We start from the raw sequence: 114,066 nt of genomic DNA on the forward strand, positions 1-114,066 counted from the left end.
CTCCGCCTTGCAGAGGCACGCACCAGACCCCGCTCGCCGGCACCGAGCAGAACAGTCGCTTCCCTGCGACCTGATCCAAACGACAGACCCTAGGGACGTACCGTGCGCGGCCCCGCCACTTCCGCTCCCAGCTCCCCGACCCGCCTCCGTAGCTCCCGGTCCGCCGTGACGACCAGTACGGGACGCGCACCCGCCCCCGCGACCACCTCGACGATGTGGTCGTCCCCGCTGCCTATCGCCGACTCCACTCGCACCCCGGCCACGGACTCCACCCCCCGCGCCGCTCCCTCCACCACGAGCACGATCTCCACCGGCCCGGCCATCCCCGGCACCCCGTCCGACGCCAACCGGTCCCGCAACCGCTCTGCCGCACCCCGACGATCCCGCCACCATCCGTCGGGTACGGAACCGACGACGTTCGCGGCGTCGACGACGACGAGGAGAGGCGCGGTGTCGTGCATGTGGTCAGGGTCGCACGGGAGATGGCCGCCAGGCAGTGCCGGGCCGCGCGCCGACCCCCTCGGCCCGCATAAAGTGAACTGGTGAACGGCGACTGGCTCATCCGCGGCCGCGACGGCCGCCTCACCGTCTACCTGCCCTCCGGCGACGCCGTGCTGTGCCGGGCGGAACGCGGCCCGGCCGGCCCCTGGGACGACGCCCCCCGAACCGTCGGCGGCCACCAGAAGCTGCACCCGGGCCCGGCGGTCGGCCAGGGCGCCGACGGTTATGCCCACCTGGCCGCCTGGCGGCCCACCGTGCCGGGGGAGTCGGGGCTCGTGCACTCCACGCACTTCCGGCCCCGGCTCGCGCCCCTGGACTGGATCCCGATCGGCCACCCTGACAAGAAGGGCGACCGGACGGGCCCGCCGGCCGTCGCCGTGGACTCCGCGGGGCGCGCCTACGTCTTCGTCCGCAACAACGGCGGCGGGGTGAGCCTGCGCAACCAGAAGATGAAGGGCGGTTGGGGACCCTGGCAGGACCTCGAGGGGCACGACGTCGAGGGCGAGTTGGCCGCCGTGACGGGGGAGTCGGGGATGGTCGCGGTGTTCGCGTCCGTGCCGGGCGGGATCCTGCACTGGCGGCAGGAGGAACACGGAAAGACGCCGGTGCGGACCGAGGGCGTGGATGTGGCGGTCCGGGAGGGGACACTCCGGGCCCTTTCCACGTCCGCCGAGCACACCACCCTCTTCTTCACGGACGCCTCCGGCGACCTGTGCGCCTGGCGCCCGGGGGAGAAGCCGGTGACGCTCATCGCCTCCGCCGGGCCGGGGCCCGTGTCCGCCGTGCGCTGTGAGATCGAGGGGCACGACTGCACCGTGCTCGCCCAGCGGTCGTCGAGTGGCCGGGTCGCCTTCGCCGCCTATCCGACCGAACAGGAGTCCGCGGGGGCCTGGTGGACCGAGTCCGGTCCCCAACTGCCCGCCGACGCCATGGTGTCGCTGGCGCTCGACGAGCATGACGAGGTCGTCGCGGCCTCCCTCTCCCCGTCGACCGGGAAGCTGCTGCTCACCCGCCGCAAGGACGAACCGGGGCTCGCTCTGGAGGCCTGGCGGGAGATCTGAAACCCCGTTCTTCCTGAGGCTCCCATCGCTCCAGACACACGAAGTGTGCCAAGGGTTGTAGGGATGTGTGCGTGACGAGATGCACCTCGGGTGAACATGGTCAAGAAGTGAAGGTCTTGTTAACCTCCTTGCATTGTTCGATTTTTGCTGGGGGGCCGGTTGCCGCTGCGTCCGACCGGGGCCGCGGCAACGGGGGTTGGGGAATGATGTCGTGAGCAGATCCTCCACGGTGGATCTCGTCGTTGTCGGACTCGGTTACGTGGGGCTGCCGTTGGCCAGGTCCGCGGCCGTAGCGGGCCTGAAGGTGGTCGGTCTCGACCGCAGCCGACGGGTGGTCGACGGACTGAACGCCGGCCGTTCGCATGTGGACGACATCACCGACTCCGATGTGCGCGGCATGCTGGAGCGGGGCTTCGAGGCCACCGACCGGGCCGGGGTCATCGCGGACGCCGCCGCGGTCGTGGTGTGTGTGCCGACGCCGCTCACCGACCACGGTGCTCCGGACCTCGGCGCGGTGCACGCGGCCGTGGACGACATCGCCGCCCATCTCCGCGCCGGCACGCTCGTGGTGCTGGAGTCGACGACGTACCCGGGGACCACCGACGAGGTCGTCAGGCCCCGGCTGGAGGCCGGTGGGCTGCGCGTCGGCGCCGACTTCCACCTCGCCTTCTCCCCGGAGCGCATCGACCCGGGCAACGCCGCCTACGGGCTGGAGAACACGCCCAAGGTCGTCGGCGGCAGCACGGCCGACTGCACCAAGGCCGCCCGCGCCCTCTACGAGCGTTTCGTGAACCGGGTCGTCGAGGCCAAGGGCACCCGCGAGGCCGAGATGGCCAAGCTGCTGGAGAACACCTATCGGCACGTCAACATCGCGCTCGTCAACGAGATGTCGATGTTCTGCCGTGAGATCGGCGTCGACCTGTGGGATGCCATCCGGTGCGCGTCGACGAAGCCGTTCGGGTTCGCGCCCTTCTACCCCGGCCCCGGCGTCGGCGGGCACTGCATCCCGATCGACCCCAACTACCTGTCGTACAAGGTCCGTTCGCTGGGCATCCCGTTCCGGTTCGTGGAGCTGGCGCAGGAGATCAACCAGCGGATGCCCGTGCATGTCGTCAACCGGGCGGCCGATCTGCTCAACGACCAGGGCAAGGCCGTGCGCGGGTCCCGGGTGCTGCTGCTCGGCGTGACCTACAAGCCGGACATCTCCGACCAGCGCGAGAGCCCCGCGCTGGCCGTCGCGGAGAACCTCCTCGCGCGCGGTGCCGAACTCGTCTACTTCGACCCGCGCGTCGAGGACTGGCGCGTCGGCGGTGTGTCCGTCGAGCGTGCCGGTGACTATCTCGCCGCCGCCGAGGCCGCCGACCTCACCATCCTGCTCCAGCCGCACCGTGAGATCGACCTGGAGGAGCTCGCCGGCCGGGCCCGGGCGCTCTTCGACACCCGGGGCAGGTCCGCCGATCACCCGCGGGTGGTCAAGCTGTGACATCCGAAGACACGTACATACCCGGGGCCGTCGACTCCGGGGGCCGTCGCGCGCACCGCAAGCGGCGGCACCTGAAGGTCTCGTACTTCGTCTTCCTGGGCCTGGCCGTGCTCATCGCCACCCGGCTCGACGCCGGTTCGCTGCACCTGTACTCGATGGGTGCCATGGGCCTGCTGTCCCTGAAGATGTTCGGCGCCCTCTTCTACCGTCCGGCCAAGGCCGGGCGGGAGGAGCTGGAGTACCTGGAGAACGCCTGGGTCACCGCGGTCATCCCGATCTACAACGAGGACCCGGTGATGTTCGAGCAGGGCATGCGCAGCCTCCTCGCGCAGAGCCGGCTGCCGAACGAGATCCACATCATCGACGACGCCAGCGCCGACGACTCCGGCATCCGCGCGGCGAAGAGGATGCGCCGCGAGTTCGAGGCCAAGGGCGTCAAGTACACCGTCAGCGTCCAGCCCGAGAACAAGGGCAAACGCGAGGCGCTGGCGCTGGGCTTCGAGGCCGCCCCGTACTCGGACATCTTCCTCTGCGTCGACTCGGACACCGTGCTGTCCCGGGACACCGTGCGTGAGCTGCTGCTGCCGCTGGCCGACGAGAAGATCATGGCCTCCACCGGCATGGTGCTGGCGCTCAACCACGACAGCAACATCTTCACCCGCCTCCAGGACCTGCGCTACGGCAACTCGTTCCTCTTCGAGCGGGCCGCCTACTCCCGGCTGAAGTCGGTCCTGTGCTGCTGCGGCGCGCTCTCCGCGTACCGCGGCACGCTGGTGCGCAAGTACCTGCCGGACTTCCTGGGCCAGCAGTTCCTGGGCAAGCCGGCCGTCTTCGGCGACGACCGCCGCATGACCAACTACTGCCTGATGGAAGGCCAGGTCGTCTTCCAGGAGACGGCCGTCGGTTACACCGCCGTCCCCGAGAAGCTGCCGCACTTCCTGCGCCAGCAGGTCCGCTGGAACAAGTCCTTCTTCCGCGAGTCGCTGTGGGCCTTCCGGCACCAGAAGAAGTACCGTCCCGCCTTCTGGCTGACCTGCATGGAACTCGCGCTGTGGCTGGTCTTCGGGTCGGCGATGTTCTACTCGATGGTCATCCTGCCCATCATCAAGCCCGAGCAGTTCGTCCGCCACATCGGCGACTACCTGATCTTCATGGTGCTGATGGGCTACCTGCGCAATGTGCGCTACCTCGACTTCCCGCGCCGGGGCATGGGCTTGGTCAAGCGGTTCGGCATGTTCTTGCTCGCGCCCATCTACGGCGTGATCCAGCTGACCCTGCTGACCCCGCTGCGGTTCTACGCCCTGTTCACCCTGCACAAGGGCAGTTGGGGCACCCGCCAGGGCGGTGTCGAGGTGTCCGTGGCCGGTGACCACGAGTCCGAGGTGACGGAGATCTTCGAGGAAGAGGACCCGTACTCCGACAAGAAGGTCACCGAGACGCTCCAGCTGATGCGTCTGGAGGGCGTGGCCCTGCGCACCCGGCCCCGCCCGGCGGGCGGCATCCCGGCCCAGCCGCAGCCGATCCCGGGATACGACGAGGAGCAGCACGCGGGTGTCCCGCAGCAGCGCGTGAGCTGGGGGACACCGGAACCGGCCGGCCGGCAGCAGTGGCAGGGCGGGTACGACGGCCACCCCGACCAGTACCAGCAGTCCTACCCGGGCCAGGGCCACGACCCCCAGCAGGGTGGATATCCGTACCCGGACCCGTCCTGGCAGCAGGGTCAGGGCCAGGGGCAGGGATACGGGCAGGGCGGCGGCTGGTAGGCCGGGTCCGTCGGACGGCATGGGAGAGGGGCGGCCGGGGGCGCCCCTCTCCCATGTGTCGGGGCCTCAGGTGTACGAGGCCATCGCCTCCTCGACCGTCAGCACCGGGATGTCCCGGTCGTCGATCGCCTTCATCAGCGTCTCCAGGCCCGCCTTGCCGATCTCGGTGCTCTTCGTCGGGGCGCCCTCGGTGACCTTGTGCAGACAGAGGATCAGCCAGTCGCCGCTGTTCACACAGCGGTCGAGCCGGCCGCCCGCGCCCGTGAGCTTCGACAACGCCGTACCGCCGATGCCGGTGCCGTCGTTGATGCCGGTCAGCGCCTTGAGGCGGTACGGCATCGCCGGGGCGAACGACTCGATCGTCTCGGAGATGATCGACCGGGCCGTGGTGAAGTGCCGGCTCGCGATCTGGTCGACCGGGACACCGTCGGTCGTCTTCTGGAACGCGCCGTGCGGATAGGCGAAGTGCTCGCTGGTGAAGCCGTTGGACACCAGCCACTCGCGCAGCTTGCGGAAGTCGGCGTCGGCCTCCTCCGCGGTGAGCTTGGGATAGCTCGCCGTGTGGACGGCGTTCGCGTACGAGTGGCCCGCCATCTCCCAGCCGGAGAAGTCCTGCATCGAGCGCATCTGGCCCAGCGTCAGGAAGCTGCCCGTGCCGATGGCGTCGGCGATGTTGTAGACCGTGCCGGGGAAGCCGTAGCGGTCCATGACCGGGCGGGCCAGGTCGTGGATCGACTTGTGGGAGTCGTCGAAGGTGAGGGAGACGACGCCCTTGGGGAAGACCGAGACGGTGTCCGGTATCAGCTCGACGGCCTGGAGCCGGTACGTCACCGGGCCGCCCGCGTCGTCGTACACGGCGAACGACATGTCGGTGAAGCCGGTCTTCGTGGACGGCTTGCCGCCGGCGCCGATGGAGTACGTGCCGGCCGCGGCGTTGACGTCGGCCCACTGGACGTGGACCGTCACCCACTCCCCGGACTGGACGTAGTTGGCCCCCGTCTTGGAGTGGGCGTGCAACGTCCAGGCGAAGTGGTTCGCGAGGGAGCCGCTGCCCAGGTAGAAGACCATCTTGGACAGGTTCGTGACGTCGTCGACGCGGAAGACGAGCCGGATCATCTTGCCGCTCATGCTCATCGCGGGCATGCCGGTCTTGCGGACGTACGACTGCTTGCCGGTGCCGTTCGTGGTCACCCGGACCGACTGGGTGCCGCGCACGAAGACGGACTTGTCGTTCGCCTCGGCCGACGCGGTGCCCGCGCCGCCCGGCGTCCAGCCGTGGGAGGCCTGGAACTGCTGGGACCAACTGGCCCGGCGGTACTTGGGGCGACGGCCCGAGGGGGCGTAGAGAGGAGGCGTGGTGAGGCCTCCGATGGCTCCCTCGGCGGCCGGCGCGGCGGCGGGCTGTGCCACCACCTGGCCCAGCCACGCGCCGCCGCCGGCCATCGCGACGCCTCCTGTGCCACCCATCAGCAGCGCGGAACGCCGGCTCACCACCGGCTTGTTCTCCGCAGCCTCTGCAGCGTGCCTGTGGGCGTTGGACCGCCTTTTCCTCACCGGGACTCCCGAACCGTGTCGAAGTAGTTCATTCCCTCGCCGGTGAAGTCCTCGACCGCGGACCGGACTTCCTTCACCGACAGGGATTCGTTCGCGTTGTAGTAGAGCCAGTCCACCTTCATGTCCCACGCGCGGTCGCCTTTGAACGGCAGATCCACGAACCAGTGGTTGAAGTTCACGGACATCCCGGAGCGCGGGGCGTACTTGCCGTCGCTGGAGAAGAGCTTCTCGCCGTCCATGCGGTAGGTGACGACGTCGTCCTCGACGGTGATCATCATGGTGTGCCAGCCGTCGAGGCTCTTGTTGGTCGTCCTGTAGACGCGGTCGTTGCTCTCGTGGTCGTACCAGGACACGGTGTCGAGCTTGGGACCGAGACGGCCCCAGCCGCCGTTCGGCATGTACTCGTTGTCGAGTTCGCTGTACTTCGCGCCGCTGCCGCCGATCGTGTAGAAGGTCTGGTTGACGTGGTCGCCGCCCTCGCCCTTCGCCGGATCGTCGCTGAAGTGGATGCGGGCCGCGTACGTGCCGTCGCGGAACTCGCTGCTCCGGGTGCCCAGACTCGCTTGTCTGGTGCCCGCCTTGGTGCCGTCGGTGCTCGCCCGCAGGTTGAGCACCTGGCCGTCGGCCAGGGCGCCCTCGGCGGTGGGGAAGGTGACGTTCCCCGCCGACCAGGTGTTCTCGATGCCGGGGCCGCCCTTGCTGGTGCGGACCAGCCAGCCGTGCTTGAACAGGGCCGGGTCCTTGGGGCCCTGGTAGGTGAAGTCGTCGAACAGCACTCCGGCCGGGGGAGCCGGCACCGGGTCGGGCGCGGCGGCCTTCGCCGAGGCCTTCTTCTCGTCGCTCGCCTTGGTGCCGTCCGGCTCCTCACCCCAGGCGAGGACGCCCCGCTTGTACGCGGTGACCTTCTCCGCCTCCTTGTAGGACGTCATCCGGGCGTCGAAGGAGCGGTCGTCGGACTGCTTCAGCCGCTTGTGGTCGGTGCGGAAGAGCTGGAGGTCGATGCCCTTGCTGTTGGCGCCCGGCCTCAGGCTGCCCGCGCCGGCCGTGAACCTGACTTCCAGATAGTGGTCGGCGGTGTCGGTGGCCTTGTCCATCGTGACGACCCGGCCTGCGACGTTCGAGCAGCCGAAGGCGGCGTTGACGCAGTTGAAGGCGTACGACGAGGGACCCGGGGCGCCGTCGGCCGTGAAGTAGTACCGGAGCGTCACATCGCTCAACGGCAGTGCCTTCTCGGTGTCGTTGAAGACCTCGAACGACGGCTTGGCCGCCGAGGCCGTGGCCGGAGTGTCGGTCCGGTAGCGGACCTTGAGCTCGGGCGGGTCCGGGTTCGCCGCCTTCCACACGGGATACAACGCCGTGCCGCCGGCGGCGACCACCGCCACCAGGAGCAGGAGCCTGATCTTGGGCCACACCCGGCGTCGGGGTGGGCGGCGGCGGGAGGACGCCACGAAAGACTCCTTCGAGGACACCTGGCGGTCTCTCGTGGAGACCGTCAGGGTCAGGTATACAATGGTCGGATTGTGTGAGGATCCTATCCGTGGCGACATACGGAAGGGGGGTGGGGCGTCCGGATCGTTACCGTACGCCCCACCCCCCTCAGGGGTTACGCGTTACGCGGGGACGCTCGCCACGCCCTGCGCCAGGAACCTCTTGCCGTTGACCCGCTCGGAGACGCCCTCGCGGTCCAGGTACGGCGTGATGCCGCCCAGGTGGAACGGCCAGCCGGCGCCCGTGATCAGGCACAGGTCGATGTCCTGCGCCTCGGCGACGACGCCCTCGTCGAGCATGATGCCGATCTCCTGCGCCACCGCGTCCAGGACCCGGTCGCGCACCTGCTCCTCCGTCAGGACGCTGTCACCCTGCTTCAGCAGCGCGGCGACCTCCGGGTCGAGCTCGGGCTTGCCGCTGTCGTAGACGTAGAAGCCGCGCTTGCCCGCCTCGACGACCGCCTTGAGGTTCGGGGAGACCGTGAAGCGGTCCGGGAACGCCTTGTTGAGCGTCTCGGAGACGTGCAGGCCGATCGCCGGGCCGACCAGCTCCAGCAGGACCAGCGGCGACATCGGCAGGCCCAGCGGCTCGACGGCCTTCTCGGCGACGTCGACGGGGGTGCCCTCGTCGATGACGTTCTGGATCTCGCCCATGAAGCGGGTCAGGATGCGGTTCACGACGAACGCCGGGGCGTCCTTGGTGAGGACCGCGGTCTTCTTCAGCTTCTTGGCGACGCCGAACGCCGTGGCCAGGGAGGCGTCGTCGGTCTGCTCGCCGCGGACGATCTCCAGCAGCGGCAGCACGGCGACCGGGTTGAAGAAGTGGAAGCCGACGACCCGCTCGGGGTTCTTCAGCTTCGACGCCATCTCCGACACCGACAGCGAGGAGGTGTTGGTGGCGAGGATCGCGTGCGCCGGGGCGACCGCCTCGACCTCCGCGAACACCTTCTGCTTGACGCCCATCTCCTCGAACACGGCCTCGATGATGAAGTCCGCGTCCGCGAAGCCCTCGGCCTTGTCCAGGACACCGGTCACCAGCGCCTTGAGGCGGTTGGCCTTGTCCTGGTTGATACGGCCCTTGCCGAGCAGCTTGTCGATCTCGGCGTGGACGTAGCCCACACCCTTGTCGACGCGCTCCTGGTCGATGTCGGTCAGCACGACCGGCACCTCCAGGCGGCGCAGGAACAGCAGCGCGAGCTGGCTGGCCATCAGACCGGCGCCGACGACACCGACCTTGGTGACCGGGCGGGCCAGGTTCTTGTCCGGGGCACCGGCCGGGCGCTTGCCGCGCTTCTGCACCAGGTTGAAGGCGTAGATGCCGGCACGCAGTTCGCCGCCCATGATCAGGTCGGCGAGCGCCTTGTCCTCGGCGTCGTAACCCTGCTGGAGGTCGCCGTTCTTGGCGGCGGCGATGATGTCCAGGGCGCGGTAGGCGGCCGGGGCAGCGCCGTGCACCTTGGAGTCCGCGATGAAACGGCCCTTGGCGACGGCCTGGTCCCAGGCCTCGCCGCGGTCGATCACCGGGCGCTCGATCTCCAGCTCGCCCTTGAGGACGGCGGCGGTCCAGATCAGCGACTGCTCCAGGAAGTCCGCGCCCTCGAAGATCGCGTCGGCGATCCCGAGCTCGTGGACCTGCTTGCCCTTGAGCTGCTTGTTCTGGTTGAGGCTGTTCTCGATGATCACCGAGACGGCCTTGTCGGCGCCGATCAGGTTCGGCAGCAGGGTGCAGCCGCCCCAGCCCGGGACCAGGCCGAGGAACACCTCGGGGAGCGAGAACGCCGGGAGGGCCGCGGAGACGGTCCGGTAGGTGCAGTGCAGACCGACCTCGACACCGCCGCCCATCGCGGCGCCGTTGTAGTACGCGAAGGTCGGCACGGCCAGCTTGGACAGCCGCTTGAAGACCTCGTGGCCGCCCTTGCCGATGGCGAGCGCGTGCTCGTACTCCTTGAGGATCTCCACGCCCTTGAGGTCGGCGCCGACCGCGAAGATGAACGGCTTGCCGGTGATGCCGACGCCGACGATCTCGTTGTCCGCCGCCTCCTTCTCGACCTGGTCGATCGCGGCGTTGAGGTTCGCCAGCGAGGCCGGGCCGAAGGTGGTCGGCTTGGTGTGGTCCAGGCCGTTGTCGAGGGTGATCAGGGCGAAACGCCCGGCACCCGCGGGGAGGTCGAAGTGGCGTACGTGCGCCTGCGTGACGACCTCGTCCGGGAACAGGTCGGAAGCCTGCTTCAGAAGCTCGGTGGTGGTGCTCACTTGTCCCCCTCGAAGTGCGGGTTCTCCCAGATGACCGTCGCGCCCATGCCGAAGCCGACGCACATGGTGGTCAGGCCGTAGCGGACGTGCGGCTGCTCCTCGAACTGGCGGGCCAGCTGCGTCATCAGGCGGACGCCGGAGGAGGCCAGCGGGTGGCCGAAGGCGATGGCGCCGCCGTACTGGTTGACGCGCTCGTCGTCGTCGGCGATGCCGTAGTGGTCGAGGAAGGCCAGGACCTGGACGGCGAAGGCCTCGTTGATCTCGAACAGGCCGATGTCGGAGATGGACAGGCCCGCCTGGGCCAGCGCCTTCTCCGTCGCCGGGATCGGGCCGTAGCCCATGACCTCCGGCTCGACGCCCGCGAAGGAATAGGAGACCAGGCGCATCTTCACGGGGAGGTCGTTCTCCCGCGCGAACTCCTCGGAGGCGATGAGCGAGGCGGTGGCGCCGTCGTTCAGACCGGCCGCGTTACCGGCGGTGACCCGGCCGTGCACACGGAACGGGGTCTTCAGGCCGGACAGGTTCTCCAGAGTCGTGCCCGGGCGCATCGGCTCGTCGGCGGTGACCAGGCCCCAGCCCGTCTCACCGGCCTCGGGGCTGGTGCGGCGTACGGAGATCGGCACCAGGTCGGCCTGGATCTTGCCGTTGGCGTACGCCTTGGCGGCCTTCTCCTGGGAGCGCACGGCGTACTCGTCGGCGCGCAGCTTGGTGATCTGCGGGTAGCGGTCGTGCAGGTTCTCCGCGGTCATGCCCATGAACAGGGCCGACTCGTCGACCAGCTTCTCGCTCACGAACCGCGGGTTCGGGTCGACGCCCTCGCCCATGGGGTGACGGCCCATGTGCTCGACACCGCCGGCGATGGCGATGTCGTACGCGCCGAAGGCGACGGAACCGGCGACCGTGGTCACGGCCGTCAGCGCGCCCGCGCACATGCGGTCGATGGAATAACCGGGTACGGACTGCGGCAGGCCGGCGAGGATCCCCGCGGTACGGCCGATGGTGAGGCCCTGGTCGCCGATCTGCGTGGTCGCGGCGATGGCGACCTCGTCGATCTTCTTCGGGTCGAAACCGGGGTTGCGGCGCAGCAGCTCCCGGATCGCCTTCACGACGAGGTCGTCGGCACGGGTCTCGTGGTAGATGCCCTTCGGGCCCGCCTTGCCGAACGGGGTGCGGACGCCGTCTACGAAGACGACGTCCCTGACGGTACGAGGCACGATGGCTCTCCTCCAGGGTCCAGGACGCTGAGCGCTTGCTCATCCCATGCTACTTATGAGTAACGTGGCTGCCCAGTCCTGACATGGCGAGCGGTGAAGGTCACACCTTCGGCGGCGCGGTCGACCCCCGAGGCGTCAGCACAGGAGTGGGCACAGGATGCGACCCGCCCTCACTCCCCGTGATCACCGAGAACAGCGTCCGAGCCACCTCCGCCCCGAACCCGTGCACGTCATGACTCATCGCCGACAAGGTCGGATGCGTCAGCCGGCACAGCTGCGAGTCGTCCCACGCCAGCAGCGACACGTCCTCCGGCACCCGCAACCCCATCTCCGCCGCCACCGACAACCCCGCCACCGCCATGATGTCGTTGTCGTACACGATCGCCGTCGGCCGGTCCGGCGGCGCGGCAGTCAGCAGCGACCGTGTCGCCCGCGCCCCCGCGTCGCCCGAGAAGTCGGTCGCGACCTGCCAGGCCCCGGCCAGCGCCAGCGCCCCCGCCGCCTCGTCGAACGCCGCCGTCCGGATCGCCGTGTGCCCGAGGGCCGCCGCCCCGCCCACCCGGGCGATCCGCCGGTGCCCGAGGGCGGCCAGATACCGCATCGCCTCCGTCACGGCCGTGGCGTCGTCGGTCCACACGGAGGTGAGCCCCCCGGTCAGCGAGGGATGCCCCACGGCGACCACCGGCAGCCCGAGCCGCTCCACCAGGCCCACCCGGGGATCGTCGGCCCGGAAGTCGACGAGGATCGACCCGCCGATCTGCCGCCCCCGCCACCACGACTCCTGGACGCCCACCTCATCGTCCAGATTCCGTACGAGTCTCAGCAGCAGGGAGCAGGAGTGCTCGGCCAGGACGCTCTCCACGCCCGAGACGAACTCCATGTACCAGGGTTCGAGCCCGAGCATCCGCGCCGGCCGGCACACCGCGAGCCCCACCACGTCCACGCGCGAACCGGCCAGCGTCCGCGCCGTGAGGTTCGGCGCCCAGCCCAGCTCCCGCGCCGCCCGGAAGATCCGGTCCCGGGTCGCCTCCGACAGGCCGGGCTTGTGGTTGAACGCGAGTGAGACGGCACCCTTGGACACACCGGCGCGCGCGGCGACGTCCTTGATGGTGACGCGGGGGGTCGGCGTTGCCGTCATCGGGCGGGCTCCAGGCAGTACAGGGCCGAACGAGCACGCTCCGAGTCCGGAGTCTTCCAGCCGCGCACCCCGATGGTCACCTCTTCACCCGGCAGCAGCGTGACCAGCCCCCGGTCGGCCCGCGCCCCCGGATCCAGCCGGTCGGCCTGGAGCAGCAGGTCCCGGACCAGGGTGCGGGCGGTGACGGTGATGCCGCCCGGCGTGAGGGCGACATCGAACTGCGGTGCAGGGTAGGGGATTTCGCGGTCCGGCACCGGGAAGTGCACCGCCCGCAGTCCGCTCGCGTCCGCGACGAGGAACTCCTTGGGCCCGGCCGGCGTCAGCTCGTGCTGTACGTCCATACGTGCCACGCTCCGCCCCCCGGCCGTCAGCTCCACGGTCACCTGCCCCAGCACCTCGCCCTCGACGGACATCCGCCGCAGGGTCAGCGTCGCCGTCCACTCCCCGGCCGCCTGGTTGACGGCGGCCAGCACCAGCCCGCCGTCCCGTGCCTGGAGCGTCAGCAACCGGTCCGCGTACAGCCGCTTCAGCTCGTGGTACAGCGGCTTCTCCCGGCTGTCCCCGTCGATCGCCGCCCAGGACGTCACCGGCCAGCAGTCGTTGAGCTGCCAGACGACCGTGCCCGCGCACACCGGCCAGTGCGAGCGCCAGTGCTCGATCCCGGCGGCGACCGCCCGCGCCTGGTTGACCTGCATCAGGTAGTGCCAGCGGTCGAAGTCCCCGTCCGGTACGGCGAAATGCCGTGCCAGCCCCCGCTCCAGCTTCCCGTTGCCGTCGTCGGCCTTCTGGTGGTGCAGCATGCCGGGGGAGTCGGGCGCGAGCTCCTCCCCGGGCAGCGCCCGGCGCAGCGTGGCGTACGCGGGCGGCGCCTGCCAGCCGAACTCGGCGACGAACCGGGGCGCGCTCAGCCGGTAGTCGGCGTAGTCCTCACGGTTCCACACGTCCCAGGAGTGGTGCGTGCCGTGCGCCGGATCGTTGGGATGCCGGTCCCATGACCCGGACCAGGGACTTCCCGCCGTGTACGGCCGTGTCGGATCCAACTCGGCCACCACACGCGGCAGTACGCCCAAGTAGTACCCCTCGCCCCAGGAGTCCCCCGCCAGCCGCGGCTCCCAGCCCCAGTCTCTGAAGCCCCACAGGTTCTCGTTGTTGCCGTTCCACAGCACCAGCGACGGATGCGGCATCAGCCGTACCACGTTCTCCCGCGCCTCGGCCTCCACCTCACCGCGCAGCGGCTGTTCCTCCGGGTAGGCCGCGCAGGCGAACGGGAAGTCCTGCCAGACCAGCAGCCCGAGTTCGTCGCAGGCGTCGTAGAAGTCCTCGCTCTCGTAGATCCCGCCGCCCCAGATCCGTACGAGGTCCACGCCCGCTCTTGCGGCCTGCTCCAGCCGCTCCCGGTACCGCTCGCGGGTGATCCGGGACGGGAAGACGTCGTCGGGGATCCAGTTGACGCCCCGCGCGAAGAGCCGCTCGCCGTTGACGACGAGGGTGAAGCCGGTGCCGTGCGCGTCGGGCCGTTGATCCAGTTCCACGGTCCTGAAGCCGATCCGCCGTCGCCACACGTCCAGCGCGTCGTCGCCGTGCAGCAGCCGCAACTCGACGTCGTACAGCGGCTGTTCGCCGTAGCCACGCGGCCACCACAGCCGCACGTCCGGCACGCGGAGCCGTACCACCCCGCCCGCCCCCTCGACCTCCGCGCGGGCCCGCACCCCGCCCACCTCCGCCTCCAGGGTGAGCGGCGCCTCGACCCGGGTCCGCTCCACGTCCACGGCCAACTCGACGACACCCACCCCCTCGTCGACGGTGACCAGCGGACGCACCCGGGCGATCCGGGCCGTCGACCAGTGCTCCAGGCGCACCGGCCGCCAGATCCCGACCGTCACCAGGGTCGGCCCCCAGTCCCAGCCGAAGGAGCAGGCCATCTTGCGCAGGTACTGGTAGGGCTCGGCGTAGGCGGCGGGCCGCTCGCCCAGCCGTCCCCGCACGGCCTCGGCCTCGGCGTAGGCGGAGACGAACCGCACGGCCAGCCGCCCGGACAGTCCCGTCACGTCGAACCGGTACGAGCGGTGCATGTTCCGCACCTTGCCCAGCAGCCGCCCGTCCAGGGAGATCTCGGCGACGGTGTCGAGCCCGTCGAAGACCAGGTCGGTCTGCTCCTGCGCGGAGGCGCTCGTGAGCTCGCGCTCGTACGTCCAGTCCCGGCGCCCCACCCACGCCACCTCACACTCGCCCAGGCCCAGGAACGGGTCCGGGATCACCCCGGCCGCCATCAGGTCGGTGTGCACGCAGCCCGGCACGGAGGCCGGAAGCGGGCCCGACTCGTGCCGCAGGATCCATCCGTCGCCGAGCGGTGTGGCCTCCAGCATGCGCACTCCCTTAACCGGTCCAGTGAAGAGTCGTGTACAGGTCTTCCCAGCGTTGGCGGGAATGGGACTTTACCGGTTGAGAAAGCGCTGTCAGAGTGCCGAACCAGCCATACCGCACGTGCTCTTCCGTCCCGAGTTCCTCTCCGCGAACGGAGCTGATGCACATGAACCGCCGTACCGTCCTCGCCCTCGCCGTGGGCGCCGCCCTGCTGGCCTCGGGCTGTACCGGCACCGGAGGCACCTCGAAGGGCGCGGATGCCGAGGCGCCCGACGATCCCGCCAAGGTCGACGGGACCATCACCGTCCTCACCCACCGGACCGACCTCGTGCAGGACGGGACGATGAAGAAGTACGCCGCCGAGTTCAACAAGACCTACCCCAAGGTGAAGGTCGAGTTCGAGGGCCTCACCGACTACGAGGGCGAGGTCAAGATCCGTATGAACACGGAGAACTACGGCGACGTCCTCATGATCCCGGCCGTGATCGAGAAGAAGGACTACCCGAAGTTCTTCGCCTCCCTCGGCACCCAGGCCGAGCGCAGCAAGAAGTACCGCTTCACCGACTACTCGACCGTGCAGGGCAAGGTCTACGGGCAGAGCCCGATCGGCGTGGTCCCGGGCTTCGTCTACAACAAGAAGGTGTGGAACGCGGCCGGCGTCACCGACTGGCCCACCACCCCGGCCGAGTTCCTCGACGACCTCAAGGCCATCAAGTCCAAGACGGACGCGGTCCCGTACTACACCAACTTCAAGGACAAGTGGCCGCTGACCCAGTGGACGGACGTCAGGGGCTCGGTCGGCTGCGACACCCAGGCCACCACCAGGCTCGCCGAGGGCAACCCCTGGGCGGAAGGCGCCGACCTGCGAGTCGGTGACACGCTGCTCCACGACATCGTGCACGAGCGACTCATCGAGAAGGACCCGACGACCACCAACTGGGAGGCGTCCAAACCCCGTCTGGCGAAGGGCGAGATCGCCACGATGTGGCTCGGCTCCTGGGCGATCGTGCAGATGCAGGACGCGGCGAAGCAGGCGGGCACCGACCCGGCCGACATCGGCTTCATGCCGTTCCCCGCCCAGAAGAACGGCACGTTCTGCGCGGTGACGTCGCCCGACTACAGCCAGGCCGTCAACATCAACTCCGACCGCAAGGCCGCCGCCCGCGCCTGGATCGACTGGTTCACCGACAAGTCCGGCTACGCGGACGCCAACCTGGCCCTCTCGCCCCTCAAGGACGCCCCGCTGCCCGACGTCCTGGGGCCCTACGAGGAGGCGGGTGTGAAGCTCCTCGACATCGACGACACCAAGGGCGCCGAGGTCAAGTCCATCGACAACCAGTCCGAGGTCGGCATCTACAAGCCCGACTACCGCCAGGACCTCGTCGACCTCGCCCGCGGTGCCCGCAAGGGCAGCCTGGACGACTTCCTGACCGGGCTGGGCGAGAAGTGGACCGAGGCGCAGCAGAACCTGGGGTCCTGATGACCGACACCATCCGGAAGGCGGCGCGGCCGGGGCCGCCGGCCGCGCCCGCCGGGCCGCCACCGCCCACCGCCGCGCGCCGGCCGCGGCGGTGGCGGGGCGTGACCCCCTGGCTGTTCCTGATCGCCCCGCTCGTCCTGCTGATCGCCTTCACCTACGCGCCGATCGTCAACATGGTCGCGTACAGCTTCACCGACTGGGACGGCGTCAGCCCCGAGCTGCGCTACACGGGTGCCGAGAACTACGCCGAACTCTTCACCCGCCCCGAGCTGTTCGAGGTGTTCTTCGTCAGCGGCTACTACCTCGCCGCGTCCGTGGTGCAGATCGCCGCAGCCCTCTACTTCGCCACGGTCCTGAGCTTCAACGTCCGCTTCCGCGACTTCTTCAAGGGCGTGCTCTTCTTCCCGTACCTGATCAACGGCGTCGCGATCGGCTTCGTCTTCCTGTACTTCTTCCAGGACGGCGGCACCCTCGACGCGATCCTGGGCCTGATCGGCTACGACGGCGACCGCGCCTGGCTCGGCACACCGACCTCGGCCAACGTCTCCCTCGCGGGCGTCTCCGTCTGGCGCTACCTGGGCCTGAACTTCGTCCTCTTCCTCGGCGCGATCCAGTCCATCCCGGGGGAGCTGTACGAGGCGGCCGAACTGGACGGGGCGAACCGCTGGCAGCAGTTCCGCCACATCATCGCGCCCGGCATCCGGCCCGTGCTGAGCCTGTCGGTGATCCTGTCCGTCTCCGGGTCGCTGTCCGTCTTCGAGATCCCGTACATCATGACCGGCGGCGCGACCGGCACCGAGACCTTCGTGATCCAGACGGTGAAGCTGGCCTTCCAGTTCAACAAGACGGGCCTCGCCTCGGCGGCGGCCGTCGTACTGCTGCTGATCATCCTGGCGGTGACCTGGGTGCAGCGGCGCCTCGTCCCGGACGACAAGGTGGACCTCGTATGAAGCGCCGTGCCGTGGCCCGTGCCCTCGTGTACCTGTCCCTGGTCCTCGCGACGCTGGTCGTGCTCCTGCCGCTCACCGTGGTCTTCCTGACCTCGCTGAAGACCTCCGGGGAGATGGCGGACGACAGCGGCGCCCTCACGCTGCCCGACGACCCGCTCAACTTCGACAACTACGTGACGGCGTTCCAGGACGGCCGGATGCTCTCGGCGTTCGGCAACACGGCGGTCATCCTGGTCGTCGCCATCGGGGGCACGGTCCTCATCGGCTCGATGACGGCGTACGTCATCGACCGCTTCCGGTTCCGCTTCCGCAAGCTGGTCCTGGCCCTGTTCCTGGTCGCCGCGCTGGTCCCCGGGGTGACCACCCAGGTGGCCACCTTCCAGATCGTCAACAGCCTCGGGATGTTCGACAGCCTCTGGGCGCCGATCGCGCTCTACACGGGCACGGACATCGTGTCGATCTACATCTTCCTGCAGTTCGTACGGTCCATCCCCGTCTCACTGGACGAGTCGGCCCGCATCGACGGCGCCAACGCCTTCACGGTGTACCGGAAGGTCATCTTCCCTCTGCTCAAGCCGGCGATCGCGACCGTCGTGATCGTGAAGGGGATCAACGTCTACAACGACTTCTACATCCCCTTCCTCTACATGCCCTCCGAAGATCTTGGCGTGATCTCGACGTCCCTGTTCCGCTTCAAGGGCCCCTTCGGAGCCCACTGGGAGACCATCTCGGCAGGCGCGATCCTCGTCATCGTCCCGACGCTGGTCGTCTTCCTGTTCCTGCAGCGGTTCATCTACAACGGTTTCACGCGGGGTGCCACGAAGTAGGAGACCTGCCTCGCAGGGGCGCGCAGCCGCCGTACGACCGAGCTCTACGGCGGCTAGGCCTCCTTGACGGCCAGGGCCTCCACCAGTGCCGGCGTCACCAGCTCCACCTGCCACGGCCGCGCGCCGTAGCCCGCGAGCGCGGCCGCCACGGACTCGGCATCGACCACCGCCGGCGGCTCCCAGCAGACCCGCCGAACGGTGTCCGGCGTGATCAGATTCTCCTGCGGCATGGTGAGCTGCTCGGCCAGCGCCGAGACCCCCGCCCGGGCCGCGGACAGCCGAGCCGCGGCGACAGGATCCTTGTCCGCCCAGGCCCGCGGCGGCGGAGGCCCGGTCACCGGCTGCCCCAGTTGCGGCAACTGCGCCTCGCTCAACGCCTTCGCCCGGTCCACGGCCGCCTGCCACTGCTCCAGCTGCCGCTTGCTCATCCGGTGTCCGAAACCGTTCAGCGCGGCCAGCGCGTGCACGTTGGCCGGCACCGCCAGCGCGGCCTCCACGATCGCCGCGTCCCCGAGCACCTTGCCGGGTGAGACGTCCCGCCGCTGCGCGATCCGGTCCCGGGTCTGCCACAGCTCCCGTACGACGGCCAGCTGTCGCCGCCGGCGCACCTTGTGCATGCCGGACGTACGCCGCCACGGATCCTTGCGGGGCTCCGGCGGGGGAGCGGAGGCGATCGCGTCGAACTCCTGGCAGGCCCACTCCAGCTTGCCCTGCCGGTCGAGTTCTTTCTCCAGCGCGTCGCGCAGGTCGACGAGCAGCTCGACGTCCAGCGCCGCGTACCGCAGCCAGGGCTCGGGCAGCGGCCGGGTGGACCAGTCGACGGCGGAGTGTCCCTTCTCCAGGACGTAACCGAGGACGCCCTCGACCATCGCGCCGAGGCCGACCCGGGGGAACCCGGCGAGCCGCCCGGCCAGCTCGGTGTCGAACAGCCGCGTCGGCACCATGCCTATCTCGCGCAGGCAGGGCAGGTCCTGGGTGGCGGCGTGCAGCACCCACTCGACGCCGGAGAGGGCCTCGCCCAGGGCGGACAGGTCGGGGCAGGCCACGGGGTCGATCAGGGCGGTACCGGCGCCCTGGCGGCGCAGCTGGACCAGGTAGGCGCGCTGGCCGTAGCGGTAGCCGGACGCCCGCTCGGCGTCGACGGCGACCGGGCCGGAGCCGGCCTCGAAGGCGGCGATCACTCGGGCCAGGGCAGCCTCGTCCGCGATCACGGGCGGAATGCCCTCACGTGGTTCCAGCAAAGGGATCGGCGCCTCCGTAGCAGAAGATCCGCCGTCGTCCGGAGGGGCGCCTCCGGTGGTTCGCAGTGAGCTGTCTGCTGCGGTCTCGTGGGCGTCGGTCACATGTCAAGGGTATCCGTGTATGGACAGCGCCCGTCGACGGAACGTTCCGTCGACGGGCGCCAGAGGGTCGCAAACCAGTCAGGTCGGGGAAGTGTCGGATTCGCGAACCGTGAGTGACGTGATCGGGATCCACGGCCGGTTCCGTTCACGGGAGTGAATGATCACAGGGGGGGCATCGTGGAGTGGATCAGTGGATGATTCCCGTCCGCAGGGCCACCGCGACCATCCCGGCGCGGTCGCCCGTGCCGAGCTTGCGGGCGATGCGGGCAAGGTGGCTCTTGACGGTCAGTGCGGACAGGCCCATCGAGACGCCGATGGCCTTGTTCGACTGGCCTTCCGCGACCAGCCGCAGGACCTCGACCTCGCGGCCGGACAGCTCGCGGTAGCCGCCCGGGTGGCTCGGGGCACCCGGGGGGCGGCGGTGCAGGCGTGCGGCGGCGGCGCCGATGGGGGCGGCGCCCGGGCGGGTGGGGAGCCCGACGTTGGTGCGCGTGCCGGTGACGACGTAGCCCTTGACACCGCCGGCGAGCGCGTTGCGCACGGCGCCGATGTCGTCGGCTGCGGAGAGGGCGAGCCCGTTGGGCCAGCCCGCGGCGCGGGTCTCCGACAGCAGGGTGAGGCCGGAGCCATCCGGCAGGTGGACGTCGGCGACGCAGATGTCGCGGGGGTTGCCGATGCGGGGACGAGCCTCCGCGATGGACGAGGCCTCGATGACATCGCGCACACCGAGCGCCCACAGGTGGCGGGTGACGGTGGAGCGGACGCGCGGGTCGGCCACGACCACCATGGCGGTCGGCTTGTTCGGGCGGTAGGCGACCAGGCTTGCGGGCTGCTCGAGGAGAACGGACACCAGGCCTCCTGGGGTGCGGGACGGGGCCGGCTCGTGGGGGTGAAGCCGGGACGAACCGTGCTTTCAAGGTCACAGTCGTCTTCGGCACTCACCCCGTCCGCCTTTAGAGAATGATCACGAATCGGTGATAACAATCCGTACAATTCGGACACGCGGTCGATCATTCGAAGGTCGAACGGTTTCGGTCTGCGTCGGTACACGGTCGAAAGTGGCCGTATCGACAAAGTGATTCGGCCAAGAGGGGGATGCAGGTGTGATCGTCGACAGGGCAGCGTTGACCGCCCCGTACAGGTTCGATCAGTACGGGGTCGCAGCAGGTTCGATCAGCGGGACTGCGGTCCTCGCCGCTGAGGCAGCGTCACCACCGACGCGTCCCCCGGCCCGGCCGGCGGCAGCCCCGCGACCTGGGCGAGCAGATCGCACCAGGACGCCAGGTGCGCGGCCGTGTCCGGGACCCCGCCCAGGCCCTCACGCGGCGTCCACGAGGCACGGATCTCGATCTGTGAGGCGGCCGGGCGCGCGGACAGACCGCCGAAGTAGTGCGAGCTCGCCCGCGTGACCGTGCCGCTCGGCTCCCCGCACGTCAGCCCGCGCGTCTGGAGCGCACCGGTCAGCCAGGACCAGCACACCTCCGGCAGCAGCGGGTCCGCGGCCATCTCCGGCTCCAGTTCCGCGCGCACCAGCGTCACCAGCCGGAACGTGCCCTGCCAGGCCTCGTGCCCCGCCGGGTCGTGCAGCAGCACCAGCCGACCGTCGGCCAAGTCCTCGTCGCCGTCGACGACCGCGGCCTCCAACGCGTAGGCGTAGGGGGCGAGCCGCTTCGGCGGGGGCGTCGGCTCCACCTCGATCTGGGGCCGCAGCCGCGCCGCCTTGAGCGCGTCGACGGCGGCCCGGAAGGGCAGCGGGAGGGTGTCCGCCTCCCGCCGGTCTTTCTCGGTGTCCTTCGCTTCGTCCATTCCGCCAGCGCCGTCCGACAGTCGTCCCTGAGCCGCAGCCATGCCGGAAGGTTACGGGGACCGGAGCCCGGGTGCCGGGCTAGACACCCCGCGCCCCTCCAGGGGCTGAATCCCGCCCATCGGGGGCGTGCGAAACTTGGCCCGTGAGTGCCAACGACGCCCCCCGGGCCCAGCAGCCGTCCGCCCCGTACGACTCCGCCTTCCTCAAGGCCTGCCGGCGCGAGCCCGTGCCGCACACGCCGGTGTGGTTCATGCGGCAGGCCGGGCGCTCACTGCCGGAGTACCGCAAGGTGCGCGAGGGCATCGGGATGCTCGAGTCCTGCATGCGGCCCGAGCTGGTCACCGAGATCACGCTCCAGCCGGTGCGCCGGCACGGTGTCGACGCGGCGATCTACTTCAGCGACATCGTCGTCCCGCTCAAGGCCATCGGCGTCGACCTCGACATCAAGCCCGGCGTCGGCCCGGTCGTCGAGCGCCCGATCCGCACCCGCGCGGACCTCGCCCAACTGCGCGACCTGACCCCCGAGGACGTCTCCTACGTCACCGAGGCCATCGGCCTGCTCACCGGCGAGCTCGGCGCCACGCCCCTGATCGGCTTCGCCGGTGCCCCCTTCACCCTGGCCAGCTACCTCGTCGAGGGCGGCCCGTCCCGCACGTACGAGAACGCCAAGGCGATGATGTACGGCGACCCCGAGCTGTGGGCCGACCTGCTCGACCGCCTCGCCGACATCACGGCCGCCTTCCTGAAGGTGCAGATCGAGGCGGGCGCCTCGGCGGTCCAGCTGTTCGACTCCTGGGCCGGTGCCCTCGCCCCCAGCGACTACCGGCGCTCGGTGCTGCCGGCGTCGGCGAAGGTCTTCGAGGCCGTGGCCGGATACGGCGTCCCGCGCATCCACTTCGGCGTCGGCACCGGAGAGCTGCTGCGGCTCATGGGCGAGGCCGGCGCGGACGTCGTCGGCGTCGACTGGCGCGTCCCGCTGGACGAGGCCGCCCGCCGCGTCGGCCCCGGCAAGGCACTCCAGGGCAACCTCGACCCGACGGTGCTCTTCGCCACGACGGAGGCCGTCGAGGCCAAGACCCGCGAGGTCCTGGACTCGGCGGCGAACCTGGAGGGCCACGTCTTCAACCTCGGCCACGGCGTCATGCCGTCCACGGGCCCGGACGCGCTGACGCGGCTGGTGGAGTACGTCCACACGCACACGGCGCGCTGACGCGGCCCGGGGCGCAGGGCCGCACGCACACGCCGGCCCGGTTCGTCGCGTACGTTCACACGTACACCGCCCGCTGACGGCCCGGGCCCGCCCGGCACCGGAGGTCTCAGGCCGTCCCGGCCGCCCACTCGAGTGCCGCCATGGCGCTGGTGAGCTTCATCCGGGCCTGGATCCAGGCCACGGACCGCTCTCCGTCCAGCACCCCGGCCGCGACCTCCTCGCCGCGGTGCGCCGGCAGATCGTGCAGGAACCAGGCGTCCGGCCAGCGGTTCATGAGGGCCTCGTCGACGTGGAAGGGGCGGAACGTCTGCCGCCAGTGCGCGTCGCCCTTGCTGGTGCCGGTCGTCTGCCAGCGCGTGGTGTAGACGAAGTCGACCCGGTCGGGCAGCTCGTCCATGGAGTGCGACTCGACCACCTCCGTGCCGTGCTCGGCGCCGCGCTTGGCGGCCTCCTCCAGCACCTCCGCGGGGAGCCCGTACCCGGGCGGGGTGGCGAAGGTGACCCGGCAGCCGGAGACGTGCGACAGCCCCCGGGCGAGGGCGGTCGCCGTGTTGTTGCCCTCTCCGACGTACAGCACGCTCACGCCTTCGAGGCCGCCCCTGACCAGGGAGATGGTGGCCAGGTCGCAGATGCCCTGGGTGGGGTGCTCCTCGGTCGCCATGGCGTTGATCACCGGGATGCCTCCGGAGCCGGAGAGCGTGCGCAGCTCGTGGAGCGGGCCCGCGGTCCGGGCCACCAGCAGGTCCAGCATGGAACCGAGCACGCGACCGGTGTCCGTCAGCGACTCGCCCGTGTTCGTCTGGAGATCGTCCGGACCGAACGACACGGGCGTACCGCCGAGCTTGATGGCGCCCGCCGTGAACGCGGTGCGGGTCCGGGTGGAGGTCCGGGTGAACAGGACCCCGACCGTCCGGCCGTCCAGCGGCCGTCCGCCGGCCTTCGGGTCCTCGTGGAAGTCGCAGGCGCGGCGCGCCAGTCGGTGCACGGTCTCGGACGTCAGTTCGCCGAGGGAGAAGATCCCGCGCTCCGGACGGGGAGCGGGCGGGCCGGGCAGGAAGCGGGCGGGCTGCATGGCTTGTCCTCTTTCGGAAGGGGCGGTGACAGGCGCGAGCGGATGACGGGTGGCTGTGAGCCGGCGGCTCACCAGCGCCGGGTCTCCCCGAAGAAGTCCTCGATGACCGTGTGGGCGTTGGTCTCCACGGCCTTCTGGTAGACGAAGGCGCCGACCGCGAGGTCCAGGACGCCGAGCCCGAACGGCGAGAAGACCGCGGGCCTGTCGTCTCCCACCACGGCGTCCCCCCGCATGACGTCGGCCAGCGTCCCGGTGATGAAGTCGCGGTGGCCGTACTTCTGCTCGGCCAGGTGCACGGAGGTGTCGGCCTTGAGGCAGTGCTCGACGTCGTCGACCACGTTGTACGACTCCGCGATGATCTCCGGCGCGATGTCCCGCAGCGAGATGTTCAGCACTACCTGGCCCGGGGCGAAGGAGTCCGGGTCGACGATGTGCGGCACGGCGGCCGTGGTGGCGAGGACGACGAGGTCGGCCTTCTCCAGCTCGGCCGGCAGGTCGGACCCCACCTCCGAGGCGTACCCGAGCCGGGTGGAGGTGTGGTCGGCCAGCGCCGCGGCGTACTCCGGGCTGCGGTCGTGGACCGCGAGGCTGTCGAAGGTCCAGCCCCGGGCGGCGAAGAACTCCGTGATGTTGCGGGCGATGATGCCGCCGCCCACCAGGAGGACCCGCCGGGCGGCGGTGCCGCCCGTGAGCACCTCGGCGGCGAGCACCGCGGAGGCCGCGGTGCGGGCGGCGCTGATCTGGGACGCCTCCAGCACCGCGAAGGGGTAGCCGGTCGTGTAGTCGTTGAGCAGCAGGGCCGCCGAGGCGCGGGGAACGCCCCGCTCGATGTTGCGCGGGAAGCTGGAGATCCACTTGATCCCCGCCAGCCCGTGCTTGCCGCCGAGATAGGCGGGGAGGGCGATGATCCGGCTGTCCGGCTTCTCCGGGAAGCGGAGGAAGTAGCTGTCCGGGTTCACCGTGTCCCCGGCCCGGTGGGTGAGGTAGGTCTCCCTGACCTCGCTCACGATGTCGGGACGGTGGTCGGCGATGATCTGCCGGGCCGTTCGGCCCCCTATGACGCTGAATTCGAACATGCTCTGTTCCTGTTCTCCCAAGACGGTGTTCGCGGGTTCAGCCGGCCGTTTCCAGGGCGGCGGGGGAGTAGTGGTCGAGGACCCATTCGTCGCTGTAGACGGTCTGGAGGTAGCGGTCGCCGTTGTCCGGGGAGATCGCCACCACCCGGGACCCGGAGGAAATGTCCGCGTGCAGCCGCTGCACACCCGACAGCACCGCTCCGGTCGATCCGCCGAGGAGCAGCCCCCGTTCGGCCGCGAGCCGGCGGCACATGCGGATCGCGTCCGCCTCGGGCACCAGGACGGTCTCGTCGGCCTGACCGGGACGGAAGATCTCGGGCCGGCGGCTGGTACCGAGTCCGGGGATGCGCCGGGGGCCCGGAGGGAAGCCGAAGGTGATCGACCCCTCCGTGTCCACGGCGACGATCCGGGTGTGCGGGGAGTACTGCCGGAAGTACCGGGCCACGCCCATCAGCGTCCCGGTGGTGCCCGCCCCGACGAACAGGTGGTCGACCGTGGGGAACTGCTTGATGATCGAGGGTGCGGTCGTGTCGTGGTGCGCCTGGGGGTTGGCCTGGTTCGCGTACTGGTTCGGCCACACCAGCGAGGGGTGCTCGCGCAGTCGCGCCGCGATGTAGTCGATGCGGGACTGCAGATAGCCGCCGCACGCGTCGCGTTCGCCGACCTGGACCACCTCGGCTCCGAGGGCTCGCATCAGCGCCTTGCTCTGCTGCGAGGTGTTGGGGTCCACCACGCAGGTGAAGGCGTATCCCCGGGCGGCGCAGACCGAGCTGAGCGCGATGCCCAGGTTGCCCGACGAGGACTCGATGACATGGCCGCCGGGGAGGAGGGCGCCGCTGTTCTCGGCGGCCTCCACGAGCCCCACCGCCGTTTTCAGTTTGATCGACCCGGCCGGGTTCAGCCCCTCCAGTTTCAGGGCGAGTTCCACTCCGGGGATGAAGCCGGTGAGGCCGAGGAAAATATCGTCGAGTATGACGTCGCTGGCGTTCTCGTACAGCATGACAGCCTCTCACGTGAGCGAGTTCGCGGTTCAGGACGGCGAGCGGTCCCGGGTGGCCCGGATCAGCCACCAGGTGGCCGCGAGACAACCGGCCGCGGGCAGGGCCAGCAGCACCGGTACGGCGCCGACACCGGCCAGTTCGATGCCCTTGCCCAGCACCGGCCCGGCGGCCACCCCGCCGATCATCGAGGCGGCGATCACATAGGCTCCCGCCCGCCGCGCCCGCGGCACCGCCCGGGACAGCCACGGCAGCCCCGTGGGGAAGATCGGCGCGTGGAAGAGGCCGACACCGGCGTACGCGTACGGCGCCGCCGCCGGGATGAGGGCGAGCAGGAGGCAGGCCACCATGCCGACGGAGCTGACGACCATGATCGTCTGCACGGACCAGCGCAGCGTCAGCGGTGCGACCAGCAGCCGTCCCACGGTCACCATCAGCCAGAAGGCCGAGGTCGCCGTGGCCGCGGTCGCCGCGTCGTGCCCGACGGACTCCAGATGCGTCGGCTCCCAGCCGCCGACTCCGGTCTCCACCGCCACCATCAGGACGTACAGCACGATGAAGACCGAGACGACCACGGCCACCGAGGCCCGCAGCCCGGGAGTTCCCGCCTCGCTCTCCTCGCCCTCCTCGCCTTTCTCGTCGGACGGCGGCGGGTCGGGCGCCTCCCCGCCCTCGCGCACGCCGTGCTGCGCCAGCACCAGTGCGGCGGACAGCGCGGCGAACCCGGCGAAGACGGCCGGGTACTCGCCCGGGCCCAGCAGCCCCAGGAGCGCGGGACCGCCCACGGCACCGAGGCCGTAGGCCGCGCCGATGATGTTGAGCATGGCCGGGCTGCGGCGGCCGAACCCCACCGAGAACAGCTGGTTGAGGCCGTAGTCGATGCCGCCGAAGCCCACCCCGGTCACCAGCGCGCAGGCCAGCGCCCACGGCCAGGCCGGGGCCAGCGCGAAGCCGGCCCCGCCGAGAGCCATCAGCGCGTACGAGGCGGACAGCAGCGTTCTGTTGCCCAGTCGCCCGTGCACCCGGTTGAGCAGCAGCACACCGGCCACGCCGCCGACGAAGTGAGCGCTCAGGCTCAGCCCGGCGGCGGCCGGCGAGAGGCCGAACTCGGTGCGGAACGCGGGGATCGCCGGACCGTACAGCGCCTGCAGGGCCCCGATCAGGGCGAAGCCCACGCACGACGCGACGACGGCGAACGGACTGAACAGGGGCCGCGCCACGGTGGTGCCGGGTGGCGCGGCCTGCGCCGAGGTCCCGGTCAAGAGACATTCCTCTTCCCTGCGGCGCCCTTGCCGTGTGCCTCGCGCGGTGTCACGAGGTCACCGACGAGGCGAGCTCGTACTGCTGGTCGCCCGCCAGCAGGCGCTCCAGCACCCGCTGGCTGCGCAGGCCGGCGCCGAAGCCGGCCAGGGCGCTGTCGGCGCTCCGCGCGGTGCCGGTGTCCCGCGCGGTGACCGCGTCGCGCCACTCCCGCAGCTGGTGCCGGAAGGTGTCGCTCCAGCCGGGCACCTCACCGGGCGGCGAGGCGAGCGTCTCCTCGCGGGCGAACGTGCCCTGCTCCCAGGTGACACGGGACTTCAGGAAGTACGTCGTGTCGTCCTTGGAGTGGTAGTACAGCTCCTTGCGGTCGCCGATGATCTTCAACGAGAAGCCGAGCTCCTCCGGCAGCGAGGACTTGGAGGTGACCAGGTTGAAGAAGGTGCCGTTCTCCAGACGGCCGCTGACGAAGGCGTAGTCGTCGACCTGGACGTCCTGGCCCTCCTTCTGCGGCACGTTGACCTGGAGCTTGGTGCGGCAGCTCGTGCTGTCGACCGGGCTGTCGAAGAGGCGGTCGAGCATGTCGACCAGATGCACGCCCAGGTCGCCGAGGGAGCCGCTGGTGGAACGGCCCAGGGCGCTGTCCCGCCAGGTGAAACGGGAGCGGGTCAGGGCGCTGCCGCGCCGGAAACCGGCCTCCGCGAAGAGGATGGAGCCCAGCTCCCCGCTCCGTACCAGGTTCCTGATCTCGCCGATGGCCTCCAGATAGCGGTAGTTGAAGCCCATGGCGCACACCAGGCCGCTCTCCTCGGCCAGCGCGGTGATGCGCTCGGCCTCCGCCACCGTGGTCGTCATCGGCTTCTCGCACAGCACGTGCCTGCCGTGCCGGACGGCCTCCTCGGCGTAGTCGGCGTGCGTGTGGTTGGGCGAGGCGATGACGACGGCGTCGACGTGCCGGTACAGCTCGGACGTTGAGGAGAAGACGGGGCAGCCGAAGCGCTCGGCCAGCTCCGCTGCCTTGTCCGGCAGCACGTCGTACACACCGGCCGGTTCGACGCCGGGGACGGTCTCGGCGGCGCGCAGGTGGGCGAGGGCGATGCCGCCGGCGCCGATGATTCCTATCTGCATGGTCTGCCTCTCTCAGGGACGCCCCTCCGGCCCGGACTCGCCGGACCGGGGGAAGCGGTTCAGCGGCGGAGGTGGTGACGGAAGGCGGTGAGGAGGGCCTGGGCGTGCGGGTGCGGCGACACCTGCGGGAAGCGGCTCCTGGCCTCGGCCGTGCAGTTGGCGACGAGGTAGCCGTGGCCCACGGCGCCCAGCATCTCCAGGTCGTTGCCGCTGTCGCCGAACGCGAGGGTCCGCTCCGGCGCGACGCCGAAGCGGGCGCACAGGTGCCGGACGACGTTGCGCTTGCCGCACACCGGCGGGAGGAAGTCGACGTCGTAGCAGTCGGCGGGGTCCCCGGTGGCGGGGTTGCAGCGGCTGATGTTGAGCCCGAGGCCGTGCTCGCGGGCGAGTTCGCGCACGCGGTCCAGGCTCTGCTCGTCGCGCCGCGGGTCGCCGAGGGAGCGGAAGTAGTAGTTGACCAGGAACGCGGTCGGGTTCCCGGTGTGCGGGGCGTTCTGCGGGAACAGCTCGACACCGTGCCGGGCGAGACGGTCCACGGCCTTCGTGACCCGGACCCGGTCGAATCCGCTGTCCCGCAGCAGTTGCCGCCACTCGGGGTCCGGGCGGGCGACGCCGTCGGGGAAGAACGTCAGCTCGGTGCCCAGCGCGCCGGCCACGAAGTGCGGCAGGACACGGGCACCGCAGCGGGCCATCTTCTCCCGCACGGAGGCCAGCGAGCTGCCGGTGACCCAGCCGAACAGCAGACCGTGCTCCACGGCCTCCGTCAGCAGGAACTCCTCCAGCGCGGCGAGGTGGGCCCGTTGCCCAGCGGTCGCGGCATGGGCCAGGTAGGTCTCGTCGAAGTCGGAGAACGCGGCCCAGCCCGCCGGCTCCGGCAGGCGCAGGTGGGGCGGCCGGCTTGGAGCCGGGCCGCCGGTGGCGTCGAACGGCAGGGTGTCGGTCATGCCGTCACCGGGCCCGGCGCGTCGCCGCGTACAGGGCTTCGACCACGCGGTCCTGCTCGCCGAGGGACAGACCCGCGTGCAGCGGCAGGTGCAGCACCCGGTTGTGCAGCCACTCGGTCCGCGGCAGGTGCGCCCGTCCGAAGAGCCGCTCGCGCACCGGTGTCTCCTGCCGGTGCGTCAGGACGGGGTAGTAGACGTCCGACTCCACCCGGCTCGTCCGCGCCAGGTCCTCCAGCAGCGCGTCGCGGGCCGCCGCACCGCCGGCCGGCAGCACGGGGAACAGGTGCCAGGAGTGGTCGGGAGCGAAAGCGGGCGCTTCGAGCACGCCCTCCTCGGCGAGGGGGCGGAGCGCGTCCACATAGCGCCGGGCGAGATAGGTGCGCCGCAGCCCGCGCAGACTGGTCCAGGGCAGCAGGGCCAGACCGATTGCGGCCATGGTGTTGTCGATGCGCGCGTTGAGCCCGAACGCCTCGCACTTGACGTTCTTCCGGCCCGGCTCGAAGCCGTGGTAGCCGATCACCCGGCAGCGCTCGGCGATCTCGGCCGAGCCGGTGACGACGGCACCGGCCTTCCCGCACAGCCCGACGTTCTTGTACGGGTTGAAACTGAGGGCGGCCGCGTCGGAGTACTGCCCCACACCGGTCACCCCGAGCGCCTGGCAGGCGTCCTCGACGATCCGCAGACCCTGCCGGTCGGCGACGGCACGCAGCCCCGCCATGTCGGCGAGCTTGCCGTACAGATGGACGGGAAGGACGGCCACGGTGCGCGGAGTGATCCGCTCCGCCACCGACTCCGGGTCCAGGTTGCCGTCCGGCCGGGTCACGTCGGCGAGCACGGGCACGGCACCGCAGGCGAAGACCGCGTTCTCGGTGGCGGCGAAGCTGTTGGCCGGCATGATCACCTCGTCACCCGGCCCGACCCCCACCGCACGCAGAGCGATGACGAGCGCGTCGGTCCCACTGCCGGTCGCGACGGCGCAGGGCAGGGCCACGTAGTCGGCGACGGCGTCCTCGAAGGCGGTGACGGCGGGACCGCTCGTGAACTCGCAGCTCTCCAGCACCCGCGTGAAGGCGTCGGCGGCGGCGCTCTTCTCCTCCCGCGACAGGAGCCGCTCCTTCGGCAGGAAGGGGACCCCCGCCGCACGCGACGGCTCGGGGAAGAGGGGAGCGACGAGCGCGTCCGGGTGCACGGGAGCGGGTGAGGAGTCCCAGGACGAGAGAACCTTCGCCAGCTCCTGATTGGCGAGGGTGTCCCGCACGGGGTGGGCGGTCCGCACGCCCCGGGCAAGGTCCTGGACCACCCGGTGCAGACTGCTGCTGTCCCCGGGGAGGGGGGATCCTGTGAACGTGCCGGGCTCGGCGGTGGAGACGGTCATGCGTACTCCTGGGGTTCGAAGCGTTCGACGTGTTCGAAGGGTCTGGGCAGCGGATAATTGCTGCGTGGACGCATTCCTATGGATATGCGGAATGCGGCGGGGAAACGGTCGCCGGATGCCTGGGTGGCGAGCTGGAATGGCGAACGGACGCGAACTGAACGGCGCATTGAATGTCGCGCGGAATGCGGTCTGGAATCCGGCTCTCAGGCCCGGACGGATCGTATGCAACTGTTCCGCGATGGATAGGTGAGCGGCACACGTCGGTGATGCTGTCAGCGGCCGACAACGTCCGTCAACCGGCAGCTTTTTGCCGTTGCTTTGCAGTCCGGGAATTCCCGGAAGAGCACCTCGGAACAGGGCGGGCGACCGGTCGAGGACCGGCAATTTTCTGCCGGTTCCCCGGCCTTACCGCGCCGAGCAGGGCATACGTACCCGAGCGGACTCCGTGCACCGGCGTGACGGCCTTCACTTCTTGCCGAACCGCTTTCGCGAGTCACCCCCGGCCTTGTTACGGTGTGTTCTCCCGGCGATACGCAGAGGGAGTGTTTCCGAGTAGTGTCACGTCGCACCCAGTCTGTTTCTTCCATGTCGGACAACAAATGCGGCACTGGTGTGCTGCCCGATCTGCTACGCGCTTGGCGAGTGGAAGCGGGAAGCAAAATGAACAGGGGGAGACCATTACCTCAAAAAGAAGTAGCCGACCGCATGTGTGTGAGTGAACGCTGGTATCGGAATCTCGAGACCGGCATGCGCGTACCGCTCTCCACCGAGGTGCTCGAACGCCTTTCCCAGGCTCTGCTGCTCGGCCCCGACGAACGCATGGCGCTGTACGGGCACGCGCTCGCCGGGGCCGGCGGACAGTCGGACGAGGACGAAGGCCCGCCGGACTTCATGGACGAGCTGGCCGAACTCGCCTCGGCGCAGACCGAGTTCCCCAGTTACCTCACCGACCGGGCGTGGAACGTCCTCGACCACAACGCGGCCATGGCCCACTGGTTCCCCTGGGTTCGTGAACCGGGAGCCAACCTCATGCGCTGGGCACTGACCACCGCCACGGCCCGCGAGCAGATCGTGGACTGGCCGCGGCACGCCGCGCAGTACCTCGCCCTGCTGCGTTTCGCGCTGGTGACCCGCCCCGACGACGAGAACCTCGCCGCGCTGCGCGACGCCGTCCTGGACGACCCCGTGTGCCGCGGACTGTGGGACCACAGCCCGAAGGTCCTCGCCTACCGGCACGGGCACCGCTACGAACTGCGCCTGCCCCACGTCTCCCCTGAGACGATCACCGTCACCTCACAGGTCCTGCTCCCCGCCTACCGGCAGGAGCTCCGTTACGTCCTGCTGCTGCCCACGGAAGGCCCCCCGCACGGCCATGACCCCTGACTCCGCACTGTGGTCCTTCGTCCTGGTCGTCGGGCTGCTCACCCTCACGCCGGGCATCGACACCGCGCTCATCCTGCGGACCGCCGCGCTCGGCCGCCACCGCAGGGCCTGGGGCGTGGTTCTGGGAGTTCAGACCGGCGTCCTGGTGTGGGGCGTCCTCACCTCCCTCGGGCTCACGGCCCTGATCACCGCCTCTCAGGCGGCGTACGAGATCCTGCGCTGGGCGGGCGTCGTGTACCTCCTGTGGCTCGGCGGACGCATGCTGGTGGACACGCTGCGCCGCCGGGGCTCGACGGCCGGGGACTCGCCCGGCGAGGTGACCGTGCGCAACAGCCTGGGGGAGGGATGGCGTCAGGGCGCGTTCACCAACCTGCTCAACCCCAAGGTGGGCGTCTTCTACGTCGCCGTGCTGCCGCAGTTCATCCCCGCCGGCGCACCCCACTTCACCACCGGCGTGCTGCTCGCCTCGGTGCACATCGCCCTGGGCCTGGTCTGGTCGACGGCCCTCATCGGCTGCGCCCGCGCCCTGCGCGTCCGGCTCCAGAGTCCCGCGGCACGCCGCGTGCTGGACCGGATCACGGGCACGGTCATCGTCGGACTGGGGCTGCGGCTGGCCATGACCGGCTGACGGGCGGAGACACCGCACGAGTCGCCGGTGAATCGGGTGCGGCGGTGAACGCGGCCGTCCGGGCGTGCGTATGTGTCGGCAACCGCCCGCGGCGCGGGGAAGGCGGGTCGCGGGGCCGACGTGAGGAACAGGCGATGAACGACCGAGTTACTCCTGCGATGCACGCACTGCCGGACGGTGAGGCGGAGTTGACGCTGGTGGTGCGGCTCCCCTGGGAGGACGTGGCCCGGCTCGGCCAGGAGGCCGGGCGGCTGGCGGCCCAGATGCGGCGGCCCGTGACGCTGGAGGAGGCGGTGAGTCACCGGCTGCGGTCGTCCAGGGTTGCCGCGCACGCGAAGCCGGCGGGGGAGCAGCCGCCGGCTGTTTCGGCTTCCGCGTCGGTGTCGTCCTTGCCGTCTCGGCCGCCGGCGGAGCAGGCGCGGCAGGCCATTGACCGGATCAACGGTACGGCTGGGACTGCGTAGGGTTTCGCCGAAGGGGTGCGGTTTCGCTGCCGGGTGCGGGGCCGATTGTGGCCGTTCGCGCAGTTCCCCGCGCCCCTGAAAGAAGGGCGGTGCCCCGCCGCCCCTACAAAGTCTCGCGGACCTTTGCCGCCGCCTTGCGGGCTGCCACCAGGACCGGGTCCCAGACGGGGGAGAACGGTGGGGCGTAGCCGAGGTCCAGGGTCGTCATCCGTTCCGCAGTCATGCCGGCCGTGAGGGCGACCGCTGCGATGTCGACTCGCTTGCCCGCGCCCTCCCGGCCGACGATCTGGACGCCGAGGAGGCGGCCCGTGCGGTGTTCGGCGAGCATCTTGACCGTCATGGGAGAGGCGTCCGGGTAGTAGCCCGCGCGACTGGTCGACTCGATGGTGACCGCCTCGAAGCGCAGGCCCACGCGGTGGGCGTCCTTCTCGCGCAGTCCCGTGCGCGCGATCTCCAGGTCGCAGACCTTGCTGACCGCCGTGCCGACCACGCCCGGGAACGTGGCGTAGCCGCCGCCGGCGTTGGTGCCGATGACCTGGCCGTGCTTGTTGGCGTGGGTGCCGAGCGCGATGTGCCGTTCCTGGCCGGAGACCAGGTCGAGGACCTCGACGCAGTCGCCGCCCGCCCAGATGTTCTCGTGGCCGCGCACCCGCATCGAGCGGTCCGTGAGAAGGCCGTCGTGCGTACCGAGGGGGAGGCCGGCCGTCTTCGCGAGTGTCGTCTCGGGACGGACGCCGATGCCGAGCACGACGACGTCCGCCGGGAAGTCGCGGTCGCGGGTCGTCACCGCCCGTACCCGGCCGTCGTCACCCGTGAGGATCTTGGTGACCTCGGCGTCGTTCACCATCGTGATGCCCAGGCCCTCCATGGCCTCGTGCACCAGGCGGCCCATGTCGGGGTCGAGGGTCGACATGGGTTCGCTGCCGCGGTTGACTACCGTCACCTCGTAGCCGCGGTTGATGAGCGCCTCGGCCATCTCCACGCCGATGTAGCCGGCCCCGACGACCACCGCGCGGCGGCCACGCGTGCGTGCCAGTGTGTCGAGGAGCGCCTGGCCGTCGTCCAGTGTCTGCACGCCGTGCACCCCGGGGGCGTCCATGCCTGGAATGTCCGGCCGGATCGGCCGGGCGCCGGTGGCGATCACGAGTTTGTCGTACGACGTCCAGGACTCGGTGCCGGATTCGAGGTCACGCGCGCGTACCCGCTGCCCGTCGGGGTCGAGGTCCGTGACCTCGGTGCGCAGCCGCAGGTCGATGTCCCGCGCGCGGTGCTCCTCGGGCGTGCGGGCGATGAGCCGGTCCCGGTCCGGGACGTCGCCGCCCACCCAGTACGGGATGCCGCACGCCGAGTACGACGTGAAGTGGCCGCGTTCGAACGCCACGATCTCCAGCTCGTCGGGGCCCTTCAGACGGCGCGCCTGCGACGCCGCGGACATCCCCGCGGCGTCGCCGCCGATCACGACCATTCGCTCCCTGCGCGTACGGCTCATGTTCATGCGAACACGCTACGGGGAGCGGAGCACGGCGTTTCAGTCCCGCTCGTCAGGAGTTCGCGCGGGCGGGGACTGCGGGGCCGGGCGGGCCGTCGGCAGCGGGCCCAGGGCGCTCATGGCGGGCGCGGGGCGCGGGCGGCGCGGGAGACGGGGGCGTACGACGCGCAGCCACAGCAGCGTGAGCAGGGCGGCCACCGCCGCGAACGGCAGGACCGCGCCGAGGGCCACCGCGAGCCAGCGCAGCATCGTCACGAAGGCGTTCCAGCCGCCCGCGAGCGCGTCCACGAACCCCGGGTCGTCGTCCTTCGCCTCCTTCTTCACCGGGGTCTCGGACAGCGACAGGGTGATGGTGGCCAGGCTCGTGCGGTCCTTCAGGGAGTCCTGGCGCGCGAGCAGCGCCTCCAGGTCGGCCTGGCGGGTGCTCAGCTCGCCTTCCAGGGTCACCACGTCGCTGAGCTCGGTGGCCTGGTCCATCAGCTCGCGGATCCGGGCCACGCTCGCGCGCTGCGACTTGATCCGGCTCTCCACGTCCACGACCTGATCGGTGACGTCCTCCGCCTTCGCGCTGCGGTCGAGGAGCTTGCCCGCGCCCTCCAGCTCGGTGAGGACCTCGTCGTACTTCTCGACGGGCACGCGCAGCACGACGCGGGTGCGCTCGTGGCCCTCCTCGTCCCGGGTGGTGGTCTCGTTGCCGACGTAGCCGCCCGCGTTCTCGGTGCCGGTGCGGGCCTGATCCAGGGCCTTCGGGACGTCCTTGACCTGCACGGTCAGTGAGGCCGTGCGGATGATGTGGGCCGTGGGGAGCTTCGGCGGCGCGGTCGCCCTGGCTCCGCTTCCGGCGCCGCCGGGGGCGGCCTCGTTCGCGCCGGCCTTGTCGTTCGCGCGCGGGGCGGCGACTCCGCGATCGGCGGCGGCGCTGCCGGCGGAGTCCTCGCCCGCGCCGCTGCATCCGGTGAGCGCGAGGGCCGCGGCCAGCAGGAGCGCGGCGAGGGCCGGGACGGGGTGGCGGGTGGGTCGTCGTGTGCGCATGTGGGCATCCCCCGAGGGATTGGTTCGGCTGATGCTTCTTCGACGCCCGGGCGGCGCCGGACGTTTGGTCCGGGACGGTTCCGATGCGGTCACGGTCGGGACTCGTGAAGGACACCGGGGCGCGGCAGCGCTGTCAGTGAGGTCTGAGAGGCTGGGGGCATGCGCGAAGTTCAAGCCCGTGCGGGCACGGGGCAGGTCGTCGTCATCGGGGCGGGAATCGCGGGACTGGCCGCCGCGCACCGGCTGCTGGAGCGCGGGGCGCGGGTGACCGTGCTGGAGGCCTCCGACCGGGTCGGCGGCAAGCTGCTGCCCGGGGAGATCGCGGGCGCCCGCGTGGACCTCGGCGCCGAGTCGATGCTGGCCCGCCGCCCCGAGGCGGTGGCGCTCGCCCGGGAGGTCGGCCTCGCCGACCGGCTCCAGCCGCCCGCGACCGCGACGGCCTCGATCTGGACCCGGGGCGCGCTGCGCCCGATGCCCAAGGGACACGTGATGGGCGTGCCCGGCACCGCAGCGGCCCTGTCCGGCGTGCTGTCCGACGAGGGCCTGACCCGCATCGACCGCGACGCCGAGCTGCCCCGCACGGAGGTCGGCGACGACGTGGCCGTCGGGGAGTACGTGGCGGCGCGCCTCGGCCGCGAGGTCGTCGACCGCCTGGTGGAACCCCTGCTGGGCGGCGTCTACGCGGGCGACGCGTACCGCATCTCGATGCGCTCGGCCGTCCCGCAGCTCTTCCAGGCCGCCCGCAGCCACACCTCTTTGACCGAGGGGGTCCGCGAGATCCAGGCGAAGGCGGCCGCCGCCCAGCAGACCGGCCCCGTGTTCATGGGCCTCCAGGGCGGCGTCGGCACCCTGCCCCTCGCGGTGGCGGAGTCGGTGCGGGCACGCGGGGGCGAGATCCTGACGGAGACGCCGGTGACGGAGCTGAGCCACAGCGCCGCGGACGGCGGCGGATGGCGCGTGGTCACGGGTGAGCGGGTGCTGCACGCGGACGCGGTCGTGCTCGCCGTCCCCGCCCCGGCCGCCGCCCGGCTCCTGCGCACCGAGTCCCCCGGGGCCGCCGCAGAGCTCGGCGGCGTCGAGTACGCATCCATGGCCCTGGTCACCCTCGCCTACCGCCGCGCCGAGACGGCCCTCCCCGAGGGCAGCGGCTTTCTCGTGCCGCCGGTGGACGGGCACACCATCAAGGCCTCCACGTTCGCCTCGCAGAAGTGGGGCTGGATCGCCGACGAGAACCCGGACCTGGTGGTTCTGCGCACCTCCGTCGGACGGCACGGCGAGACGGAGATCCTCCAGCGCGACGACGACGGGCTCGTGGCGGTCTCCCGGCACGACCTGAAGGCGGCGACCGGCCTGGACGCCACACCCCTCGCCACCCGCGTCACCCGCTGGGACGACGGCCTGCCCCAGTACCCCGTCGGCCACCACGCGCGCGTGGCCCGCATCCGCGAGCACGTCGCGAAGCTCCCGGGGCTCGCCGTGTGCGGCGCGCAGTACGACGGCGTCGGCATCCCGGCGTGCATCGCGAGCGCGTACGCCGCCGTCGACCAGATCCAGGGTGACCTGCGGGGTGTGCAGGAGCTCACCGCCCACCCGGTGCAGAGCCTGCACGGCGGAGCGGGAGAATGAGGAGCATGAGTGACGACGCCTCCACCACGGCCTCCAGCGCCACGCCCGACCGCATCCCGAACAAGGGCAAGCTGGCCAAGGACCTCAACGAGGTCATCCGCTACACGCTCTGGTCCGTCTTCCGGCTGAAGGACGTCCTCCCCGAGGACCGCGCCGGGTACGCCGACGAGGTCCAGGAGCTGTTCGACCAGCTCGCCGCCAAGGACGTGACCATCCGCGGCACGTACGACGTCTCGGGCCTGCGTGCCGACGCCGACCTCATGATCTGGTGGCACGCGGAGACCAGCGACGCGCTGCAGGAGGCGTACAACCTCTTCCGCCGCACGAAGCTGGGCCGGGCGCTCACGCCGGTGTGGTCGAACATGGCGCTGCACCGCCCCGCCGAGTTCAACCGCTCGCACATCCCGGCGTTCCTCGCCGACGAGACGCCCCGCAACTACGTGAGCGTCTACCCCTTCGTGCGCTCCTACGACTGGTACCTGCTGCCCGACGAGGACCGCCGCCGCATGCTCGCCGACCACGGCAAGATGGCCCGCGGCTTCCCGGACGTGCGCGCCAACACGGTCGCCTCGTTCTCCCTCGGCGACTACGAGTGGCTCCTCGCCTTCGAGGCCGACGAGCTGTACCGCATCGTCGACCTCATGCGCCACCTGCGCGCCTCGGAGGCGCGTCGGCACGTGCGCGAGGAGGTCCCGTTCTTCACGGGCCGCCGCAAGGACATCGCGGAGCTGGTCGCGGGTCTGGCCTGATCAGCGGAGCGGTCCGGCGGCTCCGGGCTTCTCCGGGGCCGCCGACAGCGGCTTCGGCTGCGGTTCCGGACGCGCGGCGCAGTCCGTGCGCCGTCCCGGCAGCCGACCCTCCAGCAGGTACGCCTCCACGTGGCCGTTGACGCAGGCGTTCGGCCCGCCGGCCAGGCCGTGCGCGCCGGCGTCCCGCTCCGTCACCAGGACCGAGCCCGCGAGGCGGCGGTGGAGTTCGAGGGCGCCGTCGTACGGCGTGGCGGCGTCCCGCTCGGCGGCCAGGATCAGCGTCGGCGGCAGTTCGCCCGGCCCGGTGCCGACGTCGAGCGGGCGCTGCCGCGGCCCCGCCCAATAGGCGCAGGGCAGGTTCGTCCACACGTTGTCCCAGGTCTCGAAGGGCGCCACCCGCGCGAGCCGGGTGTTGTCCCGGTCCCACACCTCCCAGTCCGTCGGCCAGGGGGCGTCGTTGCACTCGACGGCCACATAGACCGCGCGTGACACCAGGGCGCCCTGGCGGCGGACCTTGCGTTTGCTGTTGTGCGGGTCCTTGTGCGTGGCCCGGGCACGGCCGACGGCGAGCTCGATCTGCCTGCCGTCGGGCTGTGCGTAGTCCAGCGGGACGGTGAGCGTGCCGCACTGCATGCTGCCGGGCAGGTCCCGCGCGTCGGGACACGGGCCGAAGTCGATGCCGGCCGCCTTCGCCCGGGCGGCGGCCACCGCGGTGCCGCGCAGCTCGGCCGCGGTCCTCGCGCCATCGGTGTCCGGGGCGGCGGTGAGGGCGCTCAGCAGCGAGGATCCTGCTGCCGAGTAGAGGAGGGCGGCTCTCATCGCGTATCCCTTCGGTGCACGGTGGCGGCAAAAGGGATGTTTCGTGGGGTGGTTGGGGAAGGCAAGCACCGTCCGCCGGTGTCGGCGCCAATGCCCCTGTGCGCCCCCGGTCTGTCAGTCGTGTGCCCAGGGGGTGTCCGTGAAGGCGGCGCGCAGGTCCGGTTCGCCGATCGCGCGGACGCCGCGTACGGCCACGGAGGTGAGGTACGTGCGGTCGTCGGCGGTGCCGTCCGCGTTCCGGGTCAGTGCGCCGAGCAGCCGCTGGCCGGCCGGGGAGGCCCAGCGCGAGTACGGGTGGACCTCGATGCGGGCGACGGCGAGGCAGCTCAGGGTCAGGGCGAGCGGCAGCGCGAACCACAGGGCCACCAGATGACGCGGCATGTCCGGCGGAGCGGGCGTCAGCAGCGCGGCGACGCCGAGAGCGAGTACGGCGACGGCAGCCACGCGCACCTGCCCGACGGCCGCCGCGACCGTCGTACGGGCGCTGTCGGGCACCGCGAGCCCCGCGCGCACCAGCCGGTCGGCGATACCGCGCACCGCGTCCGCCGTGGCGGCGGTGGCCCGCACCGGCGCGATCCGGGACTGTCCCTCGGGGCCGATGGCCCCGATGACCGACCGCTCCATCTCGTCCCGCCCGCGCGGATCCACGACCGTCGCCCAGCCGGTGTGGGCCAGGAGCAGCCGGCGCTGGCGTGCCATGGCGACGAGGGTGACGTCGGCGACCCGCCGGGGCCCGCCGGAGAGGAACGCGGCCTCGTAGAGCGTGAGTTCATGAGTGTGGCCGGTGTCCGCGTCAGCGGCCGCGGCGCGTACGGCGGCCAGGCACAGGCGTGTGCACGCCGTGCCGGCCACGGCCCAGGCCGCCAGCAGGAAAAGAACCCAGAGCATATGTTGTTTGTATGTGACACGGTCCCGGAAACACCATGCCTCGTTCACGATCCGGACGCAGTGTTGTCGGTATGTGACGTTCCGTTTCACTGCTCCGGCGGCGGGCGGAAGGTGGGCGGCGGAAGTGTGAAGGACGGGCCCGGGGCTGGAGCCGTGGGTGAGGCCGGATCAGGGAACGCCGTCGGGGGAGTGCTGCCGCCGGCCATGTCGCGGGCCACGGCGTCGAAGTCGACGTAGCCCGTGGCCTCCAGGACCTCGATGTGGTCGAGGACGGTCGTGTTGGCGTCGTCGGCGAGGTCGCGCACCAGCGAGTTGCGGGTGCTCGCCCGGACCTGGGCGACGACCGAGAAGACCCTCCCGTGCGCCAGCCGCAGGATGTTGGCGAACTGGCGGTCGTACTCGGCACCCTGTGCCGCGTCCAGGGTTTCCAGCCACTGCTTCTGCTGGTCGCTGGGCTCGTCCGGCAGGGCGAGATTCAGCCGCGAGGCGACACCGCGCACCCGTTCGTCGAGGAACCTGTGCCCCTCGACGAGATGCCGGCCCGCCGTCCGGACGGCCGGCGTCGTCCCCTTCGCCTGCGCCTGCCGCCCCGCGGGCAGCTCCCACAGCCCGGCCAGCCGGACCTTGACGAGAAAGTCCTGGTCGAGCGCGGACAACGGGCCGTAGCTCGTGTGCAGGGTCTGGGCGCTCAGCACGTCCGGTCCCGTCCCCGGCCGGTCGGTGTACGGCCAGAGGGAGAAGACCAGCGCGGCGAGCGTCGCCGTCAGACACGTGACGATGAGCCCCGTGCCGCTGACGATGCCTCGGCCCTTGACGGGGGGTCGCGGTCGCATGGTGGTGCCTCCTGGTACGGCACCGCACGCTAGTGCGCTTCGGGTGCGGAGTTGACATGTTACTGCGGGGTCTACGTCAACTGCCGTACAGGGGCGAATGGTTGTAACGGGGGCAGGACGGGACGATTGGGGGAGGCGTGACGGGGGACTCGCCAGGCCAAAGAGGCGCAAAACATTCCATGGCTCCAGGCGGGCGGGACCGGCGTGTTAGCCCCGGCACACTCGCGCGCGGACTGGCCGGGCGGGCGACTAGCCCACCCGGGTCCTCCGTGCCACCGGGACGCCGTCACGGCGGTGTGGCCCGTGGCCGCCATCCGCCCGATGGGCCATGTTGACGAGCGCACCATCGTGGACGGGCTGAAGGTCGCCCGTGAGGTCGCCGCCACCGACCCGCTGCGTGACTGGCTCGTCCGCGAGGTCGCGCCCGGTCCGGACGTCGTCTCCGACGCCGGCCTGTCGGAGTACGGCCGCCGTGCGGCGCACACCGTCTACCACCCGGCGGGCACCTGCCGCATGGGCGCCCCGGACGACCCGATGGCCGTCTGCGACCCGGAGTTGAGACTGCTCGGCGTCGAGGGCGTGCGGATCGTCGACGCGTCGGTGTTCCCGACGATGCCCACCATCAACCCGATGGTGACCGTCCTGCTCGCCGCCGAACGCGCCGCCGACCTGATCCTCGACCGTCCCGGCCCCGCGGAACAGGAGGCCCCGCAGTGACCAGTCCCCAGCCTCCCGCCCCGGCGGCCGGTATCCCCAAGGGAGAGCCCGGCTCGGAGTTCCGCAAGGACATGGGCCCCTGGGCCAACTTCGCGCTCGGCTTCACCTACCTCTCCGTCGAAGGACTGACAGCGGACGGGCGGGCCCTCGGATCAGCGCCGGAGCAGCACCTTCCGGGTGGCGCGGGCCAGTCGGCGCACCGGGCGCCGCGATCGCGGCGCCGGTCCCGACCGCTCCAGCCACCACTCCCGCAGCTCCCGCCGCGCCGCGGCGTCCCCGGGCCGCCCGGAGGACAGCAGGTGCTCGGCGAAGGTGAGCGCGTCGCGCCGGTAGCCGCCGGTCATCGGCTGGGTCTGGGCGTACGCGAGGAAGGCCGTACGGTAGTCCGCCCCGAGGATCTCCGGCAGCTCGGGCGCGACCTTCGCCACGACATCCGCCCGCTTGGCGGCCAGCGCCCGGGCCTGTACGCCGACCCGCACCCGGTCGAACCCCTCGGGCACGGGCGTTCCCGCGACCAGCGCCGACAGCAGCGCGGCCTGCGCGAGCCCGAGCCGCTGCCGGGCCCCGTCCCCGCCGGGCCCACCGGGGTGGGGCAGGCCGAAGGCGCCCCGTGCCGCCCCGGCCTCATCGCCCCGCCCGGCCCCACCGACCAACCCACCCGCGACGCCCCGGGCTTCATCGCGCGACCCAACGCCGGGCTGTGGCTGGTCCGCTGCCTTCCGCCGCGCGACCGGCCCTGCTTCTTCGCGCCGCCCGGCCGTGGGCTCGGTGCCGGCCCGGTCGCGCAGAAGGCCCGGGGCCTTCTCCGCGAGTGCGTCGCTGTTCACGGGCGCGCCGGGCCCGGTTTCCGCGCGTCGTACGGCGAGTGCGTTGCCCGCCCAGCGGACCTCCGCCTTCACGCGCTCCACGGCGCCCGCCTCCAACGCCCTGCGGATCGCCCCCAGCTCGCTCTCCAGCTCCGCCGGTTCCGGGAAGTTCTCGTCGCGTTCCAGGAGGACTCCCGGCGGGGACACGCGGGATGCGAGGTCGGTCAGGATGTCGAGGACCGGCCGGGGGACGGGGTGGGCGTGGCTGTCGTGCCAGACGCCGTCGCGTTCGAAGCCGCCGGCGACATGGACGTAGGCGATGGCCTCCAGGGGCAGCTCGGCGAGGGCCTTGGCCGGGTCCTCGGCGCGGTTGACGTGGTTGGTGTGCAGGTTGGCCACGTCGATGAGGAGCCGGACGCCCGTGCGGTCGGCCAGCTCGTACAGGAACTGGCCCTCCGTCATCTCCTCGCCGGGCCAGGAGATCAGCGCGGCGATGTTCTCGACGGCCAGCGGCACCGGCAGCGCCTCCTGCGCGATGCGTACGTTCTCGCACAGGACGTCGAGGGCGTCCCGGGTCCGGGGGACGGGCAGCAGATGGCCCGCCTCCAGGTGCGGCGTCGCCGTCAGCGCCCCGCCGGCCCGTACGAACGCGATGTGCTCGGTGACCAGCGGCGAGCCGAGTGCCTCCACCCGCTCGGCCAGCGCGGCCAGCCGGCCGTCGTCCGGCCGGTCCGCACCGCCGAGGCCGAGCGAGACGCCGTGCGGCACCACGGTGACGCCGCGCTCGCGCAGCCGCCGCAGCGACTCGGGCAGATGCCCGGGGCAGACGTTCTCGGCCACGGCCTCGACCCAGTCGATGCCCGGCATGCGCTCCACGGCGTCCGCGATCTCCGGTCGCCACCCGATGCCCGTCCCCAGTCGCTCCATCGTCCCCTCCTCCGCACAGCCGGTTCCTCGAACGTGAGGGGGGTATGGCCCAGCCGCCCGTCCCCGAACCCCGCCGCGGTCGTCTTCAGAGGAACATTTGAGGTTCGGCCCACCGACGGAGGCACCGGGGTCGCGCCATCCCCCGAAGCGTCGTAGACCGGACGTATGCGCGATGGCAGCGAGCAGGCGGCCGCGGCCGCGGCCCGGCGGGTGTGGGCCGGTGCCGGGGCACTGGTGGTCGCCGTGGGCACGGCCTATTTCCTGCTGCCGCTTGAGGGGCTCGGCGACGACCGCCCCTGGCTGGGCTGGCCGCTGTTCGCCCTGTGCCTGGGGCTGCTGGCCGCGCTGCTGCTGCGCCAGGTGCGCGACGTCGTGCTGGAGAAGCCGCACACCCGGCCGGGCGTCATGATCCCGCTGCTGATGTGCCTGGCCGTGCTGGTCTTCTCGTCGGGGTACTACGCCCTCGCCCAGCGGCCGGGCCAGTTCACCGGCCTGAGCACCCGCGTCGACGCGCTGTACTTCACCGTCGTCACGCTCGCGACCGTCGGCTATGGGGACATCACCCCGAGCGGGCAGGAGGCCCGTCTGGTGACCGTCGCTCAGATCCTGTACACGTTCGTCTTCCTCACGGCGGCGGCCACCGCGCTCTCGCGCCGGCTGCACGCGGTGGTCGCCGCACGCGACCGGCGCCCGCCGCCCTCCTGACCCGCGGCGGCTGCTACGCCGCGCGGGACGAGCGGTAGTTGAACACCGACCACAGCACGAACAGGCCGGTCACGATCATGATGATCGACCAGAACGGCTGGTACGGCAGCCACATGAAGTTCGCGATCAGCGCCAGTCCCACCACGACCGCGCCCACGAGCCGGGCCCAGGCGGCCCCGGTGAACAGGCCCAACCCGGCCGCCACCACGAGCACACCGACGACCAGGTGGATCCAGCCCCACGCGGTCAGGTCGAACTCGAAGACGTACTCGCCGAAGCTCGTGTACACCTCGTCGTCGGCGATCGCCGTGATGCCCTGGAGCACCGCGAACAGGCCGTAGACGACCATCAGGGTGCCGCCGAGAGCGAGGCCCCCGGCCGCCCACTGGTCACCGGAACCGCCCGGGCCGGGGCCGCCGGGCGACCGGTCGTCGGGAGCGGGCGGAGCGGGGGGAGGGGGCGCGGCGCTGGTCATGGCTGCCTCCTGGGTCGGGGTTGCTGGTAACCCCACTGGAGCACCCGCCCGCGACCGGCGCGCCTGCGGCTACTCCGAACGGGTGGACGCCGGGCCGCCCGGCGCGTACGGCTCCCGGCGCAGCGCGGGGTGGTCCGCGACCACCGTGCACGAGCCGGGCGCGATCTCCGTGAACCCCGCGTCGCGGACCAACGGCAGTCCGCTGCCGGTCAGTTCGGGCCAGCGGGCCGGGTCGGCCGTCCGTACGCAGAGCGCGAAGCCCGCGTCGTGCCAGGCGGCCCGCTCCTCGTCGGGCAGTTCCCACCAGGCCAGTTGCGCGGCGTGTCCGGCCTGCGCCATCGCCTTGCCGGCCGACATGCCGAGGTCCGGGTTCAGCCACAGCACGGGCGCGGCCGGGTCCGCGTCCACCGGCGGCTCCGGATCGTCCAGGTCGGTGCCGGAGACCTGGAGCCGGGCCAGGTCCTTGGGCCAGCCGTCCAGTGGGACCGGCGGGAAGACCCGCACCTCGGCCGACTTTCCGGTGACCGTGATGCCGGGCAGCGCCTCCGCCCGCCGCCACTCGGCGCCGCGTGCCCGCCGCACCACCTTGCGGATCCGCGCGTCCTGCCAGTCCCGCACCGCCTGCGCCCACTCACCGTCGCCGGCCGACCGCTCGTCGCCGAGGATCGTCAGCACGGCCCGCGCGGCCGTCTCCAGCGCGTCCGTACGCGCCGGCGGGTCCGCCCGCTCGATCCGCACGACCAGCGGCAGCACGAACTGCGGCGCCGTGTCGCGGGCCGAGGGCTCGGACCGGAAGGGGCTGTCGCTCACGGGCGTCGGGTCTTCGCTCACGAATCCCAGTGTGCCAGCCGGAAGATCGTGCAGGATGGCCGCATGCGACCCGACCTGTGCCTGGAGAACGCGGGCCGCCGCTACGGCCTGCGCGGCCCCTGGGTGTTGCGTGGTGTCGACCTGACGGTGGCACCCGGCCGGCTCGTCCGCGTCGAGGGCGGCAACGGCACCGGCAAGTCGACGCTCCTGCGGCTGCTCGCCGGCATCGACGCCCCCAGCGAGGGCCGGATCACCGGCCGCCCGCGCACCGCGTACGTCCCCGAGCGGTTCCCGCCGGCCCTGCCGTTCACCGCCGCCGGCTACCTCACCCACCTCGGCACCGTGCACGGCCTGACCCGCGGGGCGGCCGCCCGCGTAGCCGCCGAGTGGCTGGAGCGTCTCGGCGCCGCCGCCTACGCCGAAACGCCCATGGCACGGCTGTCGAAGGGCAGCAGCCAGAAGGTCGCGATCGCCCAGGCACTGCTGGGGGAGCCGGAGCTGCTGGTGCTGGACGAGGCGTGGACCGGCCTGGACAGCGACGCCCGCGCCGAGTTGGAGCGGGCGGTCGCCGAGCGCACGGCGGCCGGCGGATCCGTGGTGTTCGTCGACCACGACCCGAGCCGCCTGGCGGGCCTGCCCGACGCGACGTACACCGTGCGCGACGGGAGCCTCGTCGAGAGTGCCGGGCCGGGACCGCTGCCGTCCGGACCGCAGGTCACGGTCGAGGTCCAGGGCCCGCCGGACGGACGGCTTCCCGACGACGTGCGGCGGACCGTCACCTCTGCCGAGGAGACCGCGCCGGGCAGCCACCGCCTCACCGTCCCCGCCCCGCACTCCGACGTCCTGCTCCGCGCCCTGCTCACGGCCCGCCCGCCCTGGCACGTGGTGAGTGTGGCGCGGCGGCCGGACGCCCCCGAGAGCCGCCGATGACCGCCCTCCTGCGCTACCACGCCGCCCTGCTGCTGCGCTCCCAGCGCTGGCTGCCGCCGTTCCTGCTCTACGCCGCCTTCCTCGCGATCAGCGTCCAGGCCGGGCAGCCGGTGCTCGACTCGCTCGGCTACTCCGCCGCCGCCCTGCTGCCCGTCGCCGCCTGGCTGGCGCGGATCTGTGCCACGGCCGAGCCGCAGGCGGCGCGCGGCTGCGTGGCGGCGGCCGTCGGGCCCGCACGCGCCCATGTGGCCTGTCTGCTGGTGGCGTTGTCCGGCGCGGCGGCGCTCGGCACGGTCGCGACCCTCGTCGTGACGCTGCTGAGCGCTCCGGTCGCCTCGGACCACCGCACCCCGGTGCCGCCCGCCCCCGCCTGCGGGGCCGGGCTGCTCGCCGCCCTGGCCTGCGCCCTGCTCGGCACGGCCGTCGGCGCGCTCACCAGCCGGCCGCTGCTGCGGTCGCGGGGCCGTGCCGTCCTGGCCCTGCTGCTCGCGGCGCTGCTGTCCCTGGTGGCCACCGGCTCCCCGGCGCAGGCGGCGGTGCAGGGCCTGGTGACCGGCTCACGGTCGGGCACCGTCCCGCTGCCGCTGCTGCCCCTGGCCGCGGCAGCCCTGGTCGCGGCCGCCGCGCTGGCCCTGGCCGGTGCGCTCGCCGCCCGCAGATCACCCTGAGCAGGTGGTGCGCTGCGCCTCCTGCCACTCACAGACCGGGCAGAGGGTGATCCCCTTGTACGACTCCGGGTACTCCGTCGGCTCCCGGCACAGCACGCTCCCCCACTCTCGGCTGCGCTCGAGCGGGGGGACCCCCATGGCGTACGGCGGCCCGTCCGCCCGGGGCGGCCTGGTCGCGTCGATCAGGCAGTAGTCCTGTCAGATGTCCCGCTGCTCCAGCGGCTGGGTCGCCGGGCCCTGGATCACCTTGCCGTCCGTGTCGAAGCGGGAGCCGTGGCAGGGGCACTCCCAGGCGCGTTCGGCGGAGTTGAAGGCGACCAGGCAGCCCAGGTGGGTGCAGCGGGCGGAGACGGAGTGCAGGTTGCCGTCGTCGTCCCGGTAGACCGCGAGGCGGTGGTGCCCGTCGGCGCGGACCACGGCGCCCTCGCCGGGTGGTAGGGACTCCACCGGCGGAGCGGGCCGCAGCCGGTCCCCGACGAAGTGGCCGGCGACCTTGGCCTGGGTCTTGAGGAACGCCGGCGCCTCCCGCACGGCGGGCTTCAGCCGGCGCGGGTCGTACAGCCCGCTCCACTCGCTCTCCTCGCCGGTGATCTGCGCGGTGAGCAGGCTGCCCGCCATGATGCCGCCGGTCATGCCCCAGCCGCCGAAGCCGGTGGCCACATAGGCGTGCCGGGCGCCCGGGTGCAGCGGGCCGACCATCGGCACGGTGTCCGTGGGGTCGATGTCCTGAGTGGCCCACCGGTGCGTGACGTCCAGGTCCGGGAAGTGCTCGGTGGCCCAGGCGGTGAGGCGTTCGAAACGGGCCCGCGTGTCGCCCGTACCCGGGGTGAAGTGCTCGCCGGTGACCACGAGCAGGCGCCGGTCGCCCTCGTAGGGCGCGGTGCGCACCGAGCGGATGCCCTCGTCGGGCGTGATGAACATGCCGTCCGGGTCCTGGTCCGCGGGGATCGTCCCGGCGACGACCAGCTCGCGGCGCGGCGCCAGCCGGGCGAACAGCAGGGCCCGGTCGAAGATCGGATAGTGCGTCGCGACGACGACGTCCCGGGCCCGCACCGTCGCTCCGGTCGTGGTCGACAGCCGGCACGGCTCGCCCTCGTCCAGACCGAGGACCGTGGTGTCCTCGAAGATCCGACCGCCGCGTTCGACCAGGTCGGCGGCGACGGCCAGCAGGTACTTGCGGGGGTGGAACTGGGCCTGGCCGGTGACCCGGACCGCGCCCGCCACCGGGAAGGGCAGCCCGGTCTCCGTCACGAACGAGGCGGGCAGCCCCGCCTCGGCGGCCGCCCGCGCCTCGGCACGCAGCTCCTCCAGCCGGCCCGCGTCGCAGGCGTAGGTGTAGGCGCTCCGGGTCTCCCACTCGCAGTCGATGCCCAGTTCCTCGACGATCCCGGCCGCGCGTTCGATCGCCTCGGACTGGGACCGGGCGTACAGCCGCGCGCCCTCGGGGCCGCGGGTGCGGCGCAGCTTGTCGTAGACGAGCGTGTGCAGGGCGGTGACCTTGGCGGTGGTGTGCCCGGTGACCCCGGCCGCGACCCGCCCGGCCTCCAGCACCGCCACGCTCCGCCCGGCCCGCGTCAGCTCCCACGCCGTGCTCAGTCCGGCGATCCCGGCGCCGATCACCGCCACGTCGACGTCCAGGTCCTCCGTCAGGGCCGGATGACGGCCGTCCGGTGCGGTTTCCAGCCAGTACGAGCTGCTGACCTGTGGCTTGTCGCTCATGAGCCACCGGGTACCCCCGACCGCCCGCTTCAGTGTCCGGCGGGTCGCTTTACAGAAGGGACCGGCAGGACTAACGTACAACCAAATGGTTGTAGATGAGCTGGACGACGAGACGGTGGACCGCCTGTTCCACGCCCTGGCCGACACCACACGCCGGGACATACTGCGCCGCTGCGTGCGCGGGGAGCTGTCGGTCTCGCGGCTGGCCGAGGCCTATCCGATGAGCTTCGCGGCCGTGCAGAAGCACGTCGCGGTGCTGGAACGGGCCGGTCTCGTCAGCAAGCAGCGCAGCGGACGGGAGCAGCTCGTGCGCACCGACCCCGACGCGGTGGGCCGCGCCCGCCAGGCCCTCGACGAGCTCGAGTCGGCATGGCGCGGGCGCGTGGACCGGATGGCCCGGCTGCTCGCGCAGGACCCCGGCACCGAAGGGCCGCAAGACCCCCGTACCGAAGAGAACGACACCCCGGAAGGACCCGAGAGATGAGCGTCACCAGTGTCGACAAGGATCTCGACAACCTCACCCTCACCCTGATCGCCGACTTCGCCGCCCCGGTGGAGCGGGTGTGGCAACTGTGGGCCGACCCCCGGCAGCTGGAGCGCTGGTGGGGCCCGCCGACCTACCCGGCGACCGTGGAGGAGCACGACCTGACCCCCGGCGGAGAGGTCACATACTTCATGACCGGCCCGGAGGGCGACCGGCACCGCGGCTGGTGGCGCGTCTCCTCGGTCTCCGAGCCGACGGCCCTGGAGTTCACCGACGGCTTCGCCGACGACGACGGAAAGCCCAAGGGCGACATGCCGACCACGTCCGTACGGGTGCGGCTCACCGAGCACGAGGGCGGCACCCGCATGGAGATGCGCTCCCTCTTCGACTCCCGTGAGCAGATGGAACAGCTGATCACCATGGGCATGGAGGAGGGCCTGAAGGAGGCCGTCGGCCAGATCGACGCCCTGCTCGCCTCCTGACCCGGCCCGGGATCAGGACTGCTCCAGCAGCCGCTTCCGGCACTCCGCCACATCGAAGTCCGCCTCCGGATACCGCGGATCCAGCTCCCGCAGATGCTCCAGGAGCAGCGTGCTGACCGCCCAGTTGCGGTACCACTTGCGGTCGGCCGGGACCAGGTGCCAGGGCGCGTACGAGGTGCCGCAGCGCTCCAGGGCCATCTCGTAGGCCTCCTGGTACGCGGGCCACAGGGCGCGGTCGTCGATGTCGGACGGGGCGAACTTCCAGCGCTTGTCCGGCTTGTCGAGGCGTCTGAGCAGGCGGCGGCGCTGCTCGTCGTAGGAGATGTGCAGGAAGCACTTGATCAGGGTCACGCCGTCGTCGGCGAGGGACCGCTCGAAACGGTTGATCCGCTCGTAGCGGCTTTCGATCACGGCGCGGGGCGCGAGCTCCCGGACCCGGGCGACCAGTACGTCCTCGTAGTGCGAGCGGTCGAAGATGCCCAGTTCGCCGGGGAGCGGGAGCGCCTTCCCCACGCGCCACAGGAAGGAGTGCGCGCGTTCCTCGGCGGTCGGTGCCCTGAACGCCGTGATCCGGCAGCCGGCCGGGTTGAGCAGGCCGATGACGTGCTTGACCGTGCCGCCCTTGCCGCTGGTGTCCATGCCCTGGAGCACCAGCAGGACGCGGCGCCGGTCGCCCGCGGTGCTCGCCGCCCACAGCCGTTCCTGAAGGTCGGCGAGCCGCTCGCCGATCCGGGCCGTGGCGGCTTCGCCCGCCGCCTTGCCGTCCGGGCCGCCGGGAGTGGCGGCGGCGTCGTGACGGGCCAGGTCGACCGGCCCACCTGCGGGGACGCGCAGCCGCTCCCGCAGCGAGGTCCCGCGCTCGGCCTTCTCCGCCGCGTCCTTCTCCGGTTTGTCCTTCTCCGTCACCGGGCCCCCTTCCGTTCCCCGGGCCTCGATCGTCCGCCGGGGCGCCGGGTTGCGCACCCGGCGCCCTGACGGGAAACGGAGCCTCGCTTACCGGCGCCAGGGGCCTGTCACCGCGAACGTGGTGCCGGGTTTGTAGCAGTTGACGTACATCGTGTCGCCGTCGGGTGAGAAGGCCACCCCGGCGAACTCACCCCACTCGGGCTCCTCCGGGGTGCCGATGGTCTGCCGGTTGCGGGCCATCGCGTACACCTCGCCGCGCCGGGTCACGCCGTAGACGTGCTGGGCGCCGTCGCCGTCCTCGCAGACCATCAGGCCGCCGCTGGGCGCCAGGCAGATGTTGTCCGGCGACTCTCCCGGCTTCTGGATGTCGGTGTCCGGACCGAAGACGATCACCAGGGTCAGCCGCCGCCGGTCCGGGTCGTAGCGCCAGACCTGCCCGAAGTGGTCGGCCGCCGACCCCTCGGCGCTGCGGGCGAACGACGACACGAAGTACACCGACCGGCCGCCCCAGTAGCAGCCCTCAAGCTTCTGCGCGTGCGTGATGCCCCTGGGGCCGAAGTCCTGGAGCCGGATCGGCGTCCGCGCGGCCTGCGGGTCCGGTACGTCCACCCACTCGACGCGGTCGAACTCCGCGCCGATGTCCTGGATCGAGGACAGGTCCGGCACGCCGGGCACGCGCATGGCCTGGAGCCGGCCGCCCGCGCGCAGCGAACCCCGCCCGCCCAGCGGCCGGTCCGGCAGGAAGCGGTAGAAGAGGCCGAAGGGCTTCTGGAAGGCGTCCTCGGTCTCGTACACCACGCCCCGCCGGGGGTCGACGGCGATCGCCTCGTGCTGGAAGCGGCCCATCGCGGTCAGCGGTACGGCTCCCGTGCGGCGCGGGTCGGCCGGGTCGACCTCGAAGATGAAGCCGTGGTCCTTGGCGTAGCCGGCGGCGCTCGCCCTTTCCTCGGTCTCCTCGCAGGTCAGCCAGGTGCCCCACGGGGTGGGGCCGCCCGCGCAGTTCACGGCCGTGCCGGCGATCGCGACGCGTTCCGACAGGACGTTGTTGCGGGAGTCCACGGTGAGGGCCGTGCAGCCGCCCTTGGCGGCCGGGTCGTAGGTGAGGCCCTCGATCGTCGGGACCGGGACCCTGCCGTCGGCGCGGTTCTCGTGGTTGCGGACCAGGTGGACCCGGCCGCCTCTGCCCGCGAAGGCCGACATGCCGTCGTGGTTGGAGGGGACCTTGCCCTCGCCGGAGCGGAGCGGGTCCGACTCGCGGGAGAGGACCCGGTAGCTGAAACCTTCCGGCAGGTCGAGCAGCTCCTTCGGGTCGGGGACGAGCGGGCCGTAGCCGTCGTGGCCGAGGTTCTGGGCGGCGGCGGTGCCGGCGAAGAGTTCGGACAGGGCGCCGGAGAACGCGATCCCGACGCCCAGGGCGCCCGTACCGGCTAGTACTTGACGTCGGGTGGCGATACGACCGGTTTTGGTCATGGCGAAACCTTCCTGCTGGCGGACAGGAACTGTGATCCCGCTGTGTCTACCACCTGGTGCGGGCGGCGGAAACCACGCGCGTAGCGTGGGTCACTGCTCGACCGCGTGCCGCAGTTCGTCGATGGCCTGTTCTGTCGTGTCGACGGGGTGTTCCGCCGACTCCGGTGCCTGCCGGCCCGTCTCCTGCCGGCCCGCCTCCTGGTGGCCCCTTTCCAGGAACCGCAGGAGCTCCACCGGGATGGGCAGCACCAGCGTGGAGTTCTTCTCCGCCGCCACGGCCATCACGGTCTGGAGCAGGCGCAGCTGGAGCGCCGAGGGCGTGTCGGCCATCTGGTGAGCGGCCTGTGCCAGCTTCTTCGAGGCCTGGTACTCGGCGTCGGCGTTGATCAGCCGGGCCCGCCGCTCGCGGTCGGCCTCGGCCTGGCGGGCCATGGAGCGCTTCATCGTGTCCGGCAGGGACACGTCCTTGATCTCCACGCGGTCGATCGTCACGCCCCACTCCACGGCCGGGCTGTCGATCATCAGCTCCAGGCCCTGGTTGAGCTTCTCCCGGTTGGACAGGAGGTCGTCCAGTTCGCTCTTGCCGATGATCGAGCGCAGGGAGGTCTGGGCCATCTGGGAGACGGCGAAGCGGTAGTCCTCGACGTTGACGATCGCGGCCGCCGGGTCCACGACCTTGAAGTACACGACCGCGTCGACCCGCACGGTCACGTTGTCGCGGGTGATGCCCTCCTGGGCGGGCACCGGCATGGTCACGATCTGCATGTTGACCTTACGCAGCCGGTCCACCGCGGGGACGATGATGTTGAACCCGGGCCGCCGCACCTCCCCGTGCAGCCGCCCGAGCCGGAACACCACCCCGCGCTCGTACTGCTTGACGATCCGCGCCGCCGAGGCCAGATACACCAGCCCCCCGGCTCCGGCCGCCGCCACCACCCCGATCAGCTCTTCGACCATGCCGACCTCCCCGTCCAGAGGTCCCGTTTCGTCTGTTCCTGTAACGATATGCCCGGACTCGGGGTCGGGGCCATGCCTTGCGGGCCGGGGCCGTACACGCGAAGGTCCGGGGCGCGCTTCTCGGGCGCGCCCCGGACCAGGGATTGTCGGCGTTCCGGCTACGTCGCTACGCGGCCGTGACCTTCTCGGCCTCCGCAGACGGCTCCGGCTCCGGCTCCGTGAGCCTCACCGGCTCCGTGCCCGTCGCGCTGTGGCGTTCGGCCCAGCTCTCCAGGGCCGTGCGGCAGGCGTGGTCGAGGTGGTGCAGACCCGAGAGGTCCAGCTCGACCGGGCGGTCCTGGGGCAGGGCCTCCAGGCTGTCGAGGATCTTCGGCAGCCGCAGGAACGTCGCGTTGCCCGACAGGTAGGCCTGGATCGGGCCGGCACCCTTGTCTATGACCTCGAGCTTGACGTGCGAGGCCTCCCAGGCGGTCTTGACGACCGACAGGGCCAGACCGATCAGGACGCCCTCGAACATGTTCACCGCGACGATCGACACGGCCGTGACCACGAGGATCAGCGCCTCGCCCTTGTGAGCCCGCCACAGCGCCACGACCTGGCGGAACGGGATCAGCTTCCAGCCCGCGTGCACCAGGATGCCGGCGAGGGCGGGGAGCGGGATCAGGGCCAGGGCCCACGGCATCGCGGCGGCGAACAGCAGCAGCCACACGCCGTGCAGCACACGGGACGCCTTGGTCTTCGCACCCGCGTTGACGTTGGCCGAGCTGCGGACGATCACCGCGGTCATGGGCAGCGCGCCGAGCAGACCGCACACGGTGTTGCCCGCGCCCTGGGCGATCATCTCCTTGTCGTACTGCGTGCGCGGACCGTCGTGCAGCCGGTCCACGGCCGCCGCGCTGAACAGGCTCTCCGCGGAGGCGATCAGCGCGAACGCGATGATCGTGCCCCAGATGGCCGGGCCGGCCAGCTCACCGAGGGCGTCGGTCCCGGGCGGCTGGATGACGCCGAGCAGGCCCTCCACCTCGACCGTGGCGACCGGCAGGCTCAGGGCGAGCGTGGCGACCGTGGCCAGGACCACCGCCGCGAGGGCGCCCGGCACGGACTGCACGGCCTTCGGCAGCTTCTTCCACAGCACGATGACGGCGATGGTGCCCGCGCCGATCGCGAGCGAGATCAGAGCCTCGGTGCTGCCCAGGGCGTCGGTGAACGCCCCCGGCAGCCCCACGATCTTGCCGATGCCGGTCTCCGGGGCCTTCAGGCCCGCCGCCGCGTAGATCTGCCCGGCGATGATCACCAGACCGATGCCGCAGAGCATGCCCTCGACGACGGAGACGGAGATCGCCCGGAACCAGCGGCCGATCCCGAGGAAGCCCATGGCGAGCTGGAGCAGACCGGCCATCAGCACGATCACACCGAGTGCGGCCACCCCGAACTCGCTGACAGCCTCGAAGACCAGCACGGTCATGCCGGCGGCGGGCCCGGACACCTGGAGGCTGCTGCCGCGCATGAGACCGGTGACGAGGCCGCCCACGATGCCGGTGATCAGGCCGAGTTCGGCCGGGACGCCGGAGGCGACGGCCACACCGATGCAGAGCGGCACGGCGACCAGGAAGACGACGATGGAGGCGAGGAAGTCCTGCCTCAGGTAAGGGAACTTGGTCATGGTGTCCCTCACAGGGTCTCGAAGGTGTCGGTGTCCGCGCGGTGGTTCCGCACGGTTCCGGTGTGCACTTCGTAGAACCAGGCGTGCAGCCGCAGCCGGCCGTCCGTCAGACGGCTCTCGACGCACGGGTAGGAGCGCAGTCGCTCCACCTGCGCCAGGACGTGGTTCTGCACGGCTTCGGCGACCGTCTTGTCGGCCGGGTCCGCGCACTTGGGCTCGTCGCAGGCGTGCGCGAGCCAGTCACGCACGGCGGGAACGGCGGTGAGGTCGTCGCCCCGCACCACCGCGCCGACGGCGCCGCAGTGCGAGTGGCCGCAGACCACGATCTCCTTGACGCCGAGCACTTCCACGGCGTACTCGATGGTGGCCGCCTCCGAGGTGGGGTGTCCGAAGGCGTACGGGGGGACGACGTTGCCCGCGGTGCGCAGCTCGAAGAGCTCGCCGGGCCGGGCGCCCGTGATCAGGGCCGGTACGACCCTGGAGTCGGAGCAGGTGATGAACAGGACGTCGGGGGACTGGCCCTCGGCGAGGCGAGCGAACTCCTCAGGGCGCTGTCCGAACATGCGGGCGTTGTCGATGAGGGGTTGCATGAGTGTGGTGACTCCTCCTGGCGCGCAGTGGGGGCGCGTCGGACGGGCATGACAGAGGTGGGGGTGGAACTGCTCTGTTCCTCAGCAGCGGAAGACCTGAAGCGCTGCCGGAGTACGCGACGCCGAGGATCTCGACGTGCGTTCGTATGCGACGCCGGGTGTGACCCGTTCCGGTGCTGTCGGCGGGATGTGCCTCAGCAACGGCCGATCGGGCGCCGATGGCGCCGAGTCGGCGTGGTGGAACCGGTCGCGGGTCCGCAGGGGCCCGGTCGGGCCCTGATGGTGTCCGGCGCGGCAGGTCGCGATCTCGTCGCGCAGAGCCTTCCCGGAAAGCTTGCTTCCGGGGCGCGAAGACGCGCCGGTTGGTTCAGTTCCGGACTGAGCCTTGGCCTCGACTTCACGGTGGGTGTGCACGGATGCGAAGGACGCCGTCGGTGCGAAGAACTGGAGGGCGAGCAGGACGGCGGCGAGGAGCGAAACCACGGTCCGTGCCGTCGTACCTCGGCGCATGCGCCCCCCTTCGACTGATTCGCACATCTAGCGCTGACCAACACTTAGTCAATGGCTGGTCAAGAAACACGTTAACCCTGCAAGGTCGTTTGCAGGGTTAACTTAACGTTTCAAGCTGAAGAGAGCCTGAAAACCGTAGGTGCGTTGGCTTGAATCAACGCTTGCGATACGGCGGTTGGCGCGATACTGGGGTTGTGGTTACCGCGTGTTCGCCAGCTTGGCCGCGTCGCGGGCCAGGGCGGTGAGCCGGGAGATGGCCCGGAAGTACTTCTTGCGGTAGCCGCCGTTCAGCATCTCCTCGCTGAAGAGCTGGTCGAATGGCAGACCCGAGGCCAGCACGGGCACTTCACGGTCGTAGAGACGGTCCGCGAGGACGACGAGCCGGAGCGCCGTCGACTGGTCGGGAACCGGCCGCACGCCGGTGAGGCAGACGGCCTTGATTCCGTCGGTCAGGGCGCCGTACCGGCTGGGGTGCACGCGGGCCAGGTGCTCCAGGAGGGGCGAGAATGCGTCGAGGGAGGCGCCCTCGGTGGCGTGCGCCGCCTCGGTCACCTGTTCGTCGGAGTACGGCGGCGGCGCCGCGGGCAGCCCGCGGTGGCGATAGTCCTCGCCGTCGATGCGCAGGGCGCGGAAGTGGGCCGACAGGCCCTGGATCTCGCGCAGGAAGTCGGCCGCGGCGAACCGGCCCTCACCGAGCTTGCCGGGCAGCGTGTTGGAGGTGGCGGCGAGCGCGACGCCCGCGTCGACGAGCTTGCCGAGCAGGGTGGAGACCAGGACGGTGTCGCCGGGGTCGTCGAGCTCGAACTCGTCGATGCACAGCAGGCGGTGGCCGGAAAGGGTCTGGACGGTCTGCTGGAACCCGAGGGCGCCGACCAGGTTGGTCAGCTCCACGAACGTGCCGAACGCCTTGAGCGCGGGCTCGGCCGGGGTGGCGTGCCACAGGGACGCCAGCAGGTGGGTCTTGCCGACGCCGTAACCGCCGTCGAGGTAGACGCCGCGCGGGCCGGCCGGGGCCGCCTTCTTGGGTGCCCTGCCGAATCCGAACAGCCGCCGCTTGCCGGAGCCGCCCGCTCCCTGGCCGAGACCCGCCGCGAAGCCCTCCAGGACCCGGACGGCCTCCGTCTGGCTGGGCTGGTTCGGGTCCGGGATGTACGTGCTGAAGCGCACCGAGTCGAACCGCGGCGGCGGCACCATCTCGGCGACCAGCCGGTCCGCGGGCACGTGCGGCTCGCGGGCGCACAGGGACAGCGGGGCCGGGTCGGTCATGGGGCCGGTTCCGGAGGGGGCAGGGGAGGAGGACACGGTTCACCATGCTACGGGGCGTGGAACACTGCACGGCATGCGACGTCTGTTCCCTGTGACCGATGAAACAGCAGCTCCGGACTCGGGTGGGATGCCCGGGGAGGGTGTTCGTGACGGGGCCGGACGGGAGTGGAGTCTGGCCGAGCTGGCCGCCGCGTACGCCTATCCCGAGGCGGGGCCCGGCGGGCCGCTGCCGTGGCTGCGGGCCAACATGGTGTCCACGCTGGACGGGGCCGCCCAGCACGACGGCCGTTCGCAGCCCATCTCCAGCGCGACCGACATGCGGATCTTCGGCACGCTGCGGGCGCTGGCGGACGTCGTGGTCGTCGGCGCGCAGACGGTGCGCCAGGAGGGGTACCGGCCGGCACGCGCGCGTGCCGAGTTCGCGGAGATGAGGGAGGCGGCCGGGCAGGGCCCCGCCCCCGCGATCGCGGTGGTCTCCGCCAGCCTGGACCTGGACTTCTCGCTGCCGCTGTTCACCTCGCCCCTGGTGCCCACCCTGATCCTCACGGGAGCCTCGGCCGCCCCGGACCGTGTCGCCGCCGCCGAGAAGGCGGGCGCCCGGGTGGTCACCGCCGGGGACGGCATCGGCGTGGACCCGGCCCGCGCCGTCCAGGCCCTCGTCGGCCTCGGCCACACCCGGCTGCTGACCGAGGGCGGACCGCGGCTGCTCGGGCAGCTGGTGGCGGCCGGCGTGCTCGACGAGCTGTGCCTGACCGTCTCCCCGATGCTCACCGCGGGCGACGCGCAGCGCATCGCCGGGGGGCCCGCCGTCACGGTGCCGCAGCGCTTCAGGCTGGTGTCGATGCTGGAGGAGGACGGCTTCCTGTTCACGCGGTACGGGCGGCCCTGACGTACTGAACCGCGCCGCACGGGGTACAGGTGTCGGCACCCGGGGAGCCGAACCGGTCGGCAGGCCCGAAATCGGGGCGGTGGTCGTCGCCGGTCCGGTAATCGGCGGAATGTGCCGTTCCGTTTCCTCTCCGGAGGGCACACTGGATCCGGCAGCACCCGTGCGAACGGGCAGGATGGTTTCCGCGGGGCCCCGCACGGCCCACGGAGGAGTGGGGCCACAGGCCCCCGGGAGCAGAAGGGGCGCCTGGTGTTCACAAGCGTATTGATGATCGAGAAGGCCCTGACGTCCGCCGACGTGGAGTTCGTCACGACCTTGCACGGGGAGGAGCCGGTCTCCTTCCAGGTGCTGCTCCAGCCGCGCGGCGAGCAGGCGGACCGGCTGCTGCGGGCCATCGACGACATCGCGCTCGGCGAGCTCGACGAGGCCGTACGCGAGGGGGAGACGCCCCAGGGCGAGGAGGCGCTGAGCGTCGGGCAGCGGGCACTGGAGGTTTCACTCGCGGCGTTGCGGGCGTCCGGGAGCGGGGCCGAAGGGCGGCTGATCGAGGAACATCCGCTGGACGCGCTGAAGTCCCTGGTGGAGGAGGTCGGTGCGGATGAGGTCATCGTGCTGACCGACCCTCACTACGTGGAGGAGTTCTTCCACCGCGACTGGGCGTCGCGGGCGCGGCACAAGGTCGGTGTGCCGGTGCTGAAGCTGTTCTCGCACAGCAAGGCATAGCCACCGGTGATGTCAACGTCTCCAGACGCTTCGGCATAGGCTGTGCCGCTGAACGTTCCGCACACGTACAGGGAGACACGCATGGCACCCGGCCTTCCCACCGCCATGGACCGACCGCACTTCATCGGCATCGGTGGGGCCGGGATGTCGGGGATCGCGAAGATCCTCGCGCAGCGCGGGGCCGTCGTGGCGGGCAGTGACGCCAAGGAGTCGGCGACGGCCGAGGCGCTGCGGGCGCTGGGTGTCACGGTGCACATCGGGCACGCGGCGGAGCACCTGGCCGACGACGCCAGCTGTGTGGTCGTGTCCTCGGCGATCCGGCAGGACAACCCCGAGCTGGCCCGCGCGGCCGAGCTCGGCATCCCCGTCGTGCACCGCTCCGACGCGCTCGCCGCCCTGATGGAGGGCCTGCGCCCGATCGCGGTCGCCGGTACGCACGGCAAGACGACCACGACCTCCATGCTCGCGGTGTCCCTCAGCGAGCTGGGCCTGAAGCCGTCGTACGCGATCGGCGGGGACCTGGACGCCCCCGGCTCCAACGCGCTGCACGGCGAGGGTGAGATCTTCGTCGCCGAGGCGGACGAGTCGGACCGCAGCTTCCACAAGTACGCGCCCGAGGTCGCGATCGTCCTCAACGTCGAGCTGGACCACCACGCCAACTACGCGTCGATGGACGAGATCTACGAGTCGTTCGAGACGTTCGTGGGCCGTGTCACCGAGGGCGGCACGCTGGTCGTCGCGGCCGATCACGAGGGCGCGCGGGAGCTGACGCGCCGGGTCGCGGGACGCGGCGTGCGGGTGGTGACGTACGGCGAGCCCGAGGACGCCGGCGTGCGCATCCTGTCGGTCGTGCCGCAGGGCCTGAAGAGCGAGGTCACCGTGGTGCTGGAGGGCGAGGAGCTGACCTTCACGGTCTCCGTCCCCGGCCGCCACTACGCGCACAACGCGGTGGCCGCGCTCGCGGCGGGCGTGGCGCTCGGCGTCCCCGCCGAGGAGCTGGCCACGGCGCTGGCGGCGTACAAGGGCGTGAAGCGGCGGCTCCAGCTGATGGGCGAGGCAGCGGGCGTGCAGGTCATCGACTCCTACGCGCACCACCCCACCGAGATGACCGCCGACCTTCAGGCCATGCGCGCGGCGGCGGGCGACGCCCGGATCCTGGTCGTCTTCCAGCCGCACCTGTTCTCGCGGACGCAGGAGCTGGGCAAGGAGATGGGCCAGTCCCTGGCCCTGGCGGACGCCTCGGTGGTGCTGGACATCTACCCGGCCCGTGAGGACCCGATCCCCGGCGTGACCAGCGAGCTGATCATCGAGGCGGCCCGGGCGGCGGGCGCCGACGTGACGCCGGTGCACGACAAGGCGGACGTCCCCTCGGTGGTCGCGGGAATGGCGAAGCCGGGGGATCTCGTTCTCACCATGGGAGCGGGCGACGTCACCGAACTCGGCCCGCGCATCCTGGACCGTCTGTCGAACTGAGGGGCTGGAGGCTCATGCCGTACGACGTCGAGAAGCCGGACGAGCAGTGGCGCGCGGAGCTGACCCCGGGCGAGTACGCGGTTCTGCGCCAGGCGGCCACGGAGCCCGCCTTCACCGGTGAGTACACCGACACCAAGACGCGGGGCGTCTACTCCTGCCGCGCCTGCGGCGCGGAGCTGTTCACCTCGGACACGAAGTTCGAGTCCCACTGCGGCTGGCCGTCCTTCTTCGACCCGAAGGACACCGACGCGGTGGAACTGATCGAGGACCGTTCCCACGGCATGGTCCGCACGGAGGTGCGCTGCGCCCGCTGCGGCTCCCACCTCGGGCACGTGTTCTTGGGTGAGGGGTACCCGACGCCCACGGACCAGCGGTACTGCATCAACAGCATCGCGCTGCGGCTGGCGCCCGAGGAGGCCTGAGCCGCTCGCGGATGAATCGGTGAACCCTATGAATCGGTGAACCGCAGGGCCGTTGACTTACGGCTGAGTGAGCCAGAGGATGTCCGGGGTGACCTCCTCCGCGCACCTCCCCACAGGCCCCGCCGGCCTCCCCGTCGATCTCGACGAGGCCGCCCACCACTGTCTCGTCGCGGGGTTCGACGGGACGACGGGTGTCCCGGACGAGCTCAAGCGGCTCGTCGACCGGGGGCTCGGCGGGGTCATCCTGTTCACCCGCAATGTGCGGGACGCGGAGCAGGTGCGGCGGCTCACCGGGGAGCTGCGGTCCCTCCGGCCGGACCTGCTCGTGGGGATCGACAACGAGGGCGGCGGGATCGGGCACCTGGTGGGTGCCGGCGCTCCCGAGGTGCCCGGCTCGTTCGCGCTCGGTGTCGCCGACGATCCCGGACTGACCGCCCGCTGTGCCGACGCCCTGGCCGGGCATCTGGCCTCCCTCGGCATCACGGTCTCCTACGCCCCGGTCGCCGACCTCCAGCACCACCCGCGCAACCCGATCGTGCGCACCCGCTCCTTCGGTGCCGAACCCGCGCTCGCCGCCCGGCACCTGCGGGCCTGGATCGCCGCCACCGAGCGGCGGGGCGTCGCTTCCTGCGCCAAGCACTTCCCCGGGCACGGCGGCACCGAGACCGACAGCCACCACGGCATCGCCGTCGATCCGCGGCCGTACGACGAACTGCGGGCCGACCTCGAACCGTTCCGCGCGGCCGTCGACGCGGGTGTGCCGATGATCATGAGCGCGCATGTCGTGTACCCGGCGCTGGACCCCGGGCGGCCCGCCACCCTGAGCCGCCGCATCCTGGGCGATCTGCTCCGCCACGAGCTGGACTTCGACGGGGTCCTGGTCAGTGACGCGCTGGAGATGAGGGCGATCGCCGACCGCTATGGCGAGGCCGCCGGGGCGCGGATCGCCCTCGCGGCCGGTGCCGACCAGGTCATCGTGGCCGTGCCGGACCTTCAGGTCACCCTGGCCTGCCGGGACGCGGTGCTCGGCGCGCTGAGCTCGGCCGTGCTGTCCGAGGAGCGGCTGTGGGAGGCCGCCGGGCGGGTGCGGCGGCTCGCCGGGCGGTACGCGGTTCCGGCCGGGGCGGTCGACGGCTGGGACGCGGGGGCCGGGCTGGAGGCGGCCCGCCGGGCTGTCCGCAGCCGTCCGGTGCCGCCGGTCGTGCGCGGTGCCCACGTCGTCGACCTGTTCCCGCCGCCGCACCCCGCGCTCAACTGGGGCGGCGAGGACCTGCTGACGGAGGTGCGCGCCGTCGATCCCACGGCCACGGGGACGGCGGTCACCGGGGAGCCGGCGGATCCGGCCGCCGTCGTGGACGGGATCCTGCGCGCGTCCGGTGCCGCGCCGCTGGTCGTCGCCACCTGCGACGCCGGGCTGCACCCCTGGCAGGAACGGCTGCGCGCCGCCCTGCTGGCCCGGCGGCCCGATGCCGTACGGGTCGACACCGGGCTGCCGGAGGGCGGCACGCTGTGCTCCTACGGACGGGGCCGGGCGAACCTGCGGGCCGTCGCCGAGGTGCTGGCGGGCGGCTGAGCCCCTACGGCACTCGTACGACCTCCTTGATGCCGCGCGCCGCCAGGTGCGCGGCGTCGTCCGCCCGCGCCGCCAGGACCACCGCCGGGCGGACGCCCTCCGCGCGCAGGGCCATCCACGCCTCGAAGTACGCGCCTTGCGGGCCGGACACGGAACGCGTGGACGGCGTGCAGTCCAGGACCAGGGCCGTGTCGCGGGGGCGGGCCGGGTGGTGCCCCGCGCGGACCTCGGCGACCGTCTCGGCGAGGGCGGTCGCGATCGGCTTGGCGTTGCCCCGCGCGTCGAACAGGCCCAGGGTGTACTCCAGCTCCGGGTAGTCGGCCAGCGAGCGGTCCACGTCGTGGGAGCACCACCAGGTCACGCCCCACAGGCCCTCGCAGCCGGCCGCGTTCCGTACGGTCGCCCGGGCGAATTCGGGCGCGTCGGCCTTCGGGACGTGCGGTTCCGGGGCGCCCGTCTCCTGGACCCAGACCGGGCGGGCCGGGTCCTCGGCGTAGGCCTTGGCGAGTTCCGTGCCGTACTCGGCGAGGTGCAGCACCTGCGGGGAGCGGGGGCCGTAGCGGCGGGCGCAGTCGCCGGAGAACACCCAGGGGTGGACGGTGGTGACATCGCCCTTGCGGGCGGAGGCCTCGGGGGTGAAGGGGTGGTCGTCGCCGTACCAGGCCGCGTCGTAGGCGGAGTGGGTCGCGATCCGGCCCCGGGGCAGGTGCTCGCGGGCTGCGGCCAGCAGGGTGTCGAGGTAGTGGTCCACCTCGTCCGGGGTCACGGGGTTGTGCTCGACCAGGTTGTTGAGCTCGTTGCCGAGCTGGAGACCGATGAGGTTGGGGCGGCCGGCGAGGGCGCGGCCGAGGGTCCGCATGAGCTCGGCCTGGGCGGCGACGGCCTCCGGGTCGGTGAAGACGTTGCGGTGGTGCCAGCTGCGGGTCCACTCCGGGTAGAAGTCGAAGCTGGACAGATGGCCCTGCACGCCGTCCACCAGGACGTCGAGACCGGCCTCCGCCGCCAGGTCGACCAGGTGTGCCAGCTGGTCCACGGCGGAGGTGCGGATGAGGGTCCGGTTGGGCTGGAGGAGCGGCCAGAGGTGGAAGACCCGGACGTGGTCGAGGCCGAGCGCGGCGATCTGGTCCAGGTCCTCGCGGGCGTGCTTCGGGTCGAAGTCGTGCCAGGAGTGGAACCAGCCGCGGCGGGGCGTGTAGTTGACGCCGAAGCGGAGCGTAGGGATGGGATCCTCCTCGGGTCGAGTCTTGCCCTGGGTGAATGCATCAATCACCATAGTCGGCGATGGGTAATGAATTGAACCAGGAGCGTCAAGGCGCCTCGGCCCTGGTGATCGGTCTCGACGCGGGCGGCACGCGGACCCGGGCGGTCCTGGCGGCCGCCGAGGACGGGCGTCCGGTGGGCGAGGGCGCCGCCGGGCCGGGCAATGCCCTGACCGTTCCGGTGCCGCAGCTCACCGAGCACCTCGCCGAGGCCGTCGGGCGGGCCGTGCCGGAGTCGGTCCGTGACCGGGTCGTGGCCGTGGCCGGCGGTTTCGCGGGTGCGACGGACGCCGCCGACGAGCCGGGGCGGCGCAACGCCCTGGCCGCCCTCACCGCCGCCCTGCGCAGGCTGGGCATCGACGCGGGTCCGCCCGTCATCGGCAGCGACATCGAGGCGGCCTTCGCCTCCGCCCCGGGCACCCCGGCCGACGGTCTCGCGCTGGTCGCCGGCACGGGCGCGGTCGCCATGCGCATCACCGGCCGCCGCGGCACCGCCACCGTGGACGGCGACGGCTGGCTCCTCGGCGACGACGGCAGCGGCTTCTGGATCGGCCGCGCGGCGGTACGTGCCGCGTTGCGCATGGCCGACGGCAGGGGCGCGCCGACCGTGCTGGCGGAGGCGGTGGGGCGGGAACTCGGGGTGCCGGGCGACGCGCTGCCCGGCGGGGCGTCCGGTGGCGTGGCCGGCGGCGCGGTGCGAAGGCTGTCCCCCGACGTGGTCCCGGGCGGCGCGGACGGCGCGTCGCGTGACGGGCGGCACGAGGCGGCGTCGCCGGTGACCGGGCCGACCGCCGCGGGTGGGTGGCCGGCTGGTTCGGGGCGGACCGGAGGGGCCGGGGCCGGGGGCGGACGGGGGCCGACTGGTTCGGGGCGGAACGGGGGCGGCGGGGCCGCGGGTGGACGTACGGCCGGTTCGGGGCGGAGCGGAGGGGCCGGGGCCGGGGGCGGACGGGGGCCGGCTGGTCCGGGGCAGTCCGGAGGCGTTGGAGCCGCGGGTGGTCGGTCGGCCGGCGCGGGCGGGCCGTCGGCCGGTCCGGGGCAGTCCGGAGAAGCCGGAGCCGCGGGCGGGCGGCCGTCCGGCCCGGCGCAGACAGGAGGGGCCGGGGCCGGGGGCGCGACCGGTGGCCTGGCCGGTTCTCCGGCCCTCGGTCGGCGCCCCCTCCCGCCCCACGACGACACCCCCTGGTCCCGCCCCCACCGCGAGGCCTACCGCAGGCACCTGCTCCCCGCCGTCATGGCCGAGCCCCCCATCCGCCTGGCCCGGCTCGCGCCGCTGGTCGTCGCGGCGGCCCGGGACGCCGAGGATCCGGTCGCCCTGGCGATCCTTGACGAGGCGGCGGACCAACTCACGGAAACCGTACGGGCGTTGGGTCCCGTTTCCGGGGAGCGGGTGGTCGCCACCGGCGGACTGCTCGGCCCCGACGGCCCGCTCACCGACCGCCTCGAAGCCCGTCTCCGCGCCCTCGGCCTGCCCCTCGACTGGGTCCCCGACGGCTGCCGCGGCGCCGTCGCCCTGGCCCGCCTCGCCCACGGCGGCCGTACGTGACCGCCACCCGGCAGGGCACACCCCTGTACCGCGACCCCACCGCCCCGGTCGACGTCCGCGTCCGTGACCTGCTCTCCCGTATGACCCTGCGCGAGAAGGCCGGCCAGCTCAACCAGCGGATGTACGGCTGGGACGCCTACCGCCGCACCCCCGACGGCGGCTTCGAGCTCACCGACGCCCTGTACGCCGAGACCGAGCGTTTCGCCGGACTCGGCGCGCTGTACGGACTGCTGCGCGCCGACGCCTGGTCCGGCGTCGACCACGCCACCGGATCCGGCGTCTCGGACGGCGCCGAACTGGCCCACCTCGTCCAGCGCCATGTCGTCGAGCGCAGCCGGCTCGGCATCCCGGCCCTGTTCGTCGAGGAGGTGCCGCACGGCCACATGGCACTCGACGGCACCGTCCTGCCCGTCAACCTGGCCGTCGGCGCCGGCTGGGACCCCGGGCTGTACGAGCGGGCCGCCGCCCATGCCGCAGCCGAACTGCGCGCCCGGGGCGGGCATGTCGCCCTGGTCTCGGCCCTGGACATCGCCCGGGACCCGCGCTGGGGGCGGACCGAGGAGTGCTTCGGCGAGGACCCGTACCTGGCCGCACGGCTGACGGAGGCGTTGGTGCGCGGCATGCAGGGCGCACCGGCCGAGTGCTTCCCCGCCGACAAGGCCCCCGTCGTCCTCAAGCACTTCGCCGGGCAGGGCGCGACCGTCGGCGGCCGCAACTCCGCCGAGTCCGAGCTCGGACTGCGGGAACTCCATGAGATCCACCTGCCCGCCGCCCGTGCCGGGATCCGCGCCGGGGCCGCCGCCGTCATGGCCGCGTACAACGAGGTGGACGGCGTGCCCTGCTCGGGGAACCGGGCCCTACTCCACGACCTGCTCCGCGAACGCTGGGGTTTCCAGGGACTGGTCATGGCGGACGGACTGGCCGTGGACCGACTGGCCCGGATCACCGGGGACAAGGTCTCCGCAGGCGCCCTCGCGCTCGACTCCGGTGTGGATCTGAGCCTGTGGGACGAGGGCTTCACGCATCTGGAGGCGGCTCTCGAGCGGGGGCTGGTGAGTGAGGCGGCTGTCGACGAGGCCACAGCGCGCGTCCTGCGCTTGAAATTCCGCCTGGGACTGTTCGAACAGCCCTACCGCACCTGCCCGTTGCCGCCCCCGGCCGTCGGACGCGACCTGAGCACCGCCCTCGCCCGCGCCGCCGTCACCCTCCTCCGCAACGACCACGGCGTGCTGCCCCTGTCCCCGGCGACCGTCTCCCGTATCGCCGTCCTGGGCCCGCACTCCGACACCGTCGCCCACCAACTGGGCGACTACACCGCCCCGCAACGGCCCGGCACCGGCACCAGCGTCCTCGACGGGCTGCGGAAGCTCGCCCCGGCCGGCATCGACATACGCCACGCCCGGGGATGCGCCCTCACCGGCGGCGACCTGTCGGGCATCCCCGAGGCGATCGCCCAGGCCGCCGCATCCGATGTCGCCGTGCTGGTGCTGGGCGGCAGCAGCGCGCGCTCCACCGGGACCGAGTTCGACGCCAACGGGGCCGCACGCACCGCCGTGTCCGAGATGACCTGCGGCGAGGGCGTCGATCTGGCCGGACTGCGGCTGGGCGACGCGCAGTACGCGCTCCTGGACGCCGTGGTCGCGACGGGGACGCCCACAGCGGTCGTGTTGATCCAGGGCCGCCCGCACGTCGTGCCCGACACGGCGGCCGCGCTGCTCACCGCCTGGTACCCCGGCCCGTGGGGCGGTGAGGCGATCGCCGAAGTGCTGCTCGGCCTCGCCGAGCCCGCAGGCCGCCTGCCGGTCTCCGTGCCCCGCTCCGCGGCCCAGCTCCCCGTCTACTACAACCACAAGGACACCGAGTACGGCGGCTACGTGGACGACAGCGCGGAGCCGCTCCACTCCTTCGGGCACGGACTGTCGTACACGACCTTCGCGTACGGCCCGCCGCGGTTGTCAGAGCACACCGTCGAGGCCGACATCACCAACACGGGCCGGCGCCACGGCCGTTCCGTCGCCCAGCTCTACCTTCGCCGGCTGCGGACCCCGGTCTGGCCGCGCACGCTGGAACTGCGCGGTTTCCAGGCTGTCGACCTGGCGCCGGGCGAGACCCGCACGGTCGCGTTCCCGCTCGGCGCCGGCCTCGGTACCGCCGTTCCGCCCGGCACGGTGGTCGAGTTCCGCGTCGCCGCATCCGCGCGGGCCGCCCTGACCGCCGTGCCGACTCAGAGCTTCACAGCCCCCGAGGAAACCCCCCTGTAGAACCACCGCTGGGTGATGACGAACAGCACCAGCACCGGAATCACGGAGATCACCGAGCCCGCCATCACCATCCGCTGGTCGTAGCCGAAGGACGAGGTCTGCAGTCTCGCCAGGCCCAGCGTCAGGGTGAAGTGGTCCTCGGTGCGCAGCACGATCAGCGGCCACAGGAAGTCGTCCCAGGCGCTGATGAAGGTGTTGATGGTGACGACGAGGAGCGCGCCGTAGGCGGACGGAAGATACAGGTACCGGAAGCGTTTCCACTCGCCCGCCCCGTCCAGCATCGCCGCGTCCTCGATCTCGCGGGGCACGGCGAGGAACGCGGCCCGCATGATGAGCACGTTGATCGCGGCGACGAAGCCGGGCAGCCAGACGCCGACCAGGTTGTCGACCAGGCCCATGTCCCGGACGCTGAGGAACAGCGACACCATGATCGACTCGAAGGGGAACATCATGGACGCCAGCAGCACCACCCAGACCAGCTTGCGGCCCTTCCAGCCGGGCTTGGACAGCATGTAGCCGGCCATGGTGGAGAAGACGAGCTGGCTGGTGATGGACAGCAGGGCGACGAACACGCTGTTCCTGATGTACGTCCACACCGGCACCTGGTCGAAGACCTCGCGGTACGCCCGCAGCGACGGGTGACGGGGGATCAGGGAGGCGCCCGCGCCGAAGACGTCCTCGCCCGCCCCCTTGAGGGACGACAGCAGCTGCCACAGCAGCGGGCCGACGGTGATGAAGAGGACGAACACCAGCAGCAGGTAGCGGACGACCAGTTCGCGCGGACGGCCGTAGTCGCGCCAGCGGGGCATCAGACGTCGGCGCTTGTCGACGGCGGTCGTCATGCCTCGTCCTCCTTCGTCAGGCGCTGGGCGAGCAGCGTGAGGCCAAGGGTGAGTGCGAACAGGGCGACGCTGACGGCCGCGCCGTAGCCGGCGTTGCCGGTGAGCGGGTCGAGGCCGACGTCGCGGATGTAGAAGGGCAGCGTGCGGTCGGCGCCGCCGGGGCCGCCGGTGGAACCGCCGAGCATGTAGATCTCGGTGAAGACCCGCAGCGAGCCGATGCCGGTCAGGGTGCCGACCAGCATCATCGACTGGCGGACGCCGGGCACGGTGACGTGCCAGAAGCGGCGCACGACGCCCGCCCCGTCCACGGCCGCCGCCTCGTGCAGTTCCCTGGGGACGTTCCCGAGGGCGGCCAGGTAGAAGATCATGTACCAGCCGAGGCCCTTCCACAGCGTCAGGCCCATCGCCGACAGCAGGATCAGCCACGAGTCGGACAGGAACGGGATGGCCTCGCGGATGAGGTGCGCCTTCTGCAGCCAGGTGTTGACCAGTCCCTGGTCGCTCAGCAGCCACTGCCAGCTCAGGCCGACGACCACGCTGGAAGCCAGGACCGGCGTGTAGAACGCCGAGCGGAAGAAGCCGATGCCCGGCAGGTTCTTCTCCACGAGGATCGCGAGCAGCAGCGGCAGCAGCACCATCAGCGGGACCACGAACAGCGCGTACAGCAGGCTGTTGCGGGTCGCCAGCCAGAAGTCCGGATCGCTCAGCATCCGGCGGTAGTTCTCCAGCCCGACGACGTCGTACGCCCCGCCGAGCGGCTTGGCGTCGGTGAAGGAGACGACGACCGTGTTGAGGAACGGGAAGACCCCGAACACGGTCGCGCCGACGACCGCCGGGGTCATCCACAGCCAGGGCAGCCACCAGCGGCGGTAGAGCGCCGCGCCCCCCGCGTCGGCGCTCGGGCCGGGCGTGACGAAGCGGAGGGCGCGGCGCAGGGGCCCCGGCGGGTGGGGCGTGGGGGAAGCGCCGGGGCGCCGGGCGCCCGCACCCGGGGGAGCGGGGACGGGCGCCTTGTGGACGGTCGGTTGGGTCATCCTCAACTGCCCTGCTCGATCAGCTGGTTCGCCTTGGACTGCGCCTCCTTCAGAGCGTCCTCGGCGCTCTTCTTGCCCTGCATGGCCAGCTGGATCTGGGCCGAGATGGCGTTCAGCTCGCCGGGCGTCAGCGCGATCTCGTCGGCCGTGGCGGTCTTGCGGTCACTGGCGACGATCTTGCGGGCCTCGGCGAAGGGGTCGTCGCCCTTGACCGACTGGAAGAACGGGTCGTTCAGGGAGGCCGTGGTAGACGGGAAGATGACGACGTTCGGGTCCTTGGCCCACTCCAGCTGGTTCTCGGCGTTCGTCAGGAACTGCGCGAAGGCCAGCGCCGTCGAGGCGTTCTTGCCGGTGGACGCGACACCGATGTACTGCGGGGCGCCGACGGTGTGGCCGAGGGCGTCCAGCATGTAGCGGGCGACACCGGTCTTCTTGTAGACGCTCGGGTTGTTCTGCTGGATGAACCGCAGGAAGTTGGGGTTGGTGGGGCCGTAGACCAGCTTGCCCTGGCCGTAGACGTTGGCCGGGTCCTGCGTGGAGGACAGCGAGTCCCTCGGCATGCCGCCGGCCTTGTAGAGCTTCGTCATGGCCTCGACCCACCGGGCCGTCTTCGGGTCGTCGGCGAAGGTGAACTTCTTGCCGTCCTCGGACAGGATCTTGACGCCCATCTGCTGCCAGTCGGCGGGGATGCGCAGCTGCGGGTTGGCGAGGAACGCGTAGTACTTGCCGCCGGAGGCCTTGGCTATCTTCTCCGCGTCGTCGAACAGGCCGAGCACGGTCGTCGGAGGTTTCGCCGGGTCCAGGCCCGCCTTCTCCATCAGGTCGGTGTTGAAGGTCTGCACGATGCCGCCGGAGTACCAGGGCAGCACGCTGTGCACCTTCTTGCCGTCCGCGTCGGCGTACACGCTCGACTTCCACAACGCGGGCACGAACGGCTTGCCCGCGTCCGGTGCCTTGTCGTCCAGGTTCAGCAGGTAGCCGTTCTTCGTCAGCGCCACCGCCGTGTTGACGTTGATGTTCACCACGTCCGGCAGCGTGCAGCCCTGCGCGTCGGCGACCAGGCGCTGGGTGAAGGTGGCGTCGCCCGGGTCGTCGATCCAGTTGACCTTGGTGCCGGGGTGGGCCTGCTCGAAGGCGTCGATGACGCCGTTGAAGTACTTCCCGAAGTCCTTCTTCAGGTTGGTGGTCTGGAAAGTGATCTTTCCCTTGACTTCGCCGGAGAGCTTGCCGGAACCGACGTTGCCCTTGTCGACCTTGCAGCCGCCGGCCGTGGCGTCGCCGCCGTCGGAGCCGCCGCCGGACAGGCCGCAGCCGGCGGCCGTCAGCGTCAGGACGACCAGACAGGTCAGGGATCCGGTGAGTCTTCTTGCGCGCATTGCTGCCCTCCTGGGACCAGTCATGCTGGATCAAATCACCAAGTTGGACTTCGATTGATGAAAAGGTGGACCAGAATTCATCGGAGGTCAATGGTTTGCCGTGTTGCTGTTCGGTTGCGTACGGCGATCAGTGGCGGTGTTCGTGGTCCGGGTGGGAGGGGTCGCCGGGGTGTTCGTGGCCCTCGGCGTACACGACGTCCGCGCGGGCGCGGTCGAGCCAGGCGAAGAACGCGCGGTGCGCTGCGGCGTGCCGCAGCTCTTGTTCGATGCCCTCGCGGACGTGGTCGTAGGGGAGGACGTCCGACGGTTCCACGGTGTTGAACGGGTCGACACCGCGCCTGAGCGCCTCGGGGGTGAGGAAGCGGTCTCGGTTGCGGTCGTAGTAGTCCCGTACGGCCGTTTCGGGGATGTGCTGCTCGCGTTCCAGGTCGGCGAGCAGGGCTCGGGCGGCGGGGGAGTGGGCCAGGGCCGCCGCGACGATGCTGCCCAGGTCGGCGACGTCGGTTTCGGGGACGGTGAGCAGCCGCATCGGCAGGACGTCGTCCGGTGGGGCGAGGTCCCGTTCCGCGCAGGCGCGGCGGGCGAGTTCGTCGGTGACGATCACCTGGGTTGCCCAGCGTCGTCGTTGGCGGGCTGCGCGGGCCGAGAGCGCCGCGAGATGTTGTCGTGCGTGTGCGGCGCCGGTGTGGTTGGTCGCGCAGTTCCCCGCGCCCCTGGGGGAATCGGGGCTCAGGAAGGTGTCCACGTGCTGTTTCGGGATCGGATCGCCGTGGACGCTTGCCGCGTACTCCTCCGTCATGGCGTCACCTCCAGCTCGATGGCCCTCGTGTAGGCCACGCAGCCGTGCCAGGCGACCTTCGCCATCAGCCAGTACGAACCCGGTGGGATCGAGTCGCCGTCCACCTCGATCGCGGACTCCAGTTGCTCCCCGCCGGGGACCGTGAAGCCCTGGCAGCCCGGGGTGACGCCGGGCCAGGTGCCCCAGGAGGACACGGCCCACAGGGTGCCGTTGACGGGGCCGCGGGTGGTGTTGCGCAGGGTCACGGGGACCCGGGCCCGCTCGCCCCGGCGCACGGACACCCGCTCGACTCCCAGGTTCGTCACCAGGGTCGGGCCCCTGTGCCCGCCCGGCACGTCCAGGGCCACCACGTCCTCGTACGTCTGGCCGCCGTAGGAGAGCCGGGCGGCGAGCCAGTGCCGGCCGGGGGCGGGGTCCGGCGGGGGTGTCACCGTGATGTCCGTGAGGGTGAAGCCGCCGGGGCCGAGGGTGTACGGCAGTTCGGCGGGCTCGGTGCTCCAGCCGGGCGGTACCTCGAAGGCCACCGTGCCCGACACGGGCGCGTCGGTGAGTTCCGAGGAGACCCGGACGGTCGCGGTGACGGGGCCGTCGGCGGTGAGGGCGGTGGGGGAGAGGTACACGGCGACCGGCATGTTGCCGCGTGGGGCGGGGCCGGAGTTGTGCAGCCAGTAGCGGGTGGCGACGGGCTGGGCGGGCTCGTGGGCGGCGATGCCGGGCCCGGCCGCCTGGTGGGGCGGCCGGGCGGGTGTGGCGAGGAGGGTGGCGACCTCGAAGCCGGTCAGGTCGGCTTCGAGGCCGCCGGTCTCTTGCGGGGCGAGGGGCGCCCCGGGCCTCTCCAGGACGTCGGCGCGGGCGCCCGCCGCCCATGCCAACGGCCCGGCCACCCGTGCCCGTACCGGCCGGCCGTCGACCTCGTGCACGCGGACGACGAGGCCCCGCCCCGGATCCACGGGTGCCCCGCTGCCCCGGGCCAGCGGGGAGCCGAGCGGCTTGAGCGCGTCGAGCAGCACCTCGCCGGCGGGTTCCAGGGCGAGCAGGGCCGTCTGCCTCGGCAGGGCACCGGAGGCCTGCCGCAGCCGTGCCGTCAGCGGACGGTTGTACGCGTGCCCGGCCTGCGGCAGCCGCAGGTCGCGCCAGTCGCCCGTGCCCGCGACGACGGCGTACTCGAAGGTGTGCGACCAGCGCTGGAGCTGGAACCCCGAGCCGTCGGGGGCGGTGCGGCGCGGTGGGTCCACCCAGATCCCGGAGGGCCAGCCGGTGCAGGAGCGCATCAGGGACATGTAGAGGTCGCCGGAGGCGGTGACCACGCAGCCGGGCGTGCCGCGGTTGAGGACGGCGAAGCTGCGGCCGTCCCAGGCGTCACCCGGTGGCAGGGCCTCGCCGCCGCCGGCGGCCGTGGCGCTCACCGTGAAGTCGTCCAGGTCGGCGACGATCGCGTCGACCGCCGTGGCGTCGTCCTCGGGGCGGGCGCCCGCCACCACCAGCAGCGGCAGGCGTTCCAGGTCGCGCAGATCGGCCCCGGGGATCCACTCCTCGCGCAGACAGGCGCGCGGCGCGACCCACACGGCGGCCACGCCCCGTTCGGACAGCTGGCGCTTCAGCTCCCGGCCGGCCGCCGGGTCCCAGCCGAGGGCCTCGGCGACCACGGCGTTGCGGTCGGGGCCGCCGACGGCGATCCGCAGGTCCGGGAGGTTGGAGTCGACCTCCAGGTCGCCGTAGCGCGGGCCGCCCGCGATCGTCGAGGTCGCCGTGACCCCGGCGCGGACGAGGGCCGCCGCGAGCGGGGTGCCGAGGTCGCCCGCGATGTCCCAGTCGGGGTAGACGAGTTCGGCGACGCCGATCGAGCGGTGTCCGAGGAGCACGCCGGAGTCGTCGTGGACGGCGACGCGGGCGGTGGAGCCGAGACCGAACCAGGTGTTGGCGGGGTTGTCCAGCGTCCAGGGGAACCGTTCGCTGTCCACCTCGACGAAGCCGAACCCGCGCCCGATCACCGCGTCCGCCACCTCGTGCACCGGCAGCCCGCCCCGTACGTCCGAGGGCCAGCGCACCCGGATCAGCCGGTCGGCGCCGTCGTACCCGTCGACGGTCGTGGTGACGTCGAGCCGGTCGACGCCCTGCCAGAGCGTGAGCCGCTGGGTGCAGCGGAAGAGGCCGAGGTCGGCGGTGACGGTGATGCGGGAACCGGCGGGGGAGTGCTCGACGCGTACCTCGGCGGTCACGTCCCGGCCGCGGGCCGCGGTCGTGCCGGTCGGGGTGAGGTGCCAGGGGCCCTCGCCGAAGCGCGGATGCCTCGGGTACTCCTCCTGGACGACGATCTCGTTGCCGATGTCACCGGGGCGCAGCAGCTCCCGGCCGCCCTCGGTCAGCGCGCGCAGGCTGCTGACGCCGCCGCCGCGTGCCGGGTCGACCGTCACCTCGTAGAACTCGTTGCGGATGGTGAGGCCCTCGCCGGGCGCCCAGCCGGCCACGGACCCCTCGGCGAGCGGGAGCGCCGTGAGGCCCATGCCGGGCACCTCCGGGACGACGACATGGAGCCGGCCGTCCTCGCGGACCGCGGGGAGCCCCCGGGGTACGAGACCCGGGTCGTCGACCGTGAGCACGTCACGGCGCTCCCAGGTCGCGGAGTTGAACACGACCAGGTCGGGGCCGTCGCCCGGAGCGACCTGGTCGGCCAGGGCCTGGGTCGCGTCGGCGTGCACGCTCACGGCCAGATCGTGCAGCTCCCGCCAGCCGGTCATCAGGTCGATGTAGACCTGGTCCGACTCCGAGCCGGTGATGGCGTCGTGGTGGGCGCCGTAGACGAGTTGCCGCCAGGCCTTGTCCAGGGCCGCGTCCGGATAGGGACGGCCGGTGACGAGGGAGGCGAGCGTCGCCCAGGCCTCGGCGTCGGCGAGGAGGGTCTCGCCGTACCGCTGGGCCTGCTTGGTGTCGATGTAGGAGACGTCCTTGCCCGTGTAGACCGGGTTCATGTCGCGGGTCTGGGGCGATGCCTTGCGGCCCTGAGTCTCCAGTTCCGCGCGCACGGCGGCGAAGAAGTCCCGCGGGATCGCGCTGATGAAGCGCGGCCAGACGTACCGGGCGTTCCAGTCGCGGTGGATGTCCATGACCCAGCGGCACGGCGGCGCGTAGTCCCCGCCCACCGGGAGCAGCACGTTGCGGGTGAGGGCGACCTGCTTGAGCCGCTGGAAGAGCTGGTAGGCGGCGGCCTCCGCCTCGGGCAGGGTGGGCGCGTTGTCGATGGCCCAGCCGGCGCCGTAGTGGTTGACCATGTACGCGGTGAGCAGGCCGCGTCCCGACGGGGCGATCCAGTCGAACTCGGCAGGGAACTGCATCCGGCCCGGGTCCCTCGGCTCCTCGCCGAACACCGACAGCGTCGGCCCCCACTGGTGGAACGGCCCGCGCGCCCACGAACTGGAGCCGACCCCCGCGTCCGCCATCAGCCCCGGGAACTGCGGGTCGTGCCCGAAGGCGTCCAGCTGCCAGGCGGTCTCCGGCGAGGCGCCGATGATGCCGCGCTGGAAGCCGTCGCCGTACAGGGCGTTGCGGATCGTCGCCTCGGCGCCGGTGAGGTTGGTGTTGGGCTCGTTGTAGGTGCCGCCCATGATCTCGACGCGGCCGGTGCGGATCAGCTGCCGCAGGAAGGCGCGTTCCTCCGGGAAGGCGTCCCAGTAGGGCTTGAGGTAGTCGACCTCCGCGAGCACGAAGGTGTACGCCGGGTCGCGGCGGGCCAGGTCGCAGTGGGCGCGGACCAGGCTCATGCCGGACTGGCCGCGCGAGTCGAAGGTGCGGGCGGGCAGTCCGCTGGTCGCCGGGTCGTCGGCGACGTCCCAGGTCTCCGTGTAGGCGCCCTGGGTGTTCCACCAGACGGGGTCGTAGTGGAAGTGGCTGACCATGAACATGGTCCAGCCGGGTTCGGCCGCCGTGAACTCGCCCGTGCGGGAGGTGACTTCGTCGCCGTCCGCGGCGATGACCGTGATCTCGTGGCGGTCGCCGGGGACCAGGTCCTCGCCGGTGACGGGGACCTCGGCGCGTACGGTGCCGTTCTCGCCGACGGTGGTCTGCGTGGTGCCGGTGAGGCCCGGGCCCTCGACGGTGAGCCGCACGGTCCGGCCCGGAGTGTGGCTCAGCTCGACGGCCACCACCTGGCGCGGCTGCTCGGTGGTCCCGGTGAAGAGCTCGGTCGACTCGACAGAGGTGACGCGCATGGGGCTCCTACGAGTGCTCTGGGGGAGCCCCATCCTGCACGGCAGGAGTGATTCAAACAACCACCTTCACGTCAACTTGGTGGTTCATCCATGCACGCTCGGTCGCCTCACCTGGCCCGCCGGGACTTCACCGCGTGCTGCGGCGTGATGTGGTCGGTCAGCGCCAGCGAGGCGCTCGCGCGCTGGTAGGTGAGCTGGGCGACCCGGACGTACAGGCAGTCGACGAGCATCAGGACGGAGTGCCGGCTGCTGATGCTCTCGGCCCGGAAGCTGGTCTCCGAGGAGGACGAGATGAGCCGGATGTCGGCGGACCTGGACAGGGGCGAGCGCGGGTCGGTCGTCAGGGCGATCGTGGTGGCGCCGCGTTCCTTGGCCATCTCGAACGGTTCGAGGGTCTCGCGGGTCGCCCCGGAGTGGGAGATGCCGATGGCCACGTCCGCCGGGGTGAGCAGGGCCGCCGAGGTGGCGGCCGCGTGCACCTCGGTCCAGCCGCGGACCGAGCAGCCGATGCGGAACAGCCGCGTCTCCGTCTCCTGGGTCACCGCGCCGCTGCCGCCGACGCCGTAGACGTCGATGCGCCGGGCGCGGGCCAGGGCCTGGGCCGCGCGTTCGAGCGCGTCGAGGTCGATCCGGTCGATGGTCTGCTGGATGGCCCGCAGGTCCGCCGTGCCGACGACCTGGACGACCCGTTCGAGGCTGTCGTCCGGGGAGATGTCGGGACCGATCTCGGCGGTCCCCCAGTCGGACACCTCGCCCCTGCCGCGCTCCTGGGCCAGTTCGATCAGCAGGTGCTGGTAGGAGTCCAGCCCGATGGCCCGGCAGAAACGGGTCACCGTCGCCTGGGAGGTGCCGGTGCGGCGGCCCAGCTCGGCGGCCGAGCAGTGGGTGACGGCGGCCGGATCCTCCAGGATCAGCTCGCCGACCTTCCGCAGGGAGCCCGCCAGCCGGGGCAGCTCGGTACGGATCAGTGTGGTGACGTCCGTGGGAGGCATGGGGAGAAGGTATCAGCCACCCTTCGGGGTGCGGATTGAATACCAGGACCCGATTGAACCCCGAGAGCCTGCGTGATTTATTGATTCATCGAGGGGGAAGTGTAGGGTGATTCAATCCATCAGTGGGGAGTGTGTCGCGTGTCCGTCGAGTCTGTGAGCGCCCAGGGGTTCGCGCGCGAGAGCCTCGCCGTCCTCCAGCAGGTCATCGAATCCGCCCGGGGCGACGTGGCCGCCGCCGCGGACCTGGTCGCCGAGTGCGTACGCGCGGACGGTGTCGTCCAGGCCTTCGGCACGGGCCATTCGCAGGCGCTCGTCCTCGAACTCGCCGGTCGCGCAGGCGGATTCGTCCCCACCAACCGGCTGAGCATCGCCGACCTCGTCCTCTACGGCGGTGAGGACCCGGCCGTGCTCGACGACCCGCTCCTCGAACGCCGGGCCGGGGTGGCCGCCCGGCTCTACGACCTGGCCGCCCCGCATCCCCAGGACCTGTTCGTCGTCATCTCCAACTCCGGCGTCAACAACGTCGTCGTCGAGATGGCCCTGCACGCCAAGGAACACGGCCACCGCGTCCTGGCCCTCACCTCCCTCGCCCACACCCGGGCCGTCCCCGCCGCCCATCCCAGCGGCCGGAAGCTGGCCGACATCGCCGACGTCGTCCTCGACAACGCGGCCCCGCGCGGCGACTGTCTGCTCGAACTGCCCGGCGGCGGCTCGGTCTGCGCCCTGTCCACGCTCACCGGCGTGATGCTGGTCCAGATGACGGTCGCCGAGGCGGCCGGCCGCCTCGGCGCCGCCGGCGAGCGCCCGCCGGTCTACGTCTCGGCCAACGTGCCCGGCGGCTTCGAGGGCAACCTGGAGCTGGAGAAGAAGTACGCGGGCCGGATCCGCCGCACCGCGAGCTGAACCGGACCGTGCGCACGGCCGGGGCCCCCGAGCAGGGGCCCCGGCCGTTCTCGACTCACTTCACCGGTACGGGCGTCAGCGCGACGGCCAGCGGATAGGCACCTGTCGTCAGCGGCGCCCCGACGGCACCGGACGCCGTGTCGACAGGGACCAGGGCGCCCGCGTCGGCGGTGGTCACGTACGCCGTGCCGCCGTTCCAGTCCAGGGCGACGTCGAAGGCGGACCTGCCGACCGTCACCGCCTCGCCGGGGGCGCCGGTGACCGTGTCGACGGGCGTGACGGTGTCGCCGGTGCTGGGGCTGACCCACAGCGTCCGGCCGTCCGGTGACAGGGCGAGACCGTAGGCCTGGCCGGAGACCAGGAGCGTCGGCTCGGTGTCGTTCGTGGCCGTGTCGATCGGAGTGACCGTGGAACCGCCGGAGTCGGACACGTACACCGTCCTCCCGTCGGGCGCGGCCACGATGTTGAAGGGACTCGGGCCGACGGGGACGGCGGCACCGGCCTTCCGGGTGGCCAGGTCGACCGGGGTGACCGTGTTGTCCTTGATGTTGGGCACGTAGAGCGTGCGGCCGTCGGGTGTGATCGCCATGTTCTCGGGCCCGTTGCCCACCTGGACGGGTTCGCCCGTGGTGAGGGCGGCCGTGTCCACCGGCTGGACCGTGCCGTCCCCGTAGTTGGCGACCCAGAGGGTGCGGCCGTCCGGGGTGAGCGCGAGCCCGGCGGGCACCTTGCCGACCGGGACCGTGGCGGTGACCTTCCCCTGCGCCACGTCGATCACGCTGATGGTGTTCGAGCCCTGGTTGGCCGCGTAGGCGGTGCGCCCGTCCGCGCTCGTCACGACCTCACCGGGGTTGGCTCCCACGGCGATCTCCGTCGTCTTCCTCGACGACAGGTCGACCGAACTGACTGACGCCCCGCTGAAGTTGGCCGTCAGCGCCCGCGGTGTGCCGGTGCCGTCGGTGACCTGAACGGGCAGCGCGCGGGAGAGGACACCGTCGCCCGCCACCACGACCGGACGCACTCCGGCGGTCGCGCCCTCCTGGGCAGTGACCGTGACGGTCGCGGACACGCTGCCCCCGGCCGGGACCGTCGCGGTGCCCTCGGCCGGCGTGGCGGTGACCCCGTCGGGGACGGTCAGTTTCCAGGAGACCGTCCGGGCGGCGGTGTCGGAGAAGGAGAGAGTCACCCGGGCGGAGCCGCCCGGCTTCAGGCTGACGGACCCGGGCGCGAAATCGGCGTCCACGCCCGGGTCGGGCGCGTTCTCGGTCATCGCCGTGTAGAGGAACCGGTCCATCACGCCCGGGGACACCTGCTGGGGTATCGCGTCCAGTTCCTTGCGCTGGGCCCGGAGCCGGTTCCAGTACGTGGCGACCGCCTCGCTGTCGCCCCGCTTGCCGGCCAGCAGCAGGTCGACGGCCGTCTGCCCCGCGGTGCCGTAGCGGCCGAGCTTGTCCAGCCAGGCCGAGGTCTCCTCGAGGAACCCGGGGTTGTCGAGGCGGGCGCGGAGCGCGCCGGGCGTGGCGGCCATGTCGGCGAAGTACGACCGGAGCGCGGCGGCGGCCCGGTCGAGGCCGGAGTCCTCGTCGTAGGCCCTGCGGAACTCGGCGATGAGCGCGCTGAGCGTGGGGGACTCGGTCGCGTCGAGCTGGGACGAGTGGTTGTTCTCGGCGAAGATCCGCAGCCACCTGGCGGCGTCCGGCCCGGCCAGGTCGCGGACGGAGGCGAGGAAGGCGGCTTTCGGGTCGTAGGCGTCCGGGTTCCACAGGTAGGCGGCGGAGGTGAACAGGGCGATCCGGCTGGCCTCGCCCTGGACCATCGGGTTGGCGGTGACCCCGGCCGCCGCCTTCGCCACGCCGGGCTCGCGGCCGGTGTAGGGGCCGAGCAGCAGCCGGCTGGTGACGTAGTCGTTCACCGGGTAGTTGTCCCAGACCAGGATCGGATGGCCGTAGACCTCGCGGGCCTTGGTGACCTGGTCGGCGGTGATGGTGGGGGCGATCACCCCGACGCCGGTCCACTCCACGACCACGGACGGGTCCAGCTTCTCCCGCAGCGCCTTCTTGTAGGGGGAGTCGGCGAGGTCGGAGTACTCGGTGGGGACCATCTCCAGCGGTTCCAGACCGGGGTGGGTCGCGGAGAAGTCCCGCCACACCCGGTTGAGCAGATGGGCCTGGGCTGCCCCGGCGGCGCCGCCGCCCGTGCCGAACTCCTGCTCGTCGGCCGCGCAGTTCCACTTGGTGTAGCTGATGTCGTCCAGCGGGATCGCGAAGGAGCGCACGCCGATCGCGTACAGCGAGTCCAGCTTGCGGGTGAGGGCCTCGACGTCGGCGTCCGAGGAGTAGCAGACGGACAGTCCGGGGGAGAGGGCGTAGGTGAAGCGGACGTGGTTGGCGTCGGCCCGGCCGGCCAGTTCCCGGAGCCGTGCCAGCTCCGCGGACGGGTACGCCTCACGCCACCGGGCGCGCAGGTAGGGGTCGTCCTTGGGGGAGTAGACGTAGACGTTCTGCTTGGTGCGGCCGTAGAAGTCGAGCTGGTTCAGCCGCTCGGCATGTGACCAGGGGGTGCCGTAGAAGCCCTCGATCACTCCGCGCAGCCTGGCCGTGGGCCAGTCCCGGACGGTCACCTCGGGCACGGTCCGGGTGACCAGTTGGCGCAGGGTCTGGGCGGCGTAGAAGGTGCCGGTGCGGTCGGCGCCGGACAGGGCGAGGAGGGTCCGGCCGTCCTTGCGGCCCGAGGCGAGGACGTAGCCGCCGGAGGGCAGCCCGGCCGGGGACGGGGAGCCCAGCCGCTTCAGGGCGGAGGCCGTCGCGCTGCTCTCGCCCGGGCCGCCGAGGAAGACGGTGAAGCCGGGCTTCGCGGGCGGCTTGCCGACCGTCACGATCCGCTCGGCCCCGGCCTCCCGCAGGACGGTCTCGACGACGCGCCGGGCCGACGGGTCGGTCCCGCGGCCGACGACAGCCACGACCCGGTCGGGGACCGTGAGCCGGGCCGGCCCTGCGTGCAGGCTCTTCGGCTGCGGCCACACCTGCGGCACGGCGGTCTTCGGGGGCCGGTCCGGTGCGGCGACCGCGCCCGGCGCCGGCGGGAGGGCGAGGCCGGCGGCCAGCAGCAGCGCGACGGCGGGCAGGCGTCCGAGTCGCCGGGGGCGTCTCACACGAGGGGCTGGGAACACGGGTGCTCCTTCCGGATGCCGCGGGCACCGGCCCGGGCCAGAGAGGAAGAGGTGATTGGAGCCACCGCGTGATGCTAGAGATGCTGAATTGAACAATCAATGGGGCGTGGGCCCCGCCAGGCGGGGAGGCGCCACCGGATCTCGTGACCGGCGTCATGTGAGGATCAGGGTGGTCCTCGACGCGCTGCTGCCGGCCCGCCAGAGCGACGACGTGGCGCTGCCGGTCGCGCGGGCGCACGCGCCAGGGTCCCCATCAGGCCGCCGCGTTGAAGCTGCCCGGCGACCCGGCATTCGTCTCCCGCTCCCGCGTGACCGTCACCGGGCAACTGGCCGCCTGGGCCTGGAGGAGCCGGCCTTCGCCACCGAACTCGTCGCCAGTGTTTCCGTCCGAGCCGTTGACGCGGCCACTGGGGACTTCCACACTGGCCTGACTACGTAGTCATGGGTCGTCTCACTGTCCTGCGGTCAATGATGACTACGTAGTCCAAGACCGTCGGGACCCGGGGAGTGCGCATGTCCGCCAGGGGAGCCGAACCAGGCCCCCCGGCCACCGGTGGGCGCCGGCGGCGTGGTCCCGGGATGACCGAGGTCGCGCGGGCCGCCGGGGTGTCGCAGAAGACGGTGTCGCGGGTCGTCAACGGCGAACCGCACGTCAGCCCGGAGGTGCGCGACCGCGTCCTGAGGGCCATCCGTGAACTGGACTACCGTCCCAACACCGCCGCCCGCGCCCTGCTCCTCGGCCGCTACCGCCGGATCGGCGTGGTCTCGCTGGGCAGTTCGCTCTACGGCCCGTCGACCCTGCTCATCGCCCTGGAGCGGGCGATGCAGCGCGCCGGGTACTCCGTCGCCCTGGCCAGCACCCTGGAAGGGCAGAAGGTCTCGGCCGCCGTGGACGCGTTGCTGGAACAGGGCGTGGACGGGATCGTGCTGTCCGAACCCATCGACGACGGCACGCCGCTCAGACTGAGCGCGGACGTGCCGGTGGTCAGCCTCGGCGAGGGCGTGGAGCTGACGCCGGGCACGAGTGCCGTGGTCGGCGGCGACGGCGTCGCGGCCGCCCGGATCGCCACCGAGCACCTGCTCTCCCTGGGCCACCGCACCGTCTGGCACCTGCCCGGCCCGCAGGACTGGTGGGCCGCCCGCGACCGCCTGCGCGGCTGGCGCGAGGCCCTCGCCGCCGCCGGCGCGCCCGAACCGCCCCTGCCGTCACCGGGCGACTGGAGCCCGGCCTCCGGCTACGCCGCCGGACGGCAGCTCGCCGAACTCTCCGGCGTCACGGCCGTGTTCGCCGCCAACGACGACATGGCCATCGGGGCGCTGCGCGCGTTCGCCGACGCGGGCCGCGCCGTCCCCGGCGACGTCAGTGTCGTCGGCTACGACGACATCCCCGCCGCCGCCTATCTCTCCCCGCCGCTGACCACCGTCCGGCAGAACTTCGCCGCCGTCGCCGACCGCGCCGTCGACGTACTGATCGCCCTGGTCGAGGGCCGCCCCGCCTCGGCCGAACGGGCTGGCCAGGCAGTCGAGTTGGCCGTACGGGCCTCCACCGGGCCGGTACGCGATCCGGGCCCCGCGCCCCATCCCGCCCCGGCCCCCTGACCGCTTCCGCCCCCGACCCCGACCGCCCACACCTGCCGACCGCGGGCGGTACGGCCGCCCCGCCACCCGCCACCCGCCACCGGCCGGATCCGCCCCGCCCGCGTGCGCCGTCCAGGACCGCCGCCGTACGCACTGCCCGCACGCCGGGCGCGACAGGCTCGAGCCGCACCACGTGAGGAGCCACGTGTGTACACCCCACCACCCCCCTCCCCTCCGACCCGCCGCGCCCTGCTGCGCGGTGCCCTCGGCCTCTGTCCGGCCGCCGCACTCTCCGCCTGCGGCGGCGCCGGCGCCGCGCCCCGCACCTCCGGCGAGGTCACCCTCTCCCTGCGGACCCACGACCCGGGCTACGAGGAGTTCTTCGTCAAGGGCGTCCCGGAGGCCGAGGGCCGTCGCCGGGCGCGGCACACCCGACCTGGTGGGCTTCGAGATCGGCAGCTTCCCGCGCATGCTGCGCGGCGACATCTCCGAACGGCTGCTGTATGACTTCACCCCTCACCTCGAGGCCGTACCCGGCCTGAAGGACGGAGCCGTCCTCGCCGTGCTGCCCGCCGTCGCCCTCTTCGTGCTGCTGCGCCAACAGCTCCTCGAGGGCCTGTCCACGGGCGCGGTCAAGGGCTGGCACGCCATCAACCCACCTGAAGGAGAAGCATGTTCGAGCTGCCACGACGCGTCCTGTTCGGTGCCGCGTACTACCACGAGTACCAGCCGTACGAACGCCTCAAGGACGACCTCGACCTGATGGCCGAGGCCCGCTTCTCGGTGATCCGGGTCGGCGAGTCCGTCTGGTCCACCTGGGAGCCCACGAGCGGCCGCTTCGACCTCGACTGGCTCCAGCCGGTCCTGGACGGCGCCCACGAGCGGGGCATCTCCGTCATCCTCGGGACGCCCACGTACGCGGTACCGCCCTGGCTGGCCCGGCAGTACCCGGAGATCGCGGGGGAGCACCGCACCGGTGAGCGCATCGGCTGGGGCGCCCGGCAGGAGGTCGACTTCACCCACCCGGCGTTCCGCTTCCACGCCGAGCGGGTCATCCGCAAAATCGTCGAACGGTACGCCCCTCACCCGGCGGTCATCGGCTACCAGGTGGACAACGAACCGGGTCTCCACCTCTTCCACAACCACGGCGTCTTCCAGCGCTTCACCGACGAACTGCGCGAGACGTACGGCGACGTGAGGACCCTCAACCGCGAGTGGGGCCTGGTCTACTGGTCGCACCGGCTGTCCACCTGGGCCGACCTGTGGACCCCGGACGGCAACGCCCAGCCGCAGTACGACCTGGCGTGGCGGCGCTTCCAGGCCCGGCTCACCACCGAGTTCATCGCCTGGCAGGCGGACATCGTCCGCGAGTACGCCCGCCCCGGCCAGTTCGTCACGACCTGCATCTCCTACGACCGCCAGGGCGTCGAGGACGACCGGCTCACCGACCGCCTCGACGTCACCGCGGGCAACCCGTACTACACGATGCAGGACGCCCTCGCCCTGCCCGGCACGGGCGGCGCCGGGCAGAACTGGACGACCAACGGCACCTGGGCGCTGTACCGCAGCGCCGACCGCATGTACTCCTCGCGCCAGGAGCCGTTCCTGGTCACCGAGACCAACGCGCAGGCCATCAGCGGGCCGTGGGACAACCGCCCCGCCTACGACGGCCAGTGGCGGCAGGCGGCCTGGGCGCTGATCTCCCGCGGCGCCTCGATGATCGAGTACTGGCACTGGCACACCCTGCACTTCGGCACCGAGACCTACTGGGGCGGCATCCTCCCGCACAACGGGCGCCCCGGCCGCGTCTACCGCGAACTGGCGGCACTGGGAGGGGAGTTGGAGAAGGCCGGTGACCTCGTCGCGTCCCTCACCCCGGACGCCGACGTGGCCTTCCTCTACGACGGGCCCAGCAAGTGGGCACTCCAGGGCCAGCCGCCGCTGGCCGGCCCCGACGGAGGCCCGGACGGGCGGTCGTACGAGAGGATCTTCGACGCCTTCTACCGCGGTGCCTTCGACGCCGGCCTCCAGGCGCGCGTCCTGTACCCCGGGCAGCTCCAGGCCGCCGATCTGCCCCCGCTCCTGGTCGTCCCCGCCTACTACGCCGCCGACGACACCGTCCTGGACCGGCTCCGCGCCTACGCCGAGGCCGGCGGCCATCTCGTGCTCGGCCCCCGCACCGGCTACGGCGACACCGAGGCCAGGGCCCGCACCGGCCTCCAGCCGGGCCGGCTGGCCGAGGCGGCCGGGGTGACGTACGACGAGTTCAGCAACCTGGGCGATCCGCTGCCCGTCACCGGCACGGACGCCCTTCCCCTCCCGGCCGACGCGCACGCCCTGCACTGGGCGGACGGGCTGCGGCCGCGGGGTGCCGAGACGCTGGCGGCGTACGTGCATCCGCACTTCGGACGCTGGCCCGCGGCCACCACGCACCGCCACGGCGCCGGGCGCATCACCTACGTCGGCACCGTCCCCGACGCCGTCTTCGCCCGGGCCCTGTTCGACCGGTACGCCCCGGAGGACGCCTGGCGCCCCACGCACCCGAGCGTCACGGCCACCTCGGCGACCGCCCGGGACGGCCGCCGCGTGCGGTTCCTGCACAACTGGTCGTGGGAGGAGGTGTCCGTGCCGGTGCCCACCGCCCTGCGGGACGTGCTGTCGGAGACCGGGTACGGCGACTTGGTGCCGCTCGGGCCGTGGGACGTGAAGGTGCTGCGGGAGGAGCCGGTCTGAAGCAACCGCCGCTTCCGGCAGGTCTCGGCATCGCGCCTCGGCTGACCGCCTGGGGTGCCTTCAGAGCACCTTGCGGTGCACAAGGGCCGACAGGACGAGGGCGCCCGGCAGGAGAGGGAGCCACACCGTCAGGACGCGGTAGCCGATGACGGTGGCCGTGGCGGTGGCCACCGGGGCGCCGAACGCGGCCATGGTGAAGACGAGCGCGGCGTCCACGGGACCGATGCCGCCCGGCGCCGGCACGGCCCCGACCGCCGTGCCGGCCACCAGCAGCGCGAGGATCACCTGCGTCCAGGACAGCGGCAGCCCGAGCGAGAAACCGACCGTGGCGATCACACTGCCCTGGAGCAGCGGGGTGGCTGCCGCCCCGCCCCACAGGGCGAGCACACGGCCGGGCCGGGTGTGCAACTCGCGGGCGTCGGTCAGCGCGGTGCGCAGGAAGCCGAGGACGGGGCGGCGCAGCGCCCGTACGGTCACGAGCGTCACGGCGGTCGCGGCCAGCGCGAGCAGGGCGCCGCCCGCCGCGAAGAGCAGGGTGCGGTCGTCCGGGACGAGCGCGCCAAGGCGCAGTACGTCCGGGAACGCCACCAGGAACACGAGCAGCACCACCGTCTTGGCGACCGGCTTGACCAGGGAGTACAGGGCGAGTGAGGCGGTGGCCCGGGGCAGGGGGATGCCGCGGCGCTGAAGGAAGCGCAGGGTGACGGCGTGCGCGCCGATCCCCGCCGGCAGCACCTGGTTCGCGGCACCGGCGGCGAACTGCGAGGCCACCAGCAGCCCGGGCGGCAGCCGCTCCGGCAGCGCGCCCTGCCGGACGCAGGCGGCGGCCACCCACGTCAGACACGTGCAGACGAACGCGACGAGCAGCCACCAGGGGTCGGCCGAGGCCAGCCGCGCGGCCCCCTCGTAGGCCGCCCGCCGGTCGACCAGGGCCCACCCCCCGACCAGCAACAGCGGAAGCAGGGCCAGGGCCGGCCGGACGAGCCGCGCGGTGGTCGAGGAGCGGCGGGGTGCGGTGGGGAGCGGGGCGGGGGCAGGGAGCGTTTCGAGCCGAAGCTGGGACACGGCGTACGTCGTCCTTCCGCGTCACGCCCGGGGACGGGGCGGACGATGCAGGGCGAGTCAAGGGGACCTCGGAAACGTGCCCGGCCGGTATGACGCCCCGGTGTCCGACAGCGAAAGCGAGAGGGGCGGGAGAACGACACGGCCGGTTTTGAGAGCGATCCACCCGGCCAGCGGTCCGGGAGGGCGACCGGTGAGGGCGCTCCGCCTGCGGCCCGGGGCCGGGAGGCGGACGGGCGTGGTGTGGTGACTGTCTATGCCGCCGCGGACCGCGCCCCGGCCACCGGAAACCCCGGACTCCGCAGCACTCGCCTGTCCGCGTCCACCGCGAACACCTCGCAGTTCTCGCGGGCCGCCGCCCACTCGACGCCCTGCCTGCCCAGGGCGAACGCCGCTGTCGCGACCGTGTCTGCCTCGGTCAGGGTCGGGGCCACGACGGTCATGCTGAGGAGGCCCGTTGCCGGGCGGCCCGTGCGGGCGTCGAGGATGTGGTCGCCGCGTTCGTAGCGGGCGGAGGTCGCGACGGCCCGGTCCGTGAGGTCCAGGACCGCGCAGAGCCGGTCGGCGTGTTCGGGGTGGCGTACGCCGACGCGCCAGGGGCCGCCGGAGGCGATCACGTCGCCGCCCGCGTTGAGGCAGAAACGCCGAGCACCGGCCGCCGACAGGAGCTCCGCTCCCTTCTGCACCGACCAGCCCTTCACCACGGCACAGGGGTCGAGGCCGCGACCGGGCAGACGTACGTCGAAGGCGCCGCCGGTCGCGATCCGGTACTCCTCGCACAGCTCCAGGACCTCCCGGAGCACCGGACTGGGGTCGCGCACCTCCCCCCGGTCCAGCCGCGACACCTCGCTGTCCGGCCGGAACGGGCTGAACCGCGCGTCGACCTCGCGCAGCCAGGCGAAGAGGCCGTCCACCGGTGCCTCGGGGAAGTCCTCGTCGTCGATCCGTACCGAGACCGGGAACCCCATGACGTGCTCGACGCGCCGCATGCCGTCAGCCCCGCGCGTCGATGGCGGCCTGGAGCGACTCCTTGTAGCCGTCGCTGGTGATCGTCGCACCGGACACCGTGTCGATGTCGGCGCTCTGTGCCTGGAGCGTCTCCTCGATCAGCTGGGGCACGGCGGCCGTGGTCTGCGGATGGTTCGGCTGCTGGAGCATCCGCACCGAGGCGATCTTGTCGTCGGCGAACGTGACCTCGACCTGCACCGGGCCCTTCTCGGTGTCGATGGTCGAGCCCGACACGACCGTGGTCGTGGTGCCGCCCGACGAGGAGGCCGACGGTGTCGACGCGGGCGTGGCGGCCTCGGTCACCGACGACGACGCGGTGTCGTGTGACGGCGCGTACCGCCAGACCGGGATCAGCCCCGCGACGCTGAGGACGAGGACGGGTATGGCTCGCTTCACGAATCTCTCCTCCTCATCCGGCCAGGCTGAAGCGCTCGAAGTGGGTCTGCGTCCTGGGCACGCCCAGCTCGCGCAGGCTGCCGAGCACCGCGTTCATCATCGGCGGCGGGCCGCACAGGTAGACGTCCCGGCCGGTGATGTCCGGCACCAGGCGGGCCAGCTCCCGCGGCGTCAGCCGGTCCGGTACGGCAGGGCCGGTCACCAGGTGCAGCTCGGCACCCTTGGCGTGCGCGAGTTCGCGCAGTTCGTCGTAGAGGACGGCGTCCTGGTCCGTGGCCACCCGGTAGATCACGACCGCGTGGCCGTGCAGCTCCTCCAGCAGGGCCCGGATCGGGGTGACACCGACGCCGCCGGCGATGAGCAGGGCGTCCGGGCGGGTGCGGTGCAGGGTGGTGAAGGCGCCGTAGGGGCCCTCGGCGAACACCCGCGTGCCGACCTTCAGGTGCCGCAGGGCCGCGCTGCCCTCGCCCGCCCGCTTGGCGGTCAGGCGCAGCGTACGGCCGTCCGGCGCGGCGGACAGCGAGAACGGGTTGGCCTGCCACCAGCGGTCCTTCGTCAGGAACCGCCACAGGAAGAACTGTCCGGCCCGGGCGGGCAGCCGGTCCAGGTCGCGGCCCGTGACGTAGACCGAGACCACGTCGTCGTTCTCGGGGACCACGGCCGTCACACGCAGCTGGTGGCGGAGGTTGCGCCACAGTGGCAGGACCAGGCGGCCGAGGAACACCGAGGCGAGGGCCACGCCCCACACGGCGTACCAGTACGCCTTCGCCACGGACGACGAGGTGAACGTCGTACCCGCCGCGACCTGGTGCGTGAACGCCAGCACCACCGCGACGTAGGTGTACAGGTGGATGAAGTGCCAGGTCTCGTACGCCAGTCGGCGCCGGGCGTAGCGGGCCGAGACCGCGCCGACCGCGATGATGATCGCCAGGGCGGTGATCGCGCGCAGCACACCCTCGACGGTCTCGGCGAGATCCACCAGCTGGTTCACCGGGTCCAGGGACGAGGACTGGGCGTAGCCGAAGACGATGAACACGGCGTGCGCCAGCAGCAGCCACAGCACCGAGAAGCCCGTCCAGCGGTGCCAGGACGTCAGCCGGTCCATGCCGATCCGCCGGTCGAACCACGGCAGCCGCGCCACCAGCAGCAGCTGGAACGCCATGAGCAGCGCCCCGTACAGCCCCGCCAGCCGCCCCAGCACGATCAGCGTGTTGGAGGCGAAACCGGCCTGGACGAAGAAGACGGTCACCACGACCACGTTGGCGAGCAGCAGCGCGTACAAGCCGGTGCGGCCCACCACTGTGGGCCGCACGCCCGGGCGGGTCGCCGCGCGGGGTTCTTGGAGGGTCGTCACGATCGGCAGCTCCTTGATCGGATCCTGGGACACCGAGCTTGTCGCGGGGGGCTGTCGGAATGCTGTCGCTCAACTTTCAAGTGTTTATCGATCCGGCGGCGAAGGCTCGGGCGGCTATGGCGGCACACGGCACGTGAAGCACTATGAGCGGGTGGAAAAAGTACGACTCCTCGTCGTCGACGACGACCCGCCCATCGCCGACCTCGTCGCGACCGTCGCCCGTTACGAGGGCTGGGAGGCGGTCACGGCGTACTCCGGCGAGGACGCGCTGAAGCGGGCCGCCGAGTTCCACCCGGACATCGTGGTGCTCGACCTGATGCTGCCCGGCGTCGACGGCTTCGGCGTCCTGGACCGGCTGCGCGCCTCCGGCACGATGGTGCCGGTGGTGTTCCTCACCGCCCGCGACGGCGTCGCCGACCGGGTCGCGGGCCTGACCCGGGGCGGAGACGACTACCTGGTCAAGCCGTTCGCCGTGGAGGAGCTGATGGCCCGGCTGCGCACCGTCCTGCGGCGCAGCGCCGGGCCCGCCTTCCAGCGGTCCGTGCTCCAGGTCGGCGACCTGACCATGGACGAGGACACCCGCGAGGTGCGGCGCGGCGACAGACTGCTGTCCCTCACCCCGACCGAGTACGAGGTGCTGCGCTACCTGATGCGCAAGTCGCCCACCGTGCTCACCAAGGCGCAGATCCTCGACCACGTGTGGGAGTACGGCTTCGGCGGCCGCTCCAACGTCGTCGAGCTGGTCATCAGCCGGCTGCGCCGCAAGCTCGACGAGACGGACGACGGCGGCGCGCCGCTGATCCACACCGTGCGTGGATTCGGGTACGTCCTGCGACAGGCCTCCGAGTGATAGCCCGGCTGCGGCGGGCCTACCGAGGGATGCGCCTGGGCACCCGGCTGGCCCTCGGCCTCGGCGCCCTGTCGCTGGTCGTGTTCGCCGTCGTCGGCACGGCCCTCACCACGTACATGCGCGACTACCTGTCGGCCCAGCTCGACACCCAGCTGGCGCAGGCCCAGATCGCCCAGTCCAAGAGCATCGCGCACTACGGCACGCTCTCGGGCAAGAAGTACTACAGCTGGTTCTACGCCGTGTACGACGTCTCGGACGGCACGCCCGAGCTCCGCAGGCCCGAGGACCCCGCCGACCTGCCCGAGGACGTCGACGACTTCACCGCCCTGGCCTCGGCGCAGAGCGCCGCGCACACGGAACTGCTGCGCACCGAGCACCTCAAGGGCGTGGGCACCTACCGGCTGCGCGCCTGCGAGGTCGAGCCCGGGGTGGTCCTGGTCAGCGCCGCGCCCATGGAGGACATCGAGGACACGGTCGGGCAGCTGATCACCATCCAGGTCGTCACCTTCGCGCTCGCGCTGCTCGCGCTGGTGGTCTTCGGCCGCCGCATGCTGCGCCGCGGGCTGAAGCCGCTCAGCGACATGGCGTCCACCGCGCACGGCATCGCCTCGCACGACCTGACCGAGTCGGCGGCCCGGCTGCCGCTGCGCGCCGACGGCCGGGACGGCGGCCCGGAGGTGGACGAGCTGCGGACCGCCTTCAACACGATGCTGGAGCACATCGACGACTCCCTCGCCGTGCGCGCTCAGGCCGAGCAGCGGCTGCGCCGGTTCGTCGCGGACGCCTCGCACGAGCTGCGCACCCCGCTGATGTCGGTACGCGGCTACGCCGACCTCTTCCAGTACGCCGCCGCCAACGCCCCCGAGGAACGCGACCGGCACCTGGCCCGGCTGCGTGCCGAGGCCGCCCGGATGGGCATCCTCCTGGACGACCTGCTGCTGCTCGCCCGGCTGGACGCGGCGGAGGTGGAGGCGCCGCTGCGGCTGGAGGACGCCGACCTGGTGGAGCTGGTCCAGCAGGCCGCCGACGCCTTCCGGGCCAGCCGGCCGGACCACCCGCTGACGGTGACCACCGGCCCGGTGGCGCTCAAGGTGCGACTGGACCCGCAGCGCGTCCGGCAGGTCCTGGACAACCTTCTCGCCAACGCCGCCGTGCACACCCCGCCCTCAACCCCGGTGTCCGTGGACGTCGCCGTCGCCTCCGGCACCGCTCTGGTCCGGATCGCCGACGCGGGTCCCGGCATCCCGCCCGAGGACCACGAGCGCGTCTTCGACCGCTTCTACCGCGTCGACAAGGCCCGCAGCCGCGACCGCGGCGGCAGCGGCCTGGGCCTCGCGGTCGCCCATTCCCTGGTCCGGGCCCACGGCGGCCGCATCGAGCTGAACAGCGAACCCGGAGCGACGGTGTTCACCGTGTGCCTGCCCCTGAAGGGTGTGGTCCCTGGGGACCGGTGAGGCGGGCCATCTAGACTCGACCGGCAACAGCCCGTACGACCATGGCCGCAAGTCTCCGCCAACCCGAAGGGCCCCGGCGTCTTGATACGGATCGATTCAGTCACCAAGCGGTACCCGGACGGCACGGTGGCGGTCGACCGGCTCTCGCTGGAGATACCCGACCGCTCGATCACCGTCCTCGTCGGACCGTCGGGCTGCGGCAAGACGACCACCCTGCGGATGATCAACAGAATGGTCGAACCGAGTGAGGGAACGATCCTCCTCGACGGCGAGGACATCCAGCGACAGCCCGTCACCACCCTGCGCCGCTCCATGGGTTACGTCATCCAGAACGCCGGCCTCTTCCAGCACCGCACGATCGTCGACAACATCGCGACCGTGCCCCGCATGCTCGGCTGGGGCAAGCAGAAGGCCCGGGCGCGGGCCGCGGAGCTGATGGAGCGGGTGGGGCTCGACGCCGCGCTCGCCAAGCGCTACCCGTACCAGCTGTCCGGCGGCCAGCAGCAGCGCGTCGGCGTGGCCCGGGCCCTCGCCGCCGACCCGCCCGTGCTGCTCATGGACGAGCCGTTCTCGGCGGTCGACCCGGTCGTGCGCAAGGGACTCCAGGACGAACTGCTCCGAATCCAGGACGAGTTAGGCAAGACCATCGTCTTCGTCACCCACGACATCGACGAGGCGATCAAGCTCGGCACGATGGTCGCGGTGATGCGCACCGGCGGCCACCTCGCCCAGTACGCGCCCCCGGCCGAGCTGCTGTCCAGCCCCGCCGACGCCTTCGTCGAGGACTTCCTCGGCGGCGACCGCGGCATCCGGCGCCTGTCGTTCTTCCCGTCCGCCCGGCTCGAGTTGACGAGCGACCCGGTGATCCCGCTCGACGCCACCGCCGAGCAGATCGCCGCCCCCGACGCCCCCTACCTCCTGGTGACCGACGCGGACGGCCGGCCGCTCGGCTGGGGCGAGCCGCGGGACCTGGCCGCGGGGGACATCCGGCCGGAGGAACTGCTGTCCCACGGGCGGCCGTTCGTGCCCGGCACCGACTCGCTGCGGGCCGCCCTCGACTGCGCGGTGCTGTCGCCGACCGGCTGGGCCGTCGCCGTGGACACCGGCGGACGCGTGACCGGCGTCGTCTCGCAAGCGACCATCGGCGAGGCGATCCGCAGCGCCCACGCGGCAGGGCGCGACGACGAGAAGGTCGCCGGATGAGCGACTTCCTCCACGACTTCTTCGACATCCCGAGCGACCTCCAGCACAGCTGGATCGGGCTGGTCGGACTGCACCTGAGGGAGGCCCTGCTGCCGGTCGCGGCCGGGCTCCTCCTCGCCCTGCCGATCGCCCAGCTCTGCGTGCGCTTCCGCTGGCTCTACCCGCCCGTCCTCGGGGTCACCACCGTGCTGTACGCCATCCCGTCGCTGGCGTTCTTCGTCGTCCTCATCAACTACACCGGGCAGAGCGAACTCACCGTGATGATCCCGCTGGCCGTGTACAGCCTGGTGGTGCTCGTCCCGGCGATCGTGGACGGGGTGCGCTCGGTGCCGCAGGAGACCCTGTCCGCGGCCACCGCCATGGGCTTCGGGCCCGTACGGCGGTACTTCCAGGTGCAGTTGCCGATCGCGGTCCCGGCCATCATCGCCGGCCTGCGGGTGGCGACCGTGTCGAGCATCTCCCTCGTCAGCGTCGGCATGCTGATCGGCAACCAGGGCGCGCTCGGCAATCTGCTCCACGACGCGCAGATCTACAACCGGCCCGAACTGACCTGGAACTCCGTGATCACCACGGCCCTCCTGGCGATCCTCGTCGACGCCCTGCTGGTCCTGGTGCGCGTGCTGCTGACGCCCTGGATGCCCAGCGGCACGGCCGGCCGCGAGCAGGCTCCCGCCCTCAAGGACGCAGTCCGGTGAACGTATTCAGCTTCGTCAACGCCTTCTTCAGTGACAGCGCCCACTGGCACGGCTACGACGGCATCCCGGCCCGCCTCGCGGAACACGTGCAGTACACCCTGGAGGCGCTCGCCCTCGCCGCCGCGATCGGACTGCCGATCGGCCTGGTCACCGGTCACTACGGGCGCGGCGGGAACGCCCTGTCCCTGGTCGCCACCGCCGGGCGGGCCCTGCCCAGCTTCGGCCTGCTGGTGCTGATGACGACCCTGCTGGGGTTCGGGATGCTGCCCGTGATGATCCCGCTGGTCGTCCTCGCCGTCCCGCCGATCCTGGTCACCACCTACGAGGCGATGCGGTCCGTCGACCCCTCGCCGGTGGACGCCGCCCGCGGCATGGGCATGCACGAGTCACGGATCCTCTTCCAGGTCGAACTGCCGGTCGCCCTGCCGCTGATCCTGAGCGGCCTGCGCTCGGCGGCCATCCAGATCGTGTCGACGGCGACCATCGCCGCGTACGTCAGCCTGGGCGGCCTCGGCCGGTACATCGTCGACGGCCTCTACCAGCGCAACTACGAGAAGGTGGTGGGCGGCGCGACCCTGGTCGCCGTCCTGGCGCTGGTCACGCTCGCGCTGTTCTGGGCGGTCGCGCGGGTCGCGGTGTCGCCCGGGGTGCGCAGGAGATGAGAGGCAGAGCGCCTCAACTCGCCGCAGATCGACGCCGATTGTAACCAGGGTGCTCTTGACTGACCGAACAGCGGCTGGCTTGGATCAATGGGTGATTACTACGGCGGAGAGCAGCACCCGGTCCATCACGAGGCACCCCGGCGCGACCGCAGTCGCGCTCGCCGCGGCGGTAGCTCTTCTCGGAGGCTGTTCCTCCGGCGGCACCTCCGACGACCCGCTCAAGGGCGGCGGAGCGCAGAGCGGCACCGTCGTGGTCGGCTCCAACAACTTCGCCGAGAGCACCCTGCTCGCCGACATCTACGGCGAGGCCCTCAAGGCCAAGGGCATCAAGGTCACCTACAAGCCCAACATCGGCAGCCGTGAGACCACCTACGGTCTGATGAAGAACGGCACCATCACCCTGCTGCCGGAGTACAACGGCTCCCTGCTGGCGTACCTCGACGCCAAGGCCAAGCCGAAGACGGTCGAGGAGACCACGACCGCGATCAACGGCAAGCTCGACTCCGAGCTGGAGCTGCTGAAGCCGTCGGCCGCGCAGAACAAGGACTCCGTGACCCTCAACGCTCAGACCGCGAAGAAGTACGAGCTCACCTCCGACTCCTCCATCGGCGACCTCAAGGGCGTCGCCAAGGACCTGGTGTTCGGCGGCTCCCCGGAGTTCCAGACCCGGCACCAGGGCCTGGTGGGCCTGAAGTCGGTGTACGGGCTGGAGTTCAAGTCCTTCAAGTCCCTCGACGCGGGCGGGCCGCTGACCCAGACGGCGCTGAAGGAGAACACCGTGCAGGCCGCGGACGTCTTCACCACCGACCCGACCATCGCCCGGGAGAAGTTCGTCGTCCTGAAGGACCCGGAGAACCTCTTCGGCTTCCAGAACGTGCAGCCGCTGGTCCGCAAGGGCGAGCTGTCCAAGGAGGGCGTCGAGGCGCTCGACGCGGTCTCGGCCAAGCTCGACACGAAGGCGCTCCTCGACCTGGACGCGCAGGTGCAGCTCGAGAAGAAGGACCCGCTGGACGTGGCCAAGGCGTGGCTGAAGTCGGCGGGTCTGGACTGACCGACCCGGCTGCCTGTCACCAGGCTGCCTGTCACGATGCGATAACAGGCTCGACCGGACCGGAAAGGGATCGAACGCGGGCCGGGGGCGGGGCGTCACAGGAGCGGAACCGTCACCGGTCACCGTGATCCCCTGGGAGAGCCATGCGTACCGACTTCAAGCGCACCGCCCGGATCCTCACCGTTCTCGCCCTGTGCGCCGTCGGAGCCGGCGCCGCGGCGGGGTGCGGCAGCGCGGAGGCGGGCAACGACGGCGGCAAGACCCGTGGCACCGAGTCGGCCCCGCGGTCGGAGGCCCGCGACCGCCGGGTCGCCGACGCCTGGGACGGCTCCGAGGCGGCCCGGCAGTGGCACGAGGGCTACCACCCCATGGGAGCGGTCGTCCAACTGCCCGGGGCCGGCCTCCTCAGCGACGCCGCCGACCGGCGCGCCTACGAGATCGGCAACTTCGAACTGCGGGGGAAGCTGCCCGCCCCGCCGGGCGGAAGCGGACGAGTGACCTGGCGGAGCGGGGGCTCGCTCACGACGCCGCTCATGGACGCCGAGAAGGCCTACGAGACGCTGGACCGTGCCGACAGTCCCGGGCCGCGCCTGACCGTGACCGGGGCGAGGCTGGGCGAGATGACGGTGGTCACCAGCCGCGGCCCGGCGACCGTCCCCGCCTGGCTGTTCACCCTGGAGGGCTACGACAGTCCCCTCAAGCGTGCCGCGGTGAGCCCGTCCACGCTCCCCAGGCCGCCGATCGGGCCGCTCGGGCAGGACGTACCCGCTGACGTGCTGGCGCCGCTCGGCGGCCTCACGGAGGTCGCGGGAAACGGCCGGTCCGTCACCGTGGTGACCCACCACGGAGCCTGCGACGACGGCCCCGCCGTGGAGGCGCTGGAGACGAGCGGCAGTGTGGTGCTGTCCGCCGCCGTGACGGGCGTCGAGGACGGTCCCTGCACGAGTGAACTGCGCGGTGAGAGGGTGACGGTGAAGCTGGACCGGCCGGTCGGCGACCGCATCGTCCTGGACGCGTTCACGGGCCGCCCGGTGCCGTACACCGAGTGGCCCGGGAACGCCCCCGGCCGGAGCTGAGACACCCCTGGTTCAGGCCTGCACCGCCGTAGCGATCAGCTGGTCGAGCAGGGCGATCAGCACGTCCCGGCACGACTCCCTCTCCCGCGCGTCGCACAGCAGCACCTGCACGTGCTCCGGCACCGCGAGCGCGTCCCTGATGTCCTCGGGCGGATACGGGTGTTCACCGTGGAAGCCGTTGACCCCGACGACGAACGGGATGCCCCGGCGTTCGAAGAAGTCGATCGCGGCGAAGCTGGACTCGGGTCTGCGGACGTCGACCAGGACCACGGCACCGAGCGCGCCGAGGGCCAGGTCGTTCCACATGAACCAGAACCGCTGCTGCCCCGGCGTACCGAACAGGTACAGCACCAGGTCCCGGCTGATGGTGATCCGGCCGAAGTCCAGGGCCACGGTGGTGGCCCGCTTCTCCTCGATTCCGTCCAGGTCGTCGACGCCCAGACCGGCCATGGTCAGGGGTTCCTCGGTACGCAGCGGGACGATCTCGCTGACCGCCCCGACCATGGTGGTCTTGCCCACGCCGAAGCCGCCGGCGATGAGGATCTTGACCGTGTCGGGTGCCGAGGACGCGTCGGTGTCGACGTCAGAGCCGGCCAAGGCCGTCCCTCACTTTCTTCAGCAGGTCCAGGTCCGGAGTGGTACGGGAGACGAGGCGCGGCGGACGGACGGTGATCCGGCCCGCCTCCAGCAGGTCGCAGAGCAGGATGGCGACCACGCTCACCGGCAGGTCGAGCCGGGCGGCCAGCTCCGCCACGGCCATCGGCTCGGCGCACAGCCGGAGGATCCGGGCGTGCTCGGGCTGGCAGCGGGCCGCCGCGGCGGGCTGCGGATCGACCGCGGTCACCGTCGCGATGAGCGTGAAGTCGGCGCGGCTGGGCCGGGTCCGGCCGCCGGTCAGCGCGAACGGCCGTACGAGCCGCCCCGCCGAGTCGCCTCCGCCCACCTCACACGCCGGGGTCGACGACGGGACCGGCCATGCCCCGCGGTGCCGCGCTGAGGTGCTCGCCGATCTTCTTCACCAGCATGTTCATCTGGTACGCCACCACACCGACGTCCGCGCCCGGCCCCGTGAGCACGACCAGATGGGCGCCGGGACCGGCGGAGGTGAGGATCAGATAGCTGTTGGCCATCTCGATGAGTGCCTGGCGCACCGGACCGCCCCGGAAGTCCATGCTGACGCCCTTGCTGAGGCTCATCAGGCCGGACGCGGTCGCCGCGAGCCGCTCGGCGTCGTCGCGCAGGAATCCGGTGGACTTGCTGACCACCAGGCCGTCCTCGGACAGCACCACGGCCTGGTTCACGTCGGCGACCCGCTCGACGAGTCCGGTCAGCAGCTGGTCGAGCTGGGTGTGCGTGGCGGGGATGGGGGGTGTCATTGCGGTGTCCTTCGTCAGCGGTCGGCGGGCGGAGTCGAGGGGACGGGGTCGGCGGCGGCCTGCCGGGGTGGGGCGGCCGCGTCCTCGTCGTACGGCGGCTCGGCGTCGTCGTCACGGGCCCGGAGCGTGCCGCGCTGGAAACCGGCCAGGGAGGAGGCGGCCGCTTCCGCGGTGAAGTCGTCGGGGGAGCCGTCGTCGCCGGCGGGCGCGGACTCCTCGCGCAGTTCCTCCACCAGGCTGGTCTGCGGCACCCGGCGGGGGAGCGGGGCGAGACCGTCCCGGCGGGGGATGACCGCAGGGCCGGCGGAAGCGGCGGCGGGAACGGCGGACGCGGTGGCGGAGGCGGTCCGGGACTCGCTCGCGGACCCGGCGGTGCGTCCGGCGCGCTCCGGCGTCTCGGCTCCCTGCGACGCCGCGGCGCTGAGCGACACCTCGGCGTGCTCGGCGCCCACCGGGCTCCGCCCGTCGACCGAACCCGCTACGTCCACAGCACTCCGCCCGTCGTCCACCGGGCTCTGCCCGTTCTTCGCAGCGCCACCGGTCGTCTGGCCGCCGCCCGCCCCTCTCGGGCCGACGGGGGCGGCCAGGCCGTTCGCGCCGGCCATGTCCTTGGCGTCCCGCGTGTCCGGCGCACCGGCCTCGGGGATCTCCCGCACCACGATGTCGTGCGGTATCAGCACGATCGCCGTGGTCCCGCCGTACGGCGACGAGCGCAGGGTGACGGCGATGCCGTGCCGGCGGGCCAGCTGGGCGATCACGAACATGCCGAGCCGCAGGTCGTCGGCGAGCGCCACCACGTCGAACTGCGGGGGCACCGCGAGCTGTTCGTTGAAGGACGCGTAGTCCTCCTCCGACATGCCGAGGCCGCGGTCCTCGACCTCGACGGCCAGGCCCTTGGCGACGATCCCGGCCCGTACCGTGACGGGGCTCGGGGCGGGGGAGTACGCGGTCGCGTTGTCGATGAGCTCGGCGAGCAGATGGATGACGTCGGCCACCGCGGGCGGCGCGAGGTGCACCTCCTCCTCGGTGTGCACCTCCACCCGCTGGTACTCGGCGACCTCGCCGACCGCGCTGCGCAGGATGTCGATCAGCGCGACCGGCTCGGTCCAGCTGCGGCCGGGCCGTTCGCCGCTGACGATGACGAGGTTCTCCTCGTAGCGGCGCAACTGGCTGGCCGTGGAGTCCAGTTCGTACAGGCCCTTGAGGATGTCGGGGTCGGAGTGCTCGCGTTCCAGCGTGTCGAGCTTGCTCAGCTGGAGGTTGACCAGGTTCTGGCTCTGCCGCGCGATGCCCAGGATGATCTTCTGGAAGCCGCGCCGGGTGTCGGCGAGTTCGACCGCGGTGTGCACGGCCGTGCGCTGGGCGGTGTTGAACGCCCGGGCCACCTGGCCGAGTTCGTCGTGGCCGTAGTCCAGCGGGGTCGTCGCCGACTCCGGGTCGACCGTCTCGCCCCGCTCCAGCCGCGCCACCACGTCCGGCAGCCGTTCCTGCGCGAGGCTGACGGCGGCCCGGCGCAGACCGCGCAGCCGCCGGGACAGCGAGCGGGTGATCCGCCAGGACATGCCGACGCACACCAGCAGCGCGAGCAGCCCGCCGGCGCTCAGGATCCCCGCCTTGATCAGCAGCCCGTCCGCCTTGTCGGCACTGCGTTCGAGCAGACCCGTCGTCTGCTGCTGGATCAGGCTCGCGTACTGCTCGGACAGCTTGTCCATGGCGGCGTTCCACCGCTTCTGGGTGTCCGGCAGGGCGATCCGGTCCGCGTCGGCGCTGGAGTTCCGGGCCGCCAGCACCTGGTCCTCGATGGACTGGAGAGTCTGCCACTGCGGGCTCGCCAGGATCCGCTCGGTCTGTGTCTTGGCACTGCCGGTCACCTGGGGCACGACCTGGTCCTTGACCAGCCAGCGACGGGTGTTCACCAGCTCCGCGAACCGCACCCAGGCCTTGTCGTCCAGATGCCCGGACGGCCAGGCGAGCGTCAGCTGCGCGTCCTCCCGGGAGACCAGCTCCGCGGCGTGCTCCAGCCCGACCAGGGGACCGGCCTGCGAGGTGAGGTCGCCGTCGTCGACCTGGGAGAGCTCCTGGAAGGCGTGGATCTGGTCGTCGATGATCGAGGAGTACTGGTCCAGCGCCTGCTGGGGGGTGATGTCGGTCGGGTCGTCCACCTGGTCCCGGTAGTACTCCAGGCTGCCCACCGAGCCCAGCACCGAGTACAGCCGGTCCGAGATGCGGGAGGGCGCCTTCTCGATCGCGTCCGCCTGCCCGACCAGCTTCGCGACCGCCGCGTCGGTCTCCTCGCGCTGTGCGTCGAGGGCGGCCCGGGAACCGTGCGGCGAGGCCAGCCAGGCCGCCGACAGGCTGCGTTCCCGCTGGAGGGCGAGCGTCGTGTCGGTGCCCATGGCGCCGGTGGACCGGCTCAGCTCCGTCTGGTCACGCAGCCGAAGCCCCTCCGAGAACATCTGGATGGTCGTCACGCCCCACATGGCGGCAAGGGTGACGCTGGGCACCAGGGCCAGGAGGACCAGGGAGAGGCGTATGGAACCGAGACGGCGCCGGGCACCTGTCCGTCGAGACATCGTCGTCCTAGGGCGATCAGCGGGGAGCGAGGAACGGGGAGGCGGAAGGGTCGGGACGGGGGCGGGGGACGGGTGCGGGGGGGTGTTCGCGTGCCGGTTACGGCACATGGGATGCGCAGGATGTTATCCGTACAAGTGACCGCACGGGCCGGGCCTGACCGAATCTTTGGCGACACCATCACAGGACGTGCCCGGTCACCGGGTCCCGGCGGCGGCGAATCGTGCCACGGCGGACACGTTGGACCTGGTCACGAACGCCGGACCGGTGAGCACCGGAGCCGTCCCGCCGCCGCTGACGTTGCCGTTGGTCCGGTACAGCCACAGGGCGTCCACCGCGAGGTAGCCCTGGAGGTAGGGCTGTTGGTCCACGGCGAACTGCACGTCGCCGCCCCGGACCGCCTTGACCAGGTTCTTGTCGAGATCGAACGTGGCGACCTTGGCTCTGCTGCCGGCCTGTTCGACGGCCTTGACCGCGCTGAGCCCGTACTGGGCGCCCAGGGTGACGACCTCGTCGATGCTGGAGTCCTGCCGCAGCCGGGACGCGATCGTGGCGGTCACCGCGTTCATGTCGCTGCCGTCCACGTACAGGTTGTCGGTGTCGCCGTCGAACGTCTTCCGCACGCCGGCGCAGCGGGCCTCCAGCGCGACGTTGCCCCGCTCGTGCACCACGCACAGGGCGTGCTTGGCCCTGAATTCGTCCAGCTTGTCGCCGACGGCCCGGCCGGCGACGGACTCGTCCTGGCCGAAGTACTCCAGCAGGCCCGCCGGCCGCCAGGCGTCGATGCCGGAGTTGAGCCCGACGACGGGTATGCCGGCCGCCTTGGCCCGGGCGATCGGGCCCCGCATCGCCGCCGGCTTGGCCAGCGTGACCGCGATGCCGTCGACCTTGTCCCGGACCGCGTCCCGCACCAGCGCGGCCTGCGCGGTCGCGTCGGAGTCGCTGGCGTACGTCAGGTCGATGCCGTCCTTGGCTGCCGCCGCCTCGGCGCCCCTGCGCACCAGGTCCCAGAAGGCGTCGCCCTTGCCGCCGTGCGTGACCAGGGCGACCTTCATCCCGCCGCCCGGCCCGCCCACCGGGTCCGCGTCCGACCCGTCGTCACTCGCGCCGAGGACGGAGCAGCCGGCCACCAGCAGACACACGGCGGACACCAGGGCCGCGACACGGGTGAGTCTCGCGGAGGTGTGCGGCGGGGGAGGAGTGTTCATGAGGGGCGGACCTCGCTGTGCGGCCGAGCAAGAGCAGGGGGAGAGCAAGGCGGACCGCACCTGAGCACGGGCCGGATGACTCTCGCTGGCCCGGAGCCAACCGTGTGTGACCACTGGGCGTCAAGTGAGCAGCCACCTGCCGTGAGTTGATGCTGCCGCATCGTGATGATCTGTCCGACGGGCCGAACGGTCGAGGTCAGGCCCTGGTTTTCCGTACCGTCCGTGCGGTTCGGACGCCCTCGCGTCCGGCACGAAAAGGCCTTCCGAGGTGGCGCGGGGGCCCGCCTAGACTGGTGCGGCTCGCAGGACGACGGAGGCGACGGAAGGGACGGCGACGGTGGCGGCAGCCGGCAGTGGCTTCGAGGACCCGCCCGCCGACGTGCTCGCCCAGGCGGCCGCGGCCTTCGGGCTGCTGGCCTCGCCCGCCCGGCTGCACATCGTCTGGGCGCTGGCCCAGGGCGAGAGCGACGTGACCGGGCTCGCCGAGCGGGTCGGCGGCGCGCTGCCCGCGGTCAGCCAGCACCTCACCAAGCTGAAGCTGGCCGGACTCGTCCGCTCCCGCCGCGAGGGCCGCCGGCAGGTGTACTACGTCGACGACCCCGACATCGTCGACGTCGTACGGCTCATGGTGGGCCGGCTCACCGACCGCGCCGCACCGCCGCGCCGCCGCCTCCATGGCCTGTGAGACCGCCGGGGGCACCACCCTGGAGGTGCTGCGGCGGCTGGAGTCGGGGCCCCGGGGGCTGACCGAGACCGAGGCCGCGGCGAGGCTGGTCACCCGCGGCGAGAACACCCTGCCGCAGCGGCGTACGCCGTCCTGGCCCCGCCGGTGCGCGCACGCCCTGCGCGACCCCTTCACCGCCGTCCTGCTCTGCCTCGGCCTGGTCTCCGCCGCCGTCGCCTCCTGGGGCACCGCCGTGGTGATCCTCGCCCTGGTCGCGGTCAGCTGCGTGCTGCGCGCGAGCGGGGAGCACCGGGCCGACCGCTCCCTGGCCGCCCTGCGCGAACTGGTCGCCGGCACGGCCACGGTGCTGCGGCGCGACACCGCCCAGGAGTTGCCGCGTCCCCGCGAGGTGCCGGTCACCGACCTGGTCCCCGGCGACGTCCTGCGCCTCGGCCCCGGGGACCTCGTCCCGGCAGACGTACGACTGCTGCGCGCACGCGGCCTCACGGTGCACCAGGCGGCCCTCACCGGGGAGTCGGCGCCGGTGGACAAAAGGGTGGTGGAGGGGCCGGCCGGGTCCGGTGAGCCCGGCGACTCCCCGCTCTGTTTCCAGGGCAGTACCGTCGCCACGGGCACCGCCACTGCCGTCGTGGTCGCGACCGGGGACGGGACCCGGTTCGCCGCCGCTCACCGGCAGCCGGCCGCACGCCGGGAGGGCGGGACCTTCGACCGGTCCGTGCACGGCATCTCCTGGGTGCTGATCCGGTTCATGCTGCTGACGCCGCCCCTCGTGCTGATGGCGAACGCCGCGCTGCGCGGACGCGGTCTGGAGACACTGCCCTTCGCCGTCGCGGTCGCCGTCGGGCTGACGCCCGAGATGCTGCCGGTGATCGTCACCACCTGCCTGGCCCGGGGCGCCGCGCTGCTCGCCCGCACCCACGGCGTGATCGTCAAACGGCTGCCCGCGCTGCACGACCTGGGCGCGGTCGACGTGCTGTGCGTCGACAAGACCGGCACCCTCACCCAGGACCGGCCGGTCGTCGAACGGTCCCTCGACCCGGCCGGCCGGGACGACCCGGAGGTGCTGCGCTGGGCCGCCGTCGGCGCCTGGTGGACCCTCCAGCTCGCCGAACTGCCCGCGCCCGACGCCCTCGACGAGGCCCTGCTGGAGGCGGCCGGGCCGGTGGGCGAGGAGTACGACGGGGTGGACGCCGTGCCGTTCGACCCGGTGCGGCGTTTCTCGACGGCGGTGGTACGCGGCTCCCTCGGGCGCCACACCGTCGTCGTCACCGGAGCCGCCGAGGCCGTGGTGGAGCGCTGTACGACGGAGGCCGGCGAACGCGACCGGCTGCTGGCGCTCGCCGCCCGGGAGGCGGGCGCCGGGCTGCGGGTGCTGGCCGTCGCGACGGCGGACCGCCCGGCCGGTGCGTCCGGGCCCGGCGCACGGGGCCTGACCTTCCGGGGCCTGGTGACCTTCCGGGACGCCCTCGCCCCGACCGCCGCCGCGGCCCTGCGCGGCCTGGCCGACCGTGGCGTCACCGTGAAGGTCCTCACCGGCGACCACCCGGCCACCGCGGCCCGGGCCTGCCGGGAACTCGGCCTGGATCCGGGGGAGGTACGAACCGCCGCACAACTCGAGGACAACGAGGCCGCCGGTGAGGCGACCGTCGTCGCCCGCTGCACCCCTCAGGACAAGGCCCGTGTCGTCGCCGCCCTGCGCGCCGCCGGGCACACCGTCGGGTTCCTCGGCGACGGGGTGAACGACGTGGCCGCGCTGCGCGCCGCCGATGTCGGACTCGCGCCCCGCTCGGCCGTCGGCGTGGCACGGGAGAGCGCCGACGTCGTCCTCGCCGAGAAGGACCTCACCGCGATCGGCCACGCGATCACCGCAGGCCGGCACGCGAGCGGCAACATCGCCTCGTATCTGCGCGTCACGCTCTCCTCCAACCTGGGCAACGTCGTGGCCATGCTCGCCGCGGGCCTGCTGCTGCCCTTCCTGCCGATGCTCCCGGCCCAGGTGCTCGCCCAGAACCTGTGCTTCGACGCGGCCCAGCTCGCCTTCGCCCACGACCGTCCCGGCGCGGCGGCGCTGCGCGGTCCGGCCGTGCTGCGGTCGCGCTCCTTCCTCCGGTTTGTCACCGGCTTCGGCCTGCTCAACGCGGTCGCCGACCTCGCCACCTTCGCCGTCCTCGCCTTCGCGCTCGACGGCCCCGACGCCGTGGACGACGAAGCCGTCTTCCACTCCGCCTGGTTCACCGAGAACCTGCTCACCCAGGCCCTGGTGATGCTGCTCCTGCGCACCGGCCGGCGTGTCGAGGGCAGCCGTACGCCCGGCCCGGTCGCTCTCGCGGCGGCCGGCCTCGCCGCCGTCGGCCTGCTGCTGCCGCCGAGCCCCCTCGGCGCGGCCCTCGGCATGACGGCCCTGCCGACCGCGTACTACCTGCTGCCGGCCGTCGTCCTCGGCCTGTACGCGCTGGCCCTGACGGCGGCCCGGGCCCGGCACGCGCGGCGTCAGCCGTAGGTGAGGTTCGAGCAGGGGTTGTCGTCGGCGGACCGGGCGCCGTCGGCGACCTCGCTCGGCACGGCGGTGGGAGTCGGGGACGCGGAAGCGGACGCCGCCGGGGTGTTCGCGTACGACCGTCCCAGGACGACGCTGATCCCGCTGCGGGTCACGGGCTGGAGCTCGGCCCCGGGGAAGGCCGCCGCGACGGTCCGGGCCCGGTCCTGAAGGCCGGAGCCGTACTCGACCAGTGTCGTGGTGTGGTCCTGGGCGGAAGCCGTCGCCGTGCCCGTGACCGTGAAGCCGTCGGAGGTGAGAGCGGCGGCGGCGCGGGCGGCCAGGCCGGGGACGGCGGTGCCGTTGTAGACGGCGACGTCGATGCCCTCACCGGAGACCGGCGTGGGCGAGACGGGAGCTTCGGAGCCCGACGCCCCGGTCTTCTTCCCACCGGCGTCCTTGCCGTCGATCGTGCGGTCGGCCTTGAGCGCGGCCCACAGGGCGTCGGCGTCCGGCTGCACGATCGCCACCCGTGAACCCTCGTAGCGCCAGGGCAGGGTGACGAACTTCGTGTTGTGCAGGTCGATGTCCTTCAAGGTCATCGCGAAGGAGATGAGCTTGTCGGCGGAGCCGAGGCCGGGGTCGACGGTCAGCGACTTCGTGGCGGCGTCGGCCAGCGGCAGCAGCCGCGTCGGGGTGAGGCCCTTGCTCTTCACCTCTTTCAAAAGGCTCGCCACGAACGCCTGCTGGCGCTTGATCCGGCCGATGTCGGAACCGTCGCCGATGCCGTGCCGGATGCGGACGTAGTCCAGCGCCCTCTGGCCCGCGACGGTCTGCTCGCCCTTGTGGAAGAGCAGCTTGCCCGGGGCGGTGAGGTGCGGGTTGAGATCGTTCTCGTAGACGTCCTGCGGCAGGCACACCTTGACACCGCCCACCACGTCCGTCAGCCGCGCGAAGCCCTTGAAGTCGACGATGACGGTGTGGTCGACGCGCAGCCCGGTGAGCTGCTCGACCGTGTTCTGGGTGCAGGCGGGGTTGCCCTTGGCGGTCTGGCCGACCGAGTACGCGGTGTTGAACATCGTGTCCGGCTGGGCCTTCGTCCAGCTGCCGTCGGGCAGCCTGCACGGCGGGATGGTGACCAGGGTGTCGCGGGGGATGGACACGGCGATGGCATGCCGGTGGTCGGCGTAGACGTGCAGCAGGAACGCGGTGTCGGAGCGGCCCACGTCGTCCTTGTCGCCGCCGCCCAGGGCCTCGTTGCCGCCGGTGCGGGTGTCGGAGCCGATGACCAGGACGTTCTCGCCCTTGGACGAGCCGGCCTCGGGGCGGTTGTCGGAGAGGCCGCCGGAGCCGAAGGTGCTGATGTCGCCGTCCAGCTTCAGGTACAGCCAGCCGGCACCGGCCCCGGCGAGCACCAGCAGCGCCAGGCAGACGGCGAGACCGACCCGCATCCCACGGCCCCGCCGGCGACCGCGCCGCCGCCTGTGTTCCCGCGCTGCGGCCCTGTGCCGCGGCGGCTCCGTCCTCCGGCTGCTGGTGACCGTCATCGGCGTCTGCTTGCCTCTCGCCCGGGGGTTGTACAGTTGCGCAATGTAGCAACTGTCGACGAGTGGGAGGGCATGACGTGCTGCGCAACGGACTGGAGCCCTGGCATCTGCTGATGGTGGCGATCGTCGTGATCGTCCTGTTCGGCTCGAAGAAGCTGCCCGACACCGCGCGTTCGCTCGGCCGCTCGATGCGGATCCTCAAGAGCGAGGCGAGGGCGCTGAAGGAGGAGGGTGCCGCGGACCCGGCCTCCGGTGATCCGGCCGGGCCCGCCGCGCAGCCCGTCAGCCCGTCAGGACCGGCAGCGACCGATGGCCGTGGGAGATGAACGAGTCCACCGGCCGCAGCTCGTCCGCCGGTACGGCGAGGGCGAGACCGGGGAACCGTTCGAAGAGGGCGGGCAGGGCCACGCGCGCCTCCAGCCGGCCGAGCGGGGCGCCCAGGCAGTGGTGGACGCCGTATCCGAAGGCCAGATGATCCTTCACGGCCCGGGTGACGTCGAAGGTGCCGGCGTCCGGGCCGTGCTGGCGCGGGTCGCGTCCGGCGGCGGCGTACGCGGCGAGGATCGCCTCGCCCTTGCGGATCACCTTGCCGTCCGGGCCGCCCAGTTCACCGAGGGGCAGGTCCTCGACGGCGTACCGCAGCGGCAGGCTGGCCACCGGTGCCTCGGCCCGCAGGGTCTCCTCGATCACGTCGTCCCAGGAGGCGCGACCGCCGCGGACGTGCGCGAGCTGGTCGGGGTGGGTGAGCAGCGCGTGGACGGCGTTGTCGAGCAGGTTGACCGTCGTCTCGTGGCCGGCGCCGATCAGCAGCAGCAGTGTGTCGAGCAGCTCCTGCTCGCTGAGCCGCGTGCCGCTCTCCTCCTCGCGGGCCGCGATCAGCGCGCTGGTCAGGTCGTCCCCGGGCGCCGCCCGCTTGGCGGCGACGAGCTCACCGAGGACGGCGTAGAACCGGGCGTAGATGTCGGCGACCTCGGCCGCGTCGGCCGAGGTGTGGAAGACGCCGTCCACCACGGCGCGCAGCTCGGGGCCCAACTCCTCGGGTAATCCGAGCAGTTCGCCGACGACCTGGATGGGCAGCGGATAGCAGAACTCCTCCCGCAGATCGACCGTGTGGCCGTCCGCCCCACCGCCCGCCCCGGCCTTGGCGACCCGGTCGAGCAGCGCCGCGGTGATCTCCTCGATCCGCGGCCGCAGCGCGGCGGTGCGGCGGGCGGTACGCCTTGGAGACGAGGGCACGCAGCCGTTTGTGCTCGGTGCCGTAGGCCGTGAACATGTTCCGCACCGCGACCCAGGTGTACAGCGGCCAGTCCGGTGCGACCTCGCCGTCGATCCAGCGTTGCCAGTGTCGGCGCGGGTCCTTCGACACCCGTGGGTCGGTGAGCAGCCGCTTCAGCAGCGGGGCGCTGCTGACGGCCCAGGCCGGGACACCGTGGAGGAGTTCGACAGGGGTGACGCATCCGCGCTCGCGGATCCGGGCGGCCTCGCCGTGGATGTCGCGGCCGGTCGGGTCGATCACTATCGGGTGTGTGAACTCCATGGGACTCTCTCCCTGGGCCGGCGGCGGTTCGCATGACACGCGGACGCCTCGTGGGCGGTGCGCGACACGTCCAGCCAAGTGGCCGCGGCCGGGCGGCGCCAGAGGGCGGAGAATCACTGGCCGATTCAGGCGGTCTGGCCGGCCTCCCGCTCCACGGACTGCGCCACCGCCTTGGCGACCCGCGCCTGCTGCCTGCGCTGCCGCCGGCTGATGCGCGGCTCCTGGTCCGGCAGCCACCCGAAGGTGAGGCAGCTGCCGACCACGCCCAGGAGCAGGCCCACGAAGAAGCCGCCCAGGTTCGAGGTCACCCAGGTCCCCAGGGAGACCAGCACCCCGATGACCGAGTAGAACAGGCGCTGGGAGGGGTTGAAGAGGATCAGCACGCCGCACAGCAGCATCACGGCCGGGAGCAGATAGCCGGCCAGACCCTGCATGCCGACGTGCAGGATGACGTCCAGCGACGCCTTCAGAGTGAGCAGGACCTCCGCCCCGCCCAGGGCGAGCAGCAGCCCGCCCCAGAAGGGGCGGCCCGCCCGCCACCGGCGGAAGGCGGGCCGGATCTTCCCGCGTGGGCCGCCGGGCATCAGCAGCCCGACCCGCTGAAGCCCAGTTTCAGCCCCGGCAGCTTGAACACACCGGCCGTGGTTGCGTAGTTGGTCTGCCGCAGGTTGGCGATGCGTACGGTGTCGGACTGCTGGCTGAAGACGCCTATCGGCCCGCGGCCCAGGTCCCCGGCCTTGTTGAGCTTGCTGGCGTCGTTGCCGATCTCGATGTTGGTGAAGGCCGCGTCGCCCGAGAGCTGCGTGGAGTCGGTGGTCAGGTCGCTGGCCCGGACCTTCTTTGCGCCTTCGCCCGCCCTGATGATCAGGTTCGTGCCGCCCAGGTCCACGCTCTGGCACAGCTTGGTGAGGGTCGCGTCCTTGATCACGGACGTGACGACCAGCACCTGACCGCCGGTGTCACCCGCGTTGGGGCTGCCCTCGGCCATCTCGCGCAGACCGCCGAACTGTGCGAAGCCCTTGCCCTTCAGTTCGGTGGCGGTGACCGTGAAGGGCATACCGGAGATGGCGAACTGCACGCCCAGCGCCCCCTGGGCGGTGAGGATCGCGAAGCCGGCGGCGACCGCGGCGGCCGGCACCGCCATCACCGCGGCCCGGCGTGCCCGGACCCGCCCTCGCCGCGCGGGAACGTCGCCGACGTCCGCGGCGGCGGGGCCTTCCGGTCTTTCGGGGGTGTGCTCGGCGGAGGAGGTCATGTCTGCTCCAGGTGCGTGTCGGTGCGGCTCGGACTTCGGTGGCACGTTGTCCTGGCGCGGACATCGACCGCGTACGCACGTCTCCCCGCAACTCCCGGCGGTTGCAAGGGCTTTCTCGTTGCGCCGCAGTGGCCGACTCGGAAGTTACCGGGGGTTACATGAAGGGTCAAGGGAAGTGTGAACAAAGAGTGTGGGATGTGCGCCGCATGTGAGTCATCGTCCTTCGGGAAGTCGCAGAGAACGCACAACTCCCTTGTGAGACCTTGACGTTGACTGACGCCCAGGTCTACAACTCTCCTCGTCTCACCGGATCCGTGGCGCCGGATCCGCCGCGCGGCACCGTCCGCGTGTCCCGGACCGCTCGTCCCGTACGGGCAGCTCGCCGCCCGGTGCGTCCGCACGGGCTTTCCACTGCCCGAGTCCGACTCTCCACGGCACCGGCACGGGCCCTTCCCTTCTTGAGTGCCGTGCCACCAGCCACCCCCGGCCCCGGCCCGGCCGGAGGCCCGTCCCCGTGCGTGCCTCCGGCCGGTCACCGGTCTGCCGTTGCCGGTCCGTCACGTACGGAGAAGGCGTAACGGGCCGGCGACGGCGGACGCCGAACCGCGTCCCCGGCACCCTCACCCCGCTTCAGAGAAGAGGTACACCCGCATGCGTACGCGCACCCTCCTCACCCTCACCGCCGCCATGGCCGCCCTGGGCCTCACCGCCCCCGCCTCCGCGGCCGACACCCCCGTCCTGACCACCACCGACGGCGCGGCCGTCGCGGTCGGCGACGTCCTCGACGCGTCCCTGGCGAGCGGCACCGCCGCCACCTTCTACTCCAGCGCGACCGGCACCAGCGGCATCTCCTGCACCAAGTCGGCGTTCGCGGCCACCGTCACCGACAACCCGGCCGCGCCCGGCACCGCCACCGAGTCCCTGACCTCGCACAGCTTCGACACCAGCGGCTGCACCGCCAACGTCGTCGGAGTGCTCGGCGTCAGCGGCATCACCGTCGACAACCTGCCCTACACCACCAGCGTGTCCTCGGACGGCACCGTCTCCGTGACCCCGGGCGCGGGCTCCGCCATCCAGTCCACGGTCAAGCTGCGCACCCTGCTCGGCACCATCAACTGCGTCTACCAGGCCCCCAGCCTGACCGGCAAGGCGAGCAACGCCGACAACAGCATCTCCTTCACCAACCAGCAGTTCACGAAGACGTCCGGCTCGTCGCTGTGCTTCGCCAACGCCTTCTTCACCGCCAAGTACTCGCCGGTGACCAAGGCAGGAGTCGCCGTCAACGTCAACTGACGGCTGAGGAGCGTCGGTTCAGCGCCGACGCGGCCGTACCGCCAGGGCGGCGCCGCCGGTGAGCACCAGCACCGCCGCGGCGCCGCCCGCCGGCACGGGCTGCTCCGGGCCATTTGCGCCCAACTGCCCCCCATAGAGGGTGGGTTTCCGGCTGGATCGAGGGTTTCCCCCGTATCCCGATGACCTTCCCTTTGCCTATCGTTCCAGCACAGCTGACCCACAGGTAACCCCGAACGGGTCCGCTCCCCACACGCCCTGGCCGGCCATCGCGTCGCTTTTCGAAGCAACCCCCCTCCGCTTCAGCGACGAAGCGCATCCACCGCCGCTCCGCCCAGCCCGGAGTCCGGCCACGAAAGGCAACGACCGTGCGTACCTCACCAGAACTCAGACGGAAGCTGATATCCGTCGCCGCAGTCTCCGCCGCCCTGCTGACCGCCGCCCCCGCCTCGGTCGCCGTCGCCCAGGAGACCGCTCCCCGGCCCGCCCCCGTTCCGGCCGCCCAGACCGAGGCAGCCCCCGGCACCCCGGCCGAGCGGCTCATCGTCGGCTACAAGTCCGGCGCCACCGAGGCCAAGTCCGACAAGGCCGCCGCCGCCGACGCCGCGGCCAAGGCCGAGAAGACCGGCGAGGACGTCGACTTCCAGCGCCGCCTCGGCACCGGCGCCGCCCTCGTCGACCTGGGCACGAACCCGGCCCGGGCGGACGTCGCGGACGTCGTCGCCCAGTACCGGGCCGACCCGCAGGTCGCCTACGTCGTGCCGGACCGCCTGAACAAGCCGACGGCCACCCCGAACGACACCGACTACGGCAAGCAGTGGGACCTGTTCGAGTCCACCGCGGGCATGAACGTCCCGGCCGCCTGGGACGCCACCACCGGCACCGGCGTCACCGTCGCCGTCATCGACACCGGCTACGTCACCCACTCCGACCTGGCCGCGAACATCGTCGGCGGCTACGACTTCATCTCCGACACCGCCGTCTCCGTCGACGGCAACGGCCGTGACAGCAACCCGGCCGACCCGGGCGACTGGAACAACGCGGGCGAGTGCGGCCCGGGATTCCCAGCGTCCAACTCCTCCTGGCACGGCACCCACGTGGCCGGCACCATCGCCGCCGCCACCAACAACGGCAAGGGCATCGCCGGTATCGCGTACGGCGCCAAGATCTCCCCGGTCCGCGTCCTCGGCAAGTGCGGCGGCTACGACTCCGACATCATCGACGCCATCACCTGGGCGTCCGGCGGCAGCGTCTCGGGCGTGCCCGCCAACACCAACGTCGCCAAGGTCATCAACATGAGCCTCGGCGGGGGCGGCGCCTGCTCCAGCGCGACCCAGAGCGCCATCAACGGCGCCGTGAACCGCGGCACCTCGGTCGTCGTCGCGGCCGGCAACGAGAACCAGAACGTCTCCAACGCCTCCCCGGCGAACTGCAACAACGTGATCACGGTCGCCGCGACCAACCGCGCGGGCAGCCGTGCCTCCTACTCCAACTACGGCTCGCTCGTCGACATCGCCGCCCCCGGCGGTGAGACCAGGACCTCCAAGGCCAACGGCATCCTGTCCACGCTGAACTCGGGCACCAAGACGCCGTCGAGCGAGAACTACGACTACTACCAGGGCACCAGCATGGCCACCCCGCACGTCGCGGGCCTCGCCGCCCTGATGAAGTCGGCCAACTCGGCCCTCACCCCCGCCCAGATCGAGTCGGCCATCAAGGCCAACGCCCGTGCGCTGCCCGGCACCTGCTCCGGCGGCTGCGGCGCGGGCCTCGCGGACGCCGCCAAGACGGTCCAGGCCGTCAAGGGTGGTACGTCCACCGGCACGACCTTCTCCAGCACCACCGCCGTCGCCATCCCGGACGCCGGCGCGGCGATCGAGTCGCCGATCAGCGTCACCGGCCGCAGCGGCAACGCCCCCTCGGCCCTCCAGGTCGGCGTCGACATCACCCACACCTACCGCGGCGACCTCGTCATCGACCTGATCGCACCGGACGGTTCGGCGTACCGTCTGAAGTCCGCCGCCTCCGACTCCGCCGACAACGTGAACACCACCTACACGGTGAACGCCTCCGGCGAGAGCGCCAACGGCACCTGGAAGCTGCGCGTCCAGGACACCGCGGCGCAGGACACCGGCAGGCTCAACGGCTGGAAGCTGACCTTCTGATCCATCTGATCCTTCTGAATCTCCTGGTCCTCCTTCTGTGAGGACGCTGAACGGGCAGCTCACGAGCGGGCGGGCCGGCCGGTGCGGATGGGGCACCGGCCGGCCCGTCTTTACGTCCGGCCGCACAACCCCCACAGTTAGATACCGAACGCGCTGTTTTCTTTCACCAGTTGCGATTGTTTTGCCGGATGTGCACCCGCACTCCGGCACACTGGTGTGGTGAAGGCCGTCTGAGGGTGAGTTATCGTGTACGGGGGGTAAAAACAAACGGCATGACCCGTTCATTTCTGTCCCGGGAGAGTTCAGTCGATGGCGAGGCAGTTGCGAGCCGAGCAGACCCGCTCGACGATCATCACGGCCGCCGCTGACCTGTTCGACCGTCGCGGCTACGAATCGACCAGTCTCAGCGACATCGTGGAGCACGCTCAGGTCACCAAGGGCGCCCTGTACTTCCACTTCGCGGCGAAGGAGGACCTCGCCCACGCGATCCTCGAACTCCAGTCGCACACCGCTCGCCGACTGGCGACGGAGACCGACCATCGTGGCCACACATCCCTGGAGGCGCTGATGCGCCTCACGTTCGGCATCACCCGCATGTCCGTCGAGGACCCGGTCCTCAGGGCCGGCCTGCGGCTCGCCACCGGTGGGATCCGGCCCCGTCCGCCGCTGAGCCATCCGTTCACGGAGTGGCTGGACATCGTCACGGCCCGGCTCGTCGGCGCGGTCAAGGAGTCCGACGTCCACCCGGACATCGATATCGATGTCGTGGCCCACTCCCTGGTCTGTTTCTTCGTCGGCACCCGGGTGGTGGGCCGCTCCCGCGAGCCCGTCACACGCCAGCCCCGCCGGACGGCCGAGATGTGGAACATACTCATCCGCGGCCTGGTCCCGGTGACCCGCCGCGCCCGCTACCTGAGCCTCGCGGCCCGCCTGGAACGCGAACTGTCACCGGTCTGACGCCCTCGGGCGGGACGATCCGCCCCGGGTGCGCCGGTGCTCCGACCAGGCCGGCCGGGACCTGGCGCCCGCGCGCTACGGTGAGCCGCATGCCCGACACCCCATCCGCACCCGTGCTCCTCGGCGACCAGCCGGGCTCCTTCCCCCACAGCGTGCTCGCCGAGCGGCACCCGGCCATCATCCGGCAGGTGCGCGAGGCCTTCCCGTACGAACCCGGGCAGCACCGCGCGCTCGACGAACTGCTGGCGAACTGCACCAAGGGCGAGATCGAACCGCTCCCCGTCGACGCGCACGACCGCGACCTCTGGGAGACCTGGGGGCTGCGCGAGTACGCCGGCCGGTCCTGGTTCGACGTGCCGTGGCTCTGGTCCGAGAGCTGGTTCTACCGCCGACTGCTCCAGGCCGTCGGCTACTTCGGCCCCGGCCCCTGGCAGGGCATCGACCCCTTCCGCCCCTCCAAACTGGCCGAACTCGACTCCCCTGAGACCGACGAGGAACTGGCCGCGCTCGACGACCTCGCAAGCCTGCCCGCCGGCGAACAGGCACAGGCCCTGCTGCACGGTTCCCTCTGGGGCAACCGCGCCGACCTCGGCTTCCGTCTCTCCGCCGAGGGCGCACGGACCGCCGACGCCGCCCCCGGACTGGTCGCCGACGACAGCGACCGCCTGTGGGCCCTGCTCGGCGACTCCGGCACGGGCACCCTGTGCCTGGTCGCCGACAACGCGGGCCGCGAACTCGTCCCCGACCTGCTCCTCATCGCCCATCTCCTGGCCCACGGGCGCATCGGGCGGGCCGTCCTGCACGTCAAGCCCTACCCGTACTACGTCTCCGACGCCACCACCGCCGACGTCGTCGACGCACTGCGCCGCCTGGCCGGTGCCGGGGGAGCGGCCGCCGAGTACGGACAGCGTCTGTGGTCCGCCTTGGCCGACGGCCGCCTCACCCTCCGCGCCCATCCCTTCTCCTGCGCCCCGCTGCCGTACGAGCAGATGCCCGCCGACCTGCGCGCCGACTTCACCTCGGCCACGCTCACCGTCGTCAAGGGCGACCTCAACTACCGCCGTCTGGTGGGCGACCGGCTCTGGGCCCCGACCACGCCGTTCCCGGACGTCACCGCGTACTTCCCCGGCCCGGTCGCCGCCCTGCGCACCCTGAAGTCCGACGTGATCACCGGCCTCGACGCCCGCACCGAGGCCGAACTGGTCGCGGCGGAGGACCAGCGCTGGCGCACCAGCGGCACGCACGCGCTGATCCAGGTGAGCACCTCCGGGTAGGTCAGATCACCTTCACGTCCTGCCACACCAGCCGGTGGTCCGACGTCGGAACCGTCGAGCCGTCCCCCACCAGCCGGTACAACGGGTCGCCGGGCGTCGGCCAGAACACGCCGTTCGCGGCCGGTATCAGGCCCCGGGACGGGATGACGTGGTCGACGCGCAGGTTGCCGGGCGCGGTGTCGCCGAAGTCGGCGGTGTCGTACGCCGGGTCACCGATGTGCGAGGCGTTCGCGCCGCCCTGGAGCCGGGCCGCCTCCACCCCGCCCCTGCTCGCCGGCGGTGTGGCAGGCGGGTTCACCGCCGGGTGCTCCAACAGCTGCCGTACGGCGTGGTCGTAGCTGTCGCCGTCGTACGGATCGGCGTTGAGGTCTCCCGCGATCACGAACCGCGCCCCGGGCCGCAGTCCGCCGCGCCGGCCCCGGTCGTCGTACAGGTACGCGCCGCGCCGGCGTGTGCCGATGTAGTCGGCCCACAGGCGTATCTCGTCGTGGTTGCGCCGGCCGTTGCGGTCCTCGGGGCCGTCGAAGGTGGGCGGGGTCGGGTGCGACACCAGGAAGTGCACGGTGTCCCGGCCGATCCGCACGGGCACGTCCCAGTGGCTCTTGGAGGACAGTCGCAGGATCGCCCGGGCCTCGTCGCTGTAGTAGCCCTCCGGCATGACGTTGCCCGGCATGTCCTTCCACAGGAAGTGCTGGAAGGTGCGCACCGCGCGCGTGTCGATCGGGTACTTGGACAGCACGACCATGCCGTACTGGCCGGGGAACCAGCCGTACCCGTAGGCGTCCTGCCCGTAGGCGTCCGAACCGGGCGTCGTCACGGCCCCGTTCTTCCCGTCCAGGTCCACTCCCGTGGCGAC

General features: G+C 72.0%; 97 protein-coding genes and 2 pseudogenes (1 of these 99 only partly in view). 43 read left to right on the top strand and 56 right to left on the bottom strand.

Translation table 11 applies throughout. The features are described from left to right. Nucleotides 1-89: 89 nt before the first annotated feature. Nucleotides 90-461, bottom strand: coding sequence for an NTP pyrophosphohydrolase (locus ACIBNA_RS31190; protein ID WP_399168520.1), 372 nt, complete (start codon nt 459-461; stop codon nt 90-92). Nucleotides 462-542: 81 nt separating this feature from the next. Here ACIBNA_RS31190 and ACIBNA_RS31195 point away from each other — a divergent pair, with 81 nt between their 5' ends. From ACIBNA_RS31195 to ACIBNA_RS31205, 3 genes are all read left to right on the top strand, one after another. Beyond that, complete coding sequence (locus ACIBNA_RS31195; protein ID WP_399168521.1) at nt 543-1,562, top strand: hypothetical protein; 1,020 nt, start codon at nt 543-545, stop codon at nt 1,560-1,562. 211 nt (nt 1,563-1,773) lie between these two features. Further along, complete coding sequence (locus tag ACIBNA_RS31200; RefSeq protein WP_399168522.1) at nt 1,774-3,045, top strand: nucleotide sugar dehydrogenase; 1,272 nt, start codon at nt 1,774-1,776, stop codon at nt 3,043-3,045. Continuing rightward, entirely contained in the window at nt 3,042-4,808 is a 1,767-nt protein-coding gene (locus ACIBNA_RS31205; RefSeq protein WP_399168523.1) for a glycosyltransferase, read from the top strand. The genes ACIBNA_RS31200 and ACIBNA_RS31205 overlap by 4 nt, the downstream gene beginning before the upstream one ends. A gap of 66 nt (nt 4,809-4,874) precedes the next feature. Here the strand turns inward: ACIBNA_RS31205 and ACIBNA_RS31210 are convergent, their stop codons facing one another. From ACIBNA_RS31210 to ACIBNA_RS31235, 6 genes are all read right to left on the bottom strand, one after another. After that, on the bottom strand, nt 4,875-6,299 hold the full coding sequence (locus ACIBNA_RS31210; RefSeq protein ID WP_399168524.1) for a polysaccharide deacetylase family protein: 1,425 nt from the start codon (nt 6,297-6,299) through the stop codon (nt 4,875-4,877). 59 nt (nt 6,300-6,358) lie between these two features. Next, nucleotides 6,359-7,810: a cellulose binding domain-containing protein gene (locus ACIBNA_RS31215; RefSeq protein WP_399168525.1), complete on the bottom strand. Its 1,452-nt coding sequence runs from the start codon at nt 7,808-7,810 to the stop codon at nt 6,359-6,361. A gap of 162 nt (nt 7,811-7,972) precedes the next feature. Continuing rightward, nucleotides 7,973-10,102 (bottom strand): 3-hydroxyacyl-CoA dehydrogenase NAD-binding domain-containing protein, encoded by a 2,130-nt coding sequence (locus ACIBNA_RS31220; RefSeq protein WP_399168527.1) that lies wholly within the window; start codon nt 10,100-10,102, stop codon nt 7,973-7,975. Continuing rightward, nucleotides 10,099-11,316: a thiolase family protein gene (locus ACIBNA_RS31225; protein ID WP_399168528.1), complete on the bottom strand. Its 1,218-nt coding sequence runs from the start codon at nt 11,314-11,316 to the stop codon at nt 10,099-10,101. The genes ACIBNA_RS31220 and ACIBNA_RS31225 overlap by 4 nt, the downstream gene beginning before the upstream one ends. A gap of 100 nt (nt 11,317-11,416) precedes the next feature. Further along, nucleotides 11,417-12,454: a LacI family DNA-binding transcriptional regulator gene (locus ACIBNA_RS31230; protein ID WP_399168529.1), complete on the bottom strand. Its 1,038-nt coding sequence runs from the start codon at nt 12,452-12,454 to the stop codon at nt 11,417-11,419. Next, a complete protein-coding gene (locus ACIBNA_RS31235) occupies nt 12,451-14,820 on the bottom strand; it encodes a glycoside hydrolase family 2 protein (protein WP_399168530.1) in 2,370 nt (789 codons plus the stop codon). The genes ACIBNA_RS31230 and ACIBNA_RS31235 overlap by 4 nt, the downstream gene beginning before the upstream one ends. Nucleotides 14,821-14,984: 164 nt before the next feature. Between ACIBNA_RS31235 and ACIBNA_RS31240 the strand changes: the two genes are divergently transcribed. The 3 genes from ACIBNA_RS31240 to ACIBNA_RS31250 are packed head-to-tail and all read left to right on the top strand — an operon-like array spanning nt 14,985 to nt 18,075. Further along, on the top strand, nt 14,985-16,298 hold the full coding sequence (locus ACIBNA_RS31240) for an ABC transporter substrate-binding protein (protein WP_399168531.1): 1,314 nt from the start codon (nt 14,985-14,987) through the stop codon (nt 16,296-16,298). Next, nucleotides 16,298-17,248 (top strand): carbohydrate ABC transporter permease, encoded by a 951-nt coding sequence (locus tag ACIBNA_RS31245; protein ID WP_399168532.1) that lies wholly within the window; start codon nt 16,298-16,300, stop codon nt 17,246-17,248. The genes ACIBNA_RS31240 and ACIBNA_RS31245 overlap by 1 nt, the downstream gene beginning before the upstream one ends. After that, nucleotides 17,245-18,075 carry a carbohydrate ABC transporter permease gene (locus ACIBNA_RS31250; protein ID WP_399168533.1) on the top strand — a complete coding sequence of 277 codons (831 nt, stop codon included), beginning with the start codon at nt 17,245-17,247 and terminating at the stop codon, nt 18,073-18,075. Before ACIBNA_RS31245 ends, ACIBNA_RS31250 begins: the two co-directional genes overlap by 4 nt. Nucleotides 18,076-18,128: 53 nt before the next feature. Here the strand turns inward: ACIBNA_RS31250 and ACIBNA_RS31255 are convergent, their stop codons facing one another. The 3 genes from ACIBNA_RS31255 to ACIBNA_RS31265 form a co-directional block, all read right to left on the bottom strand. Next, on the bottom strand, nt 18,129-19,418 hold the full coding sequence (locus ACIBNA_RS31255) for a ribonuclease D (protein ID WP_399168534.1): 1,290 nt from the start codon (nt 19,416-19,418) through the stop codon (nt 18,129-18,131). 187 nt (nt 19,419-19,605) lie between these two features. Then, nucleotides 19,606-20,268 (bottom strand): response regulator transcription factor, encoded by a 663-nt coding sequence (locus ACIBNA_RS31260; RefSeq protein WP_003993737.1) that lies wholly within the window; start codon nt 20,266-20,268, stop codon nt 19,606-19,608. A gap of 323 nt (nt 20,269-20,591) precedes the next feature. Next, entirely contained in the window at nt 20,592-21,266 is a 675-nt protein-coding gene (locus ACIBNA_RS31265; protein WP_399168535.1) for a DUF3000 domain-containing protein, read from the bottom strand. A 101-nt stretch (nt 21,267-21,367) separates the two neighbouring features. Between ACIBNA_RS31265 and hemE the strand changes: the two genes are divergently transcribed. Then, complete coding sequence (hemE, locus tag ACIBNA_RS31270; protein WP_399168536.1) at nt 21,368-22,435, top strand: uroporphyrinogen decarboxylase; 1,068 nt, start codon at nt 21,368-21,370, stop codon at nt 22,433-22,435. 106 nt (nt 22,436-22,541) lie between these two features. On the opposite strand, the gene ACIBNA_RS31275 is transcribed toward hemE, so the two are convergent. From ACIBNA_RS31275 to ACIBNA_RS31305, 7 genes are all read right to left on the bottom strand, one after another. Further along, nucleotides 22,542-23,507 carry an ornithine carbamoyltransferase gene (locus tag ACIBNA_RS31275; RefSeq protein ID WP_399168537.1) on the bottom strand — a complete coding sequence of 322 codons (966 nt, stop codon included), beginning with the start codon at nt 23,505-23,507 and terminating at the stop codon, nt 22,542-22,544. A 68-nt stretch (nt 23,508-23,575) separates the two neighbouring features. Then, complete coding sequence (gene sbnB / locus ACIBNA_RS31280) at nt 23,576-24,583, bottom strand: 2,3-diaminopropionate biosynthesis protein SbnB (RefSeq protein WP_399168538.1); 1,008 nt, start codon at nt 24,581-24,583, stop codon at nt 23,576-23,578. A 37-nt stretch (nt 24,584-24,620) separates the two neighbouring features. Beyond that, nucleotides 24,621-25,583 (bottom strand): 2,3-diaminopropionate biosynthesis protein SbnA, encoded by a 963-nt coding sequence (gene sbnA, locus ACIBNA_RS31285; protein ID WP_399168539.1) that lies wholly within the window; start codon nt 25,581-25,583, stop codon nt 24,621-24,623. Between the two features lie 30 nt (nt 25,584-25,613). After that, on the bottom strand, nt 25,614-26,843 hold the full coding sequence (locus ACIBNA_RS31290) for an MFS transporter (protein ID WP_399168540.1): 1,230 nt from the start codon (nt 26,841-26,843) through the stop codon (nt 25,614-25,616). A 49-nt stretch (nt 26,844-26,892) separates the two neighbouring features. Then, nucleotides 26,893-27,966 carry a Gfo/Idh/MocA family protein gene (locus ACIBNA_RS31295; protein ID WP_399168541.1) on the bottom strand — a complete coding sequence of 358 codons (1,074 nt, stop codon included), beginning with the start codon at nt 27,964-27,966 and terminating at the stop codon, nt 26,893-26,895. A 59-nt stretch (nt 27,967-28,025) separates the two neighbouring features. Then, nucleotides 28,026-28,910 (bottom strand): HAD-IIB family hydrolase, encoded by an 885-nt coding sequence (locus ACIBNA_RS31300; RefSeq protein WP_399168542.1) that lies wholly within the window; start codon nt 28,908-28,910, stop codon nt 28,026-28,028. A 4-nt stretch (nt 28,911-28,914) separates the two neighbouring features. Continuing rightward, on the bottom strand, nt 28,915-30,285 hold the full coding sequence (locus ACIBNA_RS31305; protein ID WP_399168543.1) for a DegT/DnrJ/EryC1/StrS family aminotransferase: 1,371 nt from the start codon (nt 30,283-30,285) through the stop codon (nt 28,915-28,917). 585 nt (nt 30,286-30,870) lie between these two features. On the opposite strand from ACIBNA_RS31305, the gene ACIBNA_RS31310 reads away from it, so the two are divergent. From ACIBNA_RS31310 to ACIBNA_RS31320, 3 genes are all read left to right on the top strand, one after another. Further along, a complete protein-coding gene (locus ACIBNA_RS31310; RefSeq protein ID WP_399168544.1) occupies nt 30,871-31,668 on the top strand; it encodes a helix-turn-helix domain-containing protein in 798 nt (265 codons plus the stop codon). Beyond that, the gene (locus ACIBNA_RS31315) at nt 31,658-32,296 is read left to right on the top strand and encodes a LysE family translocator (RefSeq protein WP_399168545.1); all 639 of its coding nucleotides are present in this window, start codon (nt 31,658-31,660) and stop codon (nt 32,294-32,296) included. The genes ACIBNA_RS31310 and ACIBNA_RS31315 overlap by 11 nt, the downstream gene beginning before the upstream one ends. Before the next feature lie 134 nt (nt 32,297-32,430). Further along, entirely contained in the window at nt 32,431-32,760 is a 330-nt protein-coding gene (locus ACIBNA_RS31320) for a hypothetical protein (RefSeq protein WP_399168546.1), read from the top strand. A 103-nt stretch (nt 32,761-32,863) separates the two neighbouring features. Here the strand turns inward: ACIBNA_RS31320 and ACIBNA_RS31325 are convergent, their stop codons facing one another. Together ACIBNA_RS31325 and ACIBNA_RS31330 are read right to left on the bottom strand one after the other, a co-directional pair. Continuing rightward, nucleotides 32,864-34,255, bottom strand: a complete 1,392-nt coding sequence (locus ACIBNA_RS31325; protein ID WP_399168547.1) for an FAD-dependent oxidoreductase — start codon at nt 34,253-34,255, stop codon at nt 32,864-32,866. A gap of 33 nt (nt 34,256-34,288) precedes the next feature. Then, complete coding sequence (locus ACIBNA_RS31330) at nt 34,289-35,281, bottom strand: DUF4349 domain-containing protein (RefSeq protein ID WP_399168548.1); 993 nt, start codon at nt 35,279-35,281, stop codon at nt 34,289-34,291. 159 nt (nt 35,282-35,440) lie between these two features. Here ACIBNA_RS31330 and hemG point away from each other — a divergent pair, with 159 nt between their 5' ends. After that, nucleotides 35,441-36,907 (top strand): protoporphyrinogen oxidase, encoded by a 1,467-nt coding sequence (hemG, locus tag ACIBNA_RS31335; protein WP_399168549.1) that lies wholly within the window; start codon nt 35,441-35,443, stop codon nt 36,905-36,907. A gap of 5 nt (nt 36,908-36,912) precedes the next feature. Beyond that, a complete protein-coding gene (hemQ, locus tag ACIBNA_RS31340) occupies nt 36,913-37,656 on the top strand; it encodes a hydrogen peroxide-dependent heme synthase (protein ID WP_392093560.1) in 744 nt (247 codons plus the stop codon). On the opposite strand, the gene ACIBNA_RS31345 is transcribed toward hemQ, so the two are convergent. The 3 genes from ACIBNA_RS31345 to ACIBNA_RS31355 all read right to left on the bottom strand — a co-directional run bounded on the left by ACIBNA_RS31345 (nt 37,657) and on the right by ACIBNA_RS31355 (nt 40,196). After that, nucleotides 37,657-38,475: an alpha/beta hydrolase gene (locus tag ACIBNA_RS31345; RefSeq protein ID WP_399168550.1), complete on the bottom strand. Its 819-nt coding sequence runs from the start codon at nt 38,473-38,475 to the stop codon at nt 37,657-37,659. Between the two features lie 114 nt (nt 38,476-38,589). Further along, nucleotides 38,590-39,363, bottom strand: a complete 774-nt coding sequence (locus tag ACIBNA_RS31350; protein ID WP_399168551.1) for a TIGR04222 domain-containing membrane protein — start codon at nt 39,361-39,363, stop codon at nt 38,590-38,592. Nucleotides 39,364-39,449: 86 nt separating this feature from the next. Further along, on the bottom strand, nt 39,450-40,196 hold the full coding sequence (locus ACIBNA_RS31355) for a DUF4142 domain-containing protein (RefSeq protein ID WP_399168552.1): 747 nt from the start codon (nt 40,194-40,196) through the stop codon (nt 39,450-39,452). A gap of 333 nt (nt 40,197-40,529) precedes the next feature. Here ACIBNA_RS31355 and ACIBNA_RS31360 point away from each other — a divergent pair. Beyond that, nucleotides 40,530-40,913 (top strand): annotated as a pseudogene (locus ACIBNA_RS31360) (GMC oxidoreductase); the annotation flags it as partial. A 152-nt stretch (nt 40,914-41,065) separates the two neighbouring features. On the opposite strand, the gene ACIBNA_RS31365 reads toward ACIBNA_RS31360, so the two are convergent. Next, the gene (locus ACIBNA_RS31365) at nt 41,066-42,646 is read right to left on the bottom strand and encodes a DUF692 domain-containing protein (RefSeq protein ID WP_399168553.1); all 1,581 of its coding nucleotides are present in this window, start codon (nt 42,644-42,646) and stop codon (nt 41,066-41,068) included. A 165-nt stretch (nt 42,647-42,811) separates the two neighbouring features. Between ACIBNA_RS31365 and ACIBNA_RS31370 the strand changes: the two genes are divergently transcribed. Beyond that, nucleotides 42,812-43,351 carry a potassium channel family protein gene (locus ACIBNA_RS31370; protein WP_399168554.1) on the top strand — a complete coding sequence of 180 codons (540 nt, stop codon included), beginning with the start codon at nt 42,812-42,814 and terminating at the stop codon, nt 43,349-43,351. Between the two features lie 13 nt (nt 43,352-43,364). On the opposite strand, the gene ACIBNA_RS31375 is transcribed toward ACIBNA_RS31370, so the two are convergent. Both ACIBNA_RS31375 and ACIBNA_RS31380 read right to left on the bottom strand, forming a co-directional pair. Next, nucleotides 43,365-43,826: a hypothetical protein gene (locus tag ACIBNA_RS31375; protein ID WP_399168556.1), complete on the bottom strand. Its 462-nt coding sequence runs from the start codon at nt 43,824-43,826 to the stop codon at nt 43,365-43,367. A 69-nt stretch (nt 43,827-43,895) separates the two neighbouring features. Beyond that, nucleotides 43,896-44,657, bottom strand: coding sequence for a peptidyl-tRNA hydrolase (locus tag ACIBNA_RS31380; protein WP_399168557.1), 762 nt, complete (start codon nt 44,655-44,657; stop codon nt 43,896-43,898). A 42-nt stretch (nt 44,658-44,699) separates the two neighbouring features. Here ACIBNA_RS31380 and ACIBNA_RS31385 point away from each other — a divergent pair, with 42 nt between their 5' ends. Beyond that, on the top strand, nt 44,700-45,566 hold the full coding sequence (locus ACIBNA_RS31385; RefSeq protein WP_399168558.1) for an ATP-binding cassette domain-containing protein: 867 nt from the start codon (nt 44,700-44,702) through the stop codon (nt 45,564-45,566). Then, the gene (locus tag ACIBNA_RS31390; protein ID WP_399168559.1) at nt 45,563-46,234 is read left to right on the top strand and encodes an ABC transporter; all 672 of its coding nucleotides are present in this window, start codon (nt 45,563-45,565) and stop codon (nt 46,232-46,234) included. The genes ACIBNA_RS31385 and ACIBNA_RS31390 overlap by 4 nt, the downstream gene beginning before the upstream one ends. Here ACIBNA_RS31390 and ACIBNA_RS31395 read toward each other — a convergent pair. Next, nucleotides 46,226-46,420 carry a hypothetical protein gene (locus tag ACIBNA_RS31395; protein ID WP_399168615.1) on the bottom strand — a complete coding sequence of 65 codons (195 nt, stop codon included), beginning with the start codon at nt 46,418-46,420 and terminating at the stop codon, nt 46,226-46,228. The two genes, ACIBNA_RS31390 and ACIBNA_RS31395, sit on opposite strands and share 9 nt — an antisense overlap. A 12-nt stretch (nt 46,421-46,432) precedes the next feature. Then, a complete protein-coding gene (locus ACIBNA_RS31400; RefSeq protein ID WP_399168561.1) occupies nt 46,433-47,953 on the bottom strand; it encodes an FAD-dependent oxidoreductase in 1,521 nt (506 codons plus the stop codon). A gap of 85 nt (nt 47,954-48,038) precedes the next feature. On the opposite strand from ACIBNA_RS31400, the gene ACIBNA_RS31405 reads away from it, so the two are divergent. Together ACIBNA_RS31405 and ACIBNA_RS31410 are read left to right on the top strand one after the other, a co-directional pair. Beyond that, on the top strand, nt 48,039-48,437 hold the full coding sequence (locus ACIBNA_RS31405) for an ArsR/SmtB family transcription factor (protein WP_399168562.1): 399 nt from the start codon (nt 48,039-48,041) through the stop codon (nt 48,435-48,437). Beyond that, entirely contained in the window at nt 48,434-48,919 is a 486-nt protein-coding gene (locus ACIBNA_RS31410) for an SRPBCC domain-containing protein (RefSeq protein WP_399168563.1), read from the top strand. Before ACIBNA_RS31405 ends, ACIBNA_RS31410 begins: the two co-directional genes overlap by 4 nt. Nucleotides 48,920-48,931: 12 nt before the next feature. Here ACIBNA_RS31410 and ACIBNA_RS31415 read toward each other — a convergent pair whose 3' ends face one another. The 6 genes from ACIBNA_RS31415 to zapE all read right to left on the bottom strand — a co-directional run bounded on the left by ACIBNA_RS31415 (nt 48,932) and on the right by zapE (nt 56,281). After that, nucleotides 48,932-49,825 (bottom strand): PPK2 family polyphosphate kinase, encoded by an 894-nt coding sequence (locus ACIBNA_RS31415; RefSeq protein WP_399168564.1) that lies wholly within the window; start codon nt 49,823-49,825, stop codon nt 48,932-48,934. An 87-nt stretch (nt 49,826-49,912) separates the two neighbouring features. Further along, nucleotides 49,913-51,295, bottom strand: coding sequence for a PhoX family protein (locus ACIBNA_RS31420; protein ID WP_399168565.1), 1,383 nt, complete (start codon nt 51,293-51,295; stop codon nt 49,913-49,915). Between the two features lie 90 nt (nt 51,296-51,385). Next, complete coding sequence (locus tag ACIBNA_RS31425; RefSeq protein WP_399168566.1) at nt 51,386-52,252, bottom strand: slipin family protein; 867 nt, start codon at nt 52,250-52,252, stop codon at nt 51,386-51,388. A 166-nt stretch (nt 52,253-52,418) separates the two neighbouring features. Beyond that, entirely contained in the window at nt 52,419-53,915 is a 1,497-nt protein-coding gene (locus ACIBNA_RS31430; protein WP_399168567.1) for a SulP family inorganic anion transporter, read from the bottom strand. A gap of 8 nt (nt 53,916-53,923) precedes the next feature. Beyond that, a complete protein-coding gene (locus tag ACIBNA_RS31435; protein ID WP_399168568.1) occupies nt 53,924-54,505 on the bottom strand; it encodes a carbonic anhydrase in 582 nt (193 codons plus the stop codon). Between the two features lie 708 nt (nt 54,506-55,213). Next, nucleotides 55,214-56,281 (bottom strand): cell division protein ZapE, encoded by a 1,068-nt coding sequence (zapE, locus tag ACIBNA_RS31440; RefSeq protein WP_399168616.1) that lies wholly within the window; start codon nt 56,279-56,281, stop codon nt 55,214-55,216. 73 nt (nt 56,282-56,354) lie between these two features. On the opposite strand from zapE, the gene ACIBNA_RS31445 reads away from it, so the two are divergent. The 5 genes from ACIBNA_RS31445 to ACIBNA_RS31465 all read left to right on the top strand — a co-directional run bounded on the left by ACIBNA_RS31445 (nt 56,355) and on the right by ACIBNA_RS31465 (nt 61,361). Then, a complete protein-coding gene (locus ACIBNA_RS31445) occupies nt 56,355-57,170 on the top strand; it encodes a pyrimidine reductase family protein (RefSeq protein WP_399168569.1) in 816 nt (271 codons plus the stop codon). Nucleotides 57,171-57,419: 249 nt separating this feature from the next. Continuing rightward, nucleotides 57,420-57,893, top strand: a complete 474-nt coding sequence (locus tag ACIBNA_RS31450; RefSeq protein WP_399168570.1) for an indole-3-glycerol phosphate synthase — start codon at nt 57,420-57,422, stop codon at nt 57,891-57,893. A gap of 81 nt (nt 57,894-57,974) precedes the next feature. Further along, nucleotides 57,975-59,366, top strand: coding sequence for a UDP-N-acetylmuramate--L-alanine ligase (gene murC, locus ACIBNA_RS31455; RefSeq protein WP_399168571.1), 1,392 nt, complete (start codon nt 57,975-57,977; stop codon nt 59,364-59,366). Nucleotides 59,367-59,380: 14 nt separating this feature from the next. Beyond that, complete coding sequence (gene msrB, locus ACIBNA_RS31460; protein WP_399168572.1) at nt 59,381-59,788, top strand: peptide-methionine (R)-S-oxide reductase MsrB; 408 nt, start codon at nt 59,381-59,383, stop codon at nt 59,786-59,788. A 79-nt stretch (nt 59,789-59,867) separates the two neighbouring features. After that, nucleotides 59,868-61,361 carry a glycoside hydrolase family 3 N-terminal domain-containing protein gene (locus ACIBNA_RS31465; protein ID WP_399168573.1) on the top strand — a complete coding sequence of 498 codons (1,494 nt, stop codon included), beginning with the start codon at nt 59,868-59,870 and terminating at the stop codon, nt 61,359-61,361. A gap of 4 nt (nt 61,362-61,365) precedes the next feature. Here ACIBNA_RS31465 and ACIBNA_RS31470 read toward each other — a convergent pair whose 3' ends face one another. Continuing rightward, the gene (locus ACIBNA_RS31470; RefSeq protein WP_399168574.1) at nt 61,366-62,634 is read right to left on the bottom strand and encodes a glycosyl hydrolase; all 1,269 of its coding nucleotides are present in this window, start codon (nt 62,632-62,634) and stop codon (nt 61,366-61,368) included. Between the two features lie 8 nt (nt 62,635-62,642). Between ACIBNA_RS31470 and ACIBNA_RS31475 the strand changes: the two genes are divergently transcribed. After that, complete coding sequence (locus ACIBNA_RS31475; protein ID WP_399168575.1) at nt 62,643-64,166, top strand: BadF/BadG/BcrA/BcrD ATPase family protein; 1,524 nt, start codon at nt 62,643-62,645, stop codon at nt 64,164-64,166. An 80-nt stretch (nt 64,167-64,246) separates the two neighbouring features. Continuing rightward, the gene (locus tag ACIBNA_RS31480; protein WP_399168617.1) at nt 64,247-66,427 is read left to right on the top strand and encodes a glycoside hydrolase family 3 N-terminal domain-containing protein; all 2,181 of its coding nucleotides are present in this window, start codon (nt 64,247-64,249) and stop codon (nt 66,425-66,427) included. On the opposite strand, the gene ACIBNA_RS31485 is transcribed toward ACIBNA_RS31480, so the two are convergent. The 6 genes from ACIBNA_RS31485 to ACIBNA_RS31510 form a co-directional block, all read right to left on the bottom strand. Next, the gene (locus ACIBNA_RS31485; protein ID WP_399168576.1) at nt 66,391-67,269 is read right to left on the bottom strand and encodes a carbohydrate ABC transporter permease; all 879 of its coding nucleotides are present in this window, start codon (nt 67,267-67,269) and stop codon (nt 66,391-66,393) included. The genes ACIBNA_RS31480 and ACIBNA_RS31485 overlap by 37 nt on opposite strands. After that, the gene (locus tag ACIBNA_RS31490; protein ID WP_399168577.1) at nt 67,266-68,303 is read right to left on the bottom strand and encodes an ABC transporter permease subunit; all 1,038 of its coding nucleotides are present in this window, start codon (nt 68,301-68,303) and stop codon (nt 67,266-67,268) included. Before ACIBNA_RS31490 ends, ACIBNA_RS31485 begins: the two co-directional genes overlap by 4 nt. Nucleotides 68,304-68,305: 2 nt before the next feature. Beyond that, nucleotides 68,306-69,679: an ABC transporter substrate-binding protein gene (locus ACIBNA_RS31495; RefSeq protein WP_399168578.1), complete on the bottom strand. Its 1,374-nt coding sequence runs from the start codon at nt 69,677-69,679 to the stop codon at nt 68,306-68,308. Nucleotides 69,680-69,806: 127 nt separating this feature from the next. Continuing rightward, nucleotides 69,807-70,478 (bottom strand): peptidyl-prolyl cis-trans isomerase, encoded by a 672-nt coding sequence (locus ACIBNA_RS31500; RefSeq protein WP_399168579.1) that lies wholly within the window; start codon nt 70,476-70,478, stop codon nt 69,807-69,809. Beyond that, entirely contained in the window at nt 70,475-74,683 is a 4,209-nt protein-coding gene (locus tag ACIBNA_RS31505; RefSeq protein WP_399168580.1) for an NEW3 domain-containing protein, read from the bottom strand. Before ACIBNA_RS31505 ends, ACIBNA_RS31500 begins: the two co-directional genes overlap by 4 nt. Nucleotides 74,684-74,790: 107 nt before the next feature. Further along, on the bottom strand, nt 74,791-75,675 hold the full coding sequence (locus ACIBNA_RS31510) for a MurR/RpiR family transcriptional regulator (RefSeq protein ID WP_399168581.1): 885 nt from the start codon (nt 75,673-75,675) through the stop codon (nt 74,791-74,793). A gap of 138 nt (nt 75,676-75,813) precedes the next feature. On the opposite strand from ACIBNA_RS31510, the gene ACIBNA_RS31515 reads away from it, so the two are divergent. Then, nucleotides 75,814-76,578: a sugar isomerase domain-containing protein gene (locus ACIBNA_RS31515; protein WP_399168582.1), complete on the top strand. Its 765-nt coding sequence runs from the start codon at nt 75,814-75,816 to the stop codon at nt 76,576-76,578. A 55-nt stretch (nt 76,579-76,633) separates the two neighbouring features. Here the strand turns inward: ACIBNA_RS31515 and ACIBNA_RS31520 are convergent, their stop codons facing one another. Further along, nucleotides 76,634-79,684 (bottom strand): beta-N-acetylglucosaminidase domain-containing protein, encoded by a 3,051-nt coding sequence (locus ACIBNA_RS31520; RefSeq protein ID WP_399168618.1) that lies wholly within the window; start codon nt 79,682-79,684, stop codon nt 76,634-76,636. 316 nt (nt 79,685-80,000) lie between these two features. Then, the gene (locus ACIBNA_RS31525) at nt 80,001-80,168 is read right to left on the bottom strand and encodes a hypothetical protein (RefSeq protein ID WP_399168583.1); all 168 of its coding nucleotides are present in this window, start codon (nt 80,166-80,168) and stop codon (nt 80,001-80,003) included. Between the two features lie 158 nt (nt 80,169-80,326). On the opposite strand from ACIBNA_RS31525, the gene ACIBNA_RS31530 reads away from it, so the two are divergent. The 3 genes from ACIBNA_RS31530 (at nt 80,327) to ACIBNA_RS31540 (ending at nt 84,058) form a co-directional block, all read left to right on the top strand. Next, a complete protein-coding gene (locus ACIBNA_RS31530; RefSeq protein ID WP_399168584.1) occupies nt 80,327-81,346 on the top strand; it encodes a LacI family DNA-binding transcriptional regulator in 1,020 nt (339 codons plus the stop codon). 418 nt (nt 81,347-81,764) lie between these two features. Next, nucleotides 81,765-82,088 (top strand): hypothetical protein, encoded by a 324-nt coding sequence (locus tag ACIBNA_RS31535; protein ID WP_399168585.1) that lies wholly within the window; start codon nt 81,765-81,767, stop codon nt 82,086-82,088. After that, nucleotides 81,998-84,058 (top strand): beta-galactosidase, encoded by a 2,061-nt coding sequence (locus ACIBNA_RS31540; RefSeq protein WP_399168586.1) that lies wholly within the window; start codon nt 81,998-82,000, stop codon nt 84,056-84,058. Before ACIBNA_RS31535 ends, ACIBNA_RS31540 begins: the two co-directional genes overlap by 91 nt. A 60-nt stretch (nt 84,059-84,118) precedes the next feature. On the opposite strand, the gene ACIBNA_RS31545 is transcribed toward ACIBNA_RS31540, so the two are convergent. The 4 genes from ACIBNA_RS31545 to ACIBNA_RS31560 all read right to left on the bottom strand — a co-directional run bounded on the left by ACIBNA_RS31545 (nt 84,119) and on the right by ACIBNA_RS31560 (nt 87,878). Further along, nucleotides 84,119-85,123 (bottom strand): YbhN family protein, encoded by a 1,005-nt coding sequence (locus ACIBNA_RS31545; protein WP_399168587.1) that lies wholly within the window; start codon nt 85,121-85,123, stop codon nt 84,119-84,121. 251 nt (nt 85,124-85,374) lie between these two features. Further along, a complete protein-coding gene (locus ACIBNA_RS31550; RefSeq protein ID WP_399168588.1) occupies nt 85,375-86,109 on the bottom strand; it encodes an FAD:protein FMN transferase in 735 nt (244 codons plus the stop codon). Nucleotides 86,110-86,113: 4 nt separating this feature from the next. Further along, nucleotides 86,114-86,524 (bottom strand): FMN-binding protein, encoded by a 411-nt coding sequence (locus ACIBNA_RS31555; protein ID WP_399168589.1) that lies wholly within the window; start codon nt 86,522-86,524, stop codon nt 86,114-86,116. Between the two features lie 13 nt (nt 86,525-86,537). Next, entirely contained in the window at nt 86,538-87,878 is a 1,341-nt protein-coding gene (locus ACIBNA_RS31560; protein ID WP_399168590.1) for a ferric reductase-like transmembrane domain-containing protein, read from the bottom strand. 151 nt (nt 87,879-88,029) lie between these two features. On the opposite strand from ACIBNA_RS31560, the gene ACIBNA_RS31565 reads away from it, so the two are divergent. The 7 genes from ACIBNA_RS31565 (at nt 88,030) to ACIBNA_RS31595 (ending at nt 94,869) form a co-directional block, all read left to right on the top strand. Beyond that, nucleotides 88,030-88,728: a response regulator transcription factor gene (locus ACIBNA_RS31565; RefSeq protein ID WP_399168591.1), complete on the top strand. Its 699-nt coding sequence runs from the start codon at nt 88,030-88,032 to the stop codon at nt 88,726-88,728. After that, nucleotides 88,725-90,182 carry a sensor histidine kinase gene (locus ACIBNA_RS31570; RefSeq protein WP_399168592.1) on the top strand — a complete coding sequence of 486 codons (1,458 nt, stop codon included), beginning with the start codon at nt 88,725-88,727 and terminating at the stop codon, nt 90,180-90,182. Before ACIBNA_RS31565 ends, ACIBNA_RS31570 begins: the two co-directional genes overlap by 4 nt. Before the next feature lie 81 nt (nt 90,183-90,263). Beyond that, entirely contained in the window at nt 90,264-91,385 is a 1,122-nt protein-coding gene (locus ACIBNA_RS31575) for an ABC transporter ATP-binding protein (protein ID WP_399168593.1), read from the top strand. Beyond that, a complete protein-coding gene (locus ACIBNA_RS31580; RefSeq protein ID WP_399168594.1) occupies nt 91,382-92,080 on the top strand; it encodes an ABC transporter permease in 699 nt (232 codons plus the stop codon). Before ACIBNA_RS31575 ends, ACIBNA_RS31580 begins: the two co-directional genes overlap by 4 nt. Then, complete coding sequence (locus ACIBNA_RS31585) at nt 92,077-92,742, top strand: ABC transporter permease (RefSeq protein WP_399168595.1); 666 nt, start codon at nt 92,077-92,079, stop codon at nt 92,740-92,742. Before ACIBNA_RS31580 ends, ACIBNA_RS31585 begins: the two co-directional genes overlap by 4 nt. A gap of 94 nt (nt 92,743-92,836) precedes the next feature. Continuing rightward, on the top strand, nt 92,837-93,793 hold the full coding sequence (locus ACIBNA_RS31590) for an ABC transporter substrate-binding protein (RefSeq protein WP_399168619.1): 957 nt from the start codon (nt 92,837-92,839) through the stop codon (nt 93,791-93,793). Between the two features lie 143 nt (nt 93,794-93,936). Continuing rightward, nucleotides 93,937-94,869 (top strand): hypothetical protein, encoded by a 933-nt coding sequence (locus ACIBNA_RS31595; protein ID WP_399168596.1) that lies wholly within the window; start codon nt 93,937-93,939, stop codon nt 94,867-94,869. Between the two features lie 12 nt (nt 94,870-94,881). Here ACIBNA_RS31595 and ACIBNA_RS31600 read toward each other — a convergent pair whose 3' ends face one another. The 5 genes from ACIBNA_RS31600 to ACIBNA_RS31620 form a co-directional block, all read right to left on the bottom strand. Further along, entirely contained in the window at nt 94,882-95,466 is a 585-nt protein-coding gene (locus tag ACIBNA_RS31600) for a GTP-binding protein (protein ID WP_399168597.1), read from the bottom strand. Then, the gene (locus ACIBNA_RS31605; RefSeq protein WP_399168598.1) at nt 95,453-95,812 is read right to left on the bottom strand and encodes a DUF742 domain-containing protein; all 360 of its coding nucleotides are present in this window, start codon (nt 95,810-95,812) and stop codon (nt 95,453-95,455) included. Before ACIBNA_RS31605 ends, ACIBNA_RS31600 begins: the two co-directional genes overlap by 14 nt. A 1-nt stretch (nt 95,813) precedes the next feature. Then, nucleotides 95,814-96,245 (bottom strand): roadblock/LC7 domain-containing protein, encoded by a 432-nt coding sequence (locus tag ACIBNA_RS31610; RefSeq protein ID WP_274820510.1) that lies wholly within the window; start codon nt 96,243-96,245, stop codon nt 95,814-95,816. Nucleotides 96,246-96,259: 14 nt separating this feature from the next. Continuing rightward, the gene (locus tag ACIBNA_RS31615; protein WP_399168599.1) at nt 96,260-98,818 is read right to left on the bottom strand and encodes a nitrate- and nitrite sensing domain-containing protein; all 2,559 of its coding nucleotides are present in this window, start codon (nt 98,816-98,818) and stop codon (nt 96,260-96,262) included. A gap of 195 nt (nt 98,819-99,013) precedes the next feature. After that, nucleotides 99,014-100,024, bottom strand: coding sequence for a substrate-binding domain-containing protein (locus ACIBNA_RS31620; protein ID WP_399168600.1), 1,011 nt, complete (start codon nt 100,022-100,024; stop codon nt 99,014-99,016). Nucleotides 100,025-100,361: 337 nt separating this feature from the next. Between ACIBNA_RS31620 and ACIBNA_RS31625 the strand changes: the two genes are divergently transcribed. Both ACIBNA_RS31625 and mgtA read left to right on the top strand, forming a co-directional pair. Then, on the top strand, nt 100,362-100,709 hold the full coding sequence (locus tag ACIBNA_RS31625; RefSeq protein ID WP_059418163.1) for a metalloregulator ArsR/SmtB family transcription factor: 348 nt from the start codon (nt 100,362-100,364) through the stop codon (nt 100,707-100,709). Continuing rightward, nucleotides 100,699-103,209, top strand: coding sequence for a magnesium-translocating P-type ATPase (mgtA, locus tag ACIBNA_RS31630; RefSeq protein ID WP_399168601.1), 2,511 nt, complete (start codon nt 100,699-100,701; stop codon nt 103,207-103,209). Before ACIBNA_RS31625 ends, mgtA begins: the two co-directional genes overlap by 11 nt. On the opposite strand, the gene ACIBNA_RS31635 is transcribed toward mgtA, so the two are convergent. Further along, nucleotides 103,200-104,732, bottom strand: a complete 1,533-nt coding sequence (locus ACIBNA_RS31635) for an LCP family protein (RefSeq protein WP_399168602.1) — start codon at nt 104,730-104,732, stop codon at nt 103,200-103,202. The genes mgtA and ACIBNA_RS31635 overlap by 10 nt on opposite strands. 77 nt (nt 104,733-104,809) lie before the next feature. Here ACIBNA_RS31635 and tatA point away from each other — a divergent pair, with 77 nt between their 5' ends. Beyond that, nucleotides 104,810-105,058 carry a Sec-independent protein translocase subunit TatA gene (tatA, locus tag ACIBNA_RS31640; RefSeq protein ID WP_399168603.1) on the top strand — a complete coding sequence of 83 codons (249 nt, stop codon included), beginning with the start codon at nt 104,810-104,812 and terminating at the stop codon, nt 105,056-105,058. Here the strand turns inward: tatA and ACIBNA_RS31645 are convergent. The 3 genes and pseudogenes from ACIBNA_RS31645 to ACIBNA_RS31655 all read right to left on the bottom strand — a co-directional run bounded on the left by ACIBNA_RS31645 (nt 105,015) and on the right by ACIBNA_RS31655 (nt 107,524). Further along, nucleotides 105,015-106,269: pseudogene (locus tag ACIBNA_RS31645) on the bottom strand (cytochrome P450). The gene tatA and the pseudogene ACIBNA_RS31645 sit on opposite strands and share 44 nt — an antisense overlap. Before the next feature lie 125 nt (nt 106,270-106,394). Beyond that, entirely contained in the window at nt 106,395-106,853 is a 459-nt protein-coding gene (locus tag ACIBNA_RS31650) for a DUF6114 domain-containing protein (RefSeq protein ID WP_399168604.1), read from the bottom strand. Next, nucleotides 106,853-107,524: a DUF6230 family protein gene (locus ACIBNA_RS31655; RefSeq protein WP_399168605.1), complete on the bottom strand. Its 672-nt coding sequence runs from the start codon at nt 107,522-107,524 to the stop codon at nt 106,853-106,855. The genes ACIBNA_RS31650 and ACIBNA_RS31655 overlap by 1 nt, the downstream gene beginning before the upstream one ends. A gap of 651 nt (nt 107,525-108,175) precedes the next feature. Between ACIBNA_RS31655 and ACIBNA_RS31660 the strand changes: the two genes are divergently transcribed. The 4 genes from ACIBNA_RS31660 (at nt 108,176) to ACIBNA_RS31675 (ending at nt 113,210) form a co-directional block, all read left to right on the top strand. Continuing rightward, nucleotides 108,176-108,817 (top strand): Tat pathway signal sequence domain protein, encoded by a 642-nt coding sequence (locus tag ACIBNA_RS31660; RefSeq protein ID WP_399168606.1) that lies wholly within the window; start codon nt 108,176-108,178, stop codon nt 108,815-108,817. A 365-nt stretch (nt 108,818-109,182) separates the two neighbouring features. Then, a complete protein-coding gene (locus tag ACIBNA_RS31665) occupies nt 109,183-110,979 on the top strand; it encodes a S8 family peptidase (RefSeq protein WP_399168607.1) in 1,797 nt (598 codons plus the stop codon). Nucleotides 110,980-111,288: 309 nt separating this feature from the next. Then, a complete protein-coding gene (locus ACIBNA_RS31670) occupies nt 111,289-111,936 on the top strand; it encodes a ScbR family autoregulator-binding transcription factor (protein ID WP_399168608.1) in 648 nt (215 codons plus the stop codon). A gap of 89 nt (nt 111,937-112,025) precedes the next feature. After that, on the top strand, nt 112,026-113,210 hold the full coding sequence (locus ACIBNA_RS31675) for a damage-control phosphatase ARMT1 family protein (RefSeq protein ID WP_399168609.1): 1,185 nt from the start codon (nt 112,026-112,028) through the stop codon (nt 113,208-113,210). A gap of 1 nt (nt 113,211) precedes the next feature. Here the strand turns inward: ACIBNA_RS31675 and ACIBNA_RS31680 are convergent, their stop codons facing one another. Next, on the bottom strand, nt 113,212-114,066 hold the 3' portion of the coding sequence (locus ACIBNA_RS31680; protein WP_399168610.1) for an endonuclease/exonuclease/phosphatase family protein. Its footprint extends 384 nt past the window's final position; only the last 855 of its 1,239 coding nucleotides appear in the window; the start codon falls outside the window, past its right edge; it ends in the stop codon at nt 113,212-113,214.

The organism is Streptomyces sp. NPDC050164 (assembly GCF_044459945.1).
Taxonomy (GTDB): Bacteria; Actinomycetota; Actinomycetes; order Streptomycetales; family Streptomycetaceae; genus Streptomyces; species Streptomyces coeruleorubidus_A.

Excerpts from the sequence above, each read along its gene's own strand:
- ACIBNA_RS31190 (WP_399168520.1), bottom strand. The coding sequence starts at position 461 with ATGCACGACACCGCGCCTCTCCTCGTCGTCGTCGACGCCGCGAACGTC.
- ACIBNA_RS31230 (WP_399168529.1), bottom strand. The coding sequence starts at position 12,454 with ATGACGGCAACGCCGACCCCCCGCGTCACCATCAAGGACGTCGCCGCG.
- ACIBNA_RS31235 (WP_399168530.1), bottom strand. The coding sequence starts at position 14,820 with ATGCTGGAGGCCACACCGCTCGGCGACGGATGGATCCTGCGGCACGAG.
- ACIBNA_RS31240 (WP_399168531.1), top strand. The coding sequence starts at position 14,985 with ATGAACCGCCGTACCGTCCTCGCCCTCGCCGTGGGCGCCGCCCTGCTG.
- ACIBNA_RS31245 (WP_399168532.1), top strand. The coding sequence starts at position 16,298 with ATGACCGACACCATCCGGAAGGCGGCGCGGCCGGGGCCGCCGGCCGCG.
- ACIBNA_RS31250 (WP_399168533.1), top strand. The coding sequence starts at position 17,245 with ATGAAGCGCCGTGCCGTGGCCCGTGCCCTCGTGTACCTGTCCCTGGTC.
- ACIBNA_RS31265 (WP_399168535.1), bottom strand. The coding sequence starts at position 21,266 with ATGGCTGCGGCTCAGGGACGACTGTCGGACGGCGCTGGCGGAATGGAC.
- ACIBNA_RS31275 (WP_399168537.1), bottom strand. The coding sequence starts at position 23,507 with ATGCAGCCCGCCCGCTTCCTGCCCGGCCCGCCCGCTCCCCGTCCGGAG.
- sbnB (WP_399168538.1), bottom strand. The coding sequence starts at position 24,583 with ATGTTCGAATTCAGCGTCATAGGGGGCCGAACGGCCCGGCAGATCATC.
- sbnA (WP_399168539.1), bottom strand. The coding sequence starts at position 25,583 with ATGCTGTACGAGAACGCCAGCGACGTCATACTCGACGATATTTTCCTC.
- ACIBNA_RS31295 (WP_399168541.1), bottom strand. The coding sequence starts at position 27,966 with ATGCAGATAGGAATCATCGGCGCCGGCGGCATCGCCCTCGCCCACCTG.
- ACIBNA_RS31300 (WP_399168542.1), bottom strand. The coding sequence starts at position 28,910 with ATGACCGACACCCTGCCGTTCGACGCCACCGGCGGCCCGGCTCCAAGC.
- ACIBNA_RS31305 (WP_399168543.1), bottom strand. The coding sequence starts at position 30,285 with ATGACCGTCTCCACCGCCGAGCCCGGCACGTTCACAGGATCCCCCCTC.
- ACIBNA_RS31310 (WP_399168544.1), top strand. The coding sequence starts at position 30,871 with ATGTCGGACAACAAATGCGGCACTGGTGTGCTGCCCGATCTGCTACGC.
- ACIBNA_RS31315 (WP_399168545.1), top strand. The coding sequence starts at position 31,658 with ATGACCCCTGACTCCGCACTGTGGTCCTTCGTCCTGGTCGTCGGGCTG.
- ACIBNA_RS31320 (WP_399168546.1), top strand. The coding sequence starts at position 32,431 with ATGAACGACCGAGTTACTCCTGCGATGCACGCACTGCCGGACGGTGAG.
- ACIBNA_RS31325 (WP_399168547.1), bottom strand. The coding sequence starts at position 34,255 with ATGAACATGAGCCGTACGCGCAGGGAGCGAATGGTCGTGATCGGCGGC.
- ACIBNA_RS31330 (WP_399168548.1), bottom strand. The coding sequence starts at position 35,281 with ATGCGCACACGACGACCCACCCGCCACCCCGTCCCGGCCCTCGCCGCG.
- hemG (WP_399168549.1), top strand. The coding sequence starts at position 35,441 with ATGCGCGAAGTTCAAGCCCGTGCGGGCACGGGGCAGGTCGTCGTCATC.
- hemQ (WP_392093560.1), top strand. The coding sequence starts at position 36,913 with ATGAGTGACGACGCCTCCACCACGGCCTCCAGCGCCACGCCCGACCGC.
- ACIBNA_RS31345 (WP_399168550.1), bottom strand. The coding sequence starts at position 38,475 with ATGAGAGCCGCCCTCCTCTACTCGGCAGCAGGATCCTCGCTGCTGAGC.
- ACIBNA_RS31350 (WP_399168551.1), bottom strand. The coding sequence starts at position 39,363 with ATGCTCTGGGTTCTTTTCCTGCTGGCGGCCTGGGCCGTGGCCGGCACG.
- ACIBNA_RS31355 (WP_399168552.1), bottom strand. The coding sequence starts at position 40,196 with ATGCGACCGCGACCCCCCGTCAAGGGCCGAGGCATCGTCAGCGGCACG.
- ACIBNA_RS31365 (WP_399168553.1), bottom strand. The coding sequence starts at position 42,646 with ATGGAGCGACTGGGGACGGGCATCGGGTGGCGACCGGAGATCGCGGAC.
- ACIBNA_RS31370 (WP_399168554.1), top strand. The coding sequence starts at position 42,812 with ATGCGCGATGGCAGCGAGCAGGCGGCCGCGGCCGCGGCCCGGCGGGTG.
- ACIBNA_RS31375 (WP_399168556.1), bottom strand. The coding sequence starts at position 43,826 with ATGACCAGCGCCGCGCCCCCTCCCCCCGCTCCGCCCGCTCCCGACGAC.
- ACIBNA_RS31385 (WP_399168558.1), top strand. The coding sequence starts at position 44,700 with ATGCGACCCGACCTGTGCCTGGAGAACGCGGGCCGCCGCTACGGCCTG.
- ACIBNA_RS31390 (WP_399168559.1), top strand. The coding sequence starts at position 45,563 with ATGACCGCCCTCCTGCGCTACCACGCCGCCCTGCTGCTGCGCTCCCAG.
- ACIBNA_RS31400 (WP_399168561.1), bottom strand. The coding sequence starts at position 47,953 with ATGAGCGACAAGCCACAGGTCAGCAGCTCGTACTGGCTGGAAACCGCA.
- ACIBNA_RS31405 (WP_399168562.1), top strand. The coding sequence starts at position 48,039 with ATGGTTGTAGATGAGCTGGACGACGAGACGGTGGACCGCCTGTTCCAC.
- ACIBNA_RS31410 (WP_399168563.1), top strand. The coding sequence starts at position 48,434 with ATGAGCGTCACCAGTGTCGACAAGGATCTCGACAACCTCACCCTCACC.
- ACIBNA_RS31420 (WP_399168565.1), bottom strand. The coding sequence starts at position 51,295 with ATGACCAAAACCGGTCGTATCGCCACCCGACGTCAAGTACTAGCCGGT.
- ACIBNA_RS31425 (WP_399168566.1), bottom strand. The coding sequence starts at position 52,252 with ATGGTCGAAGAGCTGATCGGGGTGGTGGCGGCGGCCGGAGCCGGGGGG.
- ACIBNA_RS31430 (WP_399168567.1), bottom strand. The coding sequence starts at position 53,915 with ATGACCAAGTTCCCTTACCTGAGGCAGGACTTCCTCGCCTCCATCGTC.
- ACIBNA_RS31435 (WP_399168568.1), bottom strand. The coding sequence starts at position 54,505 with ATGCAACCCCTCATCGACAACGCCCGCATGTTCGGACAGCGCCCTGAG.
- zapE (WP_399168616.1), bottom strand. The coding sequence starts at position 56,281 with ATGACCGACCCGGCCCCGCTGTCCCTGTGCGCCCGCGAGCCGCACGTG.
- ACIBNA_RS31445 (WP_399168569.1), top strand. The coding sequence starts at position 56,355 with ATGCGACGTCTGTTCCCTGTGACCGATGAAACAGCAGCTCCGGACTCG.
- murC (WP_399168571.1), top strand. The coding sequence starts at position 57,975 with ATGGCACCCGGCCTTCCCACCGCCATGGACCGACCGCACTTCATCGGC.
- msrB (WP_399168572.1), top strand. The coding sequence starts at position 59,381 with ATGCCGTACGACGTCGAGAAGCCGGACGAGCAGTGGCGCGCGGAGCTG.
- ACIBNA_RS31465 (WP_399168573.1), top strand. The coding sequence starts at position 59,868 with ATGTCCGGGGTGACCTCCTCCGCGCACCTCCCCACAGGCCCCGCCGGC.
- ACIBNA_RS31470 (WP_399168574.1), bottom strand. The coding sequence starts at position 62,634 with ATGGTGATTGATGCATTCACCCAGGGCAAGACTCGACCCGAGGAGGAT.
- ACIBNA_RS31475 (WP_399168575.1), top strand. The coding sequence starts at position 62,643 with ATGGGTAATGAATTGAACCAGGAGCGTCAAGGCGCCTCGGCCCTGGTG.
- ACIBNA_RS31480 (WP_399168617.1), top strand. The coding sequence starts at position 64,247 with ATGACCCTGCGCGAGAAGGCCGGCCAGCTCAACCAGCGGATGTACGGC.
- ACIBNA_RS31485 (WP_399168576.1), bottom strand. The coding sequence starts at position 67,269 with ATGACGACCGCCGTCGACAAGCGCCGACGTCTGATGCCCCGCTGGCGC.
- ACIBNA_RS31490 (WP_399168577.1), bottom strand. The coding sequence starts at position 68,303 with ATGACCCAACCGACCGTCCACAAGGCGCCCGTCCCCGCTCCCCCGGGT.
- ACIBNA_RS31495 (WP_399168578.1), bottom strand. The coding sequence starts at position 69,679 with ATGCGCGCAAGAAGACTCACCGGATCCCTGACCTGTCTGGTCGTCCTG.
- ACIBNA_RS31500 (WP_399168579.1), bottom strand. The coding sequence starts at position 70,478 with ATGACGGAGGAGTACGCGGCAAGCGTCCACGGCGATCCGATCCCGAAA.
- ACIBNA_RS31505 (WP_399168580.1), bottom strand. The coding sequence starts at position 74,683 with ATGCGCGTCACCTCTGTCGAGTCGACCGAGCTCTTCACCGGGACCACC.
- ACIBNA_RS31510 (WP_399168581.1), bottom strand. The coding sequence starts at position 75,675 with ATGCCTCCCACGGACGTCACCACACTGATCCGTACCGAGCTGCCCCGG.
- ACIBNA_RS31530 (WP_399168584.1), top strand. The coding sequence starts at position 80,327 with ATGACCGAGGTCGCGCGGGCCGCCGGGGTGTCGCAGAAGACGGTGTCG.
- ACIBNA_RS31540 (WP_399168586.1), top strand. The coding sequence starts at position 81,998 with ATGTTCGAGCTGCCACGACGCGTCCTGTTCGGTGCCGCGTACTACCAC.
- ACIBNA_RS31550 (WP_399168588.1), bottom strand. The coding sequence starts at position 86,109 with ATGCGGCGCGTCGAGCACGTCATGGGGTTCCCGGTCTCGGTACGGATC.
- ACIBNA_RS31580 (WP_399168594.1), top strand. The coding sequence starts at position 91,382 with ATGAGCGACTTCCTCCACGACTTCTTCGACATCCCGAGCGACCTCCAG.
- ACIBNA_RS31595 (WP_399168596.1), top strand. The coding sequence starts at position 93,937 with ATGCGTACCGACTTCAAGCGCACCGCCCGGATCCTCACCGTTCTCGCC.
- ACIBNA_RS31610 (WP_274820510.1), bottom strand. The coding sequence starts at position 96,245 with ATGACACCCCCCATCCCCGCCACGCACACCCAGCTCGACCAGCTGCTG.
- ACIBNA_RS31615 (WP_399168599.1), bottom strand. The coding sequence starts at position 98,818 with ATGTCTCGACGGACAGGTGCCCGGCGCCGTCTCGGTTCCATACGCCTC.
- ACIBNA_RS31620 (WP_399168600.1), bottom strand. The coding sequence starts at position 100,024 with ATGAACACTCCTCCCCCGCCGCACACCTCCGCGAGACTCACCCGTGTC.
- mgtA (WP_399168601.1), top strand. The coding sequence starts at position 100,699 with ATGGCCTGTGAGACCGCCGGGGGCACCACCCTGGAGGTGCTGCGGCGG.
- ACIBNA_RS31635 (WP_399168602.1), bottom strand. The coding sequence starts at position 104,732 with ATGACGGTCACCAGCAGCCGGAGGACGGAGCCGCCGCGGCACAGGGCC.
- ACIBNA_RS31650 (WP_399168604.1), bottom strand. The coding sequence starts at position 106,853 with ATGCCCGGCGGCCCACGCGGGAAGATCCGGCCCGCCTTCCGCCGGTGG.
- ACIBNA_RS31655 (WP_399168605.1), bottom strand. The coding sequence starts at position 107,524 with ATGACCTCCTCCGCCGAGCACACCCCCGAAAGACCGGAAGGCCCCGCC.
- ACIBNA_RS31660 (WP_399168606.1), top strand. The coding sequence starts at position 108,176 with ATGCGTACGCGCACCCTCCTCACCCTCACCGCCGCCATGGCCGCCCTG.
- ACIBNA_RS31670 (WP_399168608.1), top strand. The coding sequence starts at position 111,289 with ATGGCGAGGCAGTTGCGAGCCGAGCAGACCCGCTCGACGATCATCACG.
- ACIBNA_RS31675 (WP_399168609.1), top strand. The coding sequence starts at position 112,026 with ATGCCCGACACCCCATCCGCACCCGTGCTCCTCGGCGACCAGCCGGGC.